Source organism: Nonomuraea sp. NBC_00507 (assembly GCF_036013525.1).
Lineage (GTDB): Bacteria > Actinomycetota > Actinomycetes > Streptosporangiales > Streptosporangiaceae > Nonomuraea.
On sequence record NZ_CP107853.1, the window covers coordinates 1228812 to 1342035 of the forward strand.

112 protein-coding genes, 1 tRNA gene and 5 pseudogenes (2 of these 118 only partly in view) are annotated in these 113224 nt (G+C 67.7%); 61 read left to right on the forward strand and 57 right to left on the reverse strand.

The window, feature by feature from the left end; all coding sequences use genetic code 11:
• A protein-coding gene (locus OHA25_RS06385; protein WP_327586663.1) for a hypothetical protein crosses the window boundary here: on the forward strand, positions 1–63 show its end. It extends 204 nt beyond the left edge of the window; only the last 63 of its 267 coding nucleotides appear in the window; the start codon falls outside the window, past its left edge; its stop codon occupies positions 61–63.
• Between the two features lie 16 nt (positions 64–79).
• On the opposite strand, the gene OHA25_RS06390 is transcribed toward OHA25_RS06385, so the two are convergent.
• Entirely contained in the window at positions 80–538 is a 459-nt protein-coding gene (locus OHA25_RS06390; protein ID WP_327586664.1) for a hypothetical protein, read from the reverse strand.
• 60 nt (positions 539–598) lie between these two features.
• Here OHA25_RS06390 and OHA25_RS06395 point away from each other — a divergent pair, with 60 nt between their 5' ends.
• Complete coding sequence (locus tag OHA25_RS06395; protein WP_327586665.1) at positions 599–1309, forward strand: hypothetical protein; 711 nt, start codon at positions 599–601, stop codon at positions 1307–1309.
• Here the strand turns inward: OHA25_RS06395 and OHA25_RS06400 are convergent.
• Genes OHA25_RS06400 through OHA25_RS06410 form a run of 3 tightly spaced genes read right to left on the reverse strand, consistent with a single transcriptional unit; the run spans position 1296 to position 7339 of the window.
• Entirely contained in the window at positions 1296–3896 is a 2601-nt protein-coding gene (locus OHA25_RS06400; RefSeq protein WP_327586666.1) for a helix-turn-helix transcriptional regulator, read from the reverse strand. The two genes, OHA25_RS06395 and OHA25_RS06400, sit on opposite strands and share 14 nt — an antisense overlap.
• A gap of 50 nt (positions 3897–3946) precedes the next feature.
• Positions 3947–4108, reverse strand: coding sequence for a hypothetical protein (locus tag OHA25_RS06405; RefSeq protein WP_305917703.1), 162 nt, complete (start codon positions 4106–4108; stop codon positions 3947–3949).
• A 36-nt stretch (positions 4109–4144) separates the two neighbouring features.
• Positions 4145–7339: a BTAD domain-containing putative transcriptional regulator gene (locus OHA25_RS06410; protein WP_327586667.1), complete on the reverse strand. Its 3195-nt coding sequence runs from the start codon at positions 7337–7339 to the stop codon at positions 4145–4147.
• 98 nt (positions 7340–7437) lie between these two features.
• On the opposite strand from OHA25_RS06410, the gene OHA25_RS06415 reads away from it, so the two are divergent.
• Complete coding sequence (locus OHA25_RS06415; RefSeq protein WP_327586668.1) at positions 7438–7956, forward strand: universal stress protein; 519 nt, start codon at positions 7438–7440, stop codon at positions 7954–7956.
• On the opposite strand, the gene pdxR is transcribed toward OHA25_RS06415, so the two are convergent.
• Positions 7912–9315 carry a MocR-like pyridoxine biosynthesis transcription factor PdxR gene (gene pdxR, locus OHA25_RS06420; protein ID WP_327586669.1) on the reverse strand — a complete coding sequence of 468 codons (1404 nt, stop codon included), beginning with the start codon at positions 9313–9315 and terminating at the stop codon, positions 7912–7914. The genes OHA25_RS06415 and pdxR overlap by 45 nt on opposite strands.
• Positions 9316–9382: 67 nt before the next feature.
• Between pdxR and OHA25_RS06425 the strand changes: the two genes are divergently transcribed.
• Together OHA25_RS06425 and OHA25_RS06430 are read left to right on the forward strand one after the other, a co-directional pair.
• Positions 9383–9829, forward strand: a complete 447-nt coding sequence (locus OHA25_RS06425) for a carboxymuconolactone decarboxylase family protein (protein ID WP_327586670.1) — start codon at positions 9383–9385, stop codon at positions 9827–9829.
• A gap of 106 nt (positions 9830–9935) precedes the next feature.
• On the forward strand, positions 9936–11141 hold the full coding sequence (locus tag OHA25_RS06430) for an MFS transporter (RefSeq protein WP_327586671.1): 1206 nt from the start codon (positions 9936–9938) through the stop codon (positions 11139–11141).
• Between the two features lie 28 nt (positions 11142–11169).
• On the opposite strand, the gene OHA25_RS06435 is transcribed toward OHA25_RS06430, so the two are convergent.
• Positions 11170–12162, reverse strand: coding sequence for a hypothetical protein (locus OHA25_RS06435; protein WP_327586672.1), 993 nt, complete (start codon positions 12160–12162; stop codon positions 11170–11172).
• A gap of 398 nt (positions 12163–12560) precedes the next feature.
• On the opposite strand from OHA25_RS06435, the gene OHA25_RS06440 reads away from it, so the two are divergent.
• The 3 genes from OHA25_RS06440 (at position 12561) to OHA25_RS06450 (ending at position 13515) form a co-directional block, all read left to right on the forward strand.
• Complete coding sequence (locus OHA25_RS06440) at positions 12561–12680, forward strand: DLW-39 family protein (RefSeq protein ID WP_020542320.1); 120 nt, start codon at positions 12561–12563, stop codon at positions 12678–12680.
• Between the two features lie 15 nt (positions 12681–12695).
• Entirely contained in the window at positions 12696–13424 is a 729-nt protein-coding gene (locus OHA25_RS06445; RefSeq protein WP_305917696.1) for an HAD-IA family hydrolase, read from the forward strand.
• Between the two features lie 15 nt (positions 13425–13439).
• Positions 13440–13515 (forward strand) — tRNA-Ala (locus OHA25_RS06450).
• Positions 13516–13571: 56 nt separating this feature from the next.
• On the opposite strand, the gene OHA25_RS06455 is transcribed toward OHA25_RS06450, so the two are convergent.
• The 10 genes from OHA25_RS06455 to OHA25_RS06500 form a co-directional block, all read right to left on the reverse strand.
• Positions 13572–14201: a tyrosine-type recombinase/integrase gene (locus tag OHA25_RS06455; protein WP_327586673.1), complete on the reverse strand. Its 630-nt coding sequence runs from the start codon at positions 14199–14201 to the stop codon at positions 13572–13574.
• 13 nt (positions 14202–14214) lie between these two features.
• The gene (locus tag OHA25_RS06460; protein WP_327586674.1) at positions 14215–14778 is read right to left on the reverse strand and encodes a GNAT family N-acetyltransferase; all 564 of its coding nucleotides are present in this window, start codon (positions 14776–14778) and stop codon (positions 14215–14217) included.
• A gap of 550 nt (positions 14779–15328) precedes the next feature.
• On the reverse strand, positions 15329–15766 hold the full coding sequence (locus OHA25_RS06465; RefSeq protein WP_327586675.1) for a hypothetical protein: 438 nt from the start codon (positions 15764–15766) through the stop codon (positions 15329–15331).
• Between the two features lie 392 nt (positions 15767–16158).
• Entirely contained in the window at positions 16159–16671 is a 513-nt protein-coding gene (locus tag OHA25_RS06470) for an SRPBCC family protein (RefSeq protein WP_327586676.1), read from the reverse strand.
• Positions 16668–16913 (reverse strand): hypothetical protein, encoded by a 246-nt coding sequence (locus tag OHA25_RS06475; protein WP_327586677.1) that lies wholly within the window; start codon positions 16911–16913, stop codon positions 16668–16670. The genes OHA25_RS06470 and OHA25_RS06475 overlap by 4 nt, the downstream gene beginning before the upstream one ends.
• Before the next feature lie 30 nt (positions 16914–16943).
• The gene (locus tag OHA25_RS06480; RefSeq protein WP_327586678.1) at positions 16944–17885 is read right to left on the reverse strand and encodes an NmrA/HSCARG family protein; all 942 of its coding nucleotides are present in this window, start codon (positions 17883–17885) and stop codon (positions 16944–16946) included.
• Positions 17886–17947: 62 nt separating this feature from the next.
• Positions 17948–18892 (reverse strand): NADP-dependent oxidoreductase, encoded by a 945-nt coding sequence (locus OHA25_RS06485; protein WP_327586679.1) that lies wholly within the window; start codon positions 18890–18892, stop codon positions 17948–17950.
• Positions 18893–19011: 119 nt separating this feature from the next.
• Entirely contained in the window at positions 19012–19464 is a 453-nt protein-coding gene (locus tag OHA25_RS06490) for an MmyB family transcriptional regulator (protein WP_327586680.1), read from the reverse strand.
• 99 nt (positions 19465–19563) lie between these two features.
• Positions 19564–20385, reverse strand: coding sequence for a helix-turn-helix transcriptional regulator (locus tag OHA25_RS06495; protein ID WP_327586681.1), 822 nt, complete (start codon positions 20383–20385; stop codon positions 19564–19566).
• A 15-nt stretch (positions 20386–20400) separates the two neighbouring features.
• Positions 20401–20907, reverse strand: coding sequence for a MarR family winged helix-turn-helix transcriptional regulator (locus OHA25_RS06500; RefSeq protein ID WP_327586682.1), 507 nt, complete (start codon positions 20905–20907; stop codon positions 20401–20403).
• 624 nt (positions 20908–21531) lie between these two features.
• Between OHA25_RS06500 and OHA25_RS06505 the strand changes: the two genes are divergently transcribed.
• From OHA25_RS06505 to OHA25_RS06515, 3 genes are all read left to right on the forward strand, one after another.
• Positions 21532–22035 carry a DUF4265 domain-containing protein gene (locus OHA25_RS06505; protein ID WP_327586683.1) on the forward strand — a complete coding sequence of 168 codons (504 nt, stop codon included), beginning with the start codon at positions 21532–21534 and terminating at the stop codon, positions 22033–22035.
• Between the two features lie 156 nt (positions 22036–22191).
• Positions 22192–22632, forward strand: coding sequence for a hypothetical protein (locus tag OHA25_RS06510; RefSeq protein ID WP_327586684.1), 441 nt, complete (start codon positions 22192–22194; stop codon positions 22630–22632).
• Positions 22633–22996: 364 nt separating this feature from the next.
• On the forward strand, positions 22997–23833 hold the full coding sequence (locus OHA25_RS06515) for a S1 RNA-binding domain-containing protein (protein WP_327586685.1): 837 nt from the start codon (positions 22997–22999) through the stop codon (positions 23831–23833).
• A 221-nt stretch (positions 23834–24054) separates the two neighbouring features.
• Here OHA25_RS06515 and OHA25_RS06520 read toward each other — a convergent pair whose 3' ends face one another.
• On the reverse strand, positions 24055–24258 hold the full coding sequence (locus tag OHA25_RS06520) for a hypothetical protein (RefSeq protein ID WP_327586686.1): 204 nt from the start codon (positions 24256–24258) through the stop codon (positions 24055–24057).
• A gap of 211 nt (positions 24259–24469) precedes the next feature.
• Here OHA25_RS06520 and OHA25_RS06525 point away from each other — a divergent pair, with 211 nt between their 5' ends.
• The 4 genes from OHA25_RS06525 (at position 24470) to OHA25_RS06540 (ending at position 26854) form a co-directional block, all read left to right on the forward strand.
• Complete coding sequence (locus OHA25_RS06525) at positions 24470–24955, forward strand: SMI1/KNR4 family protein (RefSeq protein ID WP_327586687.1); 486 nt, start codon at positions 24470–24472, stop codon at positions 24953–24955.
• A 506-nt stretch (positions 24956–25461) separates the two neighbouring features.
• A complete protein-coding gene (locus OHA25_RS06530) occupies positions 25462–25932 on the forward strand; it encodes a hypothetical protein (protein WP_327586688.1) in 471 nt (156 codons plus the stop codon).
• A 143-nt stretch (positions 25933–26075) separates the two neighbouring features.
• Positions 26076–26375 carry a hypothetical protein gene (locus OHA25_RS06535; RefSeq protein ID WP_327586689.1) on the forward strand — a complete coding sequence of 100 codons (300 nt, stop codon included), beginning with the start codon at positions 26076–26078 and terminating at the stop codon, positions 26373–26375.
• Positions 26376–26668: 293 nt separating this feature from the next.
• Positions 26669–26854: a hypothetical protein gene (locus OHA25_RS06540; protein ID WP_327586690.1), complete on the forward strand. Its 186-nt coding sequence runs from the start codon at positions 26669–26671 to the stop codon at positions 26852–26854.
• A gap of 416 nt (positions 26855–27270) precedes the next feature.
• On the opposite strand, the gene OHA25_RS06545 is transcribed toward OHA25_RS06540, so the two are convergent.
• From OHA25_RS06545 to OHA25_RS06560, 4 genes and pseudogenes are all read right to left on the reverse strand, one after another.
• Positions 27271–27573 carry an aldo/keto reductase gene (locus OHA25_RS06545; protein ID WP_327586691.1) on the reverse strand — a complete coding sequence of 101 codons (303 nt, stop codon included), beginning with the start codon at positions 27571–27573 and terminating at the stop codon, positions 27271–27273.
• 62 nt (positions 27574–27635) lie between these two features.
• Positions 27636–27686: pseudogene (locus tag OHA25_RS06550) on the reverse strand (hypothetical protein); the annotation flags it as partial.
• Between the two features lie 59 nt (positions 27687–27745).
• Complete coding sequence (locus tag OHA25_RS06555) at positions 27746–28255, reverse strand: hypothetical protein (RefSeq protein ID WP_327586692.1); 510 nt, start codon at positions 28253–28255, stop codon at positions 27746–27748.
• Between the two features lie 183 nt (positions 28256–28438).
• The gene (locus OHA25_RS06560; RefSeq protein ID WP_327586693.1) at positions 28439–29212 is read right to left on the reverse strand and encodes a hypothetical protein; all 774 of its coding nucleotides are present in this window, start codon (positions 29210–29212) and stop codon (positions 28439–28441) included.
• A gap of 168 nt (positions 29213–29380) precedes the next feature.
• Here OHA25_RS06560 and OHA25_RS06565 point away from each other — a divergent pair, with 168 nt between their 5' ends.
• The gene (locus tag OHA25_RS06565; RefSeq protein ID WP_327586694.1) at positions 29381–30163 is read left to right on the forward strand and encodes a L,D-transpeptidase; all 783 of its coding nucleotides are present in this window, start codon (positions 29381–29383) and stop codon (positions 30161–30163) included.
• 608 nt (positions 30164–30771) lie between these two features.
• Here the strand turns inward: OHA25_RS06565 and OHA25_RS06570 are convergent.
• From OHA25_RS06570 to OHA25_RS06580, 3 genes are all read right to left on the reverse strand, one after another.
• Positions 30772–31182, reverse strand: a complete 411-nt coding sequence (locus OHA25_RS06570; RefSeq protein ID WP_327586695.1) for a type II toxin-antitoxin system VapC family toxin — start codon at positions 31180–31182, stop codon at positions 30772–30774.
• Positions 31179–31499 (reverse strand): type II toxin-antitoxin system Phd/YefM family antitoxin, encoded by a 321-nt coding sequence (locus OHA25_RS06575; RefSeq protein ID WP_103957053.1) that lies wholly within the window; start codon positions 31497–31499, stop codon positions 31179–31181. The genes OHA25_RS06570 and OHA25_RS06575 overlap by 4 nt, the downstream gene beginning before the upstream one ends.
• Before the next feature lie 702 nt (positions 31500–32201).
• Positions 32202–32627 carry a VOC family protein gene (locus OHA25_RS06580; protein WP_327590934.1) on the reverse strand — a complete coding sequence of 142 codons (426 nt, stop codon included), beginning with the start codon at positions 32625–32627 and terminating at the stop codon, positions 32202–32204.
• A 465-nt stretch (positions 32628–33092) separates the two neighbouring features.
• Here OHA25_RS06580 and OHA25_RS06585 point away from each other — a divergent pair, with 465 nt between their 5' ends.
• The 4 genes from OHA25_RS06585 to OHA25_RS06600 are packed head-to-tail and all read left to right on the forward strand — an operon-like array spanning position 33093 to position 37117.
• Positions 33093–33794, forward strand: coding sequence for a vWA domain-containing protein (locus OHA25_RS06585; protein WP_305917652.1), 702 nt, complete (start codon positions 33093–33095; stop codon positions 33792–33794).
• A gap of 47 nt (positions 33795–33841) precedes the next feature.
• Positions 33842–34867: a protein phosphatase 2C domain-containing protein gene (locus OHA25_RS06590; protein ID WP_327586696.1), complete on the forward strand. Its 1026-nt coding sequence runs from the start codon at positions 33842–33844 to the stop codon at positions 34865–34867.
• A gap of 21 nt (positions 34868–34888) precedes the next feature.
• Positions 34889–35926 carry a hypothetical protein gene (locus OHA25_RS06595; RefSeq protein ID WP_327586697.1) on the forward strand — a complete coding sequence of 346 codons (1038 nt, stop codon included), beginning with the start codon at positions 34889–34891 and terminating at the stop codon, positions 35924–35926.
• Entirely contained in the window at positions 35927–37117 is a 1191-nt protein-coding gene (locus tag OHA25_RS06600; RefSeq protein WP_327586698.1) for an FHA domain-containing serine/threonine-protein kinase, read from the forward strand.
• Here OHA25_RS06600 and OHA25_RS06605 read toward each other — a convergent pair.
• Positions 37107–38423, reverse strand: coding sequence for a hypothetical protein (locus tag OHA25_RS06605; RefSeq protein ID WP_327586699.1), 1317 nt, complete (start codon positions 38421–38423; stop codon positions 37107–37109). The two genes, OHA25_RS06600 and OHA25_RS06605, sit on opposite strands and share 11 nt — an antisense overlap.
• Before the next feature lie 427 nt (positions 38424–38850).
• Between OHA25_RS06605 and OHA25_RS06610 the strand changes: the two genes are divergently transcribed.
• The 3 genes from OHA25_RS06610 to OHA25_RS06620 all read left to right on the forward strand — a co-directional run bounded on the left by OHA25_RS06610 (position 38851) and on the right by OHA25_RS06620 (position 41492).
• Entirely contained in the window at positions 38851–39093 is a 243-nt protein-coding gene (locus OHA25_RS06610) for a transposase (protein WP_327586700.1), read from the forward strand.
• 767 nt (positions 39094–39860) lie between these two features.
• A complete protein-coding gene (locus tag OHA25_RS06615) occupies positions 39861–40424 on the forward strand; it encodes a hypothetical protein (protein WP_327586701.1) in 564 nt (187 codons plus the stop codon).
• Positions 40425–40436: 12 nt separating this feature from the next.
• Positions 40437–41492 (forward strand): DUF4331 family protein, encoded by a 1056-nt coding sequence (locus OHA25_RS06620; protein WP_327586702.1) that lies wholly within the window; start codon positions 40437–40439, stop codon positions 41490–41492.
• Between the two features lie 1426 nt (positions 41493–42918).
• On the opposite strand, the gene OHA25_RS06625 is transcribed toward OHA25_RS06620, so the two are convergent.
• Positions 42919–43473, reverse strand: coding sequence for a GAF domain-containing protein (locus OHA25_RS06625; protein WP_327586703.1), 555 nt, complete (start codon positions 43471–43473; stop codon positions 42919–42921).
• 467 nt (positions 43474–43940) lie between these two features.
• On the opposite strand from OHA25_RS06625, the gene OHA25_RS06630 reads away from it, so the two are divergent.
• The 5 genes and pseudogenes from OHA25_RS06630 to OHA25_RS06650 form a co-directional block, all read left to right on the forward strand.
• The gene (locus OHA25_RS06630) at positions 43941–45623 is read left to right on the forward strand and encodes a sensor histidine kinase (protein ID WP_327586704.1); all 1683 of its coding nucleotides are present in this window, start codon (positions 43941–43943) and stop codon (positions 45621–45623) included.
• A 28-nt stretch (positions 45624–45651) separates the two neighbouring features.
• Positions 45652–46083, forward strand: coding sequence for a roadblock/LC7 domain-containing protein (locus OHA25_RS06635; RefSeq protein ID WP_305917641.1), 432 nt, complete (start codon positions 45652–45654; stop codon positions 46081–46083).
• Between the two features lie 2 nt (positions 46084–46085).
• Positions 46086–46451: a DUF742 domain-containing protein gene (locus tag OHA25_RS06640; protein WP_327586705.1), complete on the forward strand. Its 366-nt coding sequence runs from the start codon at positions 46086–46088 to the stop codon at positions 46449–46451.
• A complete protein-coding gene (locus OHA25_RS06645; RefSeq protein WP_327586706.1) occupies positions 46432–47004 on the forward strand; it encodes a GTP-binding protein in 573 nt (190 codons plus the stop codon). The genes OHA25_RS06640 and OHA25_RS06645 overlap by 20 nt, the downstream gene beginning before the upstream one ends.
• Positions 47005–47415: 411 nt before the next feature.
• Positions 47416–47733: pseudogene (locus OHA25_RS06650) on the forward strand (transposase); the annotation flags it as partial.
• A 107-nt stretch (positions 47734–47840) separates the two neighbouring features.
• Here OHA25_RS06650 and OHA25_RS06655 read toward each other — a convergent pair.
• From OHA25_RS06655 to OHA25_RS06665, 3 genes are read right to left on the reverse strand one after another with little or no spacing between them, the layout of a single operon-like run.
• Positions 47841–48833: a tyrosine-type recombinase/integrase gene (locus OHA25_RS06655; protein ID WP_327586708.1), complete on the reverse strand. Its 993-nt coding sequence runs from the start codon at positions 48831–48833 to the stop codon at positions 47841–47843.
• Entirely contained in the window at positions 48830–49753 is a 924-nt protein-coding gene (locus tag OHA25_RS06660) for a tyrosine-type recombinase/integrase (RefSeq protein ID WP_327590935.1), read from the reverse strand. The genes OHA25_RS06655 and OHA25_RS06660 overlap by 4 nt, the downstream gene beginning before the upstream one ends.
• Before the next feature lie 14 nt (positions 49754–49767).
• Positions 49768–50883 carry a tyrosine-type recombinase/integrase gene (locus tag OHA25_RS06665; protein WP_327586709.1) on the reverse strand — a complete coding sequence of 372 codons (1116 nt, stop codon included), beginning with the start codon at positions 50881–50883 and terminating at the stop codon, positions 49768–49770.
• Between the two features lie 252 nt (positions 50884–51135).
• On the opposite strand from OHA25_RS06665, the pseudogene OHA25_RS06670 reads away from it, so the two are divergent.
• Positions 51136–52173: pseudogene (locus tag OHA25_RS06670) on the forward strand (IS701 family transposase); the annotation flags it as partial.
• Here OHA25_RS06670 and OHA25_RS06675 read toward each other — a convergent pair.
• The 4 genes from OHA25_RS06675 to OHA25_RS06690 all read right to left on the reverse strand — a co-directional run bounded on the left by OHA25_RS06675 (position 52170) and on the right by OHA25_RS06690 (position 54708).
• Positions 52170–52472, reverse strand: a complete 303-nt coding sequence (locus tag OHA25_RS06675) for a hypothetical protein (RefSeq protein WP_327586710.1) — start codon at positions 52470–52472, stop codon at positions 52170–52172. The pseudogene OHA25_RS06670 and the gene OHA25_RS06675 sit on opposite strands and share 4 nt — an antisense overlap.
• 359 nt (positions 52473–52831) lie before the next feature.
• Positions 52832–53755 carry an alpha/beta fold hydrolase gene (locus OHA25_RS06680; RefSeq protein ID WP_327586711.1) on the reverse strand — a complete coding sequence of 308 codons (924 nt, stop codon included), beginning with the start codon at positions 53753–53755 and terminating at the stop codon, positions 52832–52834.
• Between the two features lie 60 nt (positions 53756–53815).
• Positions 53816–54298 (reverse strand): RNA polymerase sigma factor, encoded by a 483-nt coding sequence (locus tag OHA25_RS06685; protein ID WP_305917629.1) that lies wholly within the window; start codon positions 54296–54298, stop codon positions 53816–53818.
• Positions 54295–54708: a hypothetical protein gene (locus OHA25_RS06690; protein ID WP_327586712.1), complete on the reverse strand. Its 414-nt coding sequence runs from the start codon at positions 54706–54708 to the stop codon at positions 54295–54297. The genes OHA25_RS06685 and OHA25_RS06690 overlap by 4 nt, the downstream gene beginning before the upstream one ends.
• A gap of 117 nt (positions 54709–54825) precedes the next feature.
• Here OHA25_RS06690 and OHA25_RS06695 point away from each other — a divergent pair, with 117 nt between their 5' ends.
• Together OHA25_RS06695 and OHA25_RS06700 are read left to right on the forward strand one after the other, a co-directional pair.
• Positions 54826–55434, forward strand: coding sequence for a DUF3995 domain-containing protein (locus OHA25_RS06695; protein WP_327586713.1), 609 nt, complete (start codon positions 54826–54828; stop codon positions 55432–55434).
• Positions 55435–55769: 335 nt separating this feature from the next.
• Positions 55770–57761 (forward strand): zinc ribbon domain-containing protein, encoded by a 1992-nt coding sequence (locus OHA25_RS06700; protein ID WP_327586714.1) that lies wholly within the window; start codon positions 55770–55772, stop codon positions 57759–57761.
• A 97-nt stretch (positions 57762–57858) separates the two neighbouring features.
• Here the strand turns inward: OHA25_RS06700 and OHA25_RS06705 are convergent, their stop codons facing one another.
• A complete protein-coding gene (locus OHA25_RS06705) occupies positions 57859–58335 on the reverse strand; it encodes a DUF4279 domain-containing protein (protein WP_327586715.1) in 477 nt (158 codons plus the stop codon).
• A 789-nt stretch (positions 58336–59124) separates the two neighbouring features.
• On the opposite strand from OHA25_RS06705, the gene OHA25_RS06710 reads away from it, so the two are divergent.
• Both OHA25_RS06710 and OHA25_RS06715 read left to right on the forward strand, forming a co-directional pair.
• Positions 59125–59793: a Type 1 glutamine amidotransferase-like domain-containing protein gene (locus OHA25_RS06710; RefSeq protein ID WP_327586716.1), complete on the forward strand. Its 669-nt coding sequence runs from the start codon at positions 59125–59127 to the stop codon at positions 59791–59793.
• A gap of 609 nt (positions 59794–60402) precedes the next feature.
• The gene (locus OHA25_RS06715; protein WP_327586717.1) at positions 60403–61632 is read left to right on the forward strand and encodes an IS110 family transposase; all 1230 of its coding nucleotides are present in this window, start codon (positions 60403–60405) and stop codon (positions 61630–61632) included.
• 351 nt (positions 61633–61983) lie between these two features.
• On the opposite strand, the gene OHA25_RS06720 is transcribed toward OHA25_RS06715, so the two are convergent.
• Positions 61984–62400: a DUF6896 domain-containing protein gene (locus OHA25_RS06720; protein WP_327586718.1), complete on the reverse strand. Its 417-nt coding sequence runs from the start codon at positions 62398–62400 to the stop codon at positions 61984–61986.
• Positions 62401–62588: 188 nt separating this feature from the next.
• Here OHA25_RS06720 and OHA25_RS06725 point away from each other — a divergent pair, with 188 nt between their 5' ends.
• On the forward strand, positions 62589–62867 hold the full coding sequence (locus OHA25_RS06725; RefSeq protein ID WP_327586719.1) for a hypothetical protein: 279 nt from the start codon (positions 62589–62591) through the stop codon (positions 62865–62867).
• Between the two features lie 351 nt (positions 62868–63218).
• Here the strand turns inward: OHA25_RS06725 and OHA25_RS06730 are convergent, their stop codons facing one another.
• Together OHA25_RS06730 and OHA25_RS06735 are read right to left on the reverse strand one after the other, a co-directional pair.
• The gene (locus tag OHA25_RS06730) at positions 63219–63578 is read right to left on the reverse strand and encodes a hypothetical protein (RefSeq protein WP_327586720.1); all 360 of its coding nucleotides are present in this window, start codon (positions 63576–63578) and stop codon (positions 63219–63221) included.
• A gap of 295 nt (positions 63579–63873) precedes the next feature.
• A complete protein-coding gene (locus OHA25_RS06735) occupies positions 63874–64818 on the reverse strand; it encodes a LacI family DNA-binding transcriptional regulator (RefSeq protein ID WP_327586721.1) in 945 nt (314 codons plus the stop codon).
• A gap of 167 nt (positions 64819–64985) precedes the next feature.
• Here OHA25_RS06735 and OHA25_RS06740 point away from each other — a divergent pair, with 167 nt between their 5' ends.
• Genes OHA25_RS06740 through OHA25_RS06760 form a run of 5 tightly spaced genes read left to right on the forward strand, consistent with a single transcriptional unit; the run spans position 64986 to position 69708 of the window.
• Complete coding sequence (locus OHA25_RS06740) at positions 64986–65777, forward strand: ABC transporter permease (RefSeq protein WP_327586722.1); 792 nt, start codon at positions 64986–64988, stop codon at positions 65775–65777.
• A complete protein-coding gene (locus tag OHA25_RS06745) occupies positions 65774–66565 on the forward strand; it encodes an ABC transporter permease (protein ID WP_327586723.1) in 792 nt (263 codons plus the stop codon). The genes OHA25_RS06740 and OHA25_RS06745 overlap by 4 nt, the downstream gene beginning before the upstream one ends.
• On the forward strand, positions 66562–67551 hold the full coding sequence (locus OHA25_RS06750) for an ABC transporter ATP-binding protein (protein ID WP_327586724.1): 990 nt from the start codon (positions 66562–66564) through the stop codon (positions 67549–67551). The genes OHA25_RS06745 and OHA25_RS06750 overlap by 4 nt, the downstream gene beginning before the upstream one ends.
• 34 nt (positions 67552–67585) lie before the next feature.
• Positions 67586–68638, forward strand: a complete 1053-nt coding sequence (locus OHA25_RS06755; protein ID WP_327586725.1) for an ABC transporter substrate-binding protein — start codon at positions 67586–67588, stop codon at positions 68636–68638.
• Entirely contained in the window at positions 68635–69708 is a 1074-nt protein-coding gene (locus OHA25_RS06760; protein ID WP_327586726.1) for an adenosine deaminase family protein, read from the forward strand. The genes OHA25_RS06755 and OHA25_RS06760 overlap by 4 nt, the downstream gene beginning before the upstream one ends.
• Before the next feature lie 400 nt (positions 69709–70108).
• Here OHA25_RS06760 and OHA25_RS06765 read toward each other — a convergent pair whose 3' ends face one another.
• Entirely contained in the window at positions 70109–70897 is a 789-nt protein-coding gene (locus OHA25_RS06765; protein ID WP_327586727.1) for a class I SAM-dependent methyltransferase, read from the reverse strand.
• Between the two features lie 311 nt (positions 70898–71208).
• Between OHA25_RS06765 and OHA25_RS06770 the strand changes: the two genes are divergently transcribed.
• A complete protein-coding gene (locus tag OHA25_RS06770; protein WP_327586728.1) occupies positions 71209–71817 on the forward strand; it encodes a flavin reductase family protein in 609 nt (202 codons plus the stop codon).
• A 127-nt stretch (positions 71818–71944) separates the two neighbouring features.
• Here OHA25_RS06770 and OHA25_RS06775 read toward each other — a convergent pair whose 3' ends face one another.
• The 3 genes from OHA25_RS06775 to OHA25_RS06785 all read right to left on the reverse strand — a co-directional run bounded on the left by OHA25_RS06775 (position 71945) and on the right by OHA25_RS06785 (position 74554).
• Positions 71945–72796: a phosphotransferase enzyme family protein gene (locus OHA25_RS06775; protein WP_327586729.1), complete on the reverse strand. Its 852-nt coding sequence runs from the start codon at positions 72794–72796 to the stop codon at positions 71945–71947.
• 183 nt (positions 72797–72979) lie between these two features.
• Entirely contained in the window at positions 72980–73576 is a 597-nt protein-coding gene (locus OHA25_RS06780) for a YciI family protein (protein ID WP_327586730.1), read from the reverse strand.
• A 45-nt stretch (positions 73577–73621) separates the two neighbouring features.
• Positions 73622–74554: a methyltransferase gene (locus OHA25_RS06785; protein WP_327586731.1), complete on the reverse strand. Its 933-nt coding sequence runs from the start codon at positions 74552–74554 to the stop codon at positions 73622–73624.
• Positions 74555–74748: 194 nt separating this feature from the next.
• On the opposite strand from OHA25_RS06785, the gene OHA25_RS06790 reads away from it, so the two are divergent.
• Both OHA25_RS06790 and OHA25_RS06795 read left to right on the forward strand, forming a co-directional pair.
• Positions 74749–75348, forward strand: coding sequence for an HNH endonuclease family protein (locus tag OHA25_RS06790; protein ID WP_327586732.1), 600 nt, complete (start codon positions 74749–74751; stop codon positions 75346–75348).
• Between the two features lie 1048 nt (positions 75349–76396).
• Positions 76397–77563: a hypothetical protein gene (locus OHA25_RS06795; protein ID WP_327586733.1), complete on the forward strand. Its 1167-nt coding sequence runs from the start codon at positions 76397–76399 to the stop codon at positions 77561–77563.
• A gap of 140 nt (positions 77564–77703) precedes the next feature.
• Here OHA25_RS06795 and OHA25_RS06800 read toward each other — a convergent pair whose 3' ends face one another.
• Positions 77704–78603: a M23 family metallopeptidase gene (locus OHA25_RS06800; RefSeq protein ID WP_327586734.1), complete on the reverse strand. Its 900-nt coding sequence runs from the start codon at positions 78601–78603 to the stop codon at positions 77704–77706.
• 458 nt (positions 78604–79061) lie between these two features.
• Here OHA25_RS06800 and OHA25_RS06805 point away from each other — a divergent pair, with 458 nt between their 5' ends.
• Entirely contained in the window at positions 79062–79469 is a 408-nt protein-coding gene (locus OHA25_RS06805) for a hypothetical protein (RefSeq protein ID WP_327586735.1), read from the forward strand.
• Between the two features lie 272 nt (positions 79470–79741).
• Here the strand turns inward: OHA25_RS06805 and OHA25_RS06810 are convergent, their stop codons facing one another.
• The gene (locus OHA25_RS06810; RefSeq protein ID WP_327586736.1) at positions 79742–80620 is read right to left on the reverse strand and encodes a hypothetical protein; all 879 of its coding nucleotides are present in this window, start codon (positions 80618–80620) and stop codon (positions 79742–79744) included.
• Positions 80621–81216: 596 nt separating this feature from the next.
• On the opposite strand from OHA25_RS06810, the gene OHA25_RS06815 reads away from it, so the two are divergent.
• Complete coding sequence (locus OHA25_RS06815; protein WP_327586737.1) at positions 81217–82563, forward strand: MFS transporter; 1347 nt, start codon at positions 81217–81219, stop codon at positions 82561–82563.
• A 3-nt stretch (positions 82564–82566) separates the two neighbouring features.
• On the opposite strand, the gene OHA25_RS06820 is transcribed toward OHA25_RS06815, so the two are convergent.
• On the reverse strand, positions 82567–83895 hold the full coding sequence (locus OHA25_RS06820; RefSeq protein ID WP_327586738.1) for an aminotransferase class I/II-fold pyridoxal phosphate-dependent enzyme: 1329 nt from the start codon (positions 83893–83895) through the stop codon (positions 82567–82569).
• Between the two features lie 34 nt (positions 83896–83929).
• On the opposite strand from OHA25_RS06820, the gene OHA25_RS06825 reads away from it, so the two are divergent.
• From OHA25_RS06825 to OHA25_RS06835, 3 genes are all read left to right on the forward strand, one after another.
• Entirely contained in the window at positions 83930–84547 is a 618-nt protein-coding gene (locus OHA25_RS06825; RefSeq protein ID WP_327586739.1) for an FMN-binding negative transcriptional regulator, read from the forward strand.
• A gap of 72 nt (positions 84548–84619) precedes the next feature.
• On the forward strand, positions 84620–85990 hold the full coding sequence (locus OHA25_RS06830; protein ID WP_327586740.1) for a DNA-3-methyladenine glycosylase 2 family protein: 1371 nt from the start codon (positions 84620–84622) through the stop codon (positions 85988–85990).
• A gap of 4 nt (positions 85991–85994) precedes the next feature.
• The gene (locus OHA25_RS06835; protein ID WP_327586741.1) at positions 85995–87386 is read left to right on the forward strand and encodes an MFS transporter; all 1392 of its coding nucleotides are present in this window, start codon (positions 85995–85997) and stop codon (positions 87384–87386) included.
• Positions 87387–87834: 448 nt separating this feature from the next.
• Here OHA25_RS06835 and OHA25_RS06840 read toward each other — a convergent pair whose 3' ends face one another.
• The gene (locus OHA25_RS06840) at positions 87835–88227 is read right to left on the reverse strand and encodes a hypothetical protein (protein WP_327586742.1); all 393 of its coding nucleotides are present in this window, start codon (positions 88225–88227) and stop codon (positions 87835–87837) included.
• 9 nt (positions 88228–88236) lie between these two features.
• The gene (locus OHA25_RS06845; protein WP_327586743.1) at positions 88237–88719 is read right to left on the reverse strand and encodes a hypothetical protein; all 483 of its coding nucleotides are present in this window, start codon (positions 88717–88719) and stop codon (positions 88237–88239) included.
• A gap of 195 nt (positions 88720–88914) precedes the next feature.
• Here OHA25_RS06845 and OHA25_RS06850 point away from each other — a divergent pair, with 195 nt between their 5' ends.
• On the forward strand, positions 88915–91713 hold the full coding sequence (locus OHA25_RS06850) for an AfsR/SARP family transcriptional regulator (protein ID WP_327586744.1): 2799 nt from the start codon (positions 88915–88917) through the stop codon (positions 91711–91713).
• A 213-nt stretch (positions 91714–91926) separates the two neighbouring features.
• A complete protein-coding gene (locus OHA25_RS06855; RefSeq protein WP_327586745.1) occupies positions 91927–92400 on the forward strand; it encodes a GNAT family N-acetyltransferase in 474 nt (157 codons plus the stop codon).
• Between the two features lie 36 nt (positions 92401–92436).
• Here the strand turns inward: OHA25_RS06855 and OHA25_RS06860 are convergent, their stop codons facing one another.
• The 5 genes and pseudogenes from OHA25_RS06860 to OHA25_RS06880 form a co-directional block, all read right to left on the reverse strand.
• A complete protein-coding gene (locus OHA25_RS06860) occupies positions 92437–93069 on the reverse strand; it encodes a GNAT family N-acetyltransferase (RefSeq protein ID WP_327586746.1) in 633 nt (210 codons plus the stop codon).
• Between the two features lie 58 nt (positions 93070–93127).
• Positions 93128–93523: a hypothetical protein gene (locus tag OHA25_RS06865; protein WP_327586747.1), complete on the reverse strand. Its 396-nt coding sequence runs from the start codon at positions 93521–93523 to the stop codon at positions 93128–93130.
• Between the two features lie 169 nt (positions 93524–93692).
• A pseudogene (locus OHA25_RS06870) lies at positions 93693–94125 on the reverse strand (PPOX class F420-dependent oxidoreductase).
• On the reverse strand, positions 94122–94280 hold the full coding sequence (locus OHA25_RS06875; RefSeq protein ID WP_327590936.1) for an imine reductase family protein: 159 nt from the start codon (positions 94278–94280) through the stop codon (positions 94122–94124). Before OHA25_RS06875 ends, OHA25_RS06870 begins: the two are co-directional and overlap by 4 nt.
• Positions 94281–94284: 4 nt before the next feature.
• Positions 94285–94764, reverse strand: coding sequence for an NAD(P)-dependent oxidoreductase (locus OHA25_RS06880; RefSeq protein WP_327586748.1), 480 nt, complete (start codon positions 94762–94764; stop codon positions 94285–94287).
• A gap of 50 nt (positions 94765–94814) precedes the next feature.
• Between OHA25_RS06880 and OHA25_RS06885 the strand changes: the two genes are divergently transcribed.
• Entirely contained in the window at positions 94815–95222 is a 408-nt protein-coding gene (locus OHA25_RS06885) for a MerR family transcriptional regulator (RefSeq protein ID WP_327586749.1), read from the forward strand.
• Between the two features lie 181 nt (positions 95223–95403).
• Complete coding sequence (locus tag OHA25_RS06890) at positions 95404–99666, forward strand: rhamnogalacturonan lyase family protein (RefSeq protein ID WP_327586750.1); 4263 nt, start codon at positions 95404–95406, stop codon at positions 99664–99666.
• 168 nt (positions 99667–99834) lie between these two features.
• On the opposite strand, the gene OHA25_RS06895 is transcribed toward OHA25_RS06890, so the two are convergent.
• On the reverse strand, positions 99835–100341 hold the full coding sequence (locus tag OHA25_RS06895) for a hypothetical protein (protein WP_327586751.1): 507 nt from the start codon (positions 100339–100341) through the stop codon (positions 99835–99837).
• Positions 100342–100500: 159 nt separating this feature from the next.
• Between OHA25_RS06895 and OHA25_RS06900 the strand changes: the two genes are divergently transcribed.
• Positions 100501–101757 carry an esterase-like activity of phytase family protein gene (locus OHA25_RS06900; RefSeq protein WP_327586752.1) on the forward strand — a complete coding sequence of 419 codons (1257 nt, stop codon included), beginning with the start codon at positions 100501–100503 and terminating at the stop codon, positions 101755–101757.
• A gap of 125 nt (positions 101758–101882) precedes the next feature.
• The gene (locus tag OHA25_RS06905) at positions 101883–104237 is read left to right on the forward strand and encodes an ExeM/NucH family extracellular endonuclease (protein WP_327586753.1); all 2355 of its coding nucleotides are present in this window, start codon (positions 101883–101885) and stop codon (positions 104235–104237) included.
• A gap of 71 nt (positions 104238–104308) precedes the next feature.
• On the opposite strand, the gene OHA25_RS06910 is transcribed toward OHA25_RS06905, so the two are convergent.
• On the reverse strand, positions 104309–105526 hold the full coding sequence (locus OHA25_RS06910) for an MFS transporter (protein ID WP_327586754.1): 1218 nt from the start codon (positions 105524–105526) through the stop codon (positions 104309–104311).
• Between the two features lie 169 nt (positions 105527–105695).
• On the reverse strand, positions 105696–106310 hold the full coding sequence (locus tag OHA25_RS06915) for a TetR/AcrR family transcriptional regulator (RefSeq protein WP_327586755.1): 615 nt from the start codon (positions 106308–106310) through the stop codon (positions 105696–105698).
• Positions 106311–106398: 88 nt separating this feature from the next.
• On the opposite strand from OHA25_RS06915, the gene OHA25_RS06920 reads away from it, so the two are divergent.
• The 5 genes from OHA25_RS06920 (at position 106399) to OHA25_RS06940 (ending at position 110050) form a co-directional block, all read left to right on the forward strand.
• A complete protein-coding gene (locus OHA25_RS06920; RefSeq protein ID WP_327586756.1) occupies positions 106399–107793 on the forward strand; it encodes an MFS transporter in 1395 nt (464 codons plus the stop codon).
• A gap of 70 nt (positions 107794–107863) precedes the next feature.
• Entirely contained in the window at positions 107864–108298 is a 435-nt protein-coding gene (locus OHA25_RS06925) for a GNAT family N-acetyltransferase (RefSeq protein ID WP_327586757.1), read from the forward strand.
• Positions 108299–108626: 328 nt separating this feature from the next.
• A complete protein-coding gene (locus OHA25_RS06930; protein ID WP_327586758.1) occupies positions 108627–109091 on the forward strand; it encodes an SRPBCC domain-containing protein in 465 nt (154 codons plus the stop codon).
• Positions 109088–109426 (forward strand): ArsR/SmtB family transcription factor, encoded by a 339-nt coding sequence (locus tag OHA25_RS06935; protein WP_327586759.1) that lies wholly within the window; start codon positions 109088–109090, stop codon positions 109424–109426. Before OHA25_RS06930 ends, OHA25_RS06935 begins: the two co-directional genes overlap by 4 nt.
• A gap of 129 nt (positions 109427–109555) precedes the next feature.
• The gene (locus OHA25_RS06940) at positions 109556–110050 is read left to right on the forward strand and encodes an SRPBCC family protein (protein WP_327586760.1); all 495 of its coding nucleotides are present in this window, start codon (positions 109556–109558) and stop codon (positions 110048–110050) included.
• 282 nt (positions 110051–110332) lie between these two features.
• On the opposite strand, the gene OHA25_RS06945 is transcribed toward OHA25_RS06940, so the two are convergent.
• Positions 110333–110479 carry a hypothetical protein gene (locus OHA25_RS06945; RefSeq protein WP_327586761.1) on the reverse strand — a complete coding sequence of 49 codons (147 nt, stop codon included), beginning with the start codon at positions 110477–110479 and terminating at the stop codon, positions 110333–110335.
• Positions 110480–110544: 65 nt separating this feature from the next.
• Positions 110545–111156 (reverse strand): TlpA family protein disulfide reductase, encoded by a 612-nt coding sequence (locus OHA25_RS06950; protein ID WP_327586762.1) that lies wholly within the window; start codon positions 111154–111156, stop codon positions 110545–110547.
• Positions 111157–111439: 283 nt separating this feature from the next.
• On the opposite strand from OHA25_RS06950, the pseudogene OHA25_RS06955 reads away from it, so the two are divergent.
• The 3 genes and pseudogenes from OHA25_RS06955 (at position 111440) to OHA25_RS06965 (ending at position 113018) form a co-directional block, all read left to right on the forward strand.
• Positions 111440–112093: pseudogene (locus tag OHA25_RS06955) on the forward strand (MIP/aquaporin family protein).
• A gap of 27 nt (positions 112094–112120) precedes the next feature.
• Positions 112121–112690 carry a ferritin-like domain-containing protein gene (locus tag OHA25_RS06960; RefSeq protein WP_327586763.1) on the forward strand — a complete coding sequence of 190 codons (570 nt, stop codon included), beginning with the start codon at positions 112121–112123 and terminating at the stop codon, positions 112688–112690.
• A 76-nt stretch (positions 112691–112766) separates the two neighbouring features.
• Entirely contained in the window at positions 112767–113018 is a 252-nt protein-coding gene (locus OHA25_RS06965) for a sigma factor (protein WP_327586764.1), read from the forward strand.
• 20 nt (positions 113019–113038) lie between these two features.
• On the opposite strand, the gene OHA25_RS06970 is transcribed toward OHA25_RS06965, so the two are convergent.
• Positions 113039–113224: the final stretch of a hypothetical protein gene (locus OHA25_RS06970; protein ID WP_327586765.1), read on the reverse strand. 204 nt of this gene lie beyond the right edge of the window; only the last 186 of its 390 coding nucleotides appear in the window; its start codon lies beyond the right edge, outside the window; it ends in the stop codon at positions 113039–113041.

The following is a 113224-nucleotide window of genomic DNA, read 5'->3' on the forward strand; positions in this document are numbered from 1 at the left end:
GACCTGGCCGAGTTGCGCGCCCGTGCGACGTCGATCGAACAGATCCTCCGCACGGTCGATTAGACCCCCTCCTGGGCCGTCACGGCCGCGAGGGCGCGTTCCGGCTGCGGACGGGCGGCGACTGCGACAATTCCGGGACCCATCGGACGATGAAGATCGCCAAGGCGATGATGACCGTGAAGGCTCCGGAGAGGGCGGCCAGCAACCCCACACCTGCCTCGCCATCGGGGTCGCCGATCCCCGACGGCCGCTCATGTGCCCATTCGGATGTGGCCCAGCCCAGCGCCATGACGACGGCGCCGTACACCATCGTGATCCCGCCGAGGACGTAGCCGGGAGGGCGTCTCCGCCGCTCGACGACGGAGAGCACGATGCCGGCCAGCAGCCCAGTCGGGACCGTCACGATCTGGCCCAGGACCAGCCCCATGACGGCCTCCAGACGTGCGTGCTCGAAGCCGTCGCCGCGCGGTGACCACCCGAGGGGAATCACGATCGCTCCGCACAGAAGCCCGATGGCCAGCCATCGAATGATCGCCATGGAGATGATGATCCTGGAGTTGCCGGACGGCGCGCCAGCTCGGCGGCATAATGACGCCCGATGCCGAAATTTCCAGACCTGGCTGAGTATGCGGCGGCGATCGCGCCCATCATCGACGCGGCCCATGTCAATGTGCATGCCTCGGCGCTCAAGGCGGTCACTGAGCTGGCCGAGACCTCCGGCGTGACGCCCGGGCTGCTGTCCGACCTGCGGTTCGTGTTCCCCCTACGGCCGGTGACAAGAGGCCAGCTCGGCAGCATCTACCGATACGGCGGGGCAGACGTCCAGGAGCAGGTGCGCACAGGCACGCTGGTGGAGAACGACGGCGTCCTTCGGCTGACGACGGAAGGGCTGGAGTTCATCCACCGGCTCTATGAGCTGCACGGCGCCGCGGCCGAGCGGGTCTGGGGCGGGCACGACCTGCCCGCGCTGGCCGGGCTGGTGGGCAGGGTGCTCGACCAGGCGGGGCGGCTGCCCGGCGCCGGCTCCGGCGCGCTGGCGGCGGTGGCGCCGCCGTACGAGCCGGAGTGGGCGGCGCCGGGGGTGCTGCTGTTCAACCGGCTCGCCGTGCTCCGCTACCACCGCGCGGACGCGCACGCCGCCGCCTGGCAGGCAGCGGGCCTGTCCGCAGCCGAGATCGTCGGGCTGAGGAACGGGCCGCTGCGTGCCGGGATCGAGGCGGACACCAACCTGCGGGCCGGCGCGGCGTACGAGGTGCTGTCCGCGGAGGAGCGGGACACCTTGTACGACGGCCTGCTCAAGCTGGTCTGAGCGCCGTGAGCAGGCGCCCGACCTGGGTGCGGTCGTTGACGCCGAGCTTGTCGTAGGCGGCCTGCAGGTGGTTGGCCGCCGTCCGGGTGGACAGCGTCAGCCGGTCGGCGATCTGCCGGTTCGTCAGTCCGGCGGCGGCGAGCTGGATGATCTCCCGCTGCCGGGGCGTCAGCTCGGGCGTGGCCAGCTGCACCAGCGCGGGCGTGGTGATGCCCGGGCAACGTTCGGCCAGCGCCCAGGCCCTGGTCTGCGCGCCCCTGGACTGGGAGCCGCGGCCGGCGTCCCGGTACGCGGCGGCCTGCTGCGCCGTCGCCTCGGCCGCGTACAACACCAGGCCCAGCCGCTCGAACTCGGCCGCCACGACCTCCAGCTCACCCGGATCCCCGACGGCCCGCGCGTGCCTGGCGAGAAGGCCGGCCAGCGGCCCGTCCACGCGTTGCGCCAGTGCCGACAGCGGGTCCGCGGCCGGTCCAGGCGCGCCGAGCCGCACCAGATCGTGCAGCGCGAACATCAACGGGCCGGCCTGCTCGTGCCGCTCCGCCAGATCGGCGGCCACGATGGACAGGCGCACCGCCTCGTCCAGATCGCCCTCCGCCGCCGTCACCCAGACCGCGGCCTGCAGCACGGGCAGCCGGGTGAACGGCCAGCGTGCCGCCATCTCCTCCGCCTCCGTGAGCGTGGCGCGAGCCTGCTCCGTCCGCCCGAGCAACGCCAGCGCGTGGGCCAGCTCGCCCAGGCATCTGCCCAGGTACGGCGTGCGCGTCGGCAGCCGGGCGGCGTCGTCCCTGCACCACCTGGCCGCCCCTGCCGCATCCCCGCTCAGCCTGCTGACCAGCGCACGGTAGGCACCGAACCCGGTCACCGACAGCTCGCCGGCGTGCAGCCCCATGCCCTCCTCGGCCGTACGCGCGGCCGCCTCCAGCCGCCCGCTGTACACCTGCGCGGCGCACCGCGCGTCCAGGAGCGTCGGCAGCGCGTGCGGCGCTTCGTCCGCCCAGCCGGCCATACCCGCCCGCAGCCTCTCGGCCACCGCCAGGCTGTGCTCGTAGCGTCCGGAGTACGCGTCCACCCACGCCCCCAGGCAGGCCGCGTGCGCCGCGCCGCGCACGCTCCCCGGCGTGCACCCGAGTGCCTGCGTCAGCCACCCGGCGGCCCCGGTCAGGCGGCCGGCGAGGAAATCGGCCACACCGCGGTAGGTGCAAATCTCCTGCCGCCAGGCCGGCTCGCTCAGCGTCTCCGCGGCCCGGTCCAGCACCCGGCACGCCTCGGCGTCCGCGCCCGCCCACGCCAAGTTGATCCCCAGGCTGGCGGCGTGCTGGGCGCGATCGCCCTCGGTGACCGCGTCCCGAGCCGCCTCCCGCAGCGACTCCACCGCCGCGTCCGTGTCGCCGAGCACCATGAGGACCTCGCCGAGCAGCGCCAGCGCCGCCACGCCCGCCCCGGCGTCCATCGCCGCTCTGGCCAGCCGCGCCGCCAGCCGGGGGTCCTGGCGGGCCCAGGCCAGCCGCGCGGCCGCCATCAGCATCTCCGGCTCGGCGGCCGAGCCGCTGTCCAGCCGCCACACGGCCGCCCGCAGCTGGTCCTCGCGCCGTCGCAGCCCCGTGGCCTCCAGCGCTTCGGCCAGCATGCGCCGCCGGCGCCGGGCCCGTAAGGTGCCGCAGCCGACGCGTACGACCTCGCCGTAGAGGGGGTGAGCGAGCCGCAGGAGCTCGCGCCGCCCCTCGCCCTCGGTCACGACCAGGCCCCGATCCTCGACCCGCTCGACCGCCCCGGCCGAGGTCAGCTCCGCCAGCAGGCCGGCGCCCAGCGGCTCGCCGAACGCGACCAGCTCGAGCACCTCGCGTTCGTCCTCGTCGAGGTGGCCGATGCGCTCGCTCACCAGCTCGCGCAGCCGCGTGCTGACCGACAGCTCGCCCCGCCAGCGCCACTGCCCGTCCCGCTCGGCCAGGCATCCGGAGGTGCGGCCCGCGTGCACGACCTCGCGCAGGTAGAGCACATTGCCCCCGCTGACCCTGGCCAGGTGCCGTACGGTCGCCGCGGCCACTTCGCCGCCGAGCGCGCCCGCCAGCACCTGCCCGACCTCCTCCCCGGTGAGCGGCGGCAGCTCGATCCTGGTGATCAGCTCGTCCTTCCACAACGCGGCGACGGGAGCCGGCTGCGGTTCGCCGCTGCGTACCGTGACCAGCAATTTCGCCTCGCCGTTCTCGGCGAGGTAGCGCACCAGCGCCGCCGAGGCCTGGTCGAGCCGGTGTGCGTCGTCCACGCTGACCACCAGCTCGCCCATGCGAGCTCCGGCGTGCAGGCGGCGGGCGGCCCAGCGCAGCAGGTTCTCCCCGCCCTCCGGCGGCCCCGTCAGCACGTGCGCGAACGCGCCGAACGGGATCATCGACGCGGTCACGGTGCCCAGCGCGCGCACGACCGTATAGTTCGCCTGCCCGGCCAGTGCCTGCGCCGCCAGCCTGCTCTTGCCGACCCCTGCCTCACCGGCGATCATCACGCCGACTCCCGACCGCAGAGCCTCCCTTACGGTCGCGAGTGGCCCCCCTCGCCCGACGAACGGCCATCCGCTCCCCAGCTGCTCGCTCATCGCGCCTCCTCTCCGCCGCCCATGGTGCGGGAGCGACATTCGCGGGAGGTTCAGGCCGGATCGCCGTCGAGTCCGGCGGCTTCGCGCAGGAGGTCCAGCAGCGCTTCGGGCCCGTTGAACGGCACCGGCTCGCACCCGACCTCTTCGAGCAGCCCAAGGAGCCGGCCGCCTGATTGTTCGGGCTCGACCAGCCGGACGATGACCGTTCTCACATGGAGCACCATCTCTCCGGCCGGTTCAGGTCTGGTTCAGGTGGGGTACGGGGCGGGCTCGACCTCCAGCTCGCGCATCCGTTCCGCGTAGAGGTGGTAACGCCTGCGGGCGTCGCCGCGGCGGCCCGCCAGATCGAGCACCCGTACCAGGCCCAGGTGGGCACGCTCGTCGTAGCGGTCGCGCTCGAGCAGCCGCAGCCAGTAACGCGCGGCCTCGTCGTAGCGGCGCTCGCCGGTCCTGGCGGCGGCGAGCCTGGCCGCGGCCTGCACATATCCGAGCCTGGCCTGCTCGCGCAGCCCGACCGCCCAGTCCGCGTACGGGTCCTCTTCGCAGAACTCGCCGCCATAGGCGCTCTCGGCGGCTGCCCACCGCGCCAGGGCCTCGGCGGTGTGGCCGGCCTGGTCGAGTCTGGTGGCCACGGCCACCAGGTCCAGAAATTTCTCGACATCGAGGTCAACGTGCGACAGATCCAGGCGTAGCGCGCCTTCTTCGGAAACCACGATGTCGTCGGGAGGGTGTTCCCGCTCGGGGTCGAGCACGGCCCGCAACGTCGACACCATGACGTTCAACCGCCGCAGCCCGACCGCCTCGTCCTCCTGCTCCGGCCAGAGGATCTCCACCAGGCGTTCCCTGCTGATCCCGCTCCCCCGGCGGCCGGCCAGGATCTTCAGCAGGTCGCGGGCCTTACGGGACTGCCAGGCGGTGCGCGCGACGGGCACGCCGCTCAGCAGGACGCGGAACGTTCCCATGGTCTCGACGACGACCCTGGCCCCGGGCTCGGGCACGGCGCGGGCGATGAGCGCGTCGATCCGGTCGTCCAGCGCCCGGCAGCCGATGGCGTGCATGCGCTCGCGTACCGTCATGGCGGTGTCCCGGCCGGTCGCCGGGTCGGCCAGCGCCGCCCGGACCAGCTCGGCCCTGGCCTGCCCGATCGGGTCGCCGAGCATCGTCCACTTGCGCACCGCCTCGTCGGCGAGCTTGGGATCGCCGGCGAGCACGGCGCGCAGCTCCACGATGGCGGCCTGGGCGGCGTGGTCCCTGCGGCGCACCGCGACGGGCGCGATCTCCTCCAGCAGCTCCCTCGCGCGGGCGGGCCGCCCGGCGGCCAGTGCCACGCGGGCCGCCGCGACCAGCGCGCCGACCCCTGCGATGCCCTCGGCGTGCTCCAGCGCCTGGTCGGCGACGCGGACGGCCTCGTCGGGGTCGTCCGCGGCGAGCAGCTCGGCCAGCTCGTTGAGCGCGTTGGACCGCACCTGCACGTCGCCGGGCGGGGCCTCGGCGATGATCCGCCGGTAGGTCGTGGCCGCCGCCGTGCGGTCGCCGCGGAGCGCGTGGACCTTGGCCACGTGGAGCAGCCCGTAGGTGACCAGCTTGGAGCCCACGGCCTCCCACCCGGCCACCGCGGTGGCGGCTTCGGTGGCGGCCTCCTCCAGTCGGCCGAGCCCGATCAGCGCCTCGGCCCGGTTGCAGGCGTTCAGCGTGGCGAAAGGGGCGAACGACAAAAGGTCCACCAGCCGACCGGCGAGATCCGTCTCGGCCAGTGCCTCGGCGTATCCGCCCTCGTCCAGATAGCGGGAGGCGCGGTTGGCATGGATGCGGATGAGCTGGACGACGTCGCCTGCGCGCTCGGCGTACTCCAGTGCCCGCACGTAGTGGGCGTCGTTGGCGCGACGGTCGCCGTCGAGGGAGGCGAGCATGGCCAGCACCGTGTGCGCCATCGCCAGGGCGGCCGGGTCGCCCAGCGCACTGGCCTGCTCCATCGCCTTGTCGGCGAGGTCGGCGCAGCCTGCCCGATCGCCTTTCATCCACAGCACGGAGGCGGCGGAGGCGGCGCACATGGCGGCGTCGGCAGGCGGGAAGCCGTGCTCGTAGCCCCTGGAGTACATGGCGATCGCCGCGTCGTAAGCGCCGCGCCGGTGGTCGATGAAGGCGAGCCGCCTGGCCACGAACGCGTCGAACGCCGGGCCTTCGGCGGCCTGGGCGAGCAGGTCGCGGGCCTCGTTCCAGCGCCCGCGATTCTGCTCGGCGATGCCCGCCAGCTTGAGCATCTGGGGAGAGCGGCGGGCAGGCTCGGGTAACAGGTCGAGCGCGGCCGGCACGTCGCCGCGTTCGGCCAGGCGCAGGCCGTAGGCGTCGAGGAGCGAGGCGGCCAGGCCGGGGTGCGCGGTGGCGACCGCGGCACGCAGGGCGAGCTCGGGCTGGTCGTGCTCGACGTACCAGCGGGCGGCGACCGCCGCCACGTCGTGGGCCTCGTGCCGGTCCAGCGGGGCATGCCGGGACAGGACGTGCGCGCTGGTCTGGGTCAGGCGGTGGCCGTCCTGGTCGGCCTCCAGGAACAGGCCACGGCTGGTCAGCGAGTCGAGTGTGCCGGGCGGCGCGCCGAGCGCCGCGGCGAGGTCGCCGGTCAGCACGGGCAGAACGGTGGCGGCACGCAGCAACTCCCGCATGGCGGCGGGCAGGTCATTGAACGCGTCGAGCGTCAGGCGTTCGAGGGTGGCGGAGGTTCCTGCCAGGGCGGCGGCGGTGCGCGGCCACGTGGTGGGATCCTCCCTGGCCAGCGTGTCGAGCGCGGCCTGCACGGCGGCGGGCCAGCCGCCGCAGGCGTCGTGCAGTGTGGCCGCCACGGCGGCGCCCGGCTCCCCCAGCCGTTCACGGGCCCAGGCGGCGGTCTCCTCCGCAGTGAGCGCCAGATCGGTCGCGTCGAGATCGAGCACCTCGTGGTCCTGGCGCAGCCGCGCGGTCGGGAACGGCAACGGCGCCCGCGACGCGGTCACCAGGTGCAGGTGCCGGGGCGCGGCCCGGACCAGCGTCTCCACGTAACGTACGGCCCCCGGCGCGCCCGCGATCGCCTCGACCCCGTCGAAGACCAGGGCCAGCGCCTGCCGCAGCCGCCTCGACAGTGCCTCGGCGAGCGCGCCCGCCAGCGCCGCGGCCCTGGACAGCTCGTCGGCGTTGGGGTCGAGCGGCGCCTGCGCCGTCGTGATGAGGTCGGCGGGCAGCCCTGGCACCGCCTCCGAGAGTGCCGTGGCCACGGCTCCGGCCAGCGTGGGCACGTCGCGGTCGGCAGGGCCGAGCCGGTGCAGCACCGCCCCGACGGCCTGGCTCCACCCGGCCAGCGCGATGGATTTCCCGTAGCCCGTCGTGGCCACGAGCATGGTGAGCCTGTGCGTCAGCGCCCCGTCCAACCGCCGGTCGAGGGCGGGACGGGGTTGCACCCACCCTCGGTCCACCCCCGCATCGTACGAGCGGCTCCACGGTTCGCAAAGTGCCACCTCGCGGTAACCAGCCGGAAGGGGCACTATGGTCGTACTTCTTTTCAGGAGGCACCGTGGAGCAGGATCTGCCCGGCGGTGCGAGGCTGATCGTGGGGGTGGACGAGTCCCCGGCCTCGCGTTGGGCGCTGGCCTGGGCCATCGGGGCGGCCAGGCTGCACCGGATGGCCCTGATCGCCGTGCACGTCAGCCGCGCGCCCGTGCATCCCTTCCCCGAGGCCCTGCCCGTGCAGCATGCCGTCAGGCTGGGTGAGGAGGCACGCTGCGCCGAAGTGGTCGGTGCGGCGTTCGACGACGTGGCGGGCGGGGTGCCCGACGATCTCAGGACGGCCGTGGTCGCCCGGGTCGGCGATCCCGGCTACCACCTCGTGGACCTGGCGCGGGAGGGCGATCTGCTGGTGCTCGGCCGGGGGCGGCGCGGGCTGCTCAGCCGGATCTTCCTGCCGTCCACCAGCATGTACTGCGCCCGGCACGCGCGGACCACGGTCGTGATCGTGCAGCAGCCGTCGGCGCCCGACGACCCGGACATGTCAGGAGAACGGCACCGGCGCTTCTGGAGCCGCCGACATCCGTAGGGACCGCTTCAGCAGGCCCAGCCCTTCAGGGATGCGGTCCCTGCCGATCGCGCCGTAGCCCAGGACCAGGCCCGGCTGCGCCGGGGTCTCGCCGGAGTACGACTCCAGCCGCTCCAACGCCAGGCCGGGCGCGGGGCGTACGGACACGCCCGGCGCGAGGCGGGCGCACAGGTGCAGGCCCGCGGTGGACGGGACCGGGCGCAGGCGGTCGTCTCCCTCGAGCATTTCCGCGATCATGGCGTGTCTGGCGGCGTACTCGCGCGTGGCCTTCCTGATGTGCCTGGCCAGCAGCCCCTCGTCGATGAAGCGGGCCAGGGCCGCCTGGGTCGGCAGCTCACCGTGCCAGTCGGACAGTTGCCTCGCCGACCGCAGGGCCGGGGCGAGCGAGGCGGGCGCGACAAGGAAGCCGAGCCTGAGCATGGGGAGCAGGGTCTTGGAGAACGAGCCCACGTAGATCACGCGGCCGGCCCGGTCGAGGCTCTGGAGGGGTTCGAGTGGCCGCTCGCCGAAGCGGAACTCGCTGTCGTAGTCGTCCTCGATCACCACCGCCCGGCGGCGCTCGGCCCAGGCCAGGAGCGCGGCGCGGCGGGCCATCGACATGGGCGTGCCCAGGGGGAATTGGTGGGACGGGGTGACGTACACGATGCGGGCGGCGTTCGGGATGGCCTGGACGTCGATGCCCTCGGCGTCGACAGGGACGCCGGCCACGCGGGCGCCGAGTGAGCGGAACAGCAGGCGGGCGGGCGGGTAGCCAGGCTCTTCGACGGCCACGCAGGCGCCTGGCTCGATGAGGACGCGGCCGATGAGGTCCAGCGCCTGCTGGGCGCCATTCGTGATCAGCACGTCGCCGGCGGCGGCGTGTACTGAGCGGCTGATGCCGACATGTCGCGAAATAGCGTCTCGTAGCGGCTCGTATCCGGACGGGTCGCCGTAAGTGGCGGCGCCGACCCGCAACTCCCGGGTCACCAGCCTTCGCCAGGTCTCCATGGGGAACAGGCGGGGGTCGGGCGCGCCGACGCGGAAGTCGTACGGGGCATCCGGCGTGTGGGCGGGCGGGCCGAGCTCCCGCCAGATCGCCCGCGGCCGGACGACGCCCTTGGGCGCGGCCCTTCCGCGGACCGGCTCGGCCGACACGAACGTGCCCGCGCCCGCCCTGCCCACCAGGAAACCATCGGCGACGAGGCGGTCGTAGGCGAGCGCGACCGTGTTCCTGGAGATCTCCAGCCGGCGGGCCAGCTCCCGTGTCGGGGGCAGGCGTTCGCCCGAGCGCAGCCGCCCGTCGAGTATGGCGTCGAGCAACTGGCGGTAGACCTGTGCGGCGAGGTCACCGCGGCCCTGGAGGGTGACGTGCAGGTCCATCTTGGCCCAATCAGTTTGCCGAGGATTGGAGCTTATATCGGGACAAGTTGCGCTTGAAGATGGGTGCATGACAGAGCGCATGGATCTCGGATCACTGGCCGGCGAGGCATACAAGGCGATGGCCGGGCTGGACAGATTCGTCGCCGCGAGCACCCTGGCCAAGCCCCTCCTGGAGCTGGTACGCCTGCGCGCCAGCCAGATCAACGGCTGCGTTTACTGCGTGGACATGCACAGCTCGGACGCCAAGCGGGCAGGGGAGAGCGACGCCCGCCTGCACGCGGTGGCGGTGTGGCGCGAGGCGCCCTTCTTCACCGGCCAGGAACGGGCCGCGCTCGCCTTCACCGAGGCGGCCACCAGGCTGTCCACCGCCGATGTCACGGACGAGGTCTGGGAGCAGGCCGCCGCGCACTTCACCCAGCACGAGCTGGCCGCGCTCGTGGTGGCCGTGGCCACCATCAACGCCTGGAACCGGATGGGCGTCGCCACGCGGATGACGCCGGAGTCGTACAAGTGATCGCCCCCTCGGCAAGGCGTGTGGGAGCGACCGTGAGCGGACGGGCCTTGAACGGACAGGCATTGAACGGACAGGCATTGAACGGACGGGCCATGAGCGGGCGGCCATGAGCGGGCGGGCCGTGAATGGGCGGCGCATCCTGACTCAGGCCCAGTTCGCGAACTCCATCGGCGACGGCGCCTACCTCGTCACCTCCGCGTTCTACTTCACCAGGGTCGTCGGCCTGCCGCCTGCCGAGATCGGCCTCGGTCTCACGCTGGGCTGGGCCGTCGGCTCAATCGCCGGCGTCCCGCTCGGCCACCTCGCCGACCGGCGCGGCGCGCGCGGCGTCGCCGTGCTGCTGGCGGTCGCGACGGCCGCGGCGGTGGTCTCGTTCATGTTCGTCCGGTCGTTCGCGCCGTTCGTGCTCGTGGCCTGCCTGTACGGGACGGCGCAGACGGGCCTGTCCGCCGCCCGCCAGGCCCTGCTCGCCGGGGCGGTGGAGCCCGCCGAACGTACCGTGGTGCGGGCGGCCCTGCAGGCCACACTGAACGGCGGCCTGGCCGTCGGAGCAGGTCTCGGCGGGCTCGCGTTGTGGCTCGGCACTCCGTCCGCGTACCTGACGTTGTTCGCGCTCGACGCCGTGAGCTTCCTCATGGCGGCGGCGCTGCTGCTCAGGCTGCCTGCCGTGCGGCCCGTGCCGCTCGACACCTCCGCCGGGCCCAAGCTGGCCGTGCTCAGGGACCGTCCCTATGCCGTGATCACGCTGATCAACGCGGTGATGCTCTTCTACATGCCGTTGCTGAGCGTGGTCGTGCCGCTCTGGATCGCCGAGCGCACCTCCGCGCCGTCCTGGGTGGTCGCGGCGCTGCTCCTCATCAACACCGGCAGCGTGCTGCTCTTCCAGGTGCGGCTGGCGCGTCGAGTCAAAAGCCTGCGGGACGCGTCCTCGTCGGTCCGGCAAGCCGGGCTGGTGATGCTCGCGGCCTGCGTGGTGTTCGCGCTCGGCACGTACGGGTGGGTGTTCCTGCTGGTGGCGGCGGCGCTGCTGGTCGTGGGCGAGATGCTGCTCGCCGCCGGGGCCTGGGAGATCAGCTTCGGGCTCGCCCCGGATGACCGGCAGGGCCAGTACCAGGGCTTCTTCGGCACCGGCGTGGCCGTGGCCAGGATGTGCGGGCCGGTGGCACTCACCGCGCTGGTGCTCGGCGGCGGGACGCTCGGGTGGCTGCTGCTCGGCACGATATTCGTGACGGCCGGCGCCGCGATGGCGCCGGCCGCCAGATGGGCATACCTGACGCGGATGGCGCCGGCCGCCCGCCGGGCGCCCGCCTGAACCGGGCGAGGCATTCAGTGCGGGTGCGTCAGTGCGTGTGGTCGTGGTCGGCCGACGGCACGTGCCCGTCGGCCAAGGTGGCCGGGACCGTGAAACTCGCCGTACGGACCTTGTCGTCGTGCTGGAAGTCCAGGAACAGGCGGTAATCGCCGGCGCTCGGCACCTCGGCGTAGAAGACGATCTCCGGTCCGGCTTTCTTGCCGTCTTCGGGATGCACGTGCAGGTAGGCGAGGTCGCCGGCGCGGAGTGCGACCAGGTGGCCGTACGCACCGAGGTAGGGCTGCAGATCCGTGACCGGCTCGCCGCCCTTGTTGACCGTGAGGGTGAGCTTGCTGGACTGCCCGGCGACCAGGTTCCCGGCGAGGTTCACCGTGTAGTCGTCGACCGTCGCCGTACGACTGACGTGCGGGAGCGGCTCGGGCTGGAAGTCACCCGCGGCCTGTAGGTCCGCGCCGAGCGTCAGCTTCTCGCCGCCCTTGGGAACGAAGTCGGCGAATGCCCGGTACGCGCCCGCCTTGGGGAGCGTCAGTTTGACCGACCACGTGCCGTCGGGAGCCATTTCCGGGTGCACGTGCTGGAAGCTCGTCAGGTCGCGCGAGGCGACGATGAAGTGCATCTTCTTGTCGTGCTCGACCTCATAGTCAGTGACCGGCTTGTAGTCGGGCCCGATCACCGTGAACCTGAAGTCCATCGGCTGGCCGGTGACGGCCGTGGTGAGCGGATTAAGGGTGTAACCGTCCTGCGACACTTGCAGTCCCATAGGGATATTGCCCTTGGCCTGCTGCGTGGAGCCGCCATGGTGGCCGCCGTGCCCGACGCTGCTCTCGTCGCCGTCCCCGTTGCCTTTCCCGTCGCCGCCGCCTTCCGCCAGCGCCTTCGCCAGCGCGACGGCCGGGTGGTCCGCGACGTGCGCCGGGACCTCCGCAGGCGTGGGACCGACCGCACGCCCCGCGGCCGAGGCGCCACCCAACACAACGGCCAGCGCCAGGACACAGGCGCCGAGCCTGGTGGCGACGCTCATCACGGCCTCCTAAGGGAGCGATCCCGGCTCATACTCGAGGTACGGACGAACCCGCACTTCCGGCGCCTTGTTCGCTCAGAGCTTTCTTCACCGCCACCGAATTCCCCGAGCAGCACGCTCACCCGCCACAAGTCACGACCTCGCCTTGTCCGATATATGCCTATATGTCCGCTATAAACCTGGGGCGCGAAACACATCGTCACTTTGAGTAATTTCCGTTAGGACGTCACGTGGGATGGGGCAGGTATGGTGGGTGGGGCTTGAACACTTGCTCTTCGCACATTCCGCACATCTGGTCGTGCGCAACACAGGGACCGCAGCCATCCCTTGCTAGGCTGCTTTTCAACCGTTGGGTCTCACCCCGGCAGGTGAGGCCGTCGAAGAAGTGGGGTCACACCGTGAAGAAGCTGCTTGTTCTGGCGCTGATCGCCCTCGGGGGGCTGCTGATCTGGCGCAAGGTGCAGGCCGACCGCGCAGAGCTCGATCTCTGGACTGAGGCGACCGGCAGCGAGAACTAACCGACCGGCGAGGCGATGAGTGACATCGTCCCCATCAAGCTGGTGTGCCTGGACCTTGCGGGCACCACGGTCGGTGACATTGCCATGGTCGAGCGCGCCTTCGCCGAGGCGATCGCCACCCAGGGCATAGTGCCCGGGACCGGTGCGTACGCACGTGCCATGGTTCACGTGCACCGGTCCCGGGGGTGTCCCAAGATCGATGTCTTCCGCGGGATCTTCCCCGGCAACGAGGCCCAGGCACAAGCGGCCAACCTGACGTTCGAGCGTTCCTACGAGGGCGCACTGGAGCGGGCAGGTCTCGTCCCCATGCCCGGAGTCATAGAAGTCCTCGACAAACTGCGCGGCACCGGTATCAAGCTCGCCTTGATCACCGGCTTCAGCCGCACCACACTGGGCCGCATTCTGGGCGTGCTCGGCTGGCACGACAAGATCGACCTGGCCATCTCCCCCGAAGACGCCGGCGGCCGCGGCCGCCCCTGGCCCGACATGGTCCTGCACGCCGTTCTCCGCCTGGGGGTAGAGGACGTCCGCAACGTGGCGGTCGTAGGCGACTCGGAGAGCGACATGCTGTCCGGCCGTCGAGCCGGCGCCTCGATCGTGGCCGGCCTGATGACCGGCGTGCACAGCCGGGAACGCCTCCTCAAGGGCGGCGCGACCCACATCCTGGATTCGATCATCGACTTCCCAGGTTTGGTGCTGAGCGACGACCTCGGCACGACGCAGGTAGCATCGTCCTCCCGGTAAGCTATCTTCGTCGAAGGGGCCTTAGCTCAGTTGGCAGAGCGCCTGCTTTGCAAGCAGGAAGTCAGGAGTTCGAATCTCCTAGGCTCCACCAGCAAAAACACCCCGCCACTGATCATGTGACGGGGTGTTCGTGCCATTAACGTGCCATTAGCTCGCGGGGACCAGCACTCCCGCGCTGCCGTCGTCATCTCCCCGCTTGCGCTTCTTCGCCTTCTTCCGCTCGGCCTTCACCCGCGCACTGAGCGCATCGGCGATCCTCTGGTCTGCATCACGGGTGGCGTGCTGGTAGATCAGCGCGGCCCGGTCGCTGTCGTGCCCCATCCGCGCCTTGAGATCAGCGAGGCTTGCGCCTGACTGCGCGGCCAGCGTGTTCCCCGTGTGTCGGAGATCGTGAAAGTGCAGGCCCTGGACACCCATCTCCTTCAGCACGTCCGCCCACTTGGCCTCACGCCGGAAGTTACCGCCCCTGAGGAAGGCCCCCCGCTTGCCGAGAAACACGAAGCTGTCTTCCGGCTCGTCGACGAACAGCGCGAAGTGCTCGACCAGCGACGGGACGATGACCGAGGGAATGCTGACGACCCGCCGGCCAGCCCGCGACTTGAGCGGCCCCAAGCGCATCTCACCGCCGTCGAGTTCAAGGCGGCGGCGTGCGCCGCCGCGCGGCCCGAGCTTGCGGGCCGCACGCTGCGCGTGCGGCCTGGGGGCCGTTCTCGCGCGCGCCCGCCACTCGGGCCGCGACCAGGCCCGAACGCGGACCCTACGCCAAAAGAAACTCACGCGTGAGGCCGTCCTACGGAGCCGTCGTCGTCATCTCGAAAGCATCGAACTCAGCACGGGTGATCTCGTGGACCACGACAGGTTGGCCATGCTCAGGCACGACGGTTTCGAACCCAAACCGCATACCGATCTTGTCCATGACTCGTTTTGAGCGAACGTTGTCGACATGCCGGATGCTAACGACGCGGTCGAGACCACAGTCGATGAGCCCGAATCGCAGCAGTGCTCCAGCGGCCTCTGTGGCATAGCCGGCCCCCCAGTGTTGGCGACTCAGACGCCACCCGATCTCCACCGCAGGAAGAATCTCGGGAAGAAAGGTCGGTACCGTCAGCGCCACCCACCCCGCGAATTGTCCAGTCTCCTGCACGATCACGGAGAGCATGCCGAAGCCACGCTCTTCCCATTCTCGTTGAACACGGGCGATCCCAGCCGCAGTCCGATCGCGATCCAAAGGCAACACCGACCCATCGCCGATGTAGCGCATGACCTCCGGGTCAGCATTCATCGTGGCGAGCGGATCGATATCGTCCTCGTTTGGGCTACGCAGGAGGAGCCGCCCAGTCGTCAGCGAGATCATCGGCCGATTCTCTCATGTCGGTGTGATGAACACCGCACGGAGGAGGGTGAGCAACCCTCCAGCAACAAATTCTGCCTCCGGCGGGGCACTCCGGCTCCGGGATGATCGCCGTTCGGGCCTGAGGTCCGTTGATGGCTGAGGTGGAAGCCTGATCATCCCGCCCGCCATCGACCCGGGACAAGCCGAGCGGGCCAGGGCCACGGGGCCAAGGTCGTTCCTCCAGTTGGGGGCTCCACCTTGTCCCCGTGGCCCTGGCCCGCTTCCCCTTCGGGCGGTGACGACGGCGGACGGGATGATCAGGAGGCAGGGGTACGCGCGTCGCGCTCAAATAGCCAGGTGGTGGGCGTGATCGTCGTGCCATTAGCGTGCCATTAGCGTGCCATTAGGGGCGGTCAGCAGCGGTCAATCACAGACACTCGCGGACCGTCCTCCGTGCAGGTCGAGGCCGTTGCCATCGAAGATCAGACCGATTTGCAAGCAGGAAGTCAGGAGTTCGAATCTCCTAGGCTCCACAAGATCAGAAGGGTGATGGCCAGGCTAAACGGCCTGGTCATTCCTCATTTCTATGATCTCCGCGCCGCCGATGGGAGGAATATGGGAGGACACCACAGGGGCGCAGGTACGGCCGCAGAAGCTCCTGCAATATCGGAAGCCTCGAAGGGCCGGTTCCCCTCCGGCGCAGCGAGCCCTCCCACCGCTTTTGCAGCGCCACCACGAGCTGCTGGCGCATCGGCTCCGACACGTGCGAGTAGCGGTCCGAGATGTGCGTGGCCCTGCCCTTGATCGACGCGATGGAGTGGGCAAGTCGCTCCGCCTGCGCCACGTCCGGGATCAGGTCCTCGTCCATCCACACCTTGTGCGAGTGCTTCAGGTCATGGGGCGTCAGGCCCTCGACGACCGGTAGCCATACCTCCGCCGCCCGGTCCTCCAGTGCCTGTATCGTCTGCCTACCGCGGCGCACCACCTGACGGCCGTCAACGTCCAACATGATCCTGTGTCGGACTCATGGCCCCTTCGCCACCAGCTGCCCGTCCGTCGCGGGACGGAACAGCCGGTTGGCGAAGTTGCTGCGACCCCAGGACGGCTCCGGCGACGATGATGCAGTCCCAGTCCCAGTCCCAGTCCACAGTCCCGTTGCCAGGTGCGGGCGTCGGCGGGAGTTTCGTGGGTGTCGGCGGCCGCGGTGAGCCGGCGATTGATGGGTGCACTTGTGCGCAGGTAGAGCGGCACCCAGACCACCAGCAGCAGGTTTGCTGCTCCCGCGGTCCCTGATGCGGCGGGGTGGCCGGCCACCGCGGCGAGCACGGATGCGGCGGCGGTGACGCCGAGGACTTCGGGAACCGGCATTCGCCGGTCGGCGAAGCGGGATCCTGGGGTCGCCTACGAGTTGCCTTGTGCCGCTTCGACCGCTCGCACGCAGCGCGCAAGGGCGGCGACCATGTATCGGCGCCACAGGGGCGCGAACGGGCCGGCGAGAATCCAGCGACGTCCCCGAAGCGGCTTGAACTCGTAAGTCCATCGGAGGAGCGTGCCATCGCCGTCGGGATTGAAGTTCCATTCACCTCTGACGCCGGCGGCGAGGTGGGAAAGGACATTAGTGAACCCCGTCAGTTGATATGCGAAACTTGAACCTTCGGTGTATTCGGTCAACTGTTCGTCGACTTGCGATCCGTCGTCGAACTGAGGGTTCCTGGTTGGACCGACGTGATCCCATTCTTCGGTCTGGTTCGCCACGCTCTTGACACCGGGGAATGGTGCCACCCGGTGGAAGACGGACGTGAGGTCGATTGGGACGATCATTCGGAAAGCTTTGCTGGGGGCCACGGAGCTTCGCTGTTGGACCGTGATCGAGACGGTGTCGTCCGTTGAGCTGATAAGTATTGGCGTCCTCATGTCGACATCCTTTGGTGTCGCGATGCGTGATTAATCATTTGTGCCGTATGCGCTGCGCTCGTCACGACGAGGATGAGACTGCCGGGGTCGCGCGGACCGACGGCGCGGACGACGTCGTCGATCGAGCGGGCGGTGAACGCCCCGGCCGGGTCGACCGGCGCCGCGAGCTGGAAGGAGGCGCCCGCCTGCGCATAGTTGGCGGTTCCGGGCGGGCTGAACGGGGTGAGGTCGGTGCTGGTCATCGGGGCTCCTCCGAGTCGCCAGGAAGTCGGTCAGGCCGCGAGTTCGGCACGATGCGCGGCCAGGAAGTCGGTCAGCGTGAGCGGATCGGGGTTGAACGCGCGTGCGATGTCGAGGTCGCGGCGGCCGAGATAGGACCCGGGAAACTCGGTGTAGTACTGGAACATGTTTCCCAGCTCGTCCGCGCCGGGGAAGTCGACGCTGCGGAACTCGTCGTGGGTGGGTGGGCGGTAGGCCACCGGCTCACCGAGGACCGTGCTGAGCGCCGCCGCCATCTGCTCGCCGGTCAGGTACTCGCCGACCACGGGAACCGTGGCGCCGATCGTCTGCGACGGCTGGCGCAGCACGCGCAGCGCCAGCCGGCCGATGTCGTCGGAGGCGACGCCCGCGATGGCCGTGTCGCCGAGCGGGAGATGGAAGGCCAGCGTCCCGTCCGGGTCGCGTTGTGGCTTGGCCAGGCCGAGCAGGTTGTCCCAGTAGAAGGACATCAGCATGTACGTCGTGGGCAGGCCGGACTTGGCGAACAGGGCGTCGGCGGCCCCTCCCTTCAAGTCGAAGTGCGGCACCCGGTAGCCGTCGCCGATGAACGGCATCCGGGTGTCGTCGGCCGCGATCGCCTCGCGGGTGTCCTCGAGCGTCGACCACACGACGTGCCGCAGGGCGGCGGCCTGGGCCGCGCTGATGAGGTTCTCCACCTCGGCCAGTTCCCGGGTGGGCGAACGGTGCTCCCAGTACGGCGTAACCAGGAACGCGCCGTATGCCCCGTCGAATGCCCGGCGAAGGCTGCCCTCGTCGGTGAGTGTCGCCTCCACCACGTGGGCGCCGAGCCCGGCCAGAGTCTGCGCCTTGGGCGACGCGGCGTTGCGCGTCACCGCCCGTACCGTGAATTCGCCGTCGGTCAGCAGCGCCCGCGCGACCGCGCCGCCTTGCGTGCCGGTCGCGCCGAGCACCGTGATCACATCGTCGTGAGACATCGAGGTTTCTCCTGTCATGGGTTGTGCTTTGAAGGTGGCCGGGTCGGCCTCATTGGGCGGCGTCAGGCGGTGGGGGCGACGATGACGGTCTTCCCGGGCAGCGCACCCGCGGCGGCCTGGGCGTGCACGGCCGGCAGCTCCGGGAGGGGGACCTGCTGGGCGACGTCGACGTGCAGCTCGCCGGAGTCGATTAGCGCGACCAGGTGGGACAGCTGGGTGGCGTCGCTGCGGACGAACAGGTCGATACCGCGTACGCCGCGCTGCTCGTCGCTGGGGGCGGGCATCCACACCGTGGTGTTCACCAGTACTCCGCCGGGACGGATCAGGGTGAGCAGTGCGGCCAACTGCGCCGGGTTGATCGGGGCGAGGTTGAGCACGACGTCGACCGGCTCGCTCACCGCCGCGGCCACCTCGGTGGTGGTGTGGTCGATGACCTCATCGGCACCCGTGGCCTTGACCTGCTCGATGCTGCGGGGGCTGGCCGTGGCGATCACGTACGCGCCGGCGTTCTTGGCCAGCTGAACGGCGTGGCCCCCGACGGCGCCGCCCGCGCCGTTGATCAGCACGCGCTGGCCGGCCGCCAGCTTCGCGTGGTCGAACAGCGCCTGCCACGCGGTGAGACCCACGATGGGCAGCGCGGCGGCGTCGGCCAAGGAGATGCTGGTCGGCGCCGGAGCGAGAATCTCGGCCGGAGCGACGACGTACTCCGCGGCCGCGCCATCGGCCACCATCGGCAGGAACCCTACGACCTGGTCACCGAACTGGATGCCGGTCACGCCCTCGCCCAGCGCCGCGATCGTGCCGGACACGTCGATGCCCGGCGTGTGCGGCAGCGTCACCGGGATCGGACCCTGCATGAAACCGGCGCGGATGTTGCCGTCGACCCCATTGAACGACGTCGCGGCGACCCGGATCAACACCTGCCCGGCGCCGGGGACGGGCTGCTCGACGTCCTCGTAACGCAGGACGCTCGGGTCGCCGTACTCGTGGAAACGCACTGCCTTCATCACAAGCCCTCGTCTCTTCCATCGTGAGGTGCTTCGTTTTCGAAGCACTTCGTGACCATAGCACGCTTCGAATTCGAAGCAACTTTGTACGGTGTGAGCCAGCCCACAGTCGCCGGGGCCTAGTCGCCCGCGACTGTCAGGCGGCGGAGCTTCTCGTCGCTTGGAGAGCCCGGGACGGCCATGAAGACCACCAGCATCTGGTGCTCCACGGGATCCACCAGAAGCTGTCGGCATAGCTCCAGCTCTCCCAGGTCGGCATGCCGGTAGCGTCGGAGGTGCCAGTGACCGGTGACGCCCACCTCGACGAGGTAGCGCTCGCGCGCCGCCGGGTCTGCGAACCAGCGGTCGACCAAATAGCGCGACCTTCCGCCGAACCGGGTGTAATCGCCGAACAGAACAATCGCCGGACGAGTCTGCAACAGCACCTCGCCGCACCGGGAGAACACCATCGCGGGATAGTCCGGCAGACGCTCGACGATGCGCGTCATGACCGGGCCGGCATGATCGCCCCCAACCTCATTGGGGCGCGCCCGGAGAAAGTGCTCCAGAAGTTCCCGGTCCACGTTGCTCACCACCTTCCCGGTCCGACCCATCAAGCATGGCGCGAACCGGAAGCCGGATGAATGTCACCGTTATCCACGGACAAACAGTCCGTGGATAACGAGGCGGGCTCAGCTCATCGCGATCAGGCGCTGGAGCTTCTCATCGCTCGGTGAGCCGGGATGCGCCAGGAAGACCAGCAACTCCTGACCCTCGTCGGGATCCACCAGCCGCTGGCCGTAGAGCTCCAGCTCGCCCAGTTCCGCATGCCGGTAGCGTTTGAGATCGTGGTGGTGGGTGACATCCACCTCGTGCCGCCGCCAGACCTCCGCGAACTCGGGGCTGACCGCCAGCAGCGCGTCGACGATCTCGCCGGCTGTGCCCGTAGGGTCGGCCGTGTACGCCGCCCGGATCTCCGCGGTGAAGACCCGGCCGCGGAGGGCATGGTCCTCGGGGGGATAGAGGGCGCGCTGCGCCGGGTCGGTGAACCAGCGGTAGACCAGGTAGCGGGACATGCCGTTGAACCGGGTGTAGTCGCCGAGCAGGGCAACCGCCGACTGGTTCTGCAACAGCGTCTCGCCGAACCGGGACAACACGATCGCGGGCGTGTCTGAGAGACGCTCGACGATGCGCCTCATGGCCGGACTGACCTGCTCGTCGCGTAAGGAGCGCCGCGGAGCCGAGTGCCCGCCGAGGGCGAACAAGTGCTCCCGCTCACTCGGGTTGAGGTTCAGCGCCCGCGCCAGGGCGGCGAGCATCTGCTCGGACGGCATCGGACCGCGCTGCTGCTCGAGCCGGCTGTAGTAATCGGCCGACATACCGGCCAGCACCGCGATCTCCTCGCGCCGCAGTCCGCCCGTACGACGCCGTGAGCCACGGGGAAGCCCGACGTCCTCCGGCTGCAGCCTCTCCCGCCGCGCCCGGAGAAAGTCCGCCAGCAGTGCTCGGTCCATCCCTCTCTCCGCCCTTCAGTCGGTTCGGTTGCGTCCGGCGCGGGGTTTGGCGGACCGTGGCGGGGTGGCGCGCATGTGGTCGCGGACACGACCGAGAACGGTGCTGAGGGCGGTGAGGTCGTTGCCGGTCATCGGTTCGAACAGCAACTGCCGGACGCGGTCGACATGCCCGGGAAGCACGTGGGCGATCAGGTCGCGGCCGGTGTCGGTGACAGTCACCATGACACTGCGCTCGTCGTCCGGCGACGGTGAGCGGGTGATCAGGCCGCGTTTGTCCAGCAATCCCGCCTGGTAGGTGAGCCCGCTGCGGCTGTACACGACACCGTCGGCCAGATCCGTCATCCGCAGCCTGCCCTCGGGAGCGTCCACCAGCCGCGCCAGGATCTGGAACTGCACGTAACTGAGGTCACCGTCGGCGCGCAGGTGCTCGTCCACCGCGTACTGAAGAAGGCTGCTGACCTCCATCAGAGCGAAGTACGCACCGAGTTGCTCCGAATTCAGGCCAGGTGCCGGCTCACTCACCCCATGATCCTACTTGCTTTGAATTCGAAGTGCATCTCGGGTCTGCCGCCCACGCCTGACGACTCGATGCAATCGTGATCGTCACTGCGGCGCGACCACCCGCTCGGCAAGCCGCCCTTCGGGGGCGGGTAAGGCACTCGCGTTGCACATATCCACACCGCAAGCATCTGATCCGACCGTCTCGCGATGCACACGCATTGATCACGATTCAAGTGGGGGCGCAGCCGGTAATACGCCACGCCGCTGACCATGCTACGGATCAGTTGTGGGCGTCCTGCCGTGTGCTCAGCGCTGTACAGCAGAGAAGTACAGCAACGAGTTCTTACACGATCACACCCTGCCACTCGGGAACTGCTCTCTGAACTGGGCAACGCGGGCTTCAGGTGGTACCTGGCTCCCGTTTGCAAGCAGGAAGTCAGGAGTTCGAATCTCCTAGGCTCCACCAGGGAAAACACGCCCTCGCCAGCGAGTCGCGGGCGGGGGCGTGTGACTAACTGAGTGACTACGACCTCTTCTACCTCTCCAGAGCGCCCCGGTAGCGCACCTACACGGAGTGCCCGGTTGGGCACTTCAGGCGTACCCGCGATCAGATAAGCACTCGGCAGACTGCGCGATCATGTGAGCATGGTAATTGCAGCTCCCTCAGAACGCCTTCCCACAGCGCCAGACCTGATCAAGGTGTGGTTCCAGTTCAAGCCTCGGGAAGGCTGGCTTCCTTACGACACCGAAGGTCTCTGGGCCACGCGCTTGAGCCGGGACACCGCCCGGGTGGCGAACGTCCCATTCCTGCAGGACGGCGTCGCCGAGGGCGACGTGGTGCGCTTCATCACCGACGACGCCGGTCTTCACTGGGCCTGTGAGCGGTGGGAAGCATCGGGCAATTGCACGATCCGGGTCCTCCCGGTCCCCGATGGACCGCTGGGACGAAGCGCACAGGCCGTACACGAGCAGTTGGCATCGTTCGGGTTGGGCGGGGAATCCTTCAGCTCGGAACTTCCCCTGGTCGCCTTCACCGTGCCGGCTGACGCAGACCTTGGGCAGATTAAGTCGCTGCTGATGCGAGGCCAAATGGATGGGTGGTGGCACTTCGAGGAGTCCTGCATCACCGACGCCTGGCGGACCGCTTAACGATCGATTTGTTCATTGGCACTCAGAAGAGCGTGGGATCGCTCGGCTCTTGTGGTAGGGCGTCCTTGAGTCGCACTTCGTGCGAGGACGACGGATTCGTTGATCATTCCGGGCATGTTCCGGATCTTTCTGTGGTGACGTGCCAAGCTGGTAGACATGGCGATCGGTTCCGTGCGCAGGATTCTGGCCGTGAAGCCGGATGGTCCATGGCTGGTACTCGTCAATGGGACCGCATGGAATGTCGAGTCGCGAAATAGTGGGGTGGATACCCCCTTCGCCATGTCGAGGCTATGGCTCTTACCGCTGTTGGAGATGGCTCGGGACGAGGTCGAGAGGCAAGCCGGGCAGGCGCTTGGCCCTGATGATCCAGACATCGGTGAAGTCCTGCAGGCGGTCATCCATTGCGGGCTCACAGGGAAGTCGGAGTACTGGATCTCCCGAGTACTGCCATGGATGATCGCTGATGAGGTCAGGCTCTTTGCCGGGCTACTCAGCGAGATCGCTGTCGGGCGGCAATGGTCTCAAGCCACACAGCACGCTGCGAAACGACTATTAAAGCAGAACGGCCATTGGCCAATCGTCTGGCGCCGACGTTAGAGCTAGCTGGCGAGATTTCGGATCGCAGCTCTTGACAGGCCGCGCTGCCGGCCAGCAGCCCATTGAGTCTTCCAATAGACCGTGAAATACCTCAACCTTGCCTAACGGGCACGTCGCGGGCACGCCTCCGAAGTGCCGGCAAATTTACAGCGCGTGACCGTTTGCGTCGGAAATGGGTTCCCACCAGCGACGCAAGTGTGCCTCGCCATCATACAGTTCATGATCATTGAACGTATATGGCACACAGTAGCGGCGCTGGTCGCCTCTACTTGGCTGGCCGTGTGTGCTGCATGTGACCGGCTTCTGGGACAGGACCGGTCATGAGAACGTAGGCAGCGTGGATGGGACAAGGGACGATCAAGACATGATTGAGATCTTGAGGGCTGTGCGGCTCGGCGACCTCGTCTCAGGGACGATCAGAGAAGCGGGACGGCTCGGGGCTTCAGTGAGGCTCGACGGGCGCCTGGGCCTGGTACCGGCGGACATCGGACCCCTGGACGTCTCATGGTGCCGCCAGCCAGATGAGGCCATACAGGTCGGCCAGCGCGTCACCGCTGAAGTAATCGCTGTCGACCCGGATCAGGCGAGGATCCGCCTGTCGCTGGCCGCGACCGAGAATCCCGAACTCTGGGCATTCCTGAAAGGACTCCGCCCCGGTGAGGTACTCAGCGGTGTGGTGGCGGATGTACAACGGTTCGGCGTGTTCGTGGCGCTGGACGATGGGCCGCCTCATCCCGTCTACCCGGGCGTAGGGTTCCTCACGATTCCCGAGCTTTCCTGGCGGCGTTTCGACAACGCCTACGAAGTCATCGATGTTGGACAGCGGGTGGTCTGCTCCGTCCTCTGCTTCGACACCACGAACGGCGAAGCTAGGCTCTCCCTTCGTGCACTCGCGCCTGACCCCTTCCAGAAGTTCGCCGACACAGCCGTCGAAGGTCAAGAGCTCACCGGCACGGTGACCAAGCTCGTTCCCTTCGGAGCCTTCGTCAAAGTCGCGGAAGGGGCTGAGGGCCTGGTTCACCTGGACGAGCTGGCCTCGATACCGGTTGAGACCCCCGACCAGGTCGTTCAGGTCGGCGACCGCGTCAAGGTGGCCATCATCGGCCTGGATCGCTCTCGCCGCCGATTACTGCTCTCCCGCAAGGAGGCTGAGCCTGATCCTCAGTCGGCTGGCGCAGAAGGAGGTCCGCCCAGGTCATGAGTGGTACAGCGCGAAACTCGAACCAGAAGTCTGCGGATTAAAAGATCCAGTTCGGGCCGTTCCAGATCGTTCAATGCAGGTCAGCACCTACGCACGGTCCATCCTGAAGGGTGCTGAACGGCCTCGTATTGCAACCCAAACTGCAACCCCGGAGGCCCACTGATCGCTTGGCATCAGCGCCACTCCGAACGCTTTCAAGGGGGCGCAACCTCGTCCCGCCTTTAGGAGTAGAAGCCTCTCCCGTACTCCTCGTGGGGCTTCGTGAAGTCGTTGGGACGCACCTCCCGGAGGTGTTCATAACGCTCGGCGAATCTGTCGATAGCTTCGCGGATCGTGTCACCGAAGTGATCACGCATGATCACTATGGCCGGAAGGATGCGCTCAGCGACAATGTGATCATCAACGACATCCCAGACGTCTCTCACAAGAGCATCTTCCCGTAGTTTCAGCTTGGGAACTCTTTCAAGATCATGGCCCCTGAACAGGGGAAACGCTGACCTGGGCATACGCCGGTCGAGTGACCGTGAGTCCCCGTGACTCCCTGCTGATCGCCGCAGGAACGGGCACGCAACGGGCACGCACCCTCTGATCCGTAATCGCCGCTGCCGCTGCGGCTGCGCTGGCATTCTGTCGTGCATGTCACATGACGATCTGATCCAGCGAATCCGTAGACGGGCCTGGGATCCCGCACGCCGCCACGACCGAGTCTACGTCCCGCTGGACTGGCTCAAACGTGAGTACGGCGAGAACATCAGGAGCCGCATCCACCACACGCAGCAGCCGCTCCGTGAAGGCGGCAGCCTAATGCAACTCAGCTTCGACGGCCCCACACCTGACCACCTCATCAAGGCGGCCTTGGAAGCAGGTGCCCCCGAAGCCGTCGAGTACTTCAGTGATGTCCCGCATGAGCCGCCGTACCCGCCGATCTCTGAGGCGGACCTGCGAGCCTGCGAGCAACGCATCGGCCAGGAGTTACCCAAGCTCCTGCGGAGGGTGTACACGGAGGTGAGCAACGGCGGCTTCGGCCCTTCCTACGATCTCCTGGGCCTTCCGCCTGGCGGGCACCGGGCATACGAGGTCGGCCCGGACGCGCTCGAAGAATACGAGAAATACCGGAGGTGAGCAGCGTGCTCGGGTTCCCGCTCGTGGCAGCCGGATGCTCCATGTACTGGTACATGTCGCTCACTCAGCCGCGGTGCGGCGCGCCGCCGCACCCCGCGCCGCCCTCCCCGCGCTGCGCATGCGGCCTGGGGGCCGTTCTCGCGCGGGGGTGCGCGCGGCCCGCCGCACAAGCCGGCCGCCGTAACCAACCGAACCCGCCAACCTCAGCGCCGCACCGCCGCCAAGGCCGCTCCGACCACCGGCCCCACGCCCCGCTCACCGGACGTTCGTCGCTACCCTTATCACGGGATGCGCCAAAGGCGCCATCGCCAGTACTGCACTCACGATCGCCTCCATCTCGCTGGCTGCCGTAGATGGTCGGGGGCGATCGACGGTCCGGGACTTCGTTCCTCAGCCCCGGCCCACCGCACACCCTGGCCCCTGTCCGCTCCCCTGACGAGTGAGACGACGACGGCGAGAGGAACTTGAAGCCGCCTCGATTCGTTGCCCCGGATAATCCAGACTTCGTGACAGCCGATCAATGCGAGGATGCCATGCTCGGAGACTTCATCGGCGTGATCGCGGGTTGGCTCGGGAGCCTGATAGGCAGGAGATTGGGAGTGCCTCGTCCCGTGTCACATCCCGACGGCTCCGTTACAGTTCCGGGTCTGGTCTACGGCTTCGACGCGCCATCCTACGCCTCCCATCACGGCTGGATAGGCGGATATGTCACTGTTGCGGCTGACACTGTGACTCATTCGATCGATCGCGAGGGAAAGATCTCACGGCGAGCGATTCCACGCCAGGATGCGTTCATCGTAATCCGTGCGGCTAACGCGGAAGAAGCCGCATCCGTGCTGAACAGGACAGTTGTCTGCATCACCGTCCCGGGTGGACGGCGATTCATGATCGCAATCGATCCGTCATACCGTCATGTTCTCTCGCTGCTGGACGAGTCGGCCGTCCCAGATCCGCAAACGCCGTCTGGGACGACCTGAGACAGGCCCAGGTTAGAACACCAGAGTTTGACCTTGATGCTCCTTGGTTGCTGTTCTTCGCTCCGAGTGCTAGGCGTAGGGATCGCACGGGTCAAACCCACACACGCCTTCCCATGGAGCCCCATGGGTGTCACAGTCTTGCTGTGGCTGAGCAACTCGACGACCTACGCGGGGTCCGTCTTACGAATCGCCTCCGTCCGCCCCGCCCGGTCTGGGTCAACCTGCTTTTCATTAGCTTTGGCCAGCTAATCCTCGCGACTCAAACGCTGGGGCTGCTCGCGGGTAAGCCGTGGGAAGGCTACGAGTTCCTGTTCGGCTGGGATTTGGGTTCATGGTGGTGGCTGGGGCGCGTCGTCATAATCGTGGGCTGGTTTGGCATCGTTTGCTTTCATGTTCAAGATCTCCTGCGGAAGCGCGGCGGTCGCGGAGTCTCGTCTGAATGATCGAGCTATCGAGGTGTGCTTACGTCACCCTGGCGGTGGGGACCTGACCGCCCCCAGTGCTCATTGTGGTGGGTCTCGCCCTCCCCGGACCGCGTGTGCAATATGCATGTAATGATCTTGGCGGTTCGAGCGGTATAGCGAGGCTGCGCCGCAGGTCGCACGCTCTATCACCGCGAGAACGGTCAAGAGCTGTAAAACCGCCGAAGATCGTGGATGTGCACCCCTTACGAGTGGACGAGGCGGACGGGAAGATCGGGCTAGAGAGGGGATTCTGGCCGTAGTACCCTCACGTCATGACCTCCGTCGAGATCTCGATGACCTTTGCTCTTGTAGCCGTGGCCATCACGCTGATCGCAAGAGCACGGCGGCCAGGTCGGACTGATCAGGAGCGTAAGCAGGCTCACGTGACAGTCACCATGATGTTTACCTTCTGGTTCAGCGGGATCCTTCTCGGAAAGATCGTTCTCTGGACGAGCTGATTACGAGGTCGTGCCATTAGCGTGCCATTAAGGGTGGTCACCAGCGGACAATCACGGTCACTCGCGGACCGTCCTCCGCACAGCTTGAGGCCGTTATCCCCAAAGATCAGGCCGCTTTGCAAGCAGGAAGTCAGGAGTTCGAATCTCCTAGGCTCCACCCCAGGTCAAAGGCCATGTCGAAAGGGGCCACTTCCCATGGATTGGGAAGTGGCGCGCAGCCCAAGCGTCTCACCCAGGCGCAACCCAAGAACGAGCACCAGGACGTAGGCCGGATACATCAGGTCGTTGTTCTTGCGCGCCGACTCCAAGAAGGCCCATGCCTCCTCGATGGACCAGGGCTTGATCTTGCGCTTGCGAGGGACCGGCATCTTGACGTTGGGGGCGACGTTGCGGGCAGGGTCTCCTCTCGCACGGCGTTACTCAGCGCGGCCCGGAGGGTCAAAGGCGTCGTGAACCGTCTCCTCCGGCGGCACCCTGGGACCTTCGATGTATGCGTGTGCGTACAGGAGGTCCAGCTTGTCCACGCCAAGCCGTTCCCTGCTTCGCTCCGAAGATTCCCGTATCACTTGGGCAGACAAGCCCTCAAGGTCGTGGGTGAGGGCGGTCGTTGGAATGTTGGGCTGCCTTCCGAGCTTGGTGGCGATGACGACCTCATCCCCAACGCCGCGACTGCGGCGCCAGCGGCCGAGCAGCGCCCCTCTCTCCACCCTGAGTGCCATTGACCCCAGTACGCGTAGTTGTTGGCGGTGTCGATGAAACTGCCGCCAGCCTCGACGAACCGGTCGAGGATGGTAAACGACGTCGTCTCGTCGGTGGTGGTGCCGAACAGCATCGCACCAGGGCTCGGCACGCATGGGTCACAGGCGGGTGTCCAGCCGGCCGGACGGCAGATCACGCCGGCGGCGCAGGGGGCTGGCCAATAGGATCAGGCCACTCAGCACAAACCCGATCATCATCGCCCACAACGCCGTGCGGACGGTGAACGCACCGGCCAGTGCGCCCGGCCAGGACGCCGCCGAGCGGCATCGCGCCAAAGTTGACCAGTTGTACGCTGGACGTCACCCGGCCCATCAGCTCGCCCGGCACGTACGTCTGGATGAAGCCGGAGAAGACCACGTTTCCTGCCACGACCCCTGCGATGATCACTACGCCGCCCAGGACGAACAGCGCCAGTCCAGCCCCGCGATCCGTCAGCGGGATCAGCAGGCCGGTGGGGGCCAGGCCTGCTTTGTCGAGCAGAACGGCCCGCGCGCTGCCTAACCGTGCCGCCATCGGCCGCGCGACCATGGCGCCGACGATGCCGCCCAGTCCGGTGGTCGCGATCGTTAGGCCGGTCTCGCCCGCGCCGATCCCGACGTCGACGGCGCCTCGTCTCTGTATCCCGACCGAGAGATCGACCACTTCGGCAGGTCTATGCGTGGGTGAGCGTAGGGATAGAGCCTGGTGCGGCCTGTGCTGGTTCTGGTGACGTTCGTAGGCGGTGAGGAAGGCCGCCGATCCGCTGCGCATGCTCGTCTGAAGCTGACAGACGACGGAGGGCCCGGATCGCTTTGATCCGGGCCCTCCGTCGTTCGGTGTCGCGTGTCAGCCAGTGACCGGGATGTTGGTCTTCACCGGCGTCGGGGTGGGTGCGGGCTTGGGCTCGTCCTGCGTCTGCGTGACGTTGACATCCCACTCGAACCAGTCGTGGGTCGCCGTCTCGCGATCATCCTTACCGGGATGGGTGGGGGTCGGCGTGTTGCTCGGCGTCGGCGTCGAGGTGGGCGTCCGCGTGGGGGTAGGGGTCACTGTGGGCGTCGCAGTGGGCGTGGAAGTCGGAGTCGGGGTGACCGTCGGCGTCGGCGTCTGGGAGGGCGTCACCGTCGGGGTGACCGTCGGCGTCGGCGTCTGGGTGGGCGTCACCGTCGGGGTGGGCGTCGACTCACACTCGACCCAGAACACCTTGTGCTTGGGCGCACCCTTCTTCCCTGCAAAGTCCCAGAACAACTTGTAGTGCCCGTTCGGCAGGGTCATGTCGACGGTACGGCCATGCCCGTCCTTGTCGAGTACGAGGGTGCCGCTCTTCACCGTGGTCTCGTCACCCGTGGGCGGCCAGGACTTGATCTCCCAGCTCACCTGCTCGGCCTCGTCGAAGTTGAACCCGACTAGATAGAACACGCAGACGTGCGGCTCGTCGCGCTGGTCGTCCTCCGGCGTCGTCCACTTGTGGATCTTGACGTCGCCGTTGTCGCCGGGCGTCCCCTGGACCGCTCCAGCCGAGGCCGTATTGGAGATGGCGAGCACCGCGAGCGCCGCCACCGCGAACATGAGTGCCACTGTGAACCAGCGGCGGACCGAAGAGAGCCTGGGGGGTGTCACGATCGCACCTCGGGGTTTATGAGAGCCACTTGAGCCTCAGATGGCTCGTATGTGTAAAAATGTCACACCCGTTGGCGGAGCATCTTCAAACGTTCCAAACCGTTATCTACCTGGCCAGATGGTTATGCGTTCGTGTCGCATGTGTCATAGAAACCTCAGGAGCCGATCGTGCCGCTCGATGCCCCCCGCCGACTCATCGGCGCCTCTCTCGTCGCCATGAGCCTCGTCGCCTCGACCTCCGCCGGCGTTGCCGCGTCGCCCGTCACCCTCGCCGCCGGCCCCTCGGTCACGGCGACCGCACTACCCAAGGCCACCACGTTCACTGAGTTGAGCGGCCTCCCGCAGGACACCGACACGTACGGCAAGCTGAGCGGCATCGTGGTCCACCCCGCACGCACGGTGGCCGTCTACGCCCACCCCGGCGGCAAGCCCGCGGCCACCCTCCCGGCGAAGCAGCTCGGCAGCCAGACCTGGGTCCCGGTGGTGGAGGCGCGCAAGGGCTGGTACCGCGTGCTGCTGCCCAGCAAGCCCAACCACGTGACCGGCTGGATCAAGGCCAAGGGCCTGGAGAAGGCGCGCAGCCGCTACCGCGCCATCGTGAAGCTGGGCACCAGGCAGTTGACCGTGATGAACGCGAGCAAGAAGCTCGGCACCTGGACGGTGGCTATTGGCGGCCCTGAGACACCCACCCCGGTGGGCAGGACCTTCCTGCTGGCCCTGATGTCGCCGAAGGAGAAGAAGGCCTACAGCCCGCTGATTCTGCCCCTCGGCACGCACTCGCCGACGCTCGACACCTTCGGCGGCGGTCCCGGCACGGTCGCCTTCCACGGCTGGCCGGACCGGAAGGTGTTCGGCAAGGCGGTCACGCACGGCTGCATCAGGGTGCCTGCTCGCGCGCTCAAGGTGCTGGCGAAACTGCCTCTTGGGACTCCAGTTCTGATCGCTCCTTGAGGATGAGGCCAGCGGCCAACGGCTCCGCCATGCACCAGCGCGAGCTCGTGCATGTGCCGGAAAGAGACGGACGGCGGTGTCAGCAAGCACGCGGACACCTTGACCAGCCGGAGCAACGTGGCGGATGAACTGTGGGAGTCGGGACGGTTGGCCGAGGCCGAGCACCGGGCCGTGCTGGAGGCGCGGAGGAGGCCAAAGCGTTGGAGTGATCGCTAGCTCGTACAGCAGCGAAGTACAGCAACAAGACCGCACGACCCTTACTCCGACGCACAGCATCGCACGACGACTAGAGCAGGCCGAGAAGCGCTCCGCGTGATGTTTGGCTCCCATTGCAAGCAGGAAGTCAGGAGTTCGAATCTCCTAGGCTCCACCGCAGGTCAAAGGCCACTCCCCATGATCGGGAATTGGCCTTTTCGATCTTGTGCAGGGCCACCGCGCATCTTTCAGGATGAGCGCCTCAGAAGCGCGGGTCGAGGCAGGCGGCCACAAACGGGGCCATCACACGCAGACCGCCAGCCAGTGCACGCGCCGCAGCCCTTGCTGGTCGGGCAGTCGTTCGGCGCCCTCCCCGCGCTTGAGGCGGCGGCCAGGCGCGAATGCCGTGCCATTCACTGGGGACGAGTGACAGGAACTACCGTAATCAGGTGGTCCAGGCCCTTGAAATCCTTGGGATTGCAGGTGTAAAGGGGTAGCCGGTTCGCGATCGCCACACAGGCAATCATCAGATCTGCAGTGCGGGGGCGCGGTTTGCGTCCTGAGGCGATGCCGGCCGTCCACAACTGGCCGTACTCGCGGGCTGCGGTGTCGTCGAAGGGGAGTGGGTCGAATTCGGCTTCGGCGGTTTGCAGAATCTTCATTCGCTGGGCGAGTTCTTGCGGCCCTGTCGCCACCAAGACGCCGACCGAGAGTTCCGCGGTGGTGATGGCACTGATCATCATCTCATCGGGGAGCTCGTCGGGATCGATGCCGGCGCGCAGGATGAGGATGTTGGTGTCGAGCAGCCCTAGGGCGTGGGTCATCCCTCGTCCTCCGCGAACTCGCGTCTGCCGTATGCGCGATCGTAAGGGTCGTAGAGATCGTCGTTGACGTGGCGGTCCATGTCCTCGCGATATTTACGGTCGTCCAGTCGTGGCATGCCACGCGACACGGCGGCGAACTCGGCGCGTGACACGGCCCGGCGTCGGCGGCGAAGAGGGACCAGATCACCGATGTGATGGCCATTACGGGTAACGGCGTACCGCTCCCCACGCTCCAGACCATCCATGATCTCCGCTGAGCGGTTGCGCAGGTCGCGTTGAGATATCTCGTGGGAGCGGTCGGGCTCAGGAGTGCTCACATCTGGAGTCTCCAACAGGGAGCCATACGGTGCCACTCTGTAGCACATCTCACTGATCGTTCTCGAGATCTTTCACCTAACTCCGAAACCGGCCGTACGGCCAGACCGGAGGTCAGGGCCGGATCCGCCACGTGATGCCGACACAGATCGGGGCAGTACGTGAGAACGTCCTGCCGCTGGGCGCCCTGGCGTCCAAAGCCTCGATCTTCTGGGAGGTTGCGCGCCGTGCGACCGCCAGGAGACAACGAGGGTTTCCCGGGTCTCATTGGAAATGAAGAACTCGTGAGCGGTTCGTGGTTGGCAGCCGCATAGACAGCCTGCGTGACAACCGGCAGAGATGATCACGAACATCAGCGGACGTTTCTCACACTGTCAGGCGTAGGTCACAGGCTTTGCGTCACCGATAGGAACTGGAGTTTGATTTACCTTGCAAGCAGCTGCCGCCCCGCAGGAAGACCCCGCGCTTGCCGAGGAACACGAAGCTGCGTCGATAGGTGTTCGGGTCGAAGGCCGATGGCCATCCGCCCCGGCGGTCGGCCTGCTGCGCTGTGCGTTCGGGATCGTGGCGGCGCGCGAACCTTTGACCGGCATTCACACGCTGACCTTCATTTGTCGCGCCGCGCGGAGAATGGTTTGTATCAGCATGCTCATGCGATCCGTTCGTGCATCGCTGATGCACCCGCCCCGCGCGGCAGGCTCGCGTCAGCCGATCTGTTCGGCCAGGGCGACGATGATGCCCGCGGGACCGCGGAGGTAGCAGAGCCGGAAGATGCCCTCGTACTGCGCCACCTCGCCGAGGAGTTCGGCGCCGTGGGCGCGCAGGCGGGCGATGGTGTCGTCGATGTCGTCGACGGCGAACATAACGCGATGCAGGCCCAGCGTGTTGGGCGGCGGGTTCTCCGGCTCGGCGCAGGACGCCGCGGGGGTGTGGTACTTGGTCAGCTCCAGCTTGCTGTGGCCGTCCGGGGTCCGCATCATCGCGATGTCGCTCCGGACGCCGTCGAGTCCGACGGTGCGGTCCGCCCAAAGGCCTTCGATCTGTCCCTTGCCTTCCAGTCCCATGCCGAGCTCGGTGAAGAACGCGACAGCCGCGTCCAGATCGTCGACGACGATGGCGACGTTGTCCATCCGCTGAATGGTCATGTCTCCGAGCATAAGAACGCGGCTCGCCGCTTGTGGGGATCCGGTGGCTAGAAGCCGGAGTTGCCGGGGCTTCTGACGATGGTGAACGTGGTGGTCGGGTTGGAGAGGCCGCCGGACGGGTGCCCGAGACCTTGGTGTTGGAGAAGGTGGCGCTGCCGATGATGTTGTCGATGACGATGCCATAGGTGCCGGTCGTGTCAATGGCGACGTTGTCGAACGTGGTACCAAGATGATCTTCACGCGGCGGGTCTCGCCGCCGCCAGCGAGGCTGCCTAAGATCCACTCATGGCACCTACCTCGTCGAGCTATTTACACCGCTCCGAAGACGACATCAGCGCCGGTTCGAGGACGAGCGATGGCAATACCGGCTGTTAGCCGCGAACCCGCTGAAGCCATCCTTCTGTTCGCAACCTTGCAAAGACCGGTAATCCCTATCAGGATGAAAAGCCGATGAGATCGGCTAACGGGCGCCCTCGCGCCTTCCCCTTTTACATCGTGTGCGATGTATCGCATTCGATGCACACCGCCCGCGAGGATGGGCGGCCCACCCCCTTCGAGATTCTCTCCAACTGTGTGGGTGAGCTGCTTTTCGAGCTGGAGGCGGGCGATCCCGGCGTCAGTGAGGCCGCGCATGTCGCCGTGGTGTCCTTCTCCGACAAGGTCGAGCTGGTGCTTCCGCTGACCAGGCCGTGTGACGCGATCAGGGTTCCGGCCCTGAAACCTGGCAGGCAGACGGATTATCTGACGGTCTTCAGCGAGCTCGTGAAGATCATTGAGAAGGATTACCGGAAGCTGTCCAAGCAATTCGACGTGCGGGCGCCGGTTGTCTTCTTCATCACGGACGGCGAGCCGTACGTCGGCCAAAACCATCAGGACGTCGAGATCTGGGGCCCCGCTCGCGACCGGCTGGCGAGCCTTAACCCGGCGCCGTACATCGTGGCGCTCGGGTTCGGGACGGTGCAGGAGGACACCCTGCGGCGGGTCGCCACCACCCTCAGGGGCGAAGTGCTGGCCTTCGTGGGCGAGATCGGGACAGGGGCGGCCACCGTGCTGCACGGCATCGCGCAGGCCGTCTCGGACAGCATCAGCGCCTCGGTCAACAGGAACACGGCCGTTCTGCGCGGACCTGGCGGGATGCGGCAGCTGAGATGATCAGGGCGACGCTGGCGGGATTACTCCTGGTCATAGGAGCCGGCCCGGTGGGAGCGGAGCCTGGTCCGTCGCCGGAGCCGACGGTAACGGTGACCGTCACGCCCAGTCCGCGGCAGGGCGGCGGGACGGCGTCGGGCTGGCCGCTGTGGATCCTGTCCGGCATCGCTGGTGGCGGCGCCGTACTCCTCGGGCAGTTACTGCTCGGCCGCAGGACCCGCACTGCGGCCGACGGCAGAACACCACTCGGTCCGCTCCCCCAGCCGCTGCCCGTCCTGCTGGCGGGCGGCGCGGACTCGCGCGCCCCAGGCGTCGCACTCGACGGCGGCATGCTCGCACATACCACGGTCCGCGCCGTGAGCATCCGCGGCCGACGCCATCGATATCGCGGCGAACCCCTGCAGGATGCCTACGCCGTACGGCTGAGCGCGGACGGACGATGGGTCATCGCGGCCGTGGCTGACGGGCTGGGGAGCACGCTGCACGCCGAACACGCCGCCGCGGTGGCTGTGCGCGCCGCCACGAACCTCTCCCTGACCCCCGACCGCGGCTGGCACGCGGCCTTCGCCACCGTCGCCGGCGAGGTCATGCGCGCCACCGCCCGGCTCGGCGGCCAGCCCATTGGCAAACACAGCGCCGGAGCATCGGATCCGCCCGCCACGACGCTGACGATCGGGGTGATCCCCGCGGACGGCAGACGAGGGATCGCCGCCTGCGCGGCTATCGGGGACTCGCCGGCGCTGTGGCTCCATGACGGGACGTGGACCGAGATCTTCCCACCCGAAGGGCAGCGACCGGGCAACGTCACGTCCGCCCTGCCGGACGACCTTGGTGAGCTGCGGGAACGGCAGATCGATTGGGGGCCGGGCGATGTGCTCGTCCTGTGCAGCGACGGATTCGGGACGGCCATGGGTGGCGGCGGCAGCGTACTCGCCCAGCAGCTCGTCACATCGTGGAGTTCTCCGCCCACGCTGCGCAGCTTCCTGCGCGATGTGGATTTCCATCTGTCGACTTACGATGACGACCGGACCGTTCTGGCGTTGTGGGCAGGCCGTCACGACACGGCCGTCCTGTGACAGGAGTGCGGCGGCAGACGTATGAATCCCCCAGATGTGGTCGAGGAAGCGGATCTGACGCCGTCCACGGATGCCGATGTCTACTCCCTGCGCCCGGGCGGTCAGGCTCGCAGCCTTACGCCGTGCGAGGTCAGCGGCGTCCCTGGCCGGTTTCTGTTCAAACGGTACGACGAGGAGACGCTGACGGGGCTGGACGAGGACGCTCTGCTCGCCATGGTGCGCTGGCGGCGTGAACTTCCCCGGCAGGACCGCGCGACACTCGATCGGCGCTGTGCGTGGCCGGTCGCGGCGGTCCGGGACGAGCGGGTCACCGGCATCTTGATCAGACCCGCTCCCGAGCAGATGTTCGTCGAGCTCCGCACCCGCCGGGTGCCACGACATCTGGATGAGCTCACTCGGTCGCCCGAGCGGGTGAGCGCCCTACGCGACCACTACGGCACGCGCTACTACGAGCCGCCCTACAAGCTGGCCGTCCTCGGCCAGTTGCTCGCGACGATGCAGTGGCTGCACGAGCAGGGATATGTGGTGGGCGATCTGCAACTGCGCAACGCCGTCTTCACCATCGACCCGGCACCCGCGGTATACCTGCTGGACTGCGACTCCTGCATACCGGTCGGAGGCCGCGGTGCCTTGCCGGAGGTCGATCCCGAGCAGTGGAAACTGCCCCGTGAAGGCGGATTCACCCCGGAGTCGGACTATTACAAGTTCGCCTGGGCCGTCGTGCGGTGCCTTCAGGAGAGCGCCGAGGCGTGGTCGCTCGACGAGGCCGCGCTCGCCAGGGTCCTGCCATTGCGGCATCGCCGCCTGATAAGGCAGTGTCTGGACGGTGCACCCGAATCGGTGGACATCGCCCGATGGCGGGCGGCGGGCGAGTCGTGGCGGTGGCTCGTCACTCCGGAACGTATCTACGTCGAAACCGACTCCAACCTGCGCGAGGCGTGGCAGCGGGGGAAGTCCGCGGTCGGGGATGGCTCGCGCGGCCGGCACGGGGGAATCGTGGTGCTGATCGTCGTCCTGGCGGCGATCGCCCTCGTCGTCGCGGTCACGTTAGGAGTCTGAATGAACACCGGCGAGCCGCGGCGCATCGGGCCCTACCAGGTGCTCGGCCGCCTGGGTGTCGGCGGTCAGGGCACGGTCTACCTTGCCCAGGGCGAGGCGGGCCGGGTCGCGATCAAGGTGATCCACGCGCAGGGGGCAGCCGACCCGAGGGCGCGCAGGCGGTTCGCGGACGAGGTGGCCATCGCGTCGCGGGTGCCCAGGGCGTACACGGCGATGATCATCGACGCCGCCGTCGACGGTGACCAGCCGTACATCGTGAGCGAATACGTGGAAGGCCCGTCCCTGCAGGAGCTCGTCGACACGCACGGGCCGCTGTCGGGAGCTGCGCTCGAGCGGCTGGCGACCTATACGGCCACGGCCTTGGCGGCGATCCATGGCGCGGGAGTCATCCACCGGGATCTCAAGCCCGCCAATGTCATCATCGGGCCGGACGGACCACGTGTCGTGGACTTCGGAATCGCGCGGGCCCTGGAGGCGACCGCCGCGATCACCACGACCATAGGAACCCCCGGCTATCTCGCACCGGAGCAGGTGGGAGGGGCCGACGCCGAAGTGGGTCCCCCCGCCGACGTGCACGCGTGGGCAGGCACGGTCTATTTCGCCGCCACCGGCAAGGCGCCGTTCGCGGGGAACAACGTGGCCGTCATCATCAACCGCGTCCTGACCAAGACCCCCGACGTGGGAGTGATATCCGAGCCACTGCGTTCACTGATCGCCGACTGCCTCGCCAAGGATCCGGCGCGGCGGCCCACCTCTATGGAACTGCTCGGCCGCCTTGTGGGGCATCAGTCGCAAACCGCGCAGGCGACGGTGCCACATGTAAGGATCTTGCCGACCACCCTCGGAACGCTGAAGGAGACCACCACGCTGGGCAGCGGGCCCGCGGCCGACATCGTGATCCACGGGGAGGGGATCGCCCCGGCGCACGCCACCGTCCGCAAGGTGAGCGCAGGCTACCGGCTGCATGACCACAGTAGCGGTCTGGGGACGTTCATCGACGGCCGCCCTGTTCTCTATGCGACCCTGCGACCGGGTGATCGGTTCACGATCGGTACAGCAGTGCTCCGCCTCACCGAGGCGGGGGAGTTGGAGCGCGTACTTCTCAGCCGAATGTCCGCCGCGCGCTGGTGGCTTCTGCTCTTCCTCATCGCGGCAGTGGCGCTTACGGTAATCGTCGTGGTCATGGGATAGTCACGGGCGTGGGCATGGTGACGTTCACTCGTTCCCCGGTCCTGGAGTCGAGGGTGAAGGCTCCGCTGGCGCCGCGGATGACGTTGGTGCCGGTGAACAGGTAGAGCTGCCCGCGCACCGCCACGGCGGAGGGCAGGCTGAGCTGGGACGGGTCCACGCCGATGGCGGCCTTCTGAATCGCGGTGACCGCGGCGGTCACCGCGTCATACGCCAAGATCGCCAACCCGCTGCCGAGATGCGCCGCGGGGAAAGTCACACCATGGTGGGGCGCCACGAACTCGTCACGGAAGTCGCGGTAGAGCTGGCGGTGCGGATTGTCCTGGTGGTCGAGCCGCTTGGGATCGGCGAGCGGCACGAACATCACCTTGATGGGCGCTTCGGGGTCGTGCAGCGACGGGTCGTTCGGATTTTGGTCCTGGGCGTCGTCCCCGGTGACCACGGTGATGGGCGTGGATCGGCAGGGCCGGCTCCGCAGCAGCTTGAGAAATGTGGGCATGAACGCCTGGCGGCCAGCGTAGAAGATCATATCGGTCTTGGCCCCGCAGATCGTGTCGCTGATGGTCCGCAGGAGCGAGGGACCGCCACGCGGGTCGAAAGGAAAACTGAGTCCGGACCTGTCGACGTACGACTTGAGCCCAAGCTTCGGATCGAGGAAAGCATCCTTCAGTGAGCGGGCGTAAAGGTCCTTGGTTCCCTGCGGGGTCACGTCAGCCCACATCAGGGCCGCGTTCCCCCCGACCTTCTTCTTCTTGAACTCTTCGGCGATGGCCTGCACCTGGGCCGAGGTGCTGACCGCGGTGCGGGTGAGACCAGGAATAGGTCCGCCGTCGTCGATCTCACCGGTGGTGTTGAACCCGGCCGCAGTGATGAAATCGGCGACCATCGGGATTCCGGGATCCTTGGCCAAGGCACGTGCGGCGTCGATGCTTTCCTGCTGGCTCGGGCCCATTCCGGTGACCGCGACGACCTGTCCGGGGCTCGCCGTCGCTCCTGTCGCGGCATTCTTCCGCACCGCCTGCACCGTCGTCCGCCACTTCGAGCCGTCGTGACCGGTGTTGGCCAGCAGGAGCCGGATCTTGGGGAACGTCTCCGAACGGTTGGCGCGGTACTGACCGATGAACGCCCCCTCGAGCTGGTGGAGGGCGCGCTCGCCGACCAGTCCGCGCGGGCCTGCCCCCATCGGGGCCATGAGCGCGATCGTGCTGTAGTCCTTGTCCTTGGCGACCGTGCGGTTTTCCGCCGCGATGGCCTCCAGGATCTGGCGATACTGCTCGCCCAGGACCGTCGTCCCGTCGGCTGGGTCCATCAGCCCGACGCATTCGCCTTCGATGTCGACGACGTCCGCGCTGTTTGTTTCACAGCCGCCCCATGGCCACGATCCCTGCGTGTAATTCACGAGTACCGCAGTGGATATCAGGACGGCGACAACAACGACGATCACCACCAAGCGTCGGCGAAAAAGCGTCGCCACCTGGCGTAAGAGGCTCCAGGCGCGCTCGGCGAGGGAGGGAGCCGGTGCCGGTTCGTCATACATCTGGACTCCAAGCCGTCACTTATCCCACGACCGTGCAGGCGCGCTTCTCCGAATATCGATCGCACGCTTCCCCATCCCTGGGCCGGCGGCCGCCTAAACTCATCGTCATTAAAACGTGATCAATGGCAGCCGGACAACAGTCAGTTGGCGGGTTCGTCCGGAAACGGTTGGTCGAAGCCCATCGTCAAAGGCCCTATTCATGGGGAGGCAAGAGAAGCTGCGGAGGTTCGATCAGGACTTCCGGGATGGCGTGGTTCGGATCGTCGAGGAGACCGGCAAGCCGATCGCGCTGGTGGCCCGGGACTTGGGGATCAAGGAGGGCATCCTGGGCAACTGGGTGAAACTGGCGCGCAGGCGGCGGGCCGCGGGAACGGAACGCTGGACGCCGACGAGCGGGCCGATCGTCCTCCGCGAGCCGCTCACCATCCCCATGGTCCCGTGATCGATGGCATTGCCACGACGCGGAGTGCAGCAAGCGAACAACCGTCTCGACGTTTGGTCACACGTCTGCACCAAGGCGAGCGGCTAGGTCGCTTCGATCGACTCGGGCAGGCCCGGCGTGCTCTCCAGCCGTAGGCGACGTGAGGCCCTCACGGCCGGTTCGTATCGGGTGCCGCGTTCTGAGGGAGTAGCGGCACGAGCGTGAGCGCCGCCTCGCCGTACCGTTCACTTTCGGAAACGGACACTCGGGCCGTCAGCGGCATCTCGCCGGAGCTCTGCCCGCACTCACCGATGTGGAATCGACATACATCCGTTACAAATTCGCCATGACTAACTAGAGATCATTCTCCGACGGAGAGGCTACTGAAAGCGACTGAAGAGCACGGAGTGTAGAACATGCCCTGCCCAACCCCTCCGGCCTGACCCGTTCCCTGGTCATCGATTGATCATCATTCTGCCGAGCGCCACGAACCGCCCTTGTGGAGGACTCCGTGGAACCTCGTGGGCAGCATGGTCGCGTGCGTTTGAGGCCCACGATGGATGTGTTGCCCACGCCTCATAAAGTCCAGTGCGCGGCCCATTGCTGAGTCATTCCCATCCCCGGCAACACCATCGCCGTACTGCAGAAGGCTCGGGGAGTCCCTGTTCACAATCCAGCGTTACTGATCCGCATTTCCCAGTAAAGGTGTGACGAAACATGGTCGGACGTAAAGATATGAATCCAGATTCGACGTTTATAACGGAGTCACGGACAGCATCGGAGGGCGCATGTTGAACCGGCGCGGCATTCTCGCCGGACTCGCCGCTTCCCCCTTCATCGTGGCTCTGGGCGCTCCCGCCGGCACCGCTTCAGCCGCCACGCGCGCCCGATCGTCGGGCGCAGGCACAGCTGCCGAAACGATTGTGCGCGGCAGCGCGCGGCGGTGGCATGGCCCATTTCTCAGACCCGGCGCCCGACTGCTGCTGCCAGCGGGAGTCAAAGCCGCTCCCGTCGAGGATTACTTCACCAGTCCACGCCTCACGCGAACGGCGTATGCCTGGCCTCAGATGCCAGCCCTGGATGGCATGATGGTCGACGCGTCGATCATTCCAGAACATGGAGCACCGTCGCGTGTCGCAGTCCTTAGCGGCTTTGACAACGGCTGGTACGAGCTCATCAGTCGGGAAGGGAAGGCCACTCGCGTCACGTGGGATCACCGCGAGCTCCCCTACCTGCTGTTCGTCGGCGAGTTTGGCGCCACCAAGGATGTCGGTTTTATGAGCAAGTTCTTCACTCTTGCTCTCGAACCGTTCTCCCGCAACCCTGTCTTCCCGAATACCCCCATCCGCTAGAGGAGCCGCATAATGTCTCACCACACTGACATCCCGGAGTCGCAGCGGGATATCACTGATGTCTATTGCTTCGCCGGCAACAACGGCACGGTGTTCGTGATCAACGTCTCGCCGCTGCAGAGCTCGGGATTCGATCCTGAAGTTTATTATGAATTCAAGGTCGACACGAGCAGTCCGCTTGATTACCTTGAAGACATCACCTGGCGCGTTACTTTTCCAGGCGGCGACGCTGTAAAGGTTGAACAGCTCACCGGTCGCGCCGCTCGTGACCGCGACGCCACGGGCAAGGTCATTACACCGGCCGAAGCGAGGCTGGGGCAGGTTGTCACCTGTACGAACGGAATCAAGCTCTTCGCCGGTGAGCGCGGTGAGCCGTTCTTCAACGACCCGCGTTTCACCGTGGCGACGCGGGCCGCGTTGTCAACAGGCACGAATCCCAGTTACACCGCGCTTTATCCTGCCCAGAACGCTTTCCAAAACACCAACGTCAGCGCGATCGTCCTCGAGGTGCCCAGCTCGATCACCGGCTCGGGAACCATTGGATACTGGGGAAACACCTCGGTCAAGGAGCATGGCGTGTGGCATCAACTTCAGCACGCCGCAGGCCCCCTTGTCGGCTTCATATGGGACTTCTCCGGCGGCTCCGCCGGCATGGATTTCAACGCCAGTCATCCCAAGGACCACCTGAACGGCAGGCCTAAGAACCCTGGCAGCGATCCCGCCTCAGGGTTCTGGGGTCAGGTACGGGACGCCACGGCCGCCGTCGTCGCGGCACGAAAGACCTTCGACGATCCACCGCAGGGCAAGGCCACCCCGAAGGCGTACGGCGCGTACGTCGCGGACACGCTCCTGCCCGACGTCTTGCGCTTCAAAGTGGGCACCTCCGCGCTCTGGGACCCCTGGAACAAAGAGATTCAGAACGGTAAGGGCCTCACCGAATGCGCCCCGGATTCCATGTATGACCTGGTGCTGAACGAAGAACTCACCATGGGTTTGACCCATAAGGACGCAACCGGCATCCTGCTCGACCACTTCCCGTATCTCAGCCGCCCGGTCACCGGCGGGTGATGCGGTCCTGAGCTGGGCGCCTTCTGTCCTCCAGAGTGGATTCTGAAGGGCCACCATCAGCAGGAAGAAGCTCCTGACCAGCGCAAATGCGAGGGTCAGGAGCCTTCTCCTTTCCCGGTCGCCGACACCACCATGGCAGACGGTTCTCATCTGTCGGACTGCTGTATGCGCTGCTGCGCCCTGGTCTGGTCAAGACGTATGCCTGGTGCCGATGATCCGGACGACGTCACGTTGGCCGTCGACGACGCCGACACACCTCACCTGTACGCGGGCATGGCCGGGTTTCTACCGGACCGGCGCTCGCGCACCGGCTATGGAGCGGAGAGGCGATGACTGTCATCCAGGTACACGCCCATGTACAGGCGGCCGATCGGACCATGCGAAAGGTCGTGGCGCTGGCGGCGATCCAGCAGGACTTGGCGGGCCGTCACTCTCGACGCTGCGCAACGCCTACCTCGGCGTGGGATATCGATCGCGAGCGAGACGCGGTCGGCCAAGTGTGGGGGCCAAGCTGCGCTGGCCGGTCACCGCAGACACGACGGCGGCCGGCGTTCAGCCGACGGTACGGCAGCCGGATCCGATCGCGCTCGCCTCCACGCTGGCCTTCAAGTCAGCCCTGCTGTACAACGCGCGGTCCAGCCAGGGGCGCTGTGAGCGCCCTGGCCCATCGGTTGCAAATGCGCCAGGCGGCGGCCGGGGGTCCAAGCCCCGGCCGCGACCTCACGCGTGAGGAGCAGGCGCGGCGGCGAACCACACCCTGTGCCCGTCGCCGCGCCCTCATACGCCCGGCAGCCTTCCGCGGCCTTGTCGGCGGGTCCTGCCCTTCCGGGCGGGCAGGGCCAACACTTTCCCTTGGTCGTCCGGCGAGCGCAGTTGCCGGGCAGGGCCGGGCTCACGCCCGCAAGTGCTCACGCCGCGAAGGTGTTCGCCGAACTCGCCTCGCAACGGGCGCCGCATCAAGCTGCTCCGCGAAGCCGACGACCAGAAGACACCCGACAAGGAGATCATCTGGAATGGCGAGACCATCGACCAGGCACAGGCCGCTGAGCTGAGGGACAAGTCCGCAGACGAGCTCATCGCGGCCGGGCACATCAGGTCGGCCCGGTCGAAGCAGCGTTCCGCACGGTGCCCCGGCACGCGTTCGTGTCGGCCGACACGCTGCCGTGGGGGTCTGTGGGGATTGTCTGCCCTGCCAGCGGGGCCCTGGCCTTGGCCTCGCGGTTGATTCAGGCCACGAGTCACCCGCTCAAACACCTGTGCTGACAGCTCGCGGCCGACACCCCTTGTGTCGATGAGCGTATGGTCGATGCCCCACAGCGCGATAATCTTCCCCGACGGCAGAGTTCCGTCTGGAGACCGGTGCTTCTGAGCCCACTGGCAGACTGACATTGGCCGCTCACGTTTTCTGAGAAGCGGCATCCCGAGGTTATCTGGGCCTCTTCAGCAGACGAGCCCGCTGATGGATCCTCTCCACAAGCTCTGCGGCCCGGGCCTTGATGAACGCGACCCCGTCGGTACCCCAATCGTGGGGCTTGGTGTCCACGACACAGATAGTGCCCAGGGTCTCCGCCCCGTCGATCAACGGGGCGCCCAGGTAGGCGCGAACCCCGATCTCGTCCACCACCGGATTGTTGGCGAAGAGGTGATAGTCCATCACTTCGTCCAACGCCATCGCATGTTTCCTCGTCACCACGTACATGCAGTAACCGTGGTCGCAGGCCATCGTCCGGAACGGATCCGTCTCCGGGTCGACGCCCCGGTCGCGCGAGGAAGGATACAATCCGGCGAAATACTGCCGTTCTGGGCCAATGATGTTGACCATGGCGAATGGCGCCTCCAGCTCCTGAGCCAGGGCCCGGGCGAACTCGTCAAACTCAAGGTCAGGCTCCTCCCGGATGCCCAGTTCCTGGAGCAGGGCAGCGCGGCGGGGCGCTTCCTGGTCTATGGGAGTCACTAGGCGGAAGGCGGAGGGAAGGCTCATCACAGGCTCCTGTCTGCTTACCTGGCCGTTCCTGTCGGATTGCGGCCATCCCGCTCGGAGGATAGCAAGGTGGTCACGGAACGGCGGCGGCGAACGGACCGGTCGGGGCCGGTCAACCTCCACGACCTCGGCCCCTTGCCTGCTGCAGGTTGCGCAGCAGACCCGCGCCCTATGAGCCGGTGCCTTCGATAACGGTGCGGACGTCGCCGGACGTGCGCTCCATCGCCTGCTAACCGCCTCGAGCGGAGAACGACGCGGTACCCAGCACCTGGTGCCTACGCCGTCCATGCTTGGGGCTCGCCGCGGGCTGCAGTCCAGCCGCGCGGACTCCCGGATCAACCGCAAGCGCTGTCCCCCTGATGGCCGAGTGCCGCATCACTTTAAGTGGCCGCAGGGATCGATATTGTGCTGATTGACTCAGTATGGTGACCCGTGTTGACCTATCACCCTTGTGCCAAGGACTCCCGATGTCTGCGCCTCCCGTGCCTCCCACCGCCCCCGAACGCCAAGACGCCGGAAGCCGTGGCAGGTCACGCGGCCGCGGTAAACGTCGTCCGATCAACGTTCATGCCTTCCATCTGTGCATTTCCATCCTTCCAGCAGCCCTTATGGCGTGCCTGGGGCTGATCGCGGTGACGGTGCTGACCATGGCGGGACCCTCGTCACCGCAGGCTTGGCCGACACTGGCCGTCATTGCGGGGGGAGCGGTGGCCATCATGCTCGTCGCGGTCGTTGCGGCGGAGAAGGCGACTCGGCGGGAGCGTCAGACATCCGGTCGTGCGGCCTCCCGGCTCAAGGACTTGGAGCCCCGGCTCGGCGACCTGGGGGTCTTGGTGTCCCGCGGCCGGCAAGAACTGCAAGGCCTGGCAGAGCGGATAACGGCCGGCGAGGTTCCCGCACGACGGGGCGTCGACTTCCGGCCTGTAGCGACGGGCGACCCCATCGCGCACCTTGCGCAAGAATTCCAGAAAGCTCAGAACGAGGCCTGGAACGCTGTGATCAACGCGGCGAGCCGGAAACCCAGTGGCCGTCCAACACAGCGAGTCGAGATCTTCGTCAACCTTGCTCTGCGAATGCAGTCATTGTCTCATCGTGCGATGAAGGGACTCGACGAGCTGGAGAACCAAGTCGAGGATCCCGAACTGCTCAAGGGCCTGTTCAGGGTCGATCACCTCAGTACTCGCCTGCGCCGACAGGCCGAAAGCCTCGCTGTGATCGGTGGGGCCGTCTCGCGGCGCCAGTGGAGCAGGCCGGTAGCCACGTACGAAATTCTGCGCTCGGCCATCGCCGAGGTCGAGCACTACAGCCGGGTCAAAGTAGTGCCGCCGGTCGAAGGGGTCGTGGACGGCGGCGCGGCCGCGGACGTCATCCATCTGGTCGCCGAGCTTGTCGAAAACGCCACTAAGTTCTCGCCGCCGCACACGCAGGTGCTCCTCCGCGCAGAAGCCGTAACTGCCGGCTTGGCCATCGAGATCGAGGACCGCGGCCTCGGCATTCCCCGAGAAGCCCAGCGTCGGCTGAACGACCTTCTCACCGCTCCGGAACGAGTCGACGTCGACGAACTGGTGCAGGACGGCCGTATCGGACTGCTCGTGGTATCCGCCCTCTCACGTCGACACAAAGTCGTTGTCAGGGTGCAGACCAACATCTACGGCGGCACCCAGGCCATCGTCGTGATCCCGAATGAGTTGATCAGTTCAGAACCGCGGGAGTCGGGCGTACGACAGGCAACGTCCCCCGAGCCCGCGAAACCCAAGCCCGCCCGGTCGGCCAGTACGCCAGGCTCGCTTTTCTCGCCGAGGCCTTCCTCCGGTTCCAGACAGGACACACCAGCGCTGAGCGGCGACGATGCCGGTGCCCGCTCTGACGACCCGTCCGAGGCTTGGAGGAAGCAGAGCGCCGACGCGCCCGCCCGGCAAACGGAGAAGCGGACCGACTTCGGTCCTCCAAGAGGTACCAGCCGACGTCCGGAACTGCCGAAACGTCGCCCTCAGGCGAGCATGACGCCCGAGCTTCTCAACACTCCCGCAACCCTGGATGACGATACGGATCTCGACCTCGATCACGGGCTGATGGCGTCATTCATGAAGGGGATGCGCAGTGGTCAGGACGAAGACGTTAAAGACGGGACTGGTAACACCGATCTTTAGAACATTACAAACCTAGAAGGAGCGTCCATTGAGCGCCGTCTCGTCAAACAAGACTTCGGATCTCGCCTGGCTGCTGAAGGGGCTGTCCCAGGAGGTCCCTGCCATTCGTGGCAGTGTGCTGCTGTCCTCCGACGGGCTGGTGAAAGCCACCCACGGTCTGGATCGCGACAGCTCAGAATATCTCGCGGCACTCGCCTCCGGATTTTTTTCCATGGCACGGAGCGCCTGTGCCAAATTCGACGGCGGCAACGAAGTCCGCCAGGTCGTGACCGAACTTAAGTCCAGCCGACTGTTCATCTCGTGGGCCGGCCACAACTCGGTTATCGCAGTGCTGGCGGGGGGAGATGCCGACCCGGGTGTCGTCGGTCTTGAGATGGCTCGGCTGATCAAAGCCGTCCGTCCCTTCCTGGACACAGCGATCCGCCCGCCGGCAGCTCGTTCTGGTGACAGGAACCGATGAACATGGCCGGTGACGACGAAATATGGCTTGATGACGAAGCCGGCCCCCTGATTCGCCCCTACACAGTGAACGCGGGCCGCACCCGCCCGACTGTGGAACTGGATCTGCTCTCATTGGTGGTCACCACAGGTCGGGCCAGCCCGGACGTGGATCCGGAACATGTCAAGGTTCTCGAACTGTGCCGCACGCCGGTCTCGGTCGCGGAGGTGGCGGCGAACATACGACTCCCTGTGATGGTCACCAAGGTCCTCGTCGCGGATTTGGTGGACTGCGGAGCCATAGCCACCTGGGCATCGTCTTCTTCGTCTAGCCACGTCACCGACCGAGTTCTCTTGGAGAAGCTGCTCGATGGTTTACAACAAATCTGAGGTGTTACCCACCCAGGTCAAGATTCTGGTCGCTGGTGGATTCGGCGTCGGAAAGACGACCTTCGTCGGCGCGACGAGCGAGATCGAGCCACTGAATACGGAAGAACTCATCACTGCGGCCAGCATAGGTGTCGACAATCTCAGCAGGACAGAGGACAAGTCCACAACCACAGTTGCATTTGACTTCGGCCGTATCACCATCCACCAGCATAATATTGTGCTCTACCTGTTCGGAACGCCTGGGCAGGAGCGCTTCTGGTTCATGTGGAACGAGTTATCCGCAGGAGCGCTCGGTGCCGTTGTGCTGGCCGATACCCGTCGGCTGCAGGAATGCTTCGCCGCCGTCGACTTCTTCGAGGATCGGGGCATCCCATTCCTCGTCGCGGTCAACGTATTCGACGATGCGTTCCCCTATGAACCGGAAGAGGTGCGAGCCGCACTCGAACTCGACTCGCGCGCGCCGGTCATGTTGTGCGACGCACGGGATACCCGTTCCGCGATGTCGGTACTCCGGTCACTGATCCAGCATCTCCTCACCGCCGCTCCGATCTGACCGATACGCAGTGAGGGCGATCTGCAACTGGTTTCTTGTCCCGCTCACCGCGGCCGACCAGCCCTAAGCGCCACCCGAACTCCGGGTGGCGCCCAAGACCATCACCCGGCGCGTCGACGATTTCGCCACCCAAGCTTGACTTCTCCGGGCGTCGTGAAACTTGAGAAAAACCTACGGAAACCCACGACGAAATATCCGATGAGCAGGAGGCCGCCGATGAGTAGCAGGATGACGGCGGTCTTCACTAGTACGGCAGCCGCCATTCGCCTTATGACCAGGCAAGATGCGTGGTAGGTCGATGCGATCTTGTGATCGGAAGCATGGTCAACGAGAGCAGCCGCTCGTGATCATGTCTGTGTGAAGAGTACAAGATCGAGAGCGGCTGCTGCGCTCATCGTAGAGGCTCAGCGCGTGCAGCGGTACATGAACGAGTTGATGGCCGTCCTGGCGCCGGTGTTCCACAGGATCGAGCCGCGGCTACAGGCCACCAAGTACGTCCGAGCAGTGATGTCTGACCTACCCAAACGCAACGGGTGGACGATCGCCGAGTGGGTGGGTGACCGCAGCCCCGATGCCACCCAGCGGCTGCTGAATCGGGCCCGCTGGGACACCGCGCAGGCGATGAGCATCATCCGCCGCTTCGCTGTGGCCGGCCTGGACGCCGCCGCCCGCCCCGGCAGCCTGGCCGTTGCGGCCCTGGACGAGTCCGGTCAGGAGAAGAAGGGCACCTAATGCCGAGATCGGCATTAACGGCCTTATGACGAGCACGCCGTAATGCCGATGACGGGGCTGGAGCTGGGGAAACGTCACCTGTTCGCGGCGTTGTGTTGTGGCTGTCAGAGCTGGTCGAGGAAGGCCAGGAGGGTGTCCGGGGCCTGGTAGCGGTCGGGAGTGGTGCTCGGCGGGGTGGTTCGAGCGAGGGCTTTCTCTTTGAGGGCCATGTCGGCGTGTAGGTAGATGCGGGTGGTGGTCGGGCTCTCGTGCCCGAGCCAGAGTGCGATGACGGTGATGTCGACGCCGGCGTGGAGGAGTTCCATCGCGGCGGTGTGCCGCAGAGTGTGGGGTGTGACTGTCTTTCCCTGAAGAGATGGGCAGTCTTCGGCCGCGGTGCGGGCGTGTTTCTTGATCAGATGTTCGACAGCGTCGTGTGACAGCGCTCCACCAGGCCGGGTGCAAAACAGTGGGTCGGTGTCGGCTGCCGGTTGGCGGTCGTCGAGCCAGCCGGACAGGACCTGCTTGGTGTGGGTGGTGAGCGGGGTGCATCGGTCTTTGCGGCCCTTGCCGCGGCAGTAGATGTGTGCTGCGGCGCCCAGGTGGACGGCGCCGATGGACAGGCCGGTGAGTTCGGAGACGCGTAGCCCGGTCTGCGCGGCCAGGATGAGCAGGGCGTGGTCACGGCGTCCATGCCAGGTGGCGAGGTCAGGGGCGCCGAGCAGGGCGTCGAGTTCGGCGCGGGACAGGAAAGTCACGATGGTCTTGGTGGTGCGTTTGGTCTGGATCGCCAGAACGCGGCTGATCAGATTCGCGTGCTGGGGAGCCTGCAGGCTGGCGTAGCGAAACAGCGAGTGGATGGCGGCCAGGCGGGTGTTGCGGCTGGCGACGCTGTTGCCCCGGACCGTCTCCAGATGCTGCAGGAAGTCACCGATCATGGCGGCGTCCAGGTCGGTGAGGTTCAGGCGGGCGGGCAGCTTGCCGGTTCGGGTGTGGAGATAGCCGAGCAGCAGCTTGAAAGTGTCGCGGTAGGAGGCGATCGTGTGCGGGCTGGCTGCCTGCTGGGTCATCAGCCGGTTGGTGAAGAAGGCCTCCATGATGGGCGCCAATGCCGTCATGGCCGGCCCCGATCACGGTGTTCCAGCCGGTGTGCGGCCAGGGCGAGCAGTTCGGGTGTGGCCTGGAGATACCAGTAGGTCGCCTCGGGCCCGGAGTGACCGAGGAAGGTCGCAAGCAGCGGCAGGCGGGCGGCAACGTCGATGCCGGAGCGATACCAGCCGATCAAGGTGTTGACCGCGAACGTGTGGCGCAAGTCGTGAATCCTGGGACGGCGCCGCCCCGCAGGGGGTTGGATTTCGGCCAGGACCAGCAGCTTGGCAAAGGTCTCCTGCAGGCCTCTTTGCAGGGGTCGGTGTCCCGCGGCGGTGAGGAAGAAGCTGTCGCAAGCGGGCGAGCGGCAGAGCCGGTCACGCCGTGCGGCGTAACCAGACAACATGCCCGCGGTGGTGGGATGAAGCGGAACCATCCGGGTCTGCTGATTCTTGCCGGTCACGGTGAGCGTCGCGGCGCCCAGGTCGTCCAGGTTGACGTCGGCGCGGTTCAGGCCGAGGACCTCGCCCAGCCGCAGTCCGCTCGCGGCGATCAGGCTGATCACTGCGTGACAGGTGGCCGAGTGCATCGGCGCCGCAATCGTGCCGGCCGCGTGGACGAGCGCAGCGACCTCCTGATCGGTATAGATATACGGCGTCGGCCGATGTGAGCGAGCGGGCAGCAGGCCGGCCGGGGGGATCTCGCAGGTCGGATCGAGCGTGTGCAGGTGGCGGGCGAACAGGCGCACCACCGCGAGCCTGCGCCCCCAGTGCGTGATCGAGGCGTTCTTCGGCTCCATCGCCCAGGCCAGCGCCTGCGACACGGTGACGGTGGCCTGTCCGGCCTGATCGAGCCGGTCGGCGAAGGCCAGCAGCATCCGGCCGTCGCCGCGCAACTGGTAGCCCAGCGAGCGGCGCATGGCCAGGTAGTCCTCGACACGGGCCCGCATCGTCACCGGAGTCGTCATCTGGCTGCTGCCTGCGGACAGGGTCTGGCCAGCTCGGCCAGCCGGGCCTGGTCGACCTTGGCGTAGATCGCCGTGGTGCGTTCCTGGGCGTGCCGCAGTAACTGGCCGATCTCCTCCATCGAGGCTCCGCGCTCCACAAGAGCGCAGGCCACCGCGTGCCGGATGCGGTGCGGCCCGAACCTGGCGACGTCGGCCCTGGCGCAGGCACGGGCCAGCACCTGGGTGATCGACGAGGTGGCCAACGCGGTGAACGGCGCAACCATGGTCACGAAGAGCGTGGTGGCGGTGGTCTTCGGCCGGGCGTGCAGCAGATAGTCGGCCCACGCCTGGCCGACATCGCGCGGCAGAGGCAGCACGTCCACCCGTCCGCCCTTGCCGCGGATCGTCACCTCGCCGGCGCGCCAGCCGACGTCGCCGAGTTCCAGACGCGCGACCTCGCCGCCGCGCAACGCCAGCCGTGTCAGCGATAGCACGATCGCGTAGTCTCGCCGGCCGACCGCGCTGTCTCGGTCGCAGGAGGCAAGGACGGCCCGGATGCCTTCGCCTGAGGCGGCCCGCGGCAGTCCCAGCCGCCCGGGGTGGGCTCGTCCAGCCGGAACCGCGTCCGCCAGCAGGTTGGCCACGTGCCCGGCGACGTGCAGGAAACGCAGGAACGAACGCAGCGCCGGCAGCGTCACCATGTCCGGTGGCAAGCCCTCCCGGCGCCGGGCCCACTCCAGCACGTAACCGGTGACGTGGCCCGCCGACACCCCCGCCAGCGGCTCCTTCGCGTCGGGCAGCCGCTGCAAGAACGCCCTCGCGCACCGCAGATAGTGCTTGATCGTGCCCTCGGTCACCCCTCGTTCGCCTGCCAGATGACGCCGGTACTGCTCCAGCAGAGCCTCCTGGAAGGTCACCGGCGCCCGAGGACTGGGCTGCGGCACGGCCTGCAGGCTCCGCAGATACCTCAACGTGGGTGCCAGCGCCCGCTCCGTCACACCGATCCGGAGACCGGTAGCACGGCGGGCCCGCAGGAACTCTTCGGCGACCGACTCGGTCAGATCGCCGACCGTCATGTCCCGAGCCGACAGCCAACCGCTCAGCTCGGCGAGTAGATGGACATGATCACGCACCGTATCGAGTGCATACCCCCCGGCAGCCAAGTAACCGCGCAGTCCATCCGCGAACGGGGCAAGCGGCCCCTCCACCACAATCCGCCCCATGAACGCCTCCGTCTTGTCGAGGACACTCCCACTGACAAGACGCCCCACACCGGCGATAGTGGCGCCCGAATCGGCAAGAATTATTACGAGTATCGCGAAGTGACACCACACGTGACATGCAGCAACACAAGCCTCATCGGCATTACGGCGTGCTCGTCATAAGGCAGCGCCACCGCCGGGGTCAAGCGTCAGCACATGGGCTGCGCGGGCGGCATCGACAACGGCATCAACACCGTGATCAACACCGTGCACCTGGCCTACATCCGCGCCGGCGCCGGACATGCGCTGATCGCCTCACGGCAATGGATCCCCGCCGAGCAGATCGCCGACCCCGTCACGGCGATCACCACCGCTCTGCCGCTGGACCTGGCCTTCCGCACCAAGGGCGAACTGGCCGTCGAGCTGCTGTCGGAGGCCTTCTCCGACGGGGTGCGCGTCGACGTCGTCGTCGGCGACGAGGTCTACGGCGCGTGCACCACCCTGCGCACCTTCCTGGAGAGACGCGGGCAGGCCTACGTGCCGCGGGTCCGCTCCGCCTTCACCATCACGCTCGGAGGCGGCACCTGTCTGACCTGCGCCCAGGTGGTGACCAAGCACTTGAAGCAGAAACGCAAGTGGGTCATCCGCTCGGCCGGACGCGGCTCCAAAGGCGAGCGCACCTACGCCTGGGCCTGGATCGCCACCGCCAGCCCCGCCCACTACGTGCTGATCCGCAAGCACCGCACCACCGGCGAGCTGGCCTTTCACTACTGCTTCATCCCCGAAGACGAGCCCGCCACGATGGCCCGGCTGATCGCCGCCGCGGGGTTACGCTGGCCGATTGAGGAGACCTTTGAGTTCGGCAAGGACCTGTTCGGCCTCGACCAGGCCCAGGTCCGCCTCTATGAGGCGATCCTGCGGCACACCGTGCTGGTCATGGCGGCCCTGGCGATCTGCGCTGTTGCCGCTGCGGCCGCCCGACGTCGTACCGACACTCAGGCACTACGGGCGATCACCCCTGATCAGCCACCACCTGCAGACCCCGGGATGATTCCCCTGACCGTCGCCGAGATCAAGCGCCTGTTCAACGCCGCCACCACGATCACCCGGTCACTTCTCCACACTGTCCACTGGTCGACCTGGCGTCGCCGACACCAAGCCCGAGCCCGCTGGTTCCATCAACGAGCCCGCTTGGCCACCGCATATTCCCAGCTCAACTAATGAATGGCGGCTGCCGTACTAGCGCCTTGGAAGCGGTTCGAGCAGTGGAGTTCGCCGGGCTCCGGGGGAAGGTCGCCGACAGCCGCCGCGACGATGGCCTCAAGGTCGCCTAGCTTGATGAGGATCTGGCTCATGGCGGCGGGATCCGCGGTACCGGCAGGCGAGTCGGACGCGGCCTCGGCCTGAGCGATCAGGATGTGTGAACGGACGTCGGCGAGTAACGCTCGGCACTGATGACCCGAAAGATCCATCCCGGAGCCGAGTGCCCCCGCCAGAGGCTCCTGTTGGACGTGATCCATTCGTGGGACATTGCGCCTCGTGGACGAATATCGGCGGTCTCTCTGGTACAGATGGTCGCACGCGATACCGGGCTTGGACCAGGCTATGAGTTCTGGAAACGGCCCGATGGCAATTGGAGCGGGAAGGCTTCCATGCGACCGCCCGTGACCGGCCCTCAAACCCGCAGCATGGGCCGGGAAGGCAGCGCGGACATCGCTTCCCGGAGAACGTAGAGGGGTGACTTAGATGTCACTGTGGCCGACGATGTCGCGGACTGACCTGAGGTGGGATGCCGAGGTTGAGCAGGAGCGTCACGCAAGCGTGGCGTGCGCGCAGGCGCGTCTTTCAGGGGCAGGCGCTGCGGGCAAGGACCCCGACCTCATCGGCGCAGGAAGTCCCCCATCAGCCGGGCGACCTTCTCCGGACAGTCGGTAGTCAGCGCGTGGCCGCAGCCGTCGAGTTCGCGCACCTGCACGGCGGGTATCCGGCGAGCGAACTCCTGAGCCTGCCACACCGGGTTGACGGTGTCCTGGCGGCCCCAGATCACCAAGGTGGGCGTGGTGGTGGACGGCATGGCGGCCAGGGTTTCACGCCAGTCCAGGCCGCGTTCGAGCAGGACCTGGCTCTCCAGATTGTCGGGGAAAGTGCCGGGTGCCCAGAACGCGTCGACGTCCTCCTCGGTGATCCTGCTTCGGTTGACGTGGATCCGGTCGAGCGCGGCGCGTGAGCTGGACCTGTCGGCGTAGTACCAGTTGTTCCACAGCTCCCCGACGACCGGGTACTTCATGAGTTCATACACCCAGGTGTCGCGGGTGCTGGCGCCGGAGGGGGCCAGCAGGAGCAGGCTGCTGACGCGTTCGGGGTGGTGTTGAGCGTAGGCCAGTGCCCACCCTCCGCTCCACGACAGCCCGCCGAGCGCGGGACGCTCGATGCCCGCCGCGTTCAGGAACACACCGATCGCCGTGGTCATCCCCTTCAGGTCCCAGGTGAAGTCGCGGTCCTTCAGCCGGGTGAATCCTTGGCCGGGGAGGTCCACTATGTAAACCGTGTGGTCGCGGGCCAGCTCCGGCACCTGACGGCGCCAGCCGTACGTCCAGGAAGCCCCAGGTGACAACAGCACGACCGGTGTGCCGGAGCCTTCCTTGACGTAGTGAAAGCGAGCGAGCGGGGTGTCCAGGAACCGAGCGTTCGTCGGCGGCCGGTAACCGGCCGCTGCCGGGCGGTAGCCGTACGCGCCATAAAGGGCGGTGCCGACGGCCAGGGTGAGGATCAGGCTCAGGACCACGAGCGTGCGAGGTCTCATGGATGCTCTCCGTTCTGTGAGATTCCACCAGAAGGAGGCGAGCGAGCCTCAGGAGGTTCCTCAGGACTGCCACGCCTTGCGGAAGCTCCGGCGGGCGCGGTGCAGGCGCGATTTGACCGTCCCTTCCGGTACGTGCAGGAGCCGTGCGGCCTCCTCCTCCGGCAACCCCTCCAGGTCACGCAGGACCAGCACCGCCCGATGTTCGGGGGACAGCCGCTCGAGCACGTCACGGATGTCCACCGCGCTCTCGACGTCCTGCTTCGACGGCAGTTCGGCGAGTTCCACCGCGTGGTGCCGCCGTCTGGCGATCCTGACTGCCTCCCGTACAGCTATCGCCCGGGCCCAGCCGTGGAGCGCCTGCGGATCGCGCAGGCTCCCCAGGTTCCGGAAGATCGCGATCAGTGCCTCCTGGACGGCGTCGGGCCCGTTGTCGAGCGCGATGGGCCCGCAGATCCGGCCAAGGTACGGCGTCAGCTCGCTCAGCAGGTCGTTCATGGCCATCGTGTCGCCGCCTTGCGCAGCGCGCACCAGATCGGCGCTCATCGCCGCACGACCCTCGCCTCGAGCCTGGCCAGCGCCTTCTCTCCCGCGGCCCGCACGCCCACGGGAACGAGCGCCGCCCGGCCGGGAACGCGGACTCCTCCGGTCTGCGCGACCAGGGTTCCTCCCGGTACGGCTGCCGCCGCGACGCCGACGATCAGGAACCTGCTCTGCATCCAGCACCAGCCGGGCAGCAGCTCGACGTCGAACCTGGCACGCATGCCGTACCGGCTTCGCGCCTTGGCCACCAGGCGCTCGCTCCCGTGCCCGGAAACGATGGTCAAGTGGCGCATGTCCGGCTCGAAGGTGCCGAACTCCTCTTCCAGGGCGCTCACCACGGACCAGACGTCCTCGAACGGAGCGGGGATGACGCGTTCGGCTACGTCCGCCCCGGGGATGGCGGAGGCGAGCACCCGCAGCCTCCGTACCGGGTCCAAATCAGCAACAGGCCAAGTCATATCCATCCAGAGGCGTCGACCGCGGCGAAGGTTCCATGGAACCACCGACGATTTCCGCTCCTCCTGCCGGGCATGAGAATCTCACTCCCGGCGGCCTTCGTCGCCTCCGTCCTCCTGCTCGACGCGTTCCTTCACCTTTTCTGGTTGGTACGGCCGGCCGCGGACCCGCGAGCGCTCTCCCTGGCGGTGCTCAACTTCGAGACGCCCTTCACGGCGCGCGTCCTCGTGCCCCTGATCGCCATGCTCACCGTCGCCGCCCTCTCAGTGATCGCCGTCTCCCTCGGGCGGGGTGGTCGGCTCGCCAAGGCGGTCACGCTCGCGCTGGGCGGCGGGCTGCTCGTGCGTGCGGAACTCGGCCTCGCGTGGGCGTTCGGGCTGGGCACGGACACCGGTACCCCGTTCTACTGGCTCAACCTGCTGCTCTACAGCCCGCTGTGCGTGGCGCTGGGGTTCGCGACCGGAGCCGTGCTGATGCGGCTTTCTTCTCGGAGGTCGAAGCATGAGGCTGAGGCGGATTGGTGTTCAGTACGTCCTTGCTGTACAGCAGCCCGGTACAGCAACGCCGACGTGCAACAGCACGCGTCGACAGCCTCCGTCTGCCACTTGACCAGGAGGAAGACCTCTCTGCGTGGTGACTGGCTCCTGTTTGCAAGCAGGAAGTCAGGAGTTCGAATCTCCTAGGGTTTGGACTGCTCGTCGTATTCGCTATGGAAACCTAGGTGTCTGCACTGATCTCGTGGTGGCGCTATCGGGTTGGCGGTGACGGCTAGGCCCCAGGGCTGGATCACTTTGCCAGGCGAGTGCGCGTCAGTGAGGCGCCCGCCGATCTGGTTGCCCCGTGAGAACACCGAGCCTTGACGCCCGCGACGTAACGGGCGCTGGCCGGTTTTGGCCGGGCAGGTAAGGGCGTGGCGGGCATCAAATCGTTCACATGTTCTACCCGGCAGGGCCACGTGTTGGTAGTCTTACGGTCACTGACAGTGAAAGCTGGAGCGGGCCGGGGCGGGGGTGGATGCATGAGCAAGCTCACCGCGACCGCGACCTGCACTGCCCATGGCGCGATCGTGGAGCACACCGGTCAGGTCGTCCCCCAGGCGCTGCTGGCCCAGCGGGTCGCCTGGCTGACCGGCCTGGCGCAGGACCTGACCGCCCGTCTGGTCGCCGGCCGGTGGAGTGCGGCGGATCTGGACGCACTGGCGTCTGGGGTGGGGCTGGACGGGCGGGCGTTGCCGGCCAAGGGCTGGATGGCTATGCGCAGGCTGGGCTGGAGCGTAACCCCGACTTCGGGCGTGCATGTGTGTGATCGGGTGCTGCGATGCGCCCAGGAGCAGGCGGCCCGCCTGTTGCGGCTGGCGCTGCACCGCCGCGAGCTGGTGGCGGCGATCGTGGCGACCTGGCCGCGTGACCCGGGCAGGCGCAACGACGCCGAATGGGCGGCGTTGCGGACAGTGCTTCTGGGCGGGGTGGGCCCGGCGGAGATCCGCAACCGGACCCGGCAGATCCGCGCCTACCGCGACGCGCACCACGGCCGCCTGCCGGCTGATCTGACCGAGCTGGAGGGGCCTCCGGCATGTGCGGCGCAGATCGTGCTGGCCGCTGCTGACCGACAACTGGCCACCCTGGAGCGCACCGGGGAGTACAGCGCCCGGTTGCGGGTGAAGCTGCCCCTGACCGCCTGCCCCGCCTCCGCCAAGGATTGGGCCTGGCACCTGCTGCCCATCGCCCTGCCGCCGACCGTGCCTGCGGAGGCGAAACTGTGCGCCCCCACCCTACGCGTGCACCACGGCCGGGTACGCGTCGATCTGCCGTTCCAGATCCCGATCGGCTTCGCGCCGGCCACCGGTCATGTGATCGGGTGCGGCTTCGACTGGGGGCTCAATAGCCTGCTCACCGGCACGATCGGGCATCTGACGGCCGACGGCCGGGTGGTCACGGATGGGCGGCCGCTGGCCTACGACGCGAGCGGCGTGTCGGCCAAGCTGCACCGGCTGCGGACTGAACGCGAGCACCTGGCCGCCAAGCGCAAACACCAGGAGCGGCTGCTTGCCGGCCTGGCGCCCGCCGACCCCCGCTTCGCCGAACTGGCCGGGGCGTACGAGGTCGTCAGCGTCGAGCACGAGCGGCTGTGCGCACGCATCCGGCACCTGAACAAGGCGCTGGCCTGGTCGGCGGCCCGCTGGGCAGTCGACCAAGCGGTCGCCGCGGGGGCGACGGTCATCTACCTGGAGGACCTCGCCACGCTGGAGGCGCGCGGGCGGCGCGGACAGGCGAACGCGCGGCTGTCGGGGCAGGTGCGCGGGCAGATCGTGGAGGCGATCCGGCACCTGGCGGCCAAGAAAAGCATCGCCGTGGTCACCGTCCCGGCCCGCGGCACCTCCAAGTATTGCCCCCGCTGCGGTGACGGCACCTCTATCCTGCGGCATTGCCCGGCCCCGGACCGGCTCGCCGAGCGAGGCTGGGCGTGGGCCTGGTGCCCGGCCTGTGGGCTGTCGTGTGATCGCGACTGGGCGGCGGCCGAACGCATCCTCGCCCGCGGCCTGCTCGGCCAGCACGCCACCCGCACCGACCGCGCCACCGGGACCCGCACCATCCGGCAGGTGGTGGAGGGCAACGTGGCCCGCGCCCGCCGCCCTCGCAAGGCGACCCGGGCCGCCCGCCGCGCCCGCCGCACCCGAACCGACCTGCACCCCCGACCCGAGGCGCGGGACCGAGCCAAGAACCGGCCCACCCCGAAACGCCCTACCCGCACCCCGACGAACAGTTCGATGACCTCCAGCCGTGTGCCCGACCGGCGCACGGTGCCCGCCCCACCCCCCAGGGGTGGACAGCGTCCGGCGGGCCAAGCACCCCAGACGACCCGCCCAGCGGGACGCACAGGGCTTGCACGCGATCCTCACCAGCGGACCGGCTTCCACCGCGTCGCGGCCACCCCCGTACTCCCCCTGGGACCGTACGCAGACGGCCCGCCACGGCCACGCCCGCCCGATTTGCCCGAAATCCTCAGGTAAACACAGAGAATCGCAGACGCTCCACCAGCAAGAAGACACCCCCGCTTAAGATCGATAAGCGGGGGTGCGTGTCTAGCGCGGTGCGCCTGAAGCCTCACTATCCGTAGGCATACTCGTCGATATCTAGCTCCGCGTGGGTGCGTCGAAGGAACTCCAATGCCCTGGTCTCGAGGTGCCAGCCGAGGAGCTGGTGTTGCCCAGGTAGTATCTGCAGGTCTTCGGCTGGGCTGGTGAGGTCCGCGTCCTCGCCGTCGGGGTGCTCGAAGACCCGTACGACCTGTAGGACGCTAGAGCCGGGGCTCCCGTCGATCTGGTCGAGCTCGGTGGCCAGCTCACCGATCCGATAAGCGTGGGCGTACAAGCGATCAAGAATTTGGTTGATTTGCTCGTCCACTGTGAGGCCGGGTTTGCGGCAAACGATCCGCCACGTGTGACAGACGGGTACGGGCGGCTCGGTGTGGCGGCTGCCGCGGATGGTCACCTCGTCGGGCTTAATGCCTAGCCTGGCGGTGATGTCGGCGGCCGGAACCTGGCTGGAGGCCAACGCGAAGTATACGTACTGGTGCACGCGCATGGGCAGGACCCTATCGACGGTGACGCCCGCAAACGACGCACGAAAGATCGGCCGACAACGGCACCTGTCACACATGTCCTGGGACTGATGTGTCAAGCATGTCCCGGGACAGGACAAAAGTGACGACCGCACCGCCTGTTACAACTTTCCTCACGTCTTGCACACCGTGATCACGGATAGGAGGCGTGTGCTGGATCACGTGGTTTTGTTCGTCTGAAGCGGCGCCATCTGGTCGCCAGATTCGACACCAGTCGCTGAGAGGGAAGGTCGATGTTCGCGAGTTTCGACTCCGCTCGGTGGAGCATCGTCGACGGTGTGGGCCGGGGCGGGGTCTGGCGTTCGCTGCGAGTCTGCCGCGACGCCCGGTACTGCTCGCCGGCTTGCCGGACCCGCGCTTACCGGGCCAGCACGTTGACATGACGGCGACAGACCTGTGCTTTCCACGTCATGGTCGACCGTCATGACGGCCGCGTGTTTGCCTTGGCGCATCGGCGTGTCCCTGTTGGCGCTAGCGCGCTCTTCGTATACCGGATCTTCCAATGAGCGGGCCCTCAGGTGTCGGTCGTCGCCTGGCCTCCTCGATCAGCGGTGCACGGGCACGTGAGTGCCTTCAGAGCTGCCGCTCGCGTCCCTCATGCCGCGGTGCCTGCGTGCTGCGTGCGCTCGATCCTGATCTACCGAGCGAGCGCCCTGTTGCAGGTAAGTCTTGCCCCCCAACAGCGATGAGTCTCGCGGTGGTCCCAGGTCTACACGACACACCGCTCCATCGCACTCGAATCGGGAGGCATCTTGAAGCTTCTACTCACGTCCGGGGGCGTCACGAACACGAGCATCCGCGATACGCTGATCGACCTGCTGGGCAAGCCGATCGCCGACTCCAGTGCCCTCTGCATCCCTACGGCGCAGTATGGCCACCCCATGTGCACGCCAGCCTCAGCCTGGCGCTTCATCGCCGGACAGACCCCGGGACCCATGTGCGACCTGGGCTGGAAATCGGTGGGCGTCCTCGAGCTCACCGCACTGTCCAGCATCGGCAAGGACCGCTGGGTCCCCTGGGTCCAGGAGGCTGACGTCCTGCTGGTGGACGGCGGCGATGCAACGTACCTGTGCCACTGGATGCGGCAGTCCGGGCTGGCGGATCTCCTGCCGTCGCTGCCCGACACGGTCTGGGTGGGGGTGAGCGCCGGAAGCATGGTGATGACCCCCCGGATCGGTGACTACTTCGTCGAATGGACGCCGCCCACCGGAAGCGACCGCACCCTAGGGGTCGTCGACTTCTCGATCTTCCCGCACCTGGGACACGAGCTCATGCCGGGAAACACCATGGCCGAGGCGGAGAGATGGGCCGCCGACATCGGGGGTCCGGCGTACGCCATCGACGACCAGACGGCCATCAAGGTGACCGACGGCACCGTCGAGGTCATCTCCGAGGGGCATTGGAGGTCCATTTCCTCCTAGCCACCGACGCCAACCGCGATTGAGCGAGGCGCCCTCTCATGCCGCAGATTGCGTGCGCTGCGGCCATCCGGTCATGCCACATTCCAAGCGAGAACCCGGCGCCTGTGAGAACTTTCTGTACGTCTTCAAGGCGACCCCGAGGGGGCCGCACGCGCCGCCGACTCGGCAACGCCGCCGCCTCCCGCTGGCGCTTCCGGCAGACGGCTTGGAGCACGCCGGACGGCTGGCGCGGACGAGTGGTAGGGGGCCGCCGTGCGACGGTACAGCCTGATCACAGGGGGGCGCACTTCTCGGGTCACGAGGACGAGTTGGTCAGCGCAAGCGTACGCGCTCACGAGTGCCGGCCCTTTTCATGCCTAATGGGGCCGTAGCCAGCGAGACGGGTGAAATCCGATGCCGGAACCATCAGGCTTCGGCAGGCTTGCTCCCGAGCGGCCGGCGAGATGATCGCTCAAAGAAATGCCGGAGACCTATCTCTAGCCGGAGACGGCGACCTCGCCGGTTGCTGGGGACCAGGATGGCTGGTGGGGTGTTGCTGCCATCGAGCGCTGAACCATTAGGCGGCCACGGGTCCTCAGACGCTCCAGACTGCGGAAGGGGACACGGCTCATGGGCGAGATCTTCTGCGGCATCGACTGGTCCAGCCGTCACCACGACGTGGCCCTGGTGGATCAGGACGGACGCAAGGTCGCCAAGCCACGCATCGACAACACGGCCACAGGGTTCGCCGACCTGATGAGCCTGTTCGCCCAGCACAACCTCCGGCCCGGGACACTGAAGATCGCGATCGAGACCGAACACGGCCTGCTGGTCTCCATGCTGGCGGCCGCGGGGTATGCGATCTACCCGATCAACCCCAAGTCGGTCGACCGCTACCGGGATCGGCACCACCGCGCCCACGGCAAGTCCGATGTCGCCGACGCGCTCGTCTTAGCCCATCTGCTGCGCACCGATGCGCACCTGCACCGACAACTGGCCGCTGACACGACAGCCGTCCGAGCTCTGCACGTGCTCGCCCGCGCCCACCAGGACCTGATCTGGAGCCGCGTCCAAGAGGTGAACAGGCTCAAGACCCTGCTCGGCCAGTACTTCCCCGCCGCGCTGACCGCCTTTCCCGATCTCACCATCCGCACCGCCTGCGTCGTCCTCACGGCTGCCCCAACGCCCACGCAAGCGGCGCGCTTGACCGTCGAGGAATTGACCGAGCTGCTGTTCACCGCCGGATGGGGCCGCCGTCGCGGCGCCGCGAGTCGGCTGGCCACCGTCTTCTCCACCGAGCACATGCGCCAGCCCGAAGCAGTGGAGCAGGCCTTCGGCCTGGCCGTCACCGCACTGCTGCAGACCATCTCAGCGATGACCACCGCCATCACCGGCCTGGAAGCTGAGATGGACCAGGCTCTGGGCCAGCATCCCGACGCGCCCATCTACCGCAGCCAGCCCGGGCTCGGCACCATCCTGGCCACCCGCATCCTGGCCGAGTTCGGCGACGACCCCCACCGCTGGCCCGATGCCCTCAGCCGCCGCTCCTACGCCGGGACCGCACCCATCACCCGCCAATCCGGCAAGAAACGCCTCGTCACCGCCCGGTTCATCCGCAACAAACGCCTCTACGACGCGGTTCGAGCCCAAGCCTTCTGTGCCCTGCACTTCTCACCCGGAGCCCGCGCCTACTACGACCAACGCCGCACCGCCGGCGACGGACACGAAGCCGCGCTACGCCGCCTGGCAGGCAAACTACTCAGCCAGCTCCACCACTGCCTGCTCCACCACGTCACCTACCAAGAAGACAAGGCATGGCCCCCACCGCCACCGAACCAGGCCAGCCAATCAGCCGCTTGACACAGCATCCCCGTGGGGTGTCTCCGGCGGGGGCGCGGATGACCGTGGAAGCGTCGTGGGCTCTCCCCCCGCCCCCGCTGCCCGAGGATTCACGGGCCACCAGAACCTGTCAAGGCAGGCTGTGACCGTTGGGAGCACGGCGGGCCTGGAACCTCACGGGCTCATGTACACGCGAAGCCTGCCTTGACAGAACCTGGCGTCCAGTCGCGATCCTTGATCAGCTAGCGGAGGCGGGGGAGAGTGGGGCGTGCGATGGGAAGGAACGCCATGCGCGTCGTCCGTGGGTCGGTGGAACGGCGGCAGACGGGCAGGGCAAGTCGTACGCCTGTATCTGGGCTTGCCGAAACAAGTTCAGCGATCCAACAGGGCGTACCAGCTACCGACCCGCACTTCTCGCAGTTCACCCAGAGTGGAAAGGTAGGAGCACGCCGTACGTAGCTCCTCAACCGAGGGATGGGCGTCTGACAGTTCGTCGAGGAACCGTCCGATTCGCCAGGCGTCGAATGCCTCGACATCATCGACCAGGTCGACGTCGACCACTTGGCCTTGCTCATCGGTCATTCGACAGCCCGCGCCGTGGACTGAGTACTCAATACCCGTTCGCGACTTGCCCTCCCGAGGCAGCGTTCGCGTATGCCTCACTGCCATCATGAGATCCGCGACGCCATCGACATCCGGGTAGGCGTCGAACAAGCACGACCGAATGCGCTCCAAAGCGGCGGCGTAGCCTCGTACTGCCTCGATCGCTACCTGGGCATTCTCATCCATGTGATCAGTATTGCGCGCCGCCGAGTGAGTGCCTAACTGGGTGACTTCCGGGGTCATGTTGTGCCACTGAATTTGGCCCGGTTAGGGTCAACGACACCTTGACGCCTTGCCGTAGCACAGCGAGCCCGGCTCTGCGTCTCTCGCTTAATCGATAGAACGGCAGGTGGAGTGATCTACACTCGCTCGCTATGACGCGATTATTCGATCGTTTGGGTCTCTTTTCTCTGATCGTCGCCTGCCTCGCCATGTTCGCCGGTGGCCCGCTGAGAGCGAGGTGGGGAGCGCCGAACTGGACGATGCTGGCTCTCGGGATCATTGCGGCAGCGCTGGCATGGCCTGGGGTGCGAAGGAAAGCCACGATCTCCACGGTGTCCAACCGCAGCATGTCAGTGGCGGGACTGGTGCTGGGGACGGTGGCGATCGGCCTCGGCGCGCTGCTTCTGGTGCTGGACATCCTTTGGCCGTGATTGGCTGAGAGCTTAAAAGGGAGCCAAGTTGGGAGCCACGTGAGGCGAACCAACACGAACAAATCTGAACTCGATTGACCGGCAGGACCTCACGCCCGGATCAGGATGAACAGATCCACACAACGGAAGTCTGGTTCGAGTCCAATCGCGGGAGCGAGTGACAAACTGAGTGATATCCCAAGCGCACTGCCCCACTCACTGATGCACATCAGTGCACACAAACGTCTATCTACCAGGGCAAAGACCCAGTTCAATCAATCACGAAACTTCGTTTGCAAGCAGGAAGTCAGGAGTTCGAATCTCCTAGGCTCCACAAGATCAGATGGGCGATGACCAGGCTAACCGGCCTGGTCATTTCTCATTTCTATGATCTCCGCGCCGCCGATGGGGGAATATGGGAGGACACCACAGGGGCGCAGGTACGGCCGCAGAAGCTCCCGCAATATCGGAAGCCTCGAAGGGCCGGTTTTGGCCCTCCGGCGCAGCGAGCCCTCCCACCGCTTTTGCAGCGCCGCCACGAGCTGCTGGCGCATCGAGCGTGGTGGAGCGCTCGCTCCAGCGCGGCCTCGTGATGTCGATCTCGCCGACGCAGCGCATGCCGTACCGGTCGAGGTATGCCTTGATGGCGTCGCCCGCTTCGGTCCCGCCCGCGAGCTTCGGCAACTCGTCCAGGAAGCCCTCGTCCTCGACGCCTTGCAGGAAGGCCACCACCTCCGGATGCGGGTGGACCTGTCGTTATGCGGTGGCCGGTTTGATCGTCCAGATGCCGTCGGTGACGTGGAGTCCGAGTTTGATCAATCGGCGAAGGTTGAGAGGAGCGGCGCGGTGATGGAGCCAGGCGTCGTTCTAGCTCTTCGACCGTCTCGGGCTCTGGGTGCACCCTGTCGTGCTCGGCGTCGGGCGCGACGGCTGCAGCCGCCTCGCGCCAGGTAGTCCGTGTCGTCGGCGGTGAATCCGCCAGGTCGCCGCCGTCACGCGATGGTCTGGCAGGCCCCGTCGCCCCGGCCTAGTTGATCCGGACGGTGAGGCGGCGTCTGGTGGGTGGTGCTGGCTCCCTGCGCTCGCCGAGGAGGGTCATGAGCTGGTCCATGGCCACCTCGCCGAGCTTTTCGCCGTCCACGTCGATCGAGGGGACGTCGCCCAGGCCGAGGCTTTCGACGATCATGCGCTCCGAGCTGACCACGACATCGCGGATTCCGCGGCTGAGCAGGGCGAACATGAGGCCGAGGCCGATCGAGGTCGCGTAGGGGACTACGGCGGTGGCGCGGGCGGCGACCACGGCCTCTGCCGTCTCGACTCCGGCGGCGAACGTCGAGGGGTAGGGGCCGAGCATGGTCAGCGTCACGCCGCTCGCCTCGGCCGCGGCGCGGATGGCTGCCTGGCGCTGACGATCCTGCCAGGAGCCCGCCGGGCCGCCGATGTAGACGATGCGTTCGTGACCCTTCTCGACGAAGCGGGTGACGAGCGCGCCGAATGCTGTGGCCGTGTCGGCGACTGCCGAGGTCATGCCCTCGATCTCACGGTCGATGAGGACGGTCGGCTTGAACGACGCGGCGGCGCGGACGATCTCGTCCGAACCTCGGGGCGCGGCAAGCAGGAAGCCGTCGACCTGGTGCGCGAGTTGCTCGACCGCAGCGAGCTGGGCCGCGTGCTCCAGAGAGTGCACCGCGATGGTCAGCTGCATGCCCGAGCCGGCCGCGCGCGCCTGAGCACCGCCGATGATCGGGGTGAAGAAGGTGTTGTCGAGCGTGGGCACCACGACAGCGACCACCCCAGTCCTCCCGCGGGCCAGCTGGGTGGCTGCCCGGTTGGGGACGAATCCGAGCTGCTCGGCGGCTGCGCGGACGCGGGCCACCGTTCCCGGGGCGGCCAGGTCCGGCCGGCCCAGGGCGCGGGAGGCCGTCGCCTTGGAAACCCCGGCCAGCGCGGCGACGTCCGCGAGTGTCGGCACTGATGCTCCTCCTTGAGTCGTTACACGGAATTCACACGCGGGTTTGTGCGAGAGGCCGCTCATAATCTATGGTCGGGCTCCTGGAACCGGTTCCACAACCGGTTCCAGGCAAGCGTACGCCACGGAGAAAGGATGCCGACATCTCCCCCAAATCGGCCCTTCTACTGGTGCCCGGTCTCCTCCTTCTCGTCGCGGGTTTTCTCATTCCCTCCGCCGCGATGCTCTTCGCGCCGCCGGACGTGCCGACCAGCGAGATCTTCGCGCGCCTGGGCGAGATGCTCACGGATCCCTACGACCTGGAGGTGATCGGGCGCACGGTCGGGCTGGCTCTGGCTGTCACGATCATCTGCGTCGTCCTCGGCTTTCCCATCGCCTACTGGCTCGCCCGCTCGCCGTCACGCTGGAGCGGAGTCTTCCTGGCAGTGGCGATCTTCCCATTGATGCTGAGCAACGTGGTGCGGACGTTCGGCTGGCTGGTGATTCTCGGCTCCAAGGGGGCGCTCGGCCAACTGCTCGTCCAGCTCGGCGTCGTCGACGTGGCGCCGCAGCTGCTCTACACCAAGCTGGCGATCATCCTCGGCCTCACCCAGCTCTTCCTGCCGCTGGCGATCATCTCCTGCTACTCGGCCGTCGCCCAGGTCGATCCCGGCCTGGACGACGCTTCGCGCGGGCTCGGCGCGAACAGGATCCGCACGATGTGGAACGTCGTCATCCCGCTGACCATGCCGGGCATCGTGGTGGCCGCCACCCTGGTCTTCGCGGGGTCCGTCACCGCCTACACCACGCCATATCTGCTCGGCGGGTCCAGCCAGCGGATGCTCTCCACGCAGCTCTTCAACTACGCGAGCACCACGGTCGACTGGGCCTCCGCCTCGGCGACGGCGCTCATCATGACGGTCCTGGTCTTCCTGGTCTCCGGGGTGTCCTCGCTGATCGGGCGGAAGGGGGCCACCTCATGAAGCGGCCGATCACAGCGGCGCTCGCGGTCATCGGCTACGTCATCATGATCGTGCCGATCATCTTCGTGGTCGCCACCGCCTTCACGGCGGGAAGCACCCTGAGGTTCCCGCCCGACGGGATCTCGCTGCGCTGGTTCGACGAGGCGCTCGGCTACGAGCCGTTCATCGAGGCCGCGGTCTCCAGCCTGGAGCTCGCCGTACTCGCCACCGCACTCGCGCTGCTGGTCGGCGTGCCTGCCACGCTCGCCGTACACCGTGGAAAACTCCCCGGCAAGGGCCTGGTCGAGGGGTTGTTCCTGTCGCCGCTCATCGTCCCTGAGCTGGTCGTCGGCCTCGCGCTGTTCCAGCAGCTGATGATCGGCATGGACCTGGACAACTTCAGCACCCTGCTGGTCGGGCACACGGCGCTGATGCTGCCCTATGCGGTGCGCGTGACCGGCGCCTCACTCGCGCTGGCCGACCCCGCGCTGGAGGAGGCCGCCCGGGGTCTCGGCGCCTCGCCGCTGCGCGCGTTCGTCAACGTGACGTTGCCCGTCCTGCGCCCGGGAATCTTCTCTGCCGGGCTGCTGAGCGTGGTCACATCCTTCAACAACGTGCCGCTGTCGCTCCTGCTGCAGGGGCGCGACTTCCGGACGCTGCCGGTGACGATGCTCGACTACGTGCAGCAGTCCTACGACCCGATGGTCGCCGCCGCTTCCACCCTCATCCTGGCCGCCACCGTGGTGATCGCGGTGATCGCCGAGCGCACGGTCGGATTCGCCAAGATCTTCGGAGGGATCAATCAATGACCGCCGCCGCCGAGTTGATCGGAGTCACCCAGAGGTTCGGCTCCTTCACCGCCGTCGATGAGATCGACCTCACCGTGCCATCAGGGAAGCTGACGACGCTGCTGGGCCCGAGCGGCTGTGGCAAGACCACCACGCTCAGGATGATCGCGGGCTACTCGGCACCGACGTCGGGGACGATCCGCATCGACGGGATCGACAGCACGCGCACGCCGCCGGAGAAGCGGAATCTGGGGATGGTCTTCCAGTCGTACGCGCTGTTCCCGCACATGACGGTGGCCGACAACGTCGGTTACGGGCTCAAGCTGCGCAAGGTGCCATCCGCGGAAAGACGGTCGCGCGTCATGGAGACGCTCGAGCTCGTTGGGCTCGCGCACCTGGCCGGCCGCAAGCCGAAAAAGCTCTCCGGCGGGCAGCAGCAGCGCGTGGCGCTGGCCAGGGCGATCGCGATCAGGCCCAGACTCCTGCTGCTCGACGAGCCGCTGTCCAACCTCGACGCCCGCCTGCGCGTCCAGATGCGGGCCGAGATCAGGCGCATCCAGGCGGAGACCAAGCTGACCGTCATCCTCGTCACCCATGACCAGGACGAGGCGCTGGAGATGTCCGACGAGATGGTCATCATGAACGAGGGCAGGATCGTGCAGCAGGGCTCTCCTCAGCAGGTCTTCCCCCGTCCGGCTGACCGCTTCGTCGCCGAGTTCCTTGGGTACGAGAACTTCCTCACTGCGGCCGACGGCACCCCTCTGACCATCCGGCCCGAGCATCTGCGCATCGCCGAGAAAGGTCACGAGAAAGGTCACGGCCTTGACGCAACAGTGGTCGACGTGGCCTTCCGCGGCGTCGACTTGCTGGTCTCGCTCGACGTGGTCGACCCGTCGGGCGCGACCGTCAGGCTGCTAGCCGACGTACGCAGCGGCGCGACCCCCACACCCGGATCGAGCGTCACGGTGATCGCGCCAGACGACCATCTGGTCTCACTCCCCCGCTGAAACCCGCTGAAAACCCACTGAAAGGAACGAGCCCATGCCCACGCGCCGTGCCGTACTGGCCGCTGCTCTGACAGTGCTCGCCGCAGCCGGATGTTCCGGCTCCGGCTCCGGTGAGAAGCAGGCCGACCAGGACACCATCGTCGTCAGCACCTTCCCCTTCGGTGTGAAGGAGTTCGAACAGGCGGTCGTCGCTCCGTTCACCAAGCAGACGGGAATCAAGGTCGAGCTGGACACCGGGTCCAACTCCGACCGGCTGTCGAAGCTGAAGCTCGCCAAGGGTGAGCCGGAGGCGGACGTGGTGCTGATCTCCGACTACTTCGCCGCACTCGGGCAGAAGGACGGCCTCTTCCAGAAGGTCGACGTGCCCAACATCAAGGAGCTCGCGCCGTTCGCGACCGAGGGCGCCTATGAGGGACCGGCCTACACGCACCAGCTCAACGGGATCATCTACAACACCGGCAAGCTCAGCCAGAAGCAGGCCGCCGACTGGGAGCTGTTCGCGAACGCGGCGAACAAGGGAAAAGTCGCGCTCCCTGATATTTCGGTGACCGCCGGGCAACTCATGATCTCGAGCGTGGGTGAGTCGTACGGCAAGGGCCCCTACGACATCGACACCTCGTTGAAAACCCTGGCCGGCTGGGCGCCGAACGTCCTGCAGTTCTACACCTCCTCGACCGAGGTCACGAATCTGCTGACCCAAGGCGAGATCGTCGCTGCCGACGCGCTGAGCGGCTTCGCCACCAAGCTCGTCACCTCGGGCGAGCCGATCGCCTGGACGGCTCCCGCCAAGGGTCGCTACATGGCCACCAACCGGGCGATGATCCCCAAGGGCGCGCGCAACCAGCAGGGAGCGGCGAAGTTCATCGACTACATGCTGTCGGCCGAGGCGCAGAGCGCCATGGCGAAGGCTGTCGGCGACCTGCCCACGAACTCGAAGGCCGAGATCCCGGCCGACATCGCCAAGGTGACGGGCGAGGCGGCGAAGGACCCCGTGGCCGCCGGGTTCAAGACTCTCGACCCCGCCCAGCTCGTCGACACCCGCGCCACCTGGGTCGACCGCTTCACCCGCGAGGTGGCCGGCAAGTGAACCTCGACCTGATGCCCAAGGTCGATCTGCACTGCCACCTCATCGGCACCGTGCGCGCCTCGACCTTCGCCGAGCTGGCCAGGCGGGAGGGGCTCGATCTGCCCGACAGGCCCGAGCGGATCTACGCGGATGTGAACTCGCTTCCGCCGGACCCGGCTCTCTACCTGAACACCCGGATCCCGGTTCCGCAGGGCAGGAGCGCGGACGAGCCCGAGACCTCCTACTCGCTGTTCCAGGTGTCCTCGTGGGTTGTCCAGGTCCTGGGCGACCCTGACGATCTCACCCGAATCACCTATGAGGCCTTCGAGGACGCCCACCGAACCAGCGCGACCAGGCATCTCGAGCTCTCCTTCGACGCGCTGACGGAACGTCAGGAGAAGTTCGGCTACGCCACGGTGATCGAGGCGTACGCCGAGGGCATCAGGATGGCAGAACGCGACTTCGGCATGTCGGGCAGGCTCATCGCGGCCATCGACCGGAGCAAGTCGGGCGAGGAGGCGCTCTCCTGGATACGCACGGTTGTGGACAACGCGCACGACTACGTGGCGGGGATCGGGCTGGACAACCTGGAAACCGCCGGGCCGCCCGAGCGGTTCGAGGCCGCCTTCCGGCTCGCCGGTGAGGCCGGGCTCCGCCGCACTGCTCACTCCTCCGAGCACGCGCCCGTAGCCGCCAACACGATCACCTGCCTCGACGTACTCGGGTGCGACCGGATCGACCACGGCTACTTCGTACTCGAGGACGACGAGGCCGTCGCCAGGGTCAGGGACGAGCAGGTCCCGTTCACCGTCATCTCGACCACCTCGCGGCGCTCGTGGCGGCCGTGGCGGCGGGCGTCGATCGCGGCGATGCTCGAGGCCGGTCTCAACGTCATTCCCGCTTCCGACGACCCTGGGATGTTCCCGACGTCGCTGGCGAACGAGTATCGGATCCTCTCCGATCAGCTCGCTGTACAAGATGAGCGATTGCGTGCGATGGCGCTGGCCGGGGTGGAGGCGTGTTGGCTGCCCAAGCCTGAGAAGGACGCGCTGCGCAAGCGCTTTGAGCGCGAGCTCGCGAACATGGACTGATCGGCATGCCGCGTTGGCCGACGATGGCAAGGCGAGGCGGGTGCACGGCTCGGCCCCGTCATGGCTCCTCGGACCTGATCGATGCGCCGCGGAAGCTCCAGCTCCTGCCCGGTCGGCGTCGTACTCGCTTCCGGGCGGAGTGAGACCGGGCCGGGCTGATGCGGGCTCAGCAAGCCCTTGCTGTACAGCAGCCCGGCACAGCAGCGCCCACGTGCAACACACGCGTCGAAAGCGTCCATCTGCCACTTGACCAGGAGGAAGACCTCTCTGCGTTGTGACTGGCTCCTGTTTGCATGCAGGAAATCAGGAGTTCGAATCTCCTGGGCTCCACCGCACGTCAAAGGCCACTCCCCGCGATCGGGAAGTGGCCTTTTAGATCTTGTGCAGCTGCAAAGCGCAGCTACGGCGTCGACCGTTCTCCATACTCTGCGGGGCGCCGTTCGAGTGTGAGCAGCGGCTCAGAAAACACAGGCGCTGGTGCGCCGGGATCTGCGGCAACAGCCTGCTCCAGGCGGCGGAAGCCGGTCTCCAACTCGTCGGGACTGAGGTGAGCGAAGAACGAAAGGGTGCGCAGGCGCAGCCGTTCGAGCATGTCACCGCAGGTGCCGGCGGACGGCTCGGTAACGGTGCCGAAGCTGGCAACGCGCCAGCCGTCCGACGTGAACATCGCGATGACCTCGTGCAGCGGCTGAAACAGCGAGGCGTCCACCTCAAAGCCGCGGGGGAAGTGCTCCAGCCACCACGGCCTGGGATGGTGGTCGCGGAAATTCGCGCGCAGGAGCAGCCGTCCGCCGGGCCTGAGCACCCTGGCCAGCTCGCGGGCTGCCCGCGGCTTGTCCTGGACGTGGTGCCAGGACAAGAACATGAGAGCGTAGTCGGCACTGCCGGACGGCACCGGCATGTCCTCGGCGGAGCCTGCCAGATAGCGCACCCCGGGATGCAGGGACTGCGCCTGCGCCGTCTCGCGCATGCGGACCGACGGCTCGACGCCGGTGACGGGCCCGAACGCTCGCGCCAGCGCGGGGGTGAGCCTGCCGGTGCCTGAGCCCACGTCCAGCCCCGCCAGCGGACGCCGCTCGGGCAGCACCGCTTCGAAGGCACTGATCCAAACCTGTAGCTGCTGCTCGGTAAGCGCACGGCCACGCGCGTAGTCCTGGTACTGCTCCGTGTCGTAGTCGATCCGCCTCATCGCAGCTCCCGCGTCCAATCGGGCTACGCCAAACCGTCGGCCCGATATATCGAGTGGATACATCGGCACGATATGCAGTGTCGCGTTCTGCCGCAAGCCATCCCCCTGCCTCGCACCCCACCTCCCCGAGCCGCAGTCGAACGCAAGACGGCGCCATCGCTGAGGAGCGGACCGGCTCGAAGCTGGTCGGTGGGCCTGCTGTCGGTCAACGCCTGGTCGGCCGCCTCCGGACCGGATCTGTTCGTAGGAGAAACCCGTGCGTTCCGCGTGGCGACCACTACACAGGGTGACTGCGATGAATACTGAACGGCATGCGTGTCGACTTCGATCCCGAGGCCATGGGTGGGGCGGCTTTCTTTCGGTTCCTGACCTCGGTCGTTGTTCCACGTCCGATCGCGTGGGTATCCACCGTCACACCCGACGGAGCGGTCGAGAACCTCGCTCCGCACTCCTTCTTCAGCATCGCCAGTACCGATCCGCCGATCGTGCAGTTCACCTCGATCGGCCGCAAGGACTCCCTGCGCAATGTTGAGGACACCGGAGAGTTCGTCGTCAACTTCTCCTCCGAACCGCTGCTGCACCAGATCCGCGACACCGCCACCGATTTCCCTCGGACCGTGAGCGAATTCGGCTTCGCGGGAGTCGAACGCGAAGCCAGCCGTCATGTGCGGCCGCCCCGGGTGGCCGCCTCTCCCGTCGTCCTGGAGTGCCGTTCACACACAACGCTGCGCATGGGTAATTCCACCTTGGTGTTCGGCAGGGTCTTCCTCGCGGCGGTGCACAAGGATTACATCGTCAACGACCGGCCCGACGCCGAGCTGTTGCGCCCGTTGACCAAGCTCGGCGGCGACGAGTGGGGGACGCTGGGCGAGATCCTGCACCTGAGCCGCATCCCTTACGAGGAGCCGCAAGCCGTATGACCCAGCGTCTCCTCCAGGCAGACCGGTATGACCTCTCGCCGAGGCACCTTGATCCGCAGAGCTGATGCCCTCCCCGCGTGTTGCCCTACTTCAACAGCCAGCCGGCCACGACTTTGAAGGCCCGCGATCAGCCATGGATATCCAGCCCTTCGCGATCGAGCTCTGCTCGGATCTGGCCGAGCCACTCCGTGCCCAGCCGGCGCCCATTGGGGAGTTGGTCGTCTCGATCCCAGCGCCACGTTGCGATCATCGCCAGCACGAGGATCCGGCACTCGCGTAGCAAGTCTTGATTGACACCCGGGTAGTGCTCGCTGACGTCTTCGGGCGCATGGGCGAGGTCGAATTCGACAGGCCCACGGCAACACGTCTCGAGGTCTATGAACAGCAGCCCATTCTTCGTGGTGAGCACATTGCCCGGGTGCGGCTCGCCGTGCAGCAACTGCTCGGCGGCGCCGCGCTCGGCGATCACTCGCCTCAGACTTCGTAACGTGTCGCCGAGCAGCTCCCGGTCCGCGTCGGCGAGCGCCGGCGTACGGTCGCGGCTCGCCACGAGTCGTTGAGCCTGCTCGACCCGATCCATGAAATGCGGCGTCGGGACATCGAGCTTGCGCATGCCGGCATGCAGCCGCCCGAGCGCATTGGCGTAGTCGGCTGGTGAGACCTCTCGAGGCGTCGCAGGTTCGTAGTAGGTCCACAGCGTGACCATGAAGCCATCACGCTCGTAGACGCGTGGCTCCACTCGAGGCTCGAGAGCAGCCACAGGGCTCTCGGATTCGGCGAGCCGCTGAGCAAGCTCGATTTCGAACTGTGCGACCTGATCCGCTACAGGTGCCACCCGAGCCAGGACGTCACAAGGCAGCAGACGCAGAGTGAGCTTGTTCGAGTCATGAAGAACGATCGCGTCGTCGGCTGTCAGGCCAAGTGATGAGGCGGTCGACCTGGCCGCGGCCACCGCACGTGGGACCTCTGACGCCTGCATCGTCGCCGGCTCCTCTCCCTTGCGCGCTGCCGTACTCTCCCAGGGGTGCGGTCTGGGCCACCGTACCAAGTTGTCGATCGAGAGCCGCGATGGCGCGAACGGGCGGGGCGCTGCCGGGCCTGGGCCGGTTCGGCAGGCCACTCCGCTGAAGCTTTCGGCGCGAACCAAGGGCTCCGCGCCTCTTTAGCGCCGCCCGCCGAACTCCCAGTCGTGGACCTCGATGTCGGCATACCGGTCCAGGGTCAGGACGGCGCGTGCCGCATCCGGGTCCGGCGCCCGGACCAGCAGCGCCGTACCCAGCCAGGTGGCGCCGTCGTCGGACAGCAGCGGTCCATACGCGATCAACTCGTCCCGGTCGGGCGGCGGGACAAGGTCGGCAGCCTGCCCTGAGCCGAGGCCCAGCACCAGATACCGGTTGCCGCCCTCTCTGCCGCCAGGGAAATCCCACATGGTGCGGCCCAGCACGTTGCGCCAGCGGCGCAACATCACGTCCCTGTACACACCGGCCTGGTAGTTGGGCTCGTCGAAGACGAACGCACGCGCAGTGGCGAGATCTGGCAGGTCGACGATGTGCACGCTGCCGGTGGCCGTGTCGCTGTCACGGTGGAAGGTCGGGCCGCGGGCGATCAGCTCCGCCGCGTACCGGTCCATGTAGGACCAATGCTCTTCCACCAACTCGGCGCGCAGAGCCGCGGAGTCGGGCCGATCGCGGTGAAAACAGAAGAACTCCATGGCGAGAGTACTTACCACGGCCCGCAGCGACGGCTCCATTCTGGTCATCGCCGCCATGGCGATCCTTCAGCCCCACCCCAGCCGCGATCTGTGTCAAGGGCTCAGCGGAACACAGTCCAGGATGACATGTCCGAGCGCGGTGCGGTGAACGTCGGCAACGTCGAGCCCGGCTTCGGCAGCGATGGCGATGTAGTCCTCGACGGTGCGCTCGCGGCCGCCGCTGAGCACGAGCATGCGCAGGTTCATCTCGGCGAACATGGCCGGGTCGGCACCGGAGCCGCCGTGTGACTCGATCACGACGAAACTCTGGCCAACGAACTCGCACCGCGCAGCCAACCCGCGCTCGGCCAGGTAGTGCCGACCTCGATCCACTGTGTCCGGCAGATCCACGAGCGTGGCCCGGATATCCGGGTGGGCGCGCAGCACTTCGGCGAGCAGGGCGCCGGTGCCCCCGCCGACGTCGACCACATCCCGCACACCGGACCAGTCGTAGCCCCTGGCCGCGTCGGCGACGTAGTCCGCTCGGGAAGCCATCATCGCGTCGAACGACCCGCTCATCTCGGGGTGCGCGGCAAGATAGCGCCAGAACGGGGCGCCGACGACCGTCTCCCACGCCGGTTGCCCGGTGCGGACCGTGTGCAGCAATCCGGTGAATGCCAGGTCCATCTGCCCGCCGAAGCCACCCAGGTCGAGCCGCACCCGCATCCCGGAAGGATGGTCGGACGCCAGCAGCGCGGCGGGCTCGTTGACGGCGAACCTGCCCGGCTCCGGTTCGGTGAAGACACCGCGGCAGACCAAGTGACGCAGCAGCCGGCCCAGGGCGTCGGCGTTGGTGTCAGACCGGCGTGCCAGCTCCTCGACGGGCATCGCGTCGTCGGCCATCAAATCGGCCAGCCCCAGCGAGGCCGCGACCCGCACCGCCATCGGCGTGACCAGGTCCGTTACAGGTCCCAGTACGTCCCATGCCGCTTCCCATTCCGATGGCCGGCCGTGCTGCTCGTCGTGATCGTCCTCAGCGGTAGTCATGCCACGACACTCCTCGCGCGGAATCTCAAGGCTGCTTTGCCCGGAAGCAACCATGCGACCATCCGCTTGGTCGGTGACGGTCGCCCTTACCTTGTCGTGCCCGGAGTATCGGTGCCATCGACGGGGAGTTGCCTGGTATGGGTAGAAGCATGATCTTCTCGAGGTGGGCGGTCCAAGTCGCTGTACTCACTCCCTTGGTCATCCCGATCATCGCTGTCCCGCGGGCGGCAGCCGACACGAGCAAGCAGCCACAGGCCGCGGCGCTGGCCCGCCGCATGCTGGACCAGTTGAAAGTAGCCCAGCCCTTATCAATCCGTGGTTACAGCCACCGGCGGTTCCTGCCTCGATGGGCACATCACAGAGGCAGGTGCGACGCACGAGAGATCGTCCTGGCGCGCGACGGGCGACGCGTGCGCAAGAACGCGAACTGCCACCCTGTTAAGGGCATCTGGCACAGCCCGTACGACGGCAAGCGACTGAAGAGCGAGAAGCAGGTCGACGTCGACCATGTCGTGCCACTGGCGTACGCCTGGCGCTCTGGCGCCAGCAAATGGAGCCAGGCGCGGCGGCGCGCGTTCGCCAACGACCTCACCCGCCCGGAGCTCATAGTGGTCAGCCATTCCGCCAACATCGCCAAGGGCGGCCAAGGGCCGCAGAGTTGGCGTCCGCCGCGCCGCGGTTATTGGTGCCGCTACGCGACCTCATGGATCACCGTGAAGCATCATTACCGGCTCTTCGTGACGCGGAAGGAGAAGGTGGCCTTGCTCAACATGCTCCGCACCTGCCGCGGGTAATTCGCGCACTGACCAGGACTGCGGCGAAGCGCAGTCGAACCGTGACCTCATTGTCAGGTATTCACCTGACACGCCCACATTCCCACCGTCCGTAGGGTATGAGCTGTTGCGGGCGCTTGCTATGCGAACCTGTGGTTGCCATAGAACTGTGGTTGGTTTCTCTGGGTTGATCGGTAGCGACTAAAGGTAATCGAATGGTAATGTTCAGTCACAGCCGGGTGTCTGACTGACGTCCGGTCCCCGCCCCCAGTGGTGTCCGCACCAACGGGACAGCGTCCGGCGGGGCGGTGGCCCAAGAGCCGCACTCCCTCCAGGAATGCGGAGTCAGGCCCCGATGACGCGGTTCTCAGCCACGGTCCGCCCAGCTATCCGGGCGGACGCGGCTTCGGTTTCCACCGGATCGCTTCCCGGCCTCGACTGGCATGCGACGAGGCTACGCTGATGTCCGTTTTACTCATGTAAACACAGAGAACCGAAGACGCTCGCAACCAGCCGCGGGTCAGGCGCACGAGGCGGAGCTGCCTTGCCGCCGGGTAGCTGCCGATCGAGCGGGGGACAGCAGCTGCCCTTTCGTTCCGGGACGCGAAGCGGAGGACATGAGACACGGTCTAGCTGGGAGAACGGGCCCGCGTACACCCCGGGTTCCGCCGCGCCATAGCTGGTCCGTTCCGAGAGGTCGCCGATGTCCACACCATTCCCGCCCGGCCGGCAGCCGCAGGGCCCCGGGGTGCCCGGAGCACCGCGCCATGCTGGAGCACCGGGCCGGCATTCCGGTGGCTTTCCGCCGAACGCATCGGGAGGAATGGCCCCGAGAGGGTCGGCACCAGGCGGTCCCGTAGGGCAGTGGCCGCCTCCCCCGCGCAGCGGCGGCGGTGGGAAAGGGCTGTTGATCGCCGTCGTCGCCGTGCTCTGCGTCCTCCTGATCGCCGGAGTGGCCGGAGGTTGGATGCTTCTTAGCCGCAGTGGCGGCGGCGAACCCGGACCATCCTCGAGCTTCACCTACGACCGGGGTAATCCAGTCCGGTCACCGGCGGCCGAGAGGGTGAAATTGCGGCCGATCACCGGCGACCAACTCTGCACCGCCATTCCGGACGGCCTCCGTAAGAGCCTGGTCACCGATGGCCGGTACGGCGGGAAGGATTCGTCCACAGGGGCCGCCACCGAAAACGAGAAGCGGGCGGCCTGCGAGTGGCACAACAACAAGATGGACGTCGGCAACGGCATCATCGGCCATCGCACGCTGAGCATCTCAGTGGAAGCACGGAGCACGGAAAGCCAGAGCGCGGTCGAGTACGCCAAGGATCGGTTCGAGCGAGACAAGGAAGGGCACGAGCGGCGGGTCAACGTCCGGGACGGCAAACGAACCGACGGAAAGACCTCCGGATCGGCGTTCGGCGAGCTCAAGGAGCTGAAGTACGGCGACGCGTCGTACAGCCAGACCTGGATCGGACACAGCGGTCTCAAGACCACCGTGTTCATCCGGCAGGGGCCCTGGCTGATCAATGTCGAGTACGGCGGCAGCAACCGGACAGGCGACAAGTACCCCTCCGGCGACGAAGTACGGGCCGGGGCCGGCAAGGTCGCCGAGCGTGTCACCGCGGAAATGGCCAAGGACGCCGGCAAGGTGAAGCTTGCCGGGCCGTGCGCGATCCTCACCGCCAAAGAAATAGGGTCGGCATTCTTCCCCACCGTTCAAGGACCATCCGTCGGCGGTAATGACGGCCGGATCCAGCACACCACCTGCACCTGGCGCATAAACGAGGCGGTCGAGCACCAGCCAGGGCAGGAGTTCACCGCTCGCGGCGGCGAGCTTCGCATCCACGTGGTCGACTGGGGCGGCGGCGACCTGGGATCGACGTTCCAATTCGAGCGAGATGCCAAGAAGTACGACCGCTACCACGCCAAGGGCGGCATCGGCAACGACAACACCCACACTGTCTACGAGCCACGCCAGGAGCTCTCCGGGCTCGGCGAGAAGGCGTTCGCCGTGGTCTCCTCCACCACCAGGCCGGGTCGGCCGGACGAGGATCCCATGCAGGAGGTTCTGATCAAGACACTGGTCGGCGATCGGACGGTCGAGTTCACCTTCAGAGGTACGACAACCGGCGGCGGCGTCGTCGGTGCCGGGGACTATCAGAAGCCCGTCTTCGAGTCATCCGTCGCGCAAAAGGCCGTGGCGAAGCTGGCCAAGGCCTTCCTCGCCGACCTGAAATGACCGACCGCGCCGCATCCCGTGGTTGTTCTCTGTGGGATTCGTGACGGGGCGCGGCTGGATCGCTCTCGCGCCGGTTGGTCAAAGGCCACTTCCCATGATGATCGGGAAGTGGCGTTTGACCTCTTGTGCGGCTGAGATTCTTAACTGCAGTGTTCGAAGGGGCTGGTGTAGGCGCTGCTGCCGATGGAGCCGCCCCACTTGACGCATTGTCCGGGCGCGCTGCGCTTCACCGGCCCCGCATAGTAGCTGTAGCTGCCTGAGTCGGTCGTCCTGCTTTCCCCTTGCGGCTCCAGGAAGGCCGACATCGATGACGGAGAGCCGAGGTTCGTCGTCTTCAGTGTCACGACGCAGTTGTAGCCGTTGCCCGAGTTGTAGAGCAGGTAGGTGCTGCCGCCGGTGAGGCCGGCGGAGTCGACGACCGCATAACCGCTGCCGCAGACCTCTTCCGGGGTGTAGGGGTTGCCGCTGCAGGCGTTGGTGCTCTTGATGGCCTTCTTCTCGCCCAAGGACACGGTCACGCCGTCTACGGTCGGGCTGGTGTCCATCGAACCGGTGGAGGTCCGCTGTTCGTAGTGCAGGTGCGGAGCGTTGGAGCCGCCCGTCGAGCCGACGGTCCCGATCGTGGTGCCCTGACTGACGCTCATCGAGCCACCGGCCGACCTCACCATGGTCGCGAGGTGGGCATAGCGGGTTCTGCTGCCGTCACTGTGACGGACCTCTATCCACTTGCCGTAGCTGGTGCTTCCCGCGTCGTAGAAGTACGCGGTGCCCGAAGCGGTGGCACGCACCGTTTCACCGTTGATGTCATCGCCCCCATAGTCCTGCCAGTCGATGGAGCCCGACGGGTTGTGGTTAGGGGTCCAGTTGTTGGCGTAGAAGGTCTTCCCGCAGTTGAAAGGGCTCTTGTGAGACACAGCCAGGACGCTGACGGCCTGTGCTGAGGCGGCCTGGGGAATCAGCGCTGCCGCGAGGATGACTAACAGGGCGATGATCGCGGATCTGAGGGTCTTCGGCCAGGTCGGCCTGCCGGTCGTGGGCATGCTCACCTCTCTGGACAGGTGCGTATGGGGGGATACGGTTAGGCGCCCAGTTCCTTTGATGTCGATGAGCTCGTGGCGACTCGATCATGAACATAACCCTGAAAGTTCTTTTCATCAATCTCTGCAGGATGAAATTTTGCGGCTCCTCCAGCCATGCCTTTATGTACGCCCGTAATAAGAAATTCGGCCTTATTTCGGCCAGGTACCCATAAGGACAGAAGAGCAGTTGGTCGGTGTGACCTTCGCCAGGCGGCTCGTCCTGCGCCTCCCGACCCTCACAGTGGGGTGGCCGAAGATCGCCCGACACCCTTCATGGACGCCCTCCACATCCCCGCATCCCGGACGACACTGGGTGTCCGGTCGCTCCTAGGGGGCAATATGGACAGACCTTTACTCAGATTTGGGATGGTCTGTATGGTGATCTAGTCAAGATCTATTCACCTGCATGAGGTTGAAGCATGAACCGCAAGAAGCTCGCACCCGTTCTCCTCAGCTCCGCCGCTGCGGCGGGCCTGCTGCTGACCCCGACCACGGCCGCCTCCGCACAGGCAGGCACCGCAAAGGCCGGCGCCGCTACGGCATCAGCCGGAGCCGCGGTCGAGCGCGACAGTGTCAGGTGCACCAAGCCCAGGGGCAAGTGGGCCAACTACTCCTGGGGCGAAGGCAATACGACTGCGACCATCTACTTCAACAACCACTGCAGCCACAGGGTCAGCGTCAAGATCATGTTCGTCCGGAAGGGCTCGGTCGGCGACAAGGCCTCCAAGTACCGCTGCATGACGGTCAACGCCAAGACCAAGGGCAAGAAGAAGTTCTACGCCGCCGTCTACAAGCCGTACTCCGTGACCCGGGTCAAGAGCTGCTGAGCTAGCTTCGCCGAGGGGCGAGATCCCTGCGCGGGAGTGCGGTGGTCTCGCCCCCACCGGAGGACGAGCAAACTAGAGAGCAGGGGGCTAAGGACGAGGGGCCGGTGAGGGTCGATGCCCGCGCGGAGGTGCGACGATCCCCGTGCGGCCGCAGTCGTCGCTGACCTGCACTATCGTGGTGCTGAGTCCGGCACACTCTTCCTGTGCCGGACTCAGCCCACAATCGCCGGCCTGACGCCGCTGATATCGATCACCGGGCGGACCGACAGGTCTTAACTGCTGGCCTTGGCCCAGATCGACGCGAAGACGCCACCCTCGGTGTCCAGGCTAGTCGGCACGTATCCCAGCACCTCCATCTTCGTGGCCTGGAGCTTGTAGGTCAGACGGGACAGGTTCAGGTACTCCTTCAGCCCGGTCGCGTTGCCCTTGCTCCACACGGTGGTGTAGAGCTTGCCGGGCTCGACGGCCATGGCAACGGGCTGCAGACCCTGCTTCGCCTTCGCCAGGAGCTCCTGCCCGCGCTGCTCCACGGTCTGGCCCAGGGTCACCTGGACACTGCCCGTGGCGGCGCCGGCGACCCAGACGGCCGCGTACAGCGGCCTCTCGGCCGTGCCGTACACGTCCAGCGAGCTGATGGCGTAGCCGGAGGCGCTCATCTCAGCGCTGACCTTGGCGAAGGCCTCCGCGGTCAGGCTCAGCTGGGACTTGACCTGCGCCGTGGTCTTCTCGAAGACCGCCGCGAAGACGGCTTCCGCGCCCACGCCAGTACCGGTGATCATGGCGGGCTGGAGGCCGGCCTTCACCTGGTCGCTGATGGTCTTCTGCAGGTTGGTGGCCGACAGACCCTGCAGGACGTTCACCTTGCGGGTGGTGTCCTTGATCCACACGGACGTGTACTGCGGGTTCGCCGCGTTCGACACGCTCAATGCCTCGGGAACGTAGCCCTTGCCCAGCAGCTGCTTGACACGCTGCGTCAGCTGGGTGCCGGTGAGCGCGTCGAGGCTGATGAGGTCCAGCGGCAGGTTCTGCACCGACTGGGAGGCAGTGGTCTTGGCGGGCTCGGCGGCCGCCGGAGAGGCGATGGCCAGCAGGGGAGCGGTGACCGCCGCCAGCGCCGTGGTAAGGGCGACCATCCTCTGTGTGCGCCTCATGATCCTCCTATAGGTATAGGTTGTCCCAATTTTTGGACAAGAAGGGACCATAACAGAGAATGAGGGCAAGTTGACCAACCGTCACCATGATCGAAACATTCCTGTGTCAGAAAACCTCAGGTATCGGGGCAAGACGGACACCATCAGAGGGGTGTTCATGTTTTGCCAGGTCACTGAACGCGGGAGTCGTCCGTAGCGGCTCAGCAGAGGGATGTCGCTCCGCTGTCACTCGCCGTTCATCCTGCTCGAATCCCTGGTCACCCGGACGTTTGCCACAGGTGATTAGTGTCGCCTCGTGCACGTTGAGACGTTGAGGCCTGTCAGGATGACCTGTGGAGTCGCCTCAGCCGTCGGCCGCCGGCTTGAGCAGGCCCGTCTCGTACGCCGCCGCCACCGCGGCCGCGGGCTCCTGCGGGGCCTGAGCGTCCGCGCCGTCTGAGATTCACGCGTGGATGCGGCCCGCGATATCCACATGGCGCTACGCCGGGTCCGAAGCGGATCGGCAGGGGATCGTAACCCGCCGGCTCCAGGGTTGAGGTCAACCGTTCGGTGTCCGCCGGTGTTCTCTCATCGCCGGATGTCTGCCCTGGAGTCCCATGATCGCGCTGCCTGTCGTGCTCGTCGCCGTGTACATGACCACCCTCGACTTCTTCATCGCCAACCTGGCCGTACCGTCGATCCGGACCGGTCTGGGCGCGGGCGACACCGCCGTGCAGTTCGTGATCGCCGGGTACGGGCTCGCCTACGCCGCCGGTCTGATCGTCTCCGGGCGGCTCGGCGACCTGTACGGCCGACGCCGCGTGTTCGCCGCCGGGCTGGCGCTGTTCACGGTGGCGTCGGCGGCCTGCGGGCTCTCCCCCGATGCGGGGTCGCTGGTGCTGGCCAGGGTCGCGCAGGGTGTCGCGGCAGCGCTGCTCGCGCCGCAGGCGCTCACGCTGCTCGGCGTGCTGTTCGAGGGCGCGGCCCGGGCCAGGGCGTTCGGCTGGTACGGCACCACCGTCGGCGTGGCCGGCGTGAGCGGTCAGGCGATCGGCGGGCTGCTGGTGGCGGCCGATCCCCTGGGGCTGGGCTGGCGGGCCTGTTTCCTGGTCAACGTGCCGATCGGGGTGGCGGCCCTGGCGTTGACCACCCGGGTGCTCCCCCGCACCCCGGGCTCCGGCGATCGGCGCGATCTCGACCTGGCCGGGGCGGCGCTGGTCGCGGCGGGGCTCGTGGCCGTGGTGCTGCCGCTGGTCGAGGGGCGGGAGCAGGGGTGGACGTGGTGGTGCCTCGTGGCCGCAGTGCCGCTTCTGGCCGGCTTCGTACGACGGCAACGGCGGCTGGCGGCCTCCGGACGGGCGCCGCTGCTCGACCTGGCGGTGTTCGCGGAGAAGGGGTTCGCGGGCGGGCTGGTGGCGGTGGCGTTGCTGTTCGGCACGTCGGCGGGGTTGTCGTTCGTGCTCGCCCTGTACCTGCAGGAAGGTCTCGGGCTGAGTCCGCTGGCGGCCGGTGCCGTGTGCACCGCGTTGAACGCCGGTTTCTTCCTCACGTCGCTCCGGGCCGGACGGGTGCCGCCGGCGGTGGCCGCGCTGATGGTGGTCGTGGGGCTGGGGCTGCTGGGATACCTCGTGGGAGGCGGGGCGGGGCCGTACCAGGTGGCGGGGGCGTTATTCATGATCGGGGGCGGGATGGGGCTGTCGATGTCGCCGCTGATCTCCTCCGTCCTGTCCCGGGTACGGCGAGAGCGCGCCGGCGCCGCGGCCGGGGTGCTCGGGACCGTGCAGGAGGCCGGGGGCGTGCTCGGCGGCACGGTGACCGGCGCGGCGTTCTTCGGCACGCTGGACGGCGGATGGGTGGCCGCGACTCTGGCGGGGCTGGCGGTGCTGGTGATGGGAGCCCTCGGCGTGCTGGCCCACTGTCTGATGCCGTCGAAGCCGGTGATTCACGTGAATCAGCACCAGTGATGCTCAGCCGTACCGGCCGCGTGACGGCGGGTGTACGGCGGCGGCGACGTCGTCGGCCAGCGGCGCGATGTCTTCCAGCCGCAGCGGCGAGACGGTGAGGCGGAGCGCGGGCGGCGTAGCGACCCGGTTGCGCGCGCCCGGCGCGGCGGCCCAGCCGCGGGCCAGCAGACCGGTGATCGCGGCGGCCTCGTCCGGGACGGGCACCCATACGTTGAGCCCGGTACGGCCGTGTGCGGCGACGCCACGCGCGGCCAGCGCCGCGACCAGCCCGTCGCGCCGCTCGGCGTACGAGGCCGCCACCGCGGCGGTGTCCACCGCCCTCGTGCGCCACAGGTAGGCCACGGCCCGCTGCAGCAGGTGGCTGACCCAGCCCGCGGCCAGCCGCTGCCGCCCCCGCAGCCGGTCCAGCGTGACCGGGTCGCCGGTGATCAGCGCGAGCCGCAGGTCGGGGCCGAACGCCTTGGCCGTGGAGCGGACGAGTATCCAGCGGGCCGTGACGCCGGCAAGAGGATGCAGGGGAACGTCCACGAAGCCGTCGCCGTGGTCGTCCTCGACGAGCAGCACCCCCGGGTGCGCGGCCAGCTCGGCCCGCAGGGCGGCGGCACGTGCCGCGGTGACGGCGGCGCCGGTCGGGTTCTGCGCGCGGGCCGTGATCACCGCGGCCCGCGCCCCGGCCCGCAGCGCCTTGCCGAGCTCCTCGGGCAGCGGGCCGTCGTCGTCGATCCGCATCGGCACGGGACGCAGACCGAGCGCGGCCACCAGGTCCAGCAGGGCCGACCAGCCGGGGTCCTCCACCGCGACCGCGTCGCCGGGACGCAGGTAGGTGTTCAGCACCCGTTCGACGGCGTCGAGGGTGCCCGAGCTGATCGCCAGCGGCGCGGCCGGCACGCCGTCTCCACGCAGGCGGGCCCCGGCCAGGGCGATGAGTTCCTCGTCGTCGCCCGTGCCGTACATGGCGGGCCGTTCCTGGTGCGCGCGGGCGGCGGCGGCGAGCGCCTCGTGCAGGGGCGGCAGCAGGGTGGGATCGGGGTTGCCCTTGGACAGGTCCCGGACGCCCGGCGGCACCTCGATGCGGATGTCCTCACGTGCCGTGCTGGCGGGCCTCGGCCTGATCCTGGTGCCCCGCCGCCCGGCGGTCTCCACGATCCCGCGCTCACGCAGCAGCCGATAGGCGGCCGCCGCCGTGTTGGGACTGACCTGGGCCAGCGTGGCCAGCTCGCGGACCGGGGGAAGCGGCGCGCCCGGCGCCAGCCGCCCATCCGACACGGCGGCCTCGACACCGGCCGCTATCTCGTTGGCCGTCCCACCGGTGACACGATATGTTTCTAGCACAAAATCTATTATGTACCAATACAAAGGGGTTACGGTGCTCATTCATCCATGGGACGCGGCCCGCGACGGAAACGAGTGGCGGAGCTGGCTGCGCACGCGCGACTTCGGGCAACTGGCGGCGAACGGCACCGACGGCGGCCCGCCGGTGGTGGTGCCGACGCACTTCCTGTTCGACGGCGACGGCGAGGTCATGCTCCATCTGGCCAGGCCCAACCCGATCTGGGTCGCGCTGGAGGCGAACCCGACGGTGCTGGTGAGCGTGCACGACGACTACGCCTACATCCCGTCGACGTGGCGCTCGGACTCCCCCGACAACGGCGTGCCGACCAGCTATTACGCCTCCGTTCAGCTCACGTGCACGGCGAAGATCGTGGACGACAAGGAGGAGAAGGCAGAGATCCTGCGCCGCCAGCTGGCCCATCACCAGCCGGACGGCGGGCATGGGGTGATGGCCGCCGAGGAGGGGCCGTACCGCAAGATGTTGTCGGCGATCCGCGGGCTGCGGCTGGAGGTCGTGGGAGTGCGGGCCAAGTTCAAGTACGACGACCATCGGCCGGTCGAGTTCCGCGAGCGGATCGCGGGAGAGCTGGCCGGGCGGAACCTGCCCGGGGATGCGGGGGCGCGGGAGCAGCAGCTCAGGCGGATGGGTTAATGGTCCTGGGCCCGCGCTTGATGTCCGATCGTCACTAGAGGCGGCGGCCGGCGAGCGGGGAAAGTAAGGCGCATGCTCGCAGACGAAGACGCGTACGCTGTGCTCAGGAGCCGGGACGGCCGCTTCGACGGCCGTTTCTTCGTCGCCGTCGTGACCACCGGCATCTACTGCCGCCCCAGTTGCCCGGCCGCCCTGCCCAAGCCGGAAAACGTGCGTTTCTACCCCTCCGCCGCGGCCGCCCACGACGCCGGCTTCCGCGCGTGCAGACGCTGCCGCCCCGACACCGTCCCCGGCTCCCCCGAATGGAACGTCCGCGCCGACGTCACCGGCCGCGCCATGCAGCTGATCGCCGACGGGCTCGTGGACCGGGAAGGCGTCACCGGACTCGCCGCCCGGCTCGGCTACAGCGAGCGCCAGCTCCGCCGTCAGCTCCTCGCCGACCTGGGGGCGGGCCCGCAGGCGCTCGCCAGAGCCCAACGCGCGGCCAACGCCAGAACGCTCCTGGAATCCACGAACCTGCCGGCGGGCGAGATCGCCTTCGCGGCGGGCTTCTCCACGATCCGCCAGTTCAACGACACGATCCGCAAGGTCTACGGCACCACTCCCACCGCGCTGCGCCCCTCCACCCGGCGGGCGCGCGGGACGCTCCACCTGCGCCTCGCCTACCGCCCGCCCCTGGACCTGGCCGGCCTGTTCCGGTACCTGGCCGACCGCGCGATCCCCGGTCTGGAGGAGGCCGGCGACGACTTCTACCGCCGAGCGCTCACCCTCCCGCACGGCCTCGGCATCGTCACGCTGCGGCCGGGCGAGGCATCCGTGTCCTGCGAGCTGCGCCTCGACGCCCTGCGCGACCTGCCTGCCGCGGTACGGCGCTGCCGCCGCCTCCTGGACCTGGATGCCGACCCCCGAGACATCAACGACCACCTCGGCGCCGACCCACTCCTGGCTCCCTTGATCGCGGCCGCACCGGGCAGGCGGGTGCCAGGCCACGTCGACGCGGCCGAGATGGCGGTTCGTGCGATCGTGAACGAGGAGACCAGCGAGGGCCGGGCCCTGCTCACCGACCTCGTCCAGCGCCACGGCACTCCCCTGCGCACCGATGCGGCCGTCCGCTCGGTCTTCCCGTCCATGGAGGTCCTGGCGAACGCCGCCGACGTGCCGCCCCCGGTCGCCGCCCTCGCCCGGGCGTTGACCGCCGGAGCCGTACACCTCGAGACCGGCCGCGACCAGGTCGAACGCGAGCTCCTCGCCCTGCCCGGCGTGACGGCGGACGCGGTGGGGCGGATCCGCCTGCGGGCCCTCGGCGACCCCGACGTGTTCCTGCCCGGAGACCCTGCCGTTCAGTACGGCCTGCGTCGCCTCGGACCGGAGGCAGAGCAGCACGTACAACGGTGGCGCCCGTGGCGTTCGTACGCGATGCAGCACCTACGCGACCGGGGCTGAAGACGTGTCGACCTATCTGCCGCTCCTCAGGAGCAGGCCGGATTTCCGCCGCCTGTGGTTGGGCGCGTCCGTCTCCGTGATGGGCGACAGCATGACCTACATCGCCCTGTCCTGGCTCGTGCTCGCCCAGCGGGACGGCACCGCGAAGCTCGGCGTGCTGGCCGTCTGTTACACCGCTCCCGTGCTGATCGGCGGCCTGGCGGCGGGCTTCGTGCTCGACCGCTTCGACAAGCGGACGGTCCTGATCGTCGACAACGTCCTGCGAGGCGCCGCGGTGGCGTCGATCCCGATCGCCGCGGCCGTCGGCGGCGTGCCCGAGTGGCTGCCGTTCCTAGTCGCGGCGGTGTACGGCCTCCTCAAGATGGTCCCCATGGCCGCCGTCCCCGCGACCATCCCCGACCTCGTGGCCGAGGGGCAGCGCGACGCCGCCAACGCCTTGGAGTCCGTGAGCTACTCCTTGTCGGGCATCATCGGCTTCACCCTGGCCGCACCCCTCCTCGCCGCGGTCGGCCCGGCCAACATGCTGGCCCTCGACGCCGCAACCTACGTCTGCTTCACCATCGCGCTGACCCGGATCCGTACTCCCCTGCGCCCTCGGGCGACCACGCCTTCCCCGAAGGCCCCCGTGTTCCGCGACAAGGTCCTCATCGCCACGACCTTCGCCTTCATGGCGTTCAACATCGCCGAAGGCGCGATGACCATGGTGGTGGCTCCCTGGCTGGCCAAGGAGCACCTGCCGGGCGACGGCGCCACCCTGTCCCTCCTGATGGCGGCCCTGTCGGCGGGGGAACTGCTGGGCGGCTTCGCGGCAGGCGCGTGGCGGCCCAGAATCGGCAGGCTGACCGCGATCGCCCTCGTCGAGCTGGTCGCGGCCGCCGGCATCCTCGCCCTCCTGGGCAGCCCCGACTTGATGATGGTGACCGCCGCCTTCCTGATCATGGGTACGTTCAGCGCCCCCATGACGGTGTGGGCCCAGTCGCTGCGCATGGAGCGTGTCCCCCCAGCGCAACGCGGCCGGGTCTTCAGCGTCTTCCGCACGATGATGCAGGCCACACTGCCCATCGGCGCCGCCATGGTCACCCCGCTGCTGGTGGCGGGCAACCTGCCGGCGGCCGTGATCCTGATGACGGCTCTGGCGGCCGTACCGGCCTTCGCCCTGCTGCTCCTGCGTGAGAACCCCACGGAATCCACACCTGTGGATAACCCCCGGCCTCTGTGGATAAAGCCGTCGCCCGTCACCTCGTCCACAACGCCGGCCGGGCACCCGGCTGGCGTTCCCGCACCTGGCATCACGAAGGCGTCCACGCAGCACAACCCCGGTCCCGCCGGGACTCACAACGCGACAGAGGCACCGCGGGAGAGGCCTCTCGGGGAGGCAGACCCGGCTTCCAGCTGAACGAGGCCGACTATGCACAACCTGTGGACGACCGGGGCGGCAGTCCCCCACCCCGGCCGCGATGCTCCTGGCCACCTCGGCCGGCGGGATGCCGGTCGTGTCGACGGCCTGGCCTTCGCGGCTAAGCCAGGAGAACGTCTCGCGGTAGGCCGGAAGGTGATCCATCCTCCACGCGAGATCGGGTGGTCCGCCATGATCCGGGTCGAGCAGCTGCGCGGCCGTTTCCACGACGAACCTGCGCCACGGCGGCCAGTGCTGGAAGTCTCCATGCCTCGGCAGGTCCGAGAAGGTCGTCAACATGTCGCCGACCTTCTCGGAGAGGCGGCACGACCTCACCGACGCGCAGTGCGCGGCGCTGCAGCCGCAGTTTCGACATCGCCGGCCCTCCCACCTGCCCGCGCTGCCGTCCGCAGGTCCGGCAGCATCTCATAACGGACGCCAGCGGTCACTATAGGCAGCCCCACTTGATCGTGGTGCTCAATCCCCAGTCCACTATTACCTGGGTGCACCAGTTGGTGCCCTGGGCCCTGAAGATGGTGTCGGTCCAGGCGGTGCATTTCTTCTCCATCTTGCAGTCCTTCCTGGCGCGGGACTTGATGGTGTCGCCCTTCCGCAGGTTGATGGAGATCTGCGGGCGCAGAGCGGACTCGCAGGTGACGACGCCCCGGCCGACGATCGTGCGCATGCCGACCGAGTGATTCTCCAATGTCTTCGCGCTCACCGTGCACCCGGCGGGGATCGGTGCGGCGACGGCCGCGTTCGCCATGGTCGTGGGCGCGACCACGAGCGCGGCGCTCAACGGCAGCACGCTCAGCCGGGTGAGAAGCCTGGAAGAGAACACTGTGACCCCCTAAAGCTCGAACTTCTTGGTGTAGGGCTTCGTGACCGTGTTGAGACTGCTATTGATCCACTGCGTCGTGACCTTCATCGTCCAGGTCTGGCGCCCCGACGGATTGTTCACCCTGATGTTGACCTCGCAGGTCCTGTCCTTGGGAACCCCCACGGGACTGGTCGGATCACTCGGACCGTCCTGGCAGATTTTCTTCTCGCCCACCTTGTTGCCGTTCCGATAGAGCGTCATCTGGAGCTTGACCCCGTAGACGTAGTTGCACGTCGCGCGGGCGTGGGCGTAAACCTTCAGAGGCGGCTGGCCGGGCGCGGCAGAACCGCCGCCCGCGAGGTAGGTCGAGCAGCTCGACGCGAGCGTCCCCGACGCGGGGGCGAGGAGCTGCTGCGGGCCGGCGGAGGCGGCTGCCGGGAGCGTCCCGGCCGCCATCGCCGCGATGGAGCCCGCCGCGAGCAGGCCGGCGATTCGGCTGCGGCTGCTGAGCATGGCGAAGATCCTCCAATCGAACGGGCAATTAACCCGCTTAATGATTTGGTTGTATATTTCGGGTTAAAGCGGACCGACGACCGATCGCATGACCGAGCATTGCGAATGGGTGTTAATGTCGGCGTATGACCTGGCGTATGAGCCACAAGGCCAGGGGGCGCCGGTCGGACGTGCCGCTGCGAGAGGTGTTTCACCATGGCCGGAATGGCCTTCAGCGTTCTCGGCCAAATGGAGGTCACAGCCCACGGGGACCCCATCGACATCGGCTCGCGCAAACAGCGGATGCTGCTCGGGTTGCTCCTCCGCTCGGCCAACCGGCCCGTTCCCTCGTCCCAGCTGATCGACGCGCTGTGGTGGGACGGCGAGACTCCGTCGTCGTCGGGGGCGAACCTTCGCGTGTACGTGCACAACCTCCGGCGCGCCTTCGAGGCCGGTAAACCGGATGAGCGGCTCACGTCGGGTCGCCACGGATACCTTCTCACCGTGCGCCCCGGCGAGCTGGACTCCGGCCGCTTCGAAGAGCTCGTAACGCAGGGCAGGAAGGCGGCCGAGGAGGGCGATCCCGAGCGGGCGAGCTCGCTGCTCGGCCAGGGGCTCGGCCTGTGGCGGGACGCCGCGTACGCCGGCCTGACCGACTGCCCGCCGCTTGCCGAGGAGGCGGCCAGGCTGGAGGAGCTGCGGCTGTCGGCGCTGCACGACCGGCTGGTCGTTGATCTCACACTCGGCAGGCACGCCGACGTCATCACCACGGCACGAGGGCTCGTGGCCGAGCACCCGATGCGCGAACGCTTCACCGAACAGCTCATGCTCGCGCTGTACCGTTCCGGCCGGCAGGCCGAGGCCCTGGAGGCGTACCAGCAGACCAGGCAGGCCCTCGTCGACGAACTCGGGATCGAGCCGGGGCCGGAGCTGCGCCGCGTGCATCAGGCGGTGCTTCGTGGAGCCCCCATACCCGTGCGGACCGAACAGCCCGCCGGACCGGCGGAACTGCCGGCCGACGTGGAAACGTTCACCGGCCGGTCGGCCGAGATCGTGCGGTTACGCGCCGCCCTGACGGCCGCCGACCGCCGTTCGGCGGCCGTGTGCGCCATCGCCGGGCCGGGCGGCATCGGCAAGTCCGCCCTCGCCGTCCACGTCGCCCACCAGGTGGCCGGCCAGTACGACGATGGCCAACTCTACATCGACCTGAACGGCTCCACCCCCGGAGTCAAAGCACTCGAACCCATCGAGGCGCTCAGCCGGATGCTGCGTTCACTCGGCGTCGAGGGCTCCGCCGTGCCAATCGGCACCGACGAGGCGGCGGCCCGGCTGCGCACGCTCACCCAGCACAAACGGATGCTGTTCGTCCTCGACAACGCCGCCGACGCCGCCCAGGTGCGGCCCCTGCTGCCCGCCAGACCGGGCTGCGGCGTCCTGGTCACCAGCAGGAAACTGCTGACCACCCTGGACGCCGCCGTGCACGAGCGGCTGGAGGTGCTGCCGGACGGCGACTCGCACGCGCTGCTGCGCCGCCTGCTCGGACCGGACCGCGTAGATGCCGAACCCGAAGCAGCGGCCGAGGTCGTACGCCGGTGCGGCCGGCTGCCGCTGGCGATCCGCATCGCCGCCGCCCGCCTGACCTCCCGTCCCGGGTGGGAGATCCGCACGCTGGCCGACCGGCTCGCCACCGAGCAGAACCGCCTGTCGGAACTGGAGGTGGACGACCGCGCAGTCCGCACGAGCTTCATGCCCAGCTACCGCGCCCTGGACTATCCAACGGCACGCATGTTCCGCCTGACCGGCGCACTGGACACCACCGACATCGGCGTACCGGCCGCCGCAGCCCTCGCCGGCCTGCCGGACCAGCAGGCCGAAACCCTCCTCGACCAACTCACCGACGCCCAGCTGATGGAGACCCGCGCCCCCGGGCGGTACGGCATGCACGACCTGCTCCGGCTGTTCGCCCGCGAACGCGTGAACGAGGAGGAGACCGAGCCGGAGGTCCGGCAGGCCGTGGAACGGGTGCTCCACTGGTACCTCTCCACCGCCCGCACCGCCACCCAGGTGATCGCCCAGAGGCAGAGCCTGTCGCTCGGGCCGGAACCGATGCTGCCCGGCCTGGCCATAGAGAGCGTGGACGACGCCTGCGCCTGGATCGACACCGAGGCGCGCAACCTGCCCGCGATCGTCGCCCGGGCCTCCTGCACCGGCCCCGAGCTAACGGTCGCACTGGCCGCCGCGTTGTACGCGCCCCTGGACGTGCGCGGTCGGTTTCGAGAGCAGGTCGTCATCGGCCAGTTGGCCGTCGAGGCGTGCGACGCCACCGGCGATCTTCGGTATCGAGCGGCGGCCCACGCCAACCTGGGCGGCGCGCACAACCGGGTCGGCAACCTGGAGGAGAGCATCTACCATGCGGAGATCGCGCTGGCGGCGTCCCGAAAGGTCGGGGATCAGCGGGGCGAGTCCAGCCAGCTCAACCTCCTCGCCCTCTCCCACCGTCTGGCGGGGAGGTTCGAGGAGGCCATCAGCCTGTTCCGTCAGGCCTTGAAGCTCGTCAGGCGGCAGGGCAACCGGCTCATCGAGGGGATAATGCTCACCAACCTCGGCACCACCTACCAGAAGGCCGATCGTCTCGGCGAGGCCTTCGAGGTGCACACGGAGTCCCTGGCCATCGCCGAAGAGGTGGGGAACGCGACCGGCATAGCAGTCGCCCTCGGCCATCTCGCCGACATCGATCGCCTGGCCGGCTCGCCCGCGGACGCCGTGAAGCGCTATCGCGCGGCTCTTGACGCCGACAGTGCGGCGGGCACGCTCGAAACCCCTCTCGAAGCCGAGCACTGGTGGGGGCTCGGGCAGGCGTACTGGGACCTGGGCGAGCGCGAGCAGGCCAGGGACGCCCAGGGGAAATGCGTCGCCATCCTCGACCGGCTCGACCTGATCAGCGGAAACGAGCGCCGGACCATCGAAACCAGCGACAACCCGGAACCCCCGGAGTCCATCCGCAGGACGATGTAGGTCTCAGCGATCGCGGCGTACGACCACAGAGCCCCGGCCGGGTCACGCCTGGATGGTCCGCTACCCGAAGAGCTCCACCACGAGATCACGGCAGACGCTTAGGCTTTCCTAGCGAATATGACAAGCAGTCCATGCCCTCGCGTACCCCAAGCGGCGCCGCCGCGATAGAACGGGTCTTCACGGCGTCATACGAGCAAGTATCCGGAGCCTCCCATGGACACCATCGAGACCCCGATCCTCATCCTTCTCCCGCTGCGTCCCGAGTACGCCGACGAGATGGCCGTCGTCCTGTCCGACCCCGAGCTCCACACGTTCACCGGCGGCGCCCCACTCACAGCCCCGGAGCTGCGCGCCCGCTACGAGCGCTTGGCCGCCGGACCTCCCGGCTGGTGCAACTGGGTGATCTGGTCCCGCGAGGAAGAGTCGCTCGTCGGATATGTGCAGGCCACGATCGACGAAGGCACCGCCGAAATCGCCTGGGTGATCGGCACGCCATGGCAGGGCCGCGGCCTGGCCACCGCGTCCGCCAAGGCCCTGGTCGAGTGGCTCATGAAGCAGGGGATCCGCACGATCATCGCGCACATCCACCCCGACCACGCGGCCTCGGCTGCCGTCGCCACCTCAGCAGGCCTGCGTCCTACTGAGCGATGGCACGACGGCGAGGTCCGATGGGAAAGGACTGTTTGAAGCCCAGAGACGCCGCGCCACTCGCCCGACGGTAGATCATCGTGGGGAATCCGCGACCAGAAGTGCTTCTGCGCCGATCGGGACGTACCCGGCAGCGAGAAACGCCCGGACGCTCGCCGCGTTGCCTGGGGCGATCTGAGCCCAGAGCGGATGCCCGGTGAGGTGCCTCGCCGCGCGGGCAAGGGCGCGGCCCAGACCGCGTCCCTGGCCGGCCGGGTCTACTTCGATCGCGACCTCCCACCGACCGGCGACGCCACGCCCGATGATCAGAACCCCTCCCGGGCAGGTCCAGACCCGCACGTCATCGCGATACCGGCGGGCACGCTGGACACGCGGATGGGCATCGTCCATGACCTCGACCAGATCGATCAGCGGCCGGTCGGCGCAGGGACCGGCCAGGGCCAGCATGTCGATGTTGTTGACCCTGCGCTCCATGCGCGCTTCCAGTTCCCTGAGGAACGGTGGGTTGAGCGGGGCCGAAAGGTCCCCGGCGGGAAGCCGGGATCTGATCCACGCCTGGTCGAGGTCGGCGAAGATGACGTGGTGAGCGGTGAAAGCGATCACTCCCGCGTCACGCCGGGAGGGCTGCGGAACGATGGTGGGGCCCGCCCCCTGCTGGGGCATTCGCCCGCTGGCCGCATCGGCGAGAATGTCGTGCAAACTGATCACCCACCGACGGTATGACAGGCAGCCGGCGCTGCACGCCGGTCGATCATCACGGCCGGGTCTAGTAGATGCGGTACTTGCGGCCGCAGTTGTCGAACTTGCCGGCCCAGCAGGTGAAGGTGTAGATCTTCTTGATCCCGTGGCCCTTCCAGCTGCCGGTGGCCTTGCCGTCCCAGGAGTGGTTGAAGCGGTGCCAGGAGCCGTTCTTGTAGTACTCGAACCACACCCAGCCCTTCTTTCCGCCGACCTTGTCGACGCCGTACCAGGTGGTGTGCACGGCGCCGCCGTGCTGGAACGTCTTGCCGAAGGTGTAGGCCTTGTGGTCGCTGGAGAAGAACTTGCCCCAGCTGACGGTGGTGGTGCCGCTCTGGGTCCCGGCCTGGGCGGCCGGGGCCAGCGCGAGGGCGGTGACGGCCATGGAGCCGGCGAGCGTGACGGCGGCGAGGGACTTACGCATGGTGGGTTCTCCCCGTTCGATGTGTGCCGGTCGGTCCGGCAGCAGGGACATTACGGAGATCCCGCGCGAGTCTCTGTGCAGGAGTCCACACATCGGGGGTGATCAGTCCCACACATCCGGGACGAGCCGTCAGACGAAGGGCCAGCCGGCCTCACCTCTTGGAGCGCGGTCAGCGGATCTTGGCGCCGTACACGTGCTCGACCCTCATCACCATCAGCACCCTACGGTCGGACACCATCACCGACCGGTACTCGTCCCAATCCGGGTGCTCCCCCGCGGCGATGCGGTAGTAGTGCACCAGTGCCTCGACCTCGGGACCGTAAGGATCGGTCCCCGGCCCGGTGAGTGTCGCCGTACCCTCGGCGGTGGCCCAGGCCCACCCGTCGGGGCTGGTGACCCTCCAGCGCAGCTCGCGGGTCCCGGCGCAGATTCGCCGTCTTGGCTGCTTCCCCATTCATCGACACGTAGATGACACCGGCGTCCTGGTCGTAGAAGGGCATGACGGGAGAAAGCTGCGGGCGGCCGTCCGACTTGATCGTGGCGAGGACACCGAGCCGGCTTTCCACGAGCAGCGTGTGTGGGTTGAACGGTGTGGCGATCACGAGCGCACCCCTGAAGGCTTGCGGAACAGCTCGATCATCGCCGCGTAGCCGTTCCCGCCATGCCCATCGGCTACCGCCCGGTCGGTCAGGGCCTTGACGAACCTCGGAAGCTCGGCATTGACACCGCCGCCGAGGTACGTCGTTCCCGCACCCAGGCTCCTACCGGTCGAAGGCCGGCTGCGACCCGCTGTAGACGATGACGGCGTCCGCCGTGCCGATGCCCTGAGGGACCGCCATGATCGCGCCGTCGAGGTAGGCGCCGCCCCGCCGCGCCGTCCACTCGGCGCGCTCACGAGCCACCTGCGACGTGCCCGAGGTCAGGTTCACCAGGACCCGACCGTCGAGGACCTCGCCCAGCGGATCGAGGAGCTCGTGCACGGCGTCGTAGTCCGAGACGCAGACGACCACGAGCGGGCTGGCCGAGACGGCCTCGCCGACCGACCCGGCGAGTCTCGCGCCCTGGGCGACAAGGCGTTCGGCCTTGGCTGCCGTGCGGTTCCGCACGGTCGTGGGGTGCCCTTCGCGCAGGAACGCTCCGGCCAGCGCCTGGCCCATCAGACCTAGGCCGATCACTGTCACGGGAGCGCTGCCGGCGTCGCGACTCTGCATCATGTGCCCCTCTGGTGGGTTGGTGGTCATGGCAGAATCGTCAACGTTCATACCGGTATGAAGGTCAAGGAGGAGTGAGCATGCTGATCGGGGAGCTCAGCCGGTTGACCGGAGTCCATGCGCATCAGCTGCGTTACTACGAGGCTCAGGGCCTGCTCGAGCCCGGGCGCGGCGCCAACGGCTACCGCGAATACAGCGACGATGCCGTCCTGACCGTGACTCAGATCAGGAAGCTCCTCGAAGCCGGACTGTCGACCCAGGAAATCGGGTTCATACTGCCCTGCGCCACCGGCGCGGCCCCCGAGCTGGAGCCCTGCCCCGAGCTCCTGGACACCCTGCGAGCACGCCTGCACGGCCTGGACGAGCACATCGACACGCTCATCCACTCCCGCCAGGCACTCCACGACTACATCGACGCCACCGAGCAGGGCGTGTCACGGCACTATCAGGGATGCGCCCCCACCACGCTGGAGTCGGCACCAGCGTGATCCCGCCCCGGGCGGAGAGTGTCGCAAGCCGCGTGACTGGGCGGACCCCAGGGGTGTGATCACCTCCCCGTTGACATCCGTGTGAGTTTCCGATCACACTAGTTTCGGACCTTCTATTAAAACGATTCAATAGCGCCGAAACCTCAAACATCCCCCAAGCACCACCCCGAATGGACGCCCCATGCGCAAGACCGCGGCCATTGCCCTCGTCCTGGGCTTGTTAACGCTAACGCCGACCCAGGCCCACGCCGGCGACGCTGACCGTGCCTTCGACTTCGGCACTTCCGACAGCGCTCTTCAGGACGGCTACACCCGCGTCACCGAGACCACCGCCTACAGCTCCACCCAGGGATACGGCTTCGCCGACACCTCAGGTGTGACCTCGGCCGACAGAGCCACCGGCGACGCGCTCCGATCCGACTTCGTCGCCACCGGCGGCGCCACCTTCAGCGTCGACCTGCCCAACGGCGACTACACCGTCGCACTCATCGCCGGTGACGCCACCGAGGCGACAGACCTCGCCATCACGGTCGAGTCGATGACCAAGGTGCAGCAGACCGCCAAGGCGGCCGGCCAGTACCTGGAGATGTCCTTCGGCATCGCCCTGGTGGACGGGAAGCTGGACTTCGCCTTCTCCGGGACCGCCCCCAAGATCAACTCACTGGTGATCACACGGCAGGCCGACCGCACCCCCGGAACGATCCCGACCGCCTACATCGCGGGCGACTCGACCGTCCAGACCTATGACCCGTACTGGGCGCCCGAGGCCGGGTGGGGTCAGATGATCGAGCAGTTCTTCAGCACCGGCGTCGCCTTCGACAACCACGCCATCGGCGGCCGCAGCTCCAAGAACTTCATCACCCAGGGCCGCCTCGACACGGTCCTGCGGGCCATCAGGCCCGGCGACTACTTCTTCGTCCAGTTCGGGCACAACGACGCGACGGTCAGCGTCCCCGACCGGTACGCCTCCCCCGCGGACTACAAGGAATACCTGAAGGTCTACGTCAACGGCGCCAAGCAGCGCGGCGCGACCCCGATCCTCGTCACGCCCGTCTCCCGCCTGGACTACAACGCCACGACCGGAAAGTTCAACGTCTCCTTCCCCGAGTACGTGGCGAAGATGAAGGAGCTGGCCCAGGAGGAGAATGTCGCGCTGGTCGACCTGTCCACCCTGAGCAGGGAATACCTGGACGGCATCGGCCCCGAGGCGGCCAAGTCGGTGTTCCTGCACGTCCCCGCGGGGGTCTACGGCGCCTGGCCGAGCGGCGCCACCGACAACACCCACTTCCAGGAGTACGGCGCCATCCAGATGGCGCGCCTGGTCGCGGGCGGCGTGAAGGCGCTGGGCCTGCCGCTGTCGGGACAGGTGCGGGAGATCGAGCCGCCCGCCGCCGTCCCCGCCAAGCCCACCGGCCTGGTCGCGGGCGGCATCTCGAACGCGGGCGCCGTGCTGAAGTGGGACGCCACCGAGTCCGCGGATGTCTACAAAGTGCTCCGCGACGGCGCCCTGGCCACCACCTCGGCGATCCCGCAGGCCTCGGTCTCGGGCCTGGCGGAGGGCAAGACGTACGAGTTCCGCGTGGTGGCGGTGAACGGGCGCGGCGACTCCGAGCCGTCCGACCCCGTGACGATCACCACCAAGCGGGCCCTGTACAAGTACGACTTCGGGCCCGCCACCGGGCCGGTCGCCGCCGGGTACACCCAGGTCACGCGGGCGACGATCTACACGCCTGAGAAGGGCTTCGGGATCACCAATTCCGCGAACATGATCGACCGGGACCGCGGCAGCGCGCTGGACGACCTCGGCAGGGACTTCGTGGCCTACTTCGGCGGCTCCTACGAGTTCAAGGTGGACGTGCCGAACGGCCTGTACGGCCTGAAGGCGTACGTGGGCGACCTGCTGGGCACCGCGCGGACGAACATCTCCGCCGAGGGCGGCACCGCCGTCGCCGTCTCCGGCAGCAGGAGCGTCGGCACCACCGCCATCTCCGGGATCAAGGTCACCGACGGGCAACTGAACGTCGTCGTGTCGGGCACCACCGCCCACCTCAACGGCCTGGAGATCACCCCGATCCTGACCGCCCCCGAGGGCCTGGCCGCCGGAACGGTCGCCTTCGACGGGATCATCGCCAGCGTGCCGCTGAGCTGGACCGCGACGGACGGAGCGGCCGGCTACCGGATCTTCCGGGCCGAGGAGGGCGACGTGAAGCCCACCCTGCTCGGCAAGGTGACGGAAACCTCCTACACCGACAAGACTGCCCAGATCGGCTCCCGCTACGACTACACGGTGACCGCACTCGACCCCGCCGGAGACGAGTCGGTGCCCTCGGCCGCGGTCAAGGTCGCCACCGTGGATTCCTCGGTGACGCCGCCGGCCGCGCCGCAGGCGCCCCGTCTCGGCCAGGTGGAGAAGAACAGCGTGGAGCTGCGCTGGAGCGGAGTCGAGGGCGCACTGCTGTACCGGGTGCAGCGGGCCGAGCTGGCGGAGGGGCCGTACAAGCTGATCGGGAGCACGCAGGAGCCGTCGTTCACCGACAGCGAGGTGCTCACGACAGTCCCCTTCCACTACCGGATCGTGGCCGTCAACAGGGGCGGCGCCTCCGAGCCCTCGCCGTCGACCGCCTCGCGGGCGGCCGCCAAGCTGAAGCGGCAGATGGAGCGCCTGAACCGGGCGCCGGTCGCCGTCTCCACCGGCTCGGGCGTCTACCTCGGGTGGCGGCTGCTCGGACTGGACGACCCCGGCCAGGCGTTCGAGATCTGGCGCGACGGAAAGAAGATCAAGGAGGTCACGGGCGCCACGAACCACCTCGACCCTGAGGGGACGGCACAATCCGTCTATCGGGTGGTCCCCGTGGGCGGCGACCCGACGGCCGAGTTCGGGGTGTGGAGTCAGCCGTACACGGAGATCCCGCTGGACAAGCCGGCCGACGACTACACCAAGGACGGCCAGCCCCACACCTACAGCGCGGGCGACGCCTCGGTCGGCGACCTGGACGGCGACGGCGAGCTCGACCTGGTCCTCATCTGGAACCCGAGCAACGCCAAGGACAACTCCCAGGCCGGCTACACCGGGCTCGTCTACGTGGACGCGTACACGATGGCCGGCAAGCGGAAGTGGCGGATCTCGCTCGGCAGGAACATCCGTGCGGGAGCCCACTACACCCAGCTGATGGTCTACGACCTCGACGGCGACGGCAGGTCGGAGGTGGTCATGAAGACCGCCGACGGCACCGTCGACGGCGCGGGCACCGTCCTCGGCAACCCCAGCAGGGACTACCGCAATTCCAGCGGGTACGTGCTGTCGGGTCCCGAGTACCTGACGGTCTTCGAAGGGAACACCGGCAAGGCGGTCGACACCGTCGACTACACCCCGCCGCGCGGCGACGTGGCGGCGTGGGGCGACGCGTACGGCAACCGCGTGGACCGGTTCCTCGCGGCCGTCGCCTACCTCGACGGCGAGCACCCGTCGGTGGTCTTCAGCCGCGGTTACTACACGCGTACCGTCCTGGCCGCCTACGACTTCGACGGCAAGGACCTGAAGCAGCGGTGGGTCTTCGACTCGAACACCCCCGGCAACAGTGCGTACGCGGGCCAGGGCAACCACAACCTGTCCGTCCTGGACCTCGACGGCGACCAGAAGGACGAGATCGTCTTCGGCTCGATGGCCGTCGACGACGACGGCGAGGGCCTGTACAGCACCCGCCTGGGTCACGGCGACGCGCTGCACGTCACCGACCTGGACCCGAGCCGGCCCGGCTACGAGGTGTTCGCGGCCCACGAGGACATGGGCTCCAGCGGCAACCGCGGCGCCACCTTCAGGGACGCCGACACCGGCGAGGTCCTGTGGTCGATGCCCGCCACGAAGGACACCGGCCGCGCCGCTTCCGCCGACATCGACGCCAAGCACCCGGGCGCCGAGGCATGGGCGGTCACCGCGACGGGCGAATGGAACTCCAGGCAGGGTGAGCTGCGTTCCGCCTCCGGCGAGCTGCTCGGGCAGTCGATCCCGGCGGCGAACTTCCTCGCCTGGTGGGACGGCGACCCGCTGCGCGAGATCGTCGACCACACCTATGACCAGGCCAAGGGCGTCGGCGTGGGCACGATCTCCAAGTGGGACGGCACGACGAGCAAGGAGATCCTCCGCGCGGAGGGCACCTACTCGAACAACTCCACCAAGGGGACGCCGACGCTCCAGGCCGACCTGGTCGGCGACTGGCGAGAGGAGATCATCTGGCGGTCCCAGGACAGCACCAAGCTGCGCCTCTACACGACCGTCGACGTGACCGACCTCAGAATCCCCACGCTGATGCACGACCCGGTCTACCGGCTCTCGGTGGCGTGGCAGAACGTCGGCTACAACCAGCCGCCGCAGGCGGGCTTCTTCATCGGGAACGGCATGACCGCCCCGGAGGCACCGCGCATCTCCTACACGCGGGCGCGCTAGCCCGTACCCGGAGGATCTCCGCTGTGGTGCCGGACCGAGGTCCGGCACCACACGTATCGGGCACGGGCTCTTCTCCGGCCGGCGACCAGCGGGAGTTGCCCTTGAAGGGGCCCGGCACCGTACGGCTGAACGCGCGGGCGACCTGCTCCACCAGAGCGGAGTGCTCTGTCACAGCCTCCGCTGCCGGGCCTCCAGGAATACGGGTTTGCGGGTCCAGGCGTTCGTCCGGCCCTCGGTGGCGCGCGCTGCCGCAATCAGCTCGGTCTGGAAATGCGCAAGCTCCCGGCTCGCCTCCCAGGTGCGCAGCCGGTGCAGGTAGTGACGGAACTGGCCGTCCATGACCGCGTCGTACCAGTGCCGCCATCGGGCCGACCAGGCCGCCAGCCGGTCCGGCAGCAGCGTCGACCAGGCGGCCCGGCGCCACTCGGGCGGGAACAGGGGATTGTCACCGATGACGGCCACCCGGTGACTCGGCCACCCGCCATCCGCGTCGGTGTCGAGGACCAGCAAGCCGCGCAGCCGCTCGTCCACTTCCCTCCACATCCGCAAGGCGTCGTCATTCCTGCCCTGCGTACGGAGTGCGTGGCTGAGGGTGGCATGGGTGCGGGCCACCTGCTGGAGCTCGGCGGGGTCGGTGCCGTCGCGTACCAACGCCGGCACCCAATCCGTTCCCATGACCGGCCATCGTAAGGTTTCAGCGCATTTCGCATCTCCTGGGCCTGACGGTCAGGGTTCATCGGCGCTTCAATATGTGGTCGTTTGAGGTCAATAGCGTTGGGGTGCTCGTGATCGCCGATGAAAGGCCAGGCCATGCACCGTCGCATCCTCGCGGGTTTGGCGATCGCTGCCGCCACGACGATCGCCGTTCCGCACGCCGCCTCGGCCGAGCCTGCGCAGCGGCCCGTGGTTGTCAAGGATGTGAGGATTCCGCCCGTCCCCTTGGGCGACCTGCAGGGGTCCATCGTCGACGATCGCGGGGTCGAGTTGGGCGGGGTCGGCAGCGGCCTGTTCCCGGCCGAGCGCCGCGGCGACTACTGGATGGTCACCGACCGGGGGCCCAACGGGCAGGTCACGGTGGACGGGGAGAAGCGCCGCACGTTCGCGATCCCCGAGTTCGATCCGGCGATCGTGCAGGTGGCGACCCGGTTCGGCGTCGAGATCAAGAAGTACGTGCCGCTGGTCGGCAGCTCCGGCAGGCCGATCACCGGGTTGAGCAACCAGGCCGGCCACGACGAGAAGCCTTACACCTGGAACGGCCGGACCGCGCTGCCGTACAACCCGAGCGGGGTGGACACCGAGGAGATCGTGCGCACCTCGCGCGGCGACTTCTGGCTGGTCGACGAGTACGGCCCGTCGCTGCTGCGCGTCTCCGAGCGGGGCCGGGTGCTGGCACGGCACGTTCCGAAGGGGCTCAAGCTCACCGGCGCCGACTACCCGGTCAAGGAGACGCTGCCGGCCATTCTCGCCTCCCGTCAGCAGAACCGCGGCTTCGAGGGGCTGGCGATCGACGGCGACACCCTCTACCTCGCGGTGCAGAGCCCGCTGGCGAACCCGGACACCAAGACGGCCAAATCCTCTCGCATCGCCCGCATCCTCACCTTCAGCATCCGGGCCGAGAAGGTGACCGGAGAGTACGCCTACCGATTCGAGGACGTCACTGCCTTCGACCCGAAGGCGAACGGCGACCAGAGCGAGATGAAGATCTCTGGCCTGGCGCACGTGAGCGGCCGCCGGCTGCTGGTCGACGAGCGTACCGACAACGTCGCCCGGATCTACCAGATCGACCTGGCGAAGGCGACCAACCTGCTGGCCGGACCATTCGACGACCCGGCCGCCACGCCGTCACTGGAGGCGTTGACCAACCCGCCGGCCGTCAAGCTCCCGGCCAAGTCGCTCGTCGCCGACCTGTCCGAGGTCGCCCCCACGCTGCCCGGCAAGGTCGAGGGTATCGCCCTGCTCGACCCGCGCACGCTCGTCGTCGCCAACGACAACGACTTCGGGGTCGGCGCGTTCGGCGCAGACGGCCGACTGGTGAGCAGCGGCGTGTCCAGCCGGATCGTCACCATCCGCCTCCCACGCCCGCTCCACTGACAGCCCGGACTCTGCGGCCGCACCACCTGCGGCGTGCTCTCAAGGCCTGGTTATGGTCTGAAATTTCATGACCTGTCCATGCTTAATACAGTGCATTCAGCTTTTGTCGGTTTACGCTGCCCGGCATGCATGCTAGGTCCCGGATCCAGGCGATCCTCGTGACGGCCGGCGTCCTCGTCGGCTCGATCGCCGCCCTTTCCTCACCCTCCGTGGCCGCGGTCCCCGGAACCGTGGTCATCAGTCAGGTGTACGGCGGAGGCGGCAACTCGGGCGCCCCGTTATCGAACGACTACGTCGAGCTGTTCAACCGAAGCGGCGCACCCGTGCCGCTGGACGGCTGGTCCGTGCAGTACACCAGCGCCGGCGGCACCGGGAACTTCGCCGCCAACAAGACCACCCTCTCTGGCACCCTCGCCCCCGGCCAGTACCACCTCGTACAGCTCGCGGCGGGCACCAACCCCAGCGGCGCGCTCCCCCAGCCCGACAGCGTCGGCTCCATCAACATGAGCGGCACCGCGGGCAAGGTGGCACTCGTCCGCTCGGCCGACGGCCTGGCCTGCAACGGCTCCTCCGCCCCCTGCTCCGACGAACAGCTCGCGCTCCTCGCGGACCTGGTCGGGTACGGCGGCGCGAACTTCTTCGAGGGCTCCCCTGCCCCCGCACTCACCAACACCACCGGCGCGTTCCGCAAGAGCGGGGGCTGCGCCGACACCGACGACAACGGCGCCGACTTCGAGACCGCGGCTCCCGCACCACGCAACAGCGCCACCACCGCCACCCCGTGCGGTGGCGGCGACCCGTCCCCGTCCCCGACGGCCACACCGACCGTGACGCCGACCCCCACGCCCACCGAGAGCTGCGACACCCCGCCTACACACCAGATCGCACAGGTGCAGGGCAGCGGCGAGACCAGCCCGGTCCAGGGCCAGAACGTCCGGGTCGAGGGCATCGTCACCGGCTCCTTCCAGGGCTCGGGCAGGCTCGGCGGCTTTTACCTCCAGGCCGCCCGGCCGGACGCCGACCCGGCGACCTCCGAAGGCCTGTTCGTGTACTCCTCCACGCCGGTCAAGACCGGCGACCGGGTGCTCGTCTCCGGCAAGACGATCGAGTACAACGGCCTCACCGAGATCTCGCCGGCCACCGCGGTGAACGTCTGCGGCACCGGCACGACCAAGCCGACCAAGGTGAAGCTGCCACTCGAGAACGGCGTCGGCTTCGAGCGCTACGAGAGCATGCTCGTGACCTTCCGCACCGACCTCGCCGTCTCCGAGACCTACAACCTGGCCCGGTACGGCGAGATCACCCTCGCCGCGGGCAGCCGGCTGTGGCAGCCGACCGACCGCAAGGGCGTGAACACCGACAAGGATGCCCGGCGCACGATCCTGCTCGATGACGGCTCCAGCGTGCAGAACCCGCCCACGCTGCCGTACCAGACGAAGGGCTCGAACACAGTCCGGCTCGGCGACGAGGTGGAGGACCTGACCGGCATCCTCACCTACGGCTTCGACGTCTACCGCGTCCAGCCGACCGAGCCTGTGGTCTTCACCGCGGACAACCCCCGTCCCACCAGGCCGGCGAAGGTCGGCGGCAACGTCCAGGTGGCCAGCCTCAACACCCTCAACTGGTTCACCACGCTCGGCTCCCGCGGCGCCACCACCGCCGCCGAGCGGGACCGCCAGCTCGCCAAGCTGGTCGCCACCATCACGACCCTCAACCCCGCCGTGGCCGGGCTGATGGAGGTCGAACGCAACAACGACGTGGCGCTCAACGCCCTGGTCGACGCGCTCAACGCCAAGGCCGGCGCGGGCACGTACAAGGCGATCACGCACCCCGACCCGGGCACCGACCTCATCCAGACCGCGCTGATCTATCAGCCGGGCAAGGTCACCCCGATCGGCCCGGCGCGGTCGTCGTCCGATCCCCTCTTCAACCGGCCGCCGCTGGTGCAGACCTTCGGCAAGGCCGACGGGACGGGCGAGACGTTCACGGTGCTGGTGAACCACTTCAAGTCCAAGGGCTGCACCGACGTCGACGGTCCGGCCTCCGGGGACGACGCCGACCAGGGCGACGGTCAGAGCTGCTACAACGCCAAGCGAGTCAAGCAGGCCAAGGCAGTGCTGGCCCTGATCGGCCACCTCAGGTTGAAGAACGCGCTCGTCCTCGGCGACATCAACGCCTACGGCGAGGAGGACCCGATCCACGCCTTCGAGGACGCCGGGCTGACCAGCCTGAGCAAGAAGTACATCAAGAAGGACGACCGCTACAGCTACGTCTTCGACGCCCTGTCCGGTGAGCTCGACCATGCGCTGGCCGACAAGGGCGCGCGCAAGCTGGTGACCGGCGCCACCATCTGGCACGTCAACGCCGACGAGGGCAGGTTCATGGACTACAACACCGAGTACAACCCGCCCTACCTGTACGCGCCCGACCCGTTCCGCTCCTCCGACCACGACCCGCTGCTGGTGGGCCTGAAGCTCTGAACCCACACGTGGCCGCGGCGGCACCCCTGTCGCGGCCACGGCAGCCGGTGACCCGCCGAGGACCGAACATCTCAGTCGTCGTGGGCGATGAGCATGAGCTGCCGCCACAGCAGCACCACGAACACCGCGGAGCCGGCGAAGGCGAACCAGAAGGGTGCCGCGACACCGAAGCGGGCGGCCAGGACACCGCCGATCAACGAGCCGACCACCAGGCCGGCGTAGACGCAGACGGTGTTGACGCTGCCCACCCGACCCTGGAGTTCGCGCGGGACCGCGCGCTGGCGGACGGTGACCGAGGTCGTGCCCCAGATGAACGCGTGCGCGCCGAAGGCCAGGAAGATGCCCCCGGCGACCCAGGGCGAATGGGTCAGGGCCAAGCCCAGGTGAGTGAGCGTTTCGATGATGAGTCCGATGCGCATCAGGGCGCCGAGGCTCACCCTGCGGGTGATGGCCCCGTACAGGCCGGTGCCGATCAAGCCGCCGATCCCGCCGATGGTGGTCATCAGGCCGAAGCCCAGGGCGCCGAGGCCGAGCTGCTCCTGGGTGTAGAGGACGAGAACCGACCAGGCCGCGCCGAACGTGAAGTTGAAGATCAGGATGGTGAGCGCCAGCGTGCGGATCGCCGCGTGCCGGATGGTCCAGCTGAACCCGGCGATCAGTTCCCGTACGGCATTAGGCCTGAGATCGTCGGCCTGTCGGCCGTGCGGCGGCAACGTGATCCGGGAGACCAGGACGATCCCCGCCACCACCAGGAGCAGCTGACCCGCGAACGGCCAGGTCAAGCCCAGGCCGAACAGTGCCGCGCCGATCGGCGGCCCGGCGAGCTGGTTGAGCGTGATGAACCCCGTGCCCAGGCGGGCGTTGGCGATGACGAGATCGTCCTTGCCGACCATCATGGGAGTCAGCGTGGCCGTCGCGTTGTCGGCGAACACCTCGGCGACGGACCGGAGCGTGAGCGCCAGCAGCGCCGTCGCCACGGTCACGGTGCCGGTCACCACGAGCGCGACGAGCGCCGCCAGCACCACGGCCCGCACCGCGTTCGCGACGAGCACGATCCTGCGCCGGTTGTACCGATCCGACAGCACGCCCGCATACAGGCCGAACAGCAGCGGCGGCGCCCAGCCCACCAGGGCCGACAGCGAAATCATCAGCGGGTCGCGAGTCAACGTCGCGATCAGCAGCGGGCCCGCCGCGGCCGCGACCCCATCACCGAGATTTGTCAGCCAGCTCGAGGCCAGCAACCACCGGAACCCTGTCCCCAGCCGGGCAGGCAGGACTCGCTCCACCATTGTGACCACGAGCGCAAAACCATACGGTTCGAGAACATCTACGGCAACGCGTTTTTGCATCAACGCGCTCTGTGGTCGCCTCGGTGCCGCCGTGGGGTGCGGCGCCCGATCACCCCGGACGCCGCCCCCTACGCCGCCGAAGCCGTCGACACCGAGCTCGCCGCTCTGCTCAGACCCCGACGTTGATGGCCGGATGTTCGCTGCGGGGGACGCTCAACACTGATTGCACGGATTTGGTCACCACGTCTGCGGCCTCCTCCGGGTCCAAGCGCCCCGCGCGCACCTCGGAAGCCGCTCCATGCAGGATGTAGTGGACGAGGTTGACCAGCCACGTTGTGGGCAGGTCGGTCCGGAACACACCTTGCTCCTGGCCGCGGCGGATGAGCTCGGTCATGCGCCGGACGGGCTCCTCGTGCAGATCACGGACCCGCCCCGCGGGAAGGACTTCCTCGGCCGCCGACAGCAGCGCCGCAGACTCGGCCACGACCTGCCAGCTCGACGCCAGCAGGCGGCTCATGGCCTCACGGGCGTTTCCGGACAGATCGACCGACGACAGGATCGCGTCGCCGACCCTCAGCGCCTCCATGAGTGCCGCATCGACGAGCTCGGCTCGGGTGGCGAAGTGCCCATACAGGGTCATCCGCCCCACGCCGGCAGCCTTCGCGATGTCGTCCGTCTTCGCGTTCGGGTCCGAACTCAGCAGCTTGCGAGCCGCGGCCACGATGCGGGCGATGCTGCGCTCGGCATCGGCGCGGCGCTTGGGGCGCACGGAGGGCTCAGCCATGTCACCACCCTAACGCGTATGCGCATATACGAGTTATAGTGACGGCAAAGCTCGTATATGGACATACGAGTTAGAGGAAGGAGACATCATGAACCGACCAGCGATTCACCCCGCGCGCTGGCGCATCCTCGGCCTTCTGGGGGTGGCGCAACTCATGCTGATCCTCGACGTCACCGTCGTCGCCATCGCGCTGCCCCACATCGAGACGGAACTCGGGCTCAGCCGCGAGGCGCTGACCTGGACGGTCAGCGCCTACACGCTCGCCTTCGGCGGGCTGATGCTGCTCGGCGGCCGGATCGCCGATCTGGTAGGTGCCAAGCAGGTCATGCTGACCGGGCTCCTGCTCTTCACCGCGGCATCGCTGACCACAGGCTTAGCGGAATCCGCGGCCATGCTGGTGGGCGGCCGCATCGCGCAAGGAGTCGGCGCCGCCCTGCTGTCCCCCGCGGCGCTGTCCCTGGTGGTGGCCCTGTTCGACGGGGAGGAGCGGAACCGGGCGCTGGGCGTCTGGTCCGCGCTCGGCGGAGGTGGAGCCGCCCTCGGGGTCCTGCTCGGCGGCCTGCTCACCGCGGGACCCGGGTGGTCATGGGTCTTCTACGTCAACGTGCCCATCGGGCTGGTGATCGCCGTGGTGCTCGCCGTACTGGTGCCGAAGCAGCAACCATGGTCCGCCCAGCGGCCGCGGCTCGACGTTCTCGGCGCGATCCTTGTAACGTCTGCGACCGCGTCACTGACCTACGCTCTCATCGCCGCCGGAGAGCGCGGGTGGCTCACCCGGCTCACGGGCTGGCTCGTCCTGGCCGCGGCCGTGGGGTACACGCTGTTCGTCGTGTGGCAGAGGCGGGCGCGCTCGCCTCTGATGGACGTCCGGCTGCTGGTACGGCGGCCCGTAGCGACGGGCGCGTTCCTCATCCTGATGGCGACGGCCCTGATGATCGCGGTGTTCTTCCTCGGCACCTTCTACTTCCAGCAGGCTCAGGGATACGACGCGTTGCAGACAGGCCTGCTGTTCCTGCCGGTGGCGGTGGCCACGATGCTGGGGGCCAACCTGACCGGCCGCCTGATCGGCCGGTGGGGTGGACGCGTCCTGGCCGTCGCGGGCCTTGCGGTTGCGGCGGTCGGCATGGCCGTACCGGCCCTGTCGATGCATCCCGTCAGCGTCGTGATCGGTGTGTCCGTCGCGGCCTCCGGCACCGGCGCGATGTTCGTCGTCGCCTCGGCGACCGCGCTCGGCCAGGTGGCAGCCCATGAGGCGGGAGTCGCGTCCGGCATCGTGAGCACCTTCCACGAGTTCGGCGCCTCTCTCGGCGCCGCGGTCGTCTCGAGCGTCGCCGCCGCGAGCCTGGTCGGGAACACGCTGAGCGGCTTCGCCAGCGGGTTCACCGTGGCCGCCATCGCAGCGGCAGCCGGCATCGTCATCGCTGCCCTGGTGACACCCGGCCGTCCGAGACCCACCGACCAGGTCGCTTCCTCACCTTCATGACCGGTGCCAAGCGGGCGCGTCCAGCCCGCCCGGCACCCCAGCCTTATGACCCTTACCTGGAAGGTCCACCATGATAGAAATCCGCCGTGCTACGCCCGATGACGCCGCCACCGTGCACGACCTCATCCGTGGACTGGCCGAGAGCCAGGACCAAGCCTGGGCCGTCACCGTGAGCGTCAGCGACCTGAAGCAGCTACTGACCCGTCCCGAGGTCACCTACCTCATCGCCGAGCAGGACGGGCAGGCCATCGGCTACGTCTCCTGGCTGCAACGCGTCAGCTTCTGGTCCGGTGAGGACTACCTCGCGCTGGACGATCTGTACGTGGCCGGCACGGAACGCGGTCGCGGCGTGGGAGAACAACTCATGCGTGCCGCCGCCGAAGCCGCCGAGGGCAAGCTGATCCGCTGGGAGGTCGCCGAGGCCAACGTAGCCGCGCAACGCTTCTACACGCGGATCGGCGCCGCCCTCGTCACCAAGAAGATCGGCCGCTGGCAACCCAAGTAGCCCGCCCGGCCCGCACGACAGCCGCGGGATGTCCGCCTGTACCGGCTGTGGATAGACGCGGTACGGCGATCCGGCCTCGTAAGGTTCGCCCCGCCAGAGCCGGCGAAAGGTCTCGACGGCGGCCACGGACAGATCTGGAACCGGGACAGCGGCCGAGTCACCCCCGGCGCTGCTCGGGTCGTGAGTTTGGCGGGTCCGGTCGGCCGTCAGCGCGAATGCGCGACGGCCGCAGGGCAGCGCCAAGCTGAATGCAACCTTTGGTTGCGCATGCTCGGCGATTGCCCTACAGTCATGCGCAACCAAAGGTTGCGCATGATGGGAGCACGCCATGGAGCACGCGAGCATCGAGCGGGAGTTGCGTATCGAGGCCACGCCCGAGGTGGTCTACAAGGTCATCAGCACGCCCGAGCATCTGCAGCAGTGGTGGCCGGACGAGGCCGAGCTCACGCCGGCACCCGGCGCCACCGGGTTCGTCGCCTTCGGCGACACGTCCACCCCGGACGCGAAGGTCGCGCCGCTCACAGTGGTGGAGGCCGACCCGCCCCGGCGGTTCGCCTTCCGCTGGGTCTACGACGAGGGCCAGACCGCGGCACCGGCCAACTCGCTCCTGGTGACCTTCGAACTCGCCCCGTCGGGCACCGGCACACTGCTGCGCTTCACCGAGACCGGGTTCACGGAGAGGTTCCCGGAGCCGGCTGAGCGCGAGCAGTGCCACCGCGATCACGTCACCGGCTGGGACCGGTTCCTGCCCCGCCTTGTCACGTACGCCGCCCGGCAGGTGTCGGTGGCGTGAGCGACACGGTCGACGACGATCTCTGGTCGGCGTTGGGGGACCCGACCCGGCGGCGGATGCTCGACCTGCTGTTGGACGCGGGCGGCGGGACGGCGACCTCGCTCAGCGAGCAACTGCCGGTCACCCGGCAGGCCGTCACCAAGCACCTGCGCGTACTGGAGCGGGTCGGGCTCGTCCACGCGGCCCCGTCCGGACGCAAGCGCCGCTACCAGGTGGACGAGCCCCGCCTCGCCCGCGCGGTCAAGCAGATGTCGTCGGTCGGGGCAGCCTGGGATGCCCGGCTGCAGCACATCAAGCAGATCGCCGAAGCGATCCAGCGCAGCCAGCAGGGCTGACCCCGCACGACCCGCACACGACCGAACGCCGCCTCATCCGTGGCGGCGCTGATCAACCGCACCCGGATGCGGGCGCACACCCGCAACCACTCAATCCATGGACACGAAGAGATAAGGATCCGATCACTCATGACGACACAATCACAGGGCAGCCAAGAGATGAGCACAGCAAGCACGGCGCGCACCGAGCGCGGCTACTCGACGTCGTACCAGGTCGAGCAGTCACCGGAGGAGGTTTTCGCCGCCATCCTGGACGTCCGCGCCTGGTGGACGGGCCAGATCGAGGGGCGTGCCGACGAGCTGGGTGCCGAGTTCACCTACCGGCACCCGCCCCAGCACTACAGCCTTCAGCGCGTGGTCGAGCTCGAGCCGGGCCGCCGCGTGGTCTGGCGGGTAACCGACAGCCACCTGTCCTTCATTTCGGAGCCGGGCGAGTGGACCGGAACCGAGATCGTGTTCGACATCGTCCCCGCGACCGGCGGCACTGAGCTGAGGTTCACACACATCGGCCTGATGCCGGACGTCGAGTGCTTCGGCGCGTGCTCCACGGCCTGGCTGCACTACGTCAACGGCAGCCTGCGCAGCCTGATCACCACGGGAGAGGGCCTGCCCGACCCATGGTGACCGGCGGCTGGGCAGGCGCCCCACCGAAGGGCGTGTCTCCTCCTACCACTGCAACCGAGCTGCGGCTGGGTGGCCCCGGGCCACCCAGCCGCGTTAGGGCATTCCGCTTCGTCCAGCGGGGTGCGCGGCTACTTGCGTTGAGTCGCCTGGTCATGACGGTGATGAGTGACCAGTTCCGGTGGGAGCGATGGAAAACAGCGGTCTCCCACAACTTGAACCCGACTCCGGTTGTCGCATTTCTGGTCGACAGGGACGTTCTGCCCGCCGCCACATCCGCATCCGTCATGTGCCGCGGTGGTGCCGTGGCGCTTGCTCACGGCCTCGAGTTCCAGCGCGATAGGCGGGCAGCATGGCGAAGCCGCACGGGTTGAACGCGGCCACGGTCCCGGCGGTGAGCGCCAGGGCGAGCGGGAGGTCGGCGGAGCTCACGCGGGCGCTCCCCAGCCGCGGGGTCCGGGCGCCACTGCTCCATCGAAGGGTCCGGGCACCCGCCGTCATCCGTCGCGCAGCGCGCGGACGAGCTCGTCCAGCTGCTCCTTGCCGAGCGGTCCGGACGCCTTGGCGGTGGTGCCGTCCGGCTTCATGAACACGAACGTGGACTGCTGGCTGACGCCCAGCTTCGTCCACACGGCTCCCTTCTCGTCCGAGAGATGGGGGAAGTTCTCCGTCTTGGTGCGCTGGACGAACTCCTTCATCGCCGCCTCGGTGTCCAGCCCGGCCACTCCGACGAAGGCGACGTCGCCGTACTGGGCGGCGGCGGCCTTGACGTGCGGCGCCTCGGACATGCACTTGGGACACCACGGCGCCCAGAACCAGAAGACCACGGGCTTGCCGGCCAGGCTCGCCCCCTGGAAGGTCTCACCGTCCAGCGTCCGGGCGGAGAACTCCAGCGTGGCGGGCACGGAACCTTTGCTCGCCGTCTCCTGCGACGCGGTCGGCTCGGGCGTTACGGAGATCGAGGGGGACGCCGTCGGCGCGGAGGTCATGGTGGCGGTCGCAGAGGCCGACGTGGTGACCCTCGCCGCCTCGCCCTGTCCTGGCCCACCACACCCGGCCGCCAGCAGGGCAAGTGTCGCCGCGGCAGCCGCCGTTCGTACTGGGAACATGTCATCCACCCTAGAAGCGCTGCTCTACGTCACTTCTTACAGCCCAATGACGGTGACAGCCATCAAACCCGATCGGCGCCTGGGGCGGGTTATTGAGCGCGCGCATCAACAGCGGATGCCGGGCCATCCGGCAAGAGCCCTCATATCCGGTTCGGCGAGCCGTAAAGAGCCGTAAACGTCCGTAAGAAGCCCGCAATCTCCAGAGCCCGAGGCTCATGGCACGATCTGGATGCGCTGCCGCAGTGCGTGATCGGTCTCGGTCCACAAGCGGAGAGGACAATCCATGCGCCGCTACATCACGGAGTTCATCGGAACCTTCTTTCTGGTTCTCACGATCGGTGCCACGGTCTTGACGAAGACGCCCCTGGCACCCGTGGCCATCGGCGCGATCCTGATGGTCATGGTGTACGCCGGAGGACATATCTCCGGCGCCCACTACAATCCCGCCGTGACCCTGGCCGTGCTGCTCCGCGGCCGGATCAGCCTGGCCGACGCCGTCCCGTACTGGATCGTCCAGCTGGCCGCAGGCGTCATCGCCGCGCTGACCGCCACCTAGATGGTCAATCCCGGCAGCGTGCCGGTACTGTCGCCCACGGGGCGGGAACTGGGGGTCGCGCTGCTGGCCGAGGCGCTGTTCACGTTCGCGCTCGCGTACGTGGTGCTGAACGCGGCCACCAGCAGGGACCATCCGGGCAACAGCTTCTACGGCCTGGCCATCGGATTCACCGTGGCGGCCGGCGCATTCGCGGTCGGCGGCATCTCCGGTGGCGCGTTCAACCCGGCCGTCGCCGTCGGTGCCGCCTGGATGGGGCTGTTCGCCTGGTCCAAGATCTGGATCTGGCTCCTGGCCGACCTGGCGGGCGGCGCCCTGGCCGGGGTGGCCTTCCTCGCGCTCAACCCCAAGGAACGCGCCCTGCTGGAACCCTCCGCAAACTGACCGCCCGCAGCCGACCCTGGAGCCGACATGATCAGCGCGCGCGAAGTCGTCGAGCAAGCGGGCCTCGATGTGAACATCCTGATCAACCGGCTCACCTCCGCCGCCACAGCGGAGCTGAGCGCCGTCTACCGCTACACGATCCTGACCGCCCATCCGCTCGGTTTCGCCGATGAGGAACTACGCCAGATCCTCAAGGACATCCGCGATGAGGATCGACACCACTTCGACGCGCTCGTGGGCCGCATCTACGAACTGGACGGAAGCCTCCCCGACGGCATCCGGCAGTTCCTGGAAGGCGGGCATGCAGCGCCGGAGGACGGCTCCGCCGACGCGCAGGATCCGGTCACGGCACTCATCGAAGAGGTACGACGCGCCATCCATCCCTATGACGGTCTGCGTGACCTCACCGAAGGCAAAGACCAGCGCACTTATCTCCTGGCCCAGGCGATCCGCAACGAGAAGATCGAACACCAGGCATGGCTGGAAGAGTTCCTCGGCACAGGGCCACCTGGGCGCTTCCACCGCGGCTTCCGAGGCCGCTCGCCCTTCCTCACCCGTCTGACCACTACGCCCGAGGGAACCGAACCAACTGCGTGACCCTTATCGGCCGGATGGCGTCGAAGTAGTCGCGCGTGCCGCCGCGCGGGGCGATGATCACACTGCCTTCGACGCCTTGATCGCGCCACACGCCGTACGGCGGGCCCTGCACCTGCATTGTTATCGCATGCTTGGCTCGATCGACCAGGCCGAGGAGGTGGTGCAGGAGACGCTGCTGCGGGCTTGGCGCGGCCTGGGCGGCTACGCGGGCCGGGCGCCGCTACACCACTGGCTCCACAAGGTCGCGACCATGGCCTGTCTGCGGGCCGCCGAGCGGCGCGAGCGCCTGCCCGCCGCGTTTCAGCCGCCCAAAGAAGTTGCCGTGTGAACCCGGTATGAACTCAGACTCTACCCGGAGACCTGATCACCCAGCGTGGCCCGTGCCTCGTCGAGCTCGTCGACGCACAGCGCGAACGCGACCTCGCCCTGGCATATCGACACGGGCAGCAACCACTCCGCGTTGATGTTGGCGTTCGCCAGTTTGCGCGCGAACTTGGCCGCCTCACCAGGCTGATCGGGGAAGGTCACCCTGAG

Bases quoted from the DNA above. Each gene is read 5' to 3' on its own strand.
- OHA25_RS06525 (WP_327586687.1), top strand. From the start codon at position 24,470: ATGTCACATGACGATCTGATCCAGCGAATCCGTAGACGGGCCTGGGAT.
- OHA25_RS06485 (WP_327586679.1), bottom strand. From the start codon at position 18,892: ATGAAGGCAGTGCGTTTCCACGAGTACGGCGACCCGAGCGTCCTGCGT.
- OHA25_RS06620 (WP_327586702.1), top strand. From the start codon at position 40,437: ATGTCTCACCACACTGACATCCCGGAGTCGCAGCGGGATATCACTGAT.
- OHA25_RS06815 (WP_327586737.1), top strand. From the start codon at position 81,217: ATGATCGCGCTGCCTGTCGTGCTCGTCGCCGTGTACATGACCACCCTC.
- OHA25_RS06570 (WP_327586695.1), bottom strand. From the start codon at position 31,182: ATGACCCACGCCCTAGGGCTGCTCGACACCAACATCCTCATCCTGCGC.
- OHA25_RS06425 (WP_327586670.1), top strand. From the start codon at position 9,383: ATGACAGAGCGCATGGATCTCGGATCACTGGCCGGCGAGGCATACAAG.
- OHA25_RS06715 (WP_327586717.1), top strand. From the start codon at position 60,403: ATGGGCGAGATCTTCTGCGGCATCGACTGGTCCAGCCGTCACCACGAC.
- OHA25_RS06920 (WP_327586756.1), top strand. From the start codon at position 106,399: ATGAACCGACCAGCGATTCACCCCGCGCGCTGGCGCATCCTCGGCCTT.
- OHA25_RS06680 (WP_327586711.1), bottom strand. From the start codon at position 53,755: ATGAGACCTCGCACGCTCGTGGTCCTGAGCCTGATCCTCACCCTGGCC.
- OHA25_RS06940 (WP_327586760.1), top strand. From the start codon at position 109,556: ATGACGACACAATCACAGGGCAGCCAAGAGATGAGCACAGCAAGCACG.
- OHA25_RS06845 (WP_327586743.1), bottom strand. From the start codon at position 88,719: ATGCTCAGCAGCCGCAGCCGAATCGCCGGCCTGCTCGCGGCGGGCTCC.
- OHA25_RS06745 (WP_327586723.1), top strand. From the start codon at position 65,774: ATGAAGCGGCCGATCACAGCGGCGCTCGCGGTCATCGGCTACGTCATC.
- OHA25_RS06495 (WP_327586681.1), bottom strand. From the start codon at position 20,385: ATGGACCGAGCACTGCTGGCGGACTTTCTCCGGGCGCGGCGGGAGAGG.
- OHA25_RS06480 (WP_327586678.1), bottom strand. From the start codon at position 17,885: ATGTCTCACGACGATGTGATCACGGTGCTCGGCGCGACCGGCACGCAA.
- OHA25_RS06695 (WP_327586713.1), top strand. From the start codon at position 54,826: ATGAGAATCTCACTCCCGGCGGCCTTCGTCGCCTCCGTCCTCCTGCTC.
- OHA25_RS06750 (WP_327586724.1), top strand. From the start codon at position 66,562: ATGACCGCCGCCGCCGAGTTGATCGGAGTCACCCAGAGGTTCGGCTCC.
- OHA25_RS06765 (WP_327586727.1), bottom strand. From the start codon at position 70,897: ATGAGGCGGATCGACTACGACACGGAGCAGTACCAGGACTACGCGCGT.
- OHA25_RS06445 (WP_305917696.1), top strand. From the start codon at position 12,696: ATGAGTGACATCGTCCCCATCAAGCTGGTGTGCCTGGACCTTGCGGGC.
- OHA25_RS06545 (WP_327586691.1), bottom strand. From the start codon at position 27,573: ATGGCACTCAGGGTGGAGAGAGGGGCGCTGCTCGGCCGCTGGCGCCGC.
- OHA25_RS06595 (WP_327586697.1), top strand. From the start codon at position 34,889: ATGAATCCCCCAGATGTGGTCGAGGAAGCGGATCTGACGCCGTCCACG.
- OHA25_RS06475 (WP_327586677.1), bottom strand. From the start codon at position 16,913: ATGACCAGCACCGACCTCACCCCGTTCAGCCCGCCCGGAACCGCCAAC.
- OHA25_RS06395 (WP_327586665.1), top strand. From the start codon at position 599: ATGCCGAAATTTCCAGACCTGGCTGAGTATGCGGCGGCGATCGCGCCC.
- OHA25_RS06540 (WP_327586690.1), top strand. From the start codon at position 26,669: ATGACCTCCGTCGAGATCTCGATGACCTTTGCTCTTGTAGCCGTGGCC.
- OHA25_RS06915 (WP_327586755.1), bottom strand. From the start codon at position 106,310: ATGGCTGAGCCCTCCGTGCGCCCCAAGCGCCGCGCCGATGCCGAGCGC.
- OHA25_RS06895 (WP_327586751.1), bottom strand. From the start codon at position 100,341: ATGGGAACGGATTGGGTGCCGGCGTTGGTACGCGACGGCACCGACCCC.
- OHA25_RS06430 (WP_327586671.1), top strand. From the start codon at position 9,936: ATGAGCGGGCGGGCCGTGAATGGGCGGCGCATCCTGACTCAGGCCCAG.
- pdxR (WP_327586669.1), bottom strand. From the start codon at position 9,315: ATGGACCTGCACGTCACCCTCCAGGGCCGCGGTGACCTCGCCGCACAG.
- OHA25_RS06465 (WP_327586675.1), bottom strand. From the start codon at position 15,766: ATGTTGGACGTTGACGGCCGTCAGGTGGTGCGCCGCGGTAGGCAGACG.
- OHA25_RS06930 (WP_327586758.1), top strand. From the start codon at position 108,627: ATGGAGCACGCGAGCATCGAGCGGGAGTTGCGTATCGAGGCCACGCCC.
- OHA25_RS06705 (WP_327586715.1), bottom strand. From the start codon at position 58,335: ATGCGCGTGCACCAGTACGTATACTTCGCGTTGGCCTCCAGCCAGGTT.
- OHA25_RS06910 (WP_327586754.1), bottom strand. From the start codon at position 105,526: ATGGTGGAGCGAGTCCTGCCTGCCCGGCTGGGGACAGGGTTCCGGTGG.
- OHA25_RS06850 (WP_327586744.1), top strand. From the start codon at position 88,915: ATGGCCGGAATGGCCTTCAGCGTTCTCGGCCAAATGGAGGTCACAGCC.
- OHA25_RS06685 (WP_305917629.1), bottom strand. From the start codon at position 54,298: ATGAGCGCCGATCTGGTGCGCGCTGCGCAAGGCGGCGACACGATGGCC.
- OHA25_RS06905 (WP_327586753.1), top strand. From the start codon at position 101,883: ATGCATGCTAGGTCCCGGATCCAGGCGATCCTCGTGACGGCCGGCGTC.
- OHA25_RS06770 (WP_327586728.1), top strand. From the start codon at position 71,209: ATGCGTGTCGACTTCGATCCCGAGGCCATGGGTGGGGCGGCTTTCTTT.
- OHA25_RS06775 (WP_327586729.1), bottom strand. From the start codon at position 72,796: ATGCAGGCGTCAGAGGTCCCACGTGCGGTGGCCGCGGCCAGGTCGACC.
- OHA25_RS06505 (WP_327586683.1), top strand. From the start codon at position 21,532: ATGGTAATTGCAGCTCCCTCAGAACGCCTTCCCACAGCGCCAGACCTG.
- OHA25_RS06700 (WP_327586714.1), top strand. From the start codon at position 55,770: ATGAGCAAGCTCACCGCGACCGCGACCTGCACTGCCCATGGCGCGATC.
- OHA25_RS06610 (WP_327586700.1), top strand. From the start codon at position 38,851: ATGGGGAGGCAAGAGAAGCTGCGGAGGTTCGATCAGGACTTCCGGGAT.
- OHA25_RS06810 (WP_327586736.1), bottom strand. From the start codon at position 80,620: ATGAGGCGCACACAGAGGATGGTCGCCCTTACCACGGCGCTGGCGGCG.
- OHA25_RS06470 (WP_327586676.1), bottom strand. From the start codon at position 16,671: ATGAGGACGCCAATACTTATCAGCTCAACGGACGACACCGTCTCGATC.
- OHA25_RS06865 (WP_327586747.1), bottom strand. From the start codon at position 93,523: ATGCGTAAGTCCCTCGCCGCCGTCACGCTCGCCGGCTCCATGGCCGTC.
- OHA25_RS06435 (WP_327586672.1), bottom strand. From the start codon at position 12,162: ATGAGCGTCGCCACCAGGCTCGGCGCCTGTGTCCTGGCGCTGGCCGTT.
- OHA25_RS06890 (WP_327586750.1), top strand. From the start codon at position 95,404: ATGCGCAAGACCGCGGCCATTGCCCTCGTCCTGGGCTTGTTAACGCTA.
- OHA25_RS06925 (WP_327586757.1), top strand. From the start codon at position 107,864: ATGATAGAAATCCGCCGTGCTACGCCCGATGACGCCGCCACCGTGCAC.
- OHA25_RS06660 (WP_327590935.1), bottom strand. From the start codon at position 49,753: ATGCGGGCCCGTGTCGAGGACTACCTGGCCATGCGCCGCTCGCTGGGC.
- OHA25_RS06755 (WP_327586725.1), top strand. From the start codon at position 67,586: ATGCCCACGCGCCGTGCCGTACTGGCCGCTGCTCTGACAGTGCTCGCC.
- OHA25_RS06600 (WP_327586698.1), top strand. From the start codon at position 35,927: ATGAACACCGGCGAGCCGCGGCGCATCGGGCCCTACCAGGTGCTCGGC.
- OHA25_RS06830 (WP_327586740.1), top strand. From the start codon at position 84,620: ATGCTCGCAGACGAAGACGCGTACGCTGTGCTCAGGAGCCGGGACGGC.
- OHA25_RS06510 (WP_327586684.1), top strand. From the start codon at position 22,192: ATGGCGATCGGTTCCGTGCGCAGGATTCTGGCCGTGAAGCCGGATGGT.
- OHA25_RS06515 (WP_327586685.1), top strand. From the start codon at position 22,997: ATGATTGAGATCTTGAGGGCTGTGCGGCTCGGCGACCTCGTCTCAGGG.
- OHA25_RS06615 (WP_327586701.1), top strand. From the start codon at position 39,861: ATGTTGAACCGGCGCGGCATTCTCGCCGGACTCGCCGCTTCCCCCTTC.
- OHA25_RS06640 (WP_327586705.1), top strand. From the start codon at position 46,086: ATGGCCGGTGACGACGAAATATGGCTTGATGACGAAGCCGGCCCCCTG.
- OHA25_RS06885 (WP_327586749.1), top strand. From the start codon at position 94,815: ATGCTGATCGGGGAGCTCAGCCGGTTGACCGGAGTCCATGCGCATCAG.
- OHA25_RS06585 (WP_305917652.1), top strand. From the start codon at position 33,093: ATGAGATCGGCTAACGGGCGCCCTCGCGCCTTCCCCTTTTACATCGTG.
- OHA25_RS06655 (WP_327586708.1), bottom strand. From the start codon at position 48,833: ATGACGGCATTGGCGCCCATCATGGAGGCCTTCTTCACCAACCGGCTG.
- OHA25_RS06400 (WP_327586666.1), bottom strand. From the start codon at position 3,896: ATGAGCGAGCAGCTGGGGAGCGGATGGCCGTTCGTCGGGCGAGGGGGG.
- OHA25_RS06960 (WP_327586763.1), top strand. From the start codon at position 112,121: ATGATCAGCGCGCGCGAAGTCGTCGAGCAAGCGGGCCTCGATGTGAAC.
- OHA25_RS06630 (WP_327586704.1), top strand. From the start codon at position 43,941: ATGTCTGCGCCTCCCGTGCCTCCCACCGCCCCCGAACGCCAAGACGCC.
- OHA25_RS06390 (WP_327586664.1), bottom strand. From the start codon at position 538: ATGGCGATCATTCGATGGCTGGCCATCGGGCTTCTGTGCGGAGCGATC.
- OHA25_RS06785 (WP_327586731.1), bottom strand. From the start codon at position 74,554: ATGACTACCGCTGAGGACGATCACGACGAGCAGCACGGCCGGCCATCG.
- OHA25_RS06805 (WP_327586735.1), top strand. From the start codon at position 79,062: ATGAACCGCAAGAAGCTCGCACCCGTTCTCCTCAGCTCCGCCGCTGCG.
- OHA25_RS06720 (WP_327586718.1), bottom strand. From the start codon at position 62,400: ATGGATGAGAATGCCCAGGTAGCGATCGAGGCAGTACGAGGCTACGCC.
- OHA25_RS06725 (WP_327586719.1), top strand. From the start codon at position 62,589: ATGACGCGATTATTCGATCGTTTGGGTCTCTTTTCTCTGATCGTCGCC.
- OHA25_RS06645 (WP_327586706.1), top strand. From the start codon at position 46,432: ATGGTTTACAACAAATCTGAGGTGTTACCCACCCAGGTCAAGATTCTG.
- OHA25_RS06605 (WP_327586699.1), bottom strand. From the start codon at position 38,423: ATGGACCCAGCCGACGGGACGACGGTCCTGGGCGAGCAGTATCGCCAG.
- OHA25_RS06950 (WP_327586762.1), bottom strand. From the start codon at position 111,156: ATGTTCCCAGTACGAACGGCGGCTGCCGCGGCGACACTTGCCCTGCTG.
- OHA25_RS06880 (WP_327586748.1), bottom strand. From the start codon at position 94,764: ATGACCACCAACCCACCAGAGGGGCACATGATGCAGAGTCGCGACGCC.
- OHA25_RS06855 (WP_327586745.1), top strand. From the start codon at position 91,927: ATGGACACCATCGAGACCCCGATCCTCATCCTTCTCCCGCTGCGTCCC.
- OHA25_RS06580 (WP_327590934.1), bottom strand. From the start codon at position 32,627: ATGGACAACGTCGCCATCGTCGTCGACGATCTGGACGCGGCTGTCGCG.
- OHA25_RS06675 (WP_327586710.1), bottom strand. From the start codon at position 52,472: ATGGATCACGTCCAACAGGAGCCTCTGGCGGGGGCACTCGGCTCCGGG.
- OHA25_RS06625 (WP_327586703.1), bottom strand. From the start codon at position 43,473: ATGAGCCTTCCCTCCGCCTTCCGCCTAGTGACTCCCATAGACCAGGAA.
- OHA25_RS06780 (WP_327586730.1), bottom strand. From the start codon at position 73,576: ATGACCAGAATGGAGCCGTCGCTGCGGGCCGTGGTAAGTACTCTCGCC.
- OHA25_RS06460 (WP_327586674.1), bottom strand. From the start codon at position 14,778: ATGATCTCGCTGACGACTGGGCGGCTCCTCCTGCGTAGCCCAAACGAG.
- OHA25_RS06800 (WP_327586734.1), bottom strand. From the start codon at position 78,603: ATGCCCACGACCGGCAGGCCGACCTGGCCGAAGACCCTCAGATCCGCG.